We start from the raw sequence: 81,746 nt of genomic DNA on the forward strand, positions 1-81,746 counted from the left end.
GCCTGCAAAAGCTCATGTGGGAAGGCCCCGAGGAGGCCCTTACCCTCACGGAAAACCAGCAGCCCGCCCTCCTGGCGGTGGGCTACGCCGCCTACCGGGCCTTCCTGGCGGAAGGGGGGAAGGAACCCACCCTGGCCGCCGGGCACTCCCTGGGGGAATGGACCGCCCACGTGGCCGCGGGCACCCTGGAGCTGGAGGATGCCCTAAGGCTGGTGCGCCTCCGGGGCCGGTACATGCAGGAGGCCGTGCCCCCTGGGGAAGGGGCCATGGCCGCGGTCCTCAAGCTCCCTCTGGAAGCTATCCAAGAAGCTTTGGAGGGGTTAGAGGGGGTGGAGATCGCCAACCTCAACAGCCCCGAGCAGACGGTGATCTCCGGCAGGAAGGAGGCGGTGGAGCAGGCGGCAGAAAGGCTGAAGGCAAGGCGGGCCCGCATCGTCTTCCTGCCCGTTTCCGCCCCCTTCCACTCCTCCCTCATGGCCCCGGCCCGGGAGCGCCTGGCCCAGGATCTGGCCCAGGTAACCCTGAGGAAGCCCCGCTTCCCCGTCTACGCCAACGTGACCGCTAGGCCCGAGGAGGACCCCGGCCGTATCCGTGAGCTTCTCCTGGAACAGATCACCGCCCCCGTGCGCTGGGTGGAAATTATCTTGGACATGGAAAGGCGGGGCCTAAGGCGCTTCCTGGAGTTCGGAAGCGGGGAGGTGCTCAAAGGCCTCGTGGCCCGCACCTTGAAGGAGGCCCAAGCCCTTTCCGTGGGGGACCCGGAAGGGGTAAGGAAGGCGTTGGAGGTGGAGGATGCGTAAGGCACTGGTGACGGGGGCCAGCCGGGGCATCGGCCGGGCCATTGCCCTCAGGCTGGCCAAGGAAGGCTACGCCCTGGTGATCCACTACGGGCAGAACCGGGAGAAGGCGGAGGAGGTGGCCGAGGAGACCCGGAGGCTGGGAAGCCCCTTGGTGGGGGTTCTGGGGGCCAACCTCCTGGAGGCGGAGGCGGCCAGCGCCCTGGTCCACGGGGCGGCAGAGATCCTGGGAGGGCTGGACACCCTGGTCAATAACGCCGGCATCACCCGGGATACCCTCCTTGTGCGCATGAAGGACGAGGACTGGGAAGCGGTATTGGAGGCCAACCTCTCCGCCGTCTTCCGCACTACCCGAGAGGCCATCAAGCTCATGATGAAGGCCCGCTTCGGGCGCATCGTGAACATCACCAGCGTGGTGGGCCTCCTCGGTAACCCCGGCCAGGCCAACTACGTGGCCTCCAAGGCGGGGCTCATCGGCTTCACCCGGGCGGTGGCCAAGGAGTACGCCGCCCGGGGGATCACGGTGAACGCCGTGGCCCCAGGCTTCATCGAGACGGAGATGACGGAGAAGCTCCCGCCGGAGGTGCGGGAAGCCTACCTGAAAAGCATCCCCGCAGGCCGCTTCGGCCGGCCCGAGGACGTGGCCGAAGCGGTGGCCTTCTTGGTCTCCGAGGCCGCGGGCTACATCACCGGTCAGACCCTGTGCGTGGACGGGGGGCTTACCCCGCACTAAGGCCCCCGATGAAGGTGCGTGGTACAATCCCAGGGGGAGGTTTCCATGACGGAGCAGGAAATCTTTGAAAAGGTCAAGGCGGTTATCGCGGACAAGCTCTCCGTGGAGCCCGAGAAGATCACCCTCGAGGCCCGCTTCATCGAGGACCTGGGCGCTGACAGCCTGGACACCGTGGAGCTCATCATGGGCCTGGAGGACGAGTTCGGCCTGGAGATCTCCGACGAGGACGCGGAGAAGATCCGCACCGTCAAGGACGCGGTGGCCTACATCCAGAGCAAGCTGGGCTAAAGCCCTCGGGGTGAGCGGGGCACCCAGGTGCCCCGCTTTCTCCTTTGGGAGCAAGGTATACTACCCCCATGCGACGCGTGGTCGTCACCGGCCTCGGGCCCCTCACCCCCATCGGCGTGGGCGCGGAGGCCTACCACCGGGCCCAGCTGGAGGGCAAGAGCGGGGTCCGCCCCATCACCCGCTTTGACGCCTCGGCCCTTCCCGTGCGTATCGCCGCCGAGGTGGATGTGAACCCCGAGGACTACCTGGACAAGAAGGAGCTCAGGCGCCTGGACCGCTTCGTCCAGTACGCCCTCATCGCCGCCGAGCTGGCCCTTAAGGACGCGGGGCTGGAGCCGAGCGCCTTAGACCCCGAGCGGGTGGGCACCCTGGTGGGCACCGGCATCGGGGGGATGGAGACCTGGGAGGCCCAGAGCAAGGTCTTCCTGGAGCGGGGCCCAAACCGCATCAGCCCCTTCTTCATCCCCATGATGATCGCCAACATGGCCTCGGCCCACATCGCCATGCGCTACGGCTTCATGGGGCCAAGCTCCACCGCGGTCACCGCCTGCGCCACGGGTTCCGACGCCATCGGCCAAGCCTTCCGCATGGTCCAGCTAGGGGAAGCCGACGTCGTCCTGGCCGGGGGCACGGAGGCCGCCATCACCCCCATGGCCATCGGGGCCTTCGCCGTGATGCGGGCCCTTTCCACCCGGAACGAGGAGCCCACCAAGGCCAGCCGCCCCTTCACCCTCTCCCGGGACGGGTTCGTGATGGGGGAAGGGGCCGGGGTCTTGGTGCTGGAGGAGTACGAGCACGCGCGGAGGCGGGGAGCCAGGATCTACGCCGAGGTGGTGGGCTTTGGCCGGAGCGCCGACGCCCACCACATCACCGAGCCTCACCCCGAGGGGAAAGGGGCCGCTTTGGCCATGCGCCGGGCCCTAAGGGACGCCCAGGTGAACCCCGAGGAGGTGGGCTACATCAACGCCCACGGCACCTCCACCCCCGTGGGGGATCGGGCGGAGGTCTTGGCCATCAAGAAGGTCTTTGGGGAGCATGCCAAGAGGCTCATGGTCTCCAGCACCAAGAGCATGATCGGCCACCTCCTGGGAGCCGCTGGGGCGGTAGAGGCCATCGCCACGGTGCAGGCCATCTACCACGGGGTCATCCCCCCCACCATCAACCTGGAAGACCCCGACCCCGAGCTGGACCTGGACTTCGTGCCTGAGCCGAGGGAGGCCAAGGTAGCGTACGCCCTCTCCAACTCCTTCGCCTTCGGCGGGCAGAACGCCGTCCTCCTCTTCCGGCGGGTTTAGGATGCTCTTCCCCCGGGAGCGGCTTTTGGAACTGGAGGCGGAAAGGCTCGCCCCCTATGCCCAAAAGGCCAAGGACACCCGGGGGCGGGAGCACCTCGAGCCCGAGTCGGCCTACCGCACCCCCTACCAGAAGGACCGGGACCGCATCCTGCACACCACTGCCTTCCGCCGCCTGGAGTACAAGACCCAGGTCTTCCCCAACTGGGCGGGGGACTACTACCGCACCCGCCTCACCCACACCCTCGAGGTGGTCCAGGTGGCCCGCTCCATCGCCCGCGCCCTGGGCCTCAACGAGGACCTCACCGAGGCCATCGCCCTCTCCCACGACCTGGGCCACCCCCCCTTTGGCCACACGGGGGAGAAGGTTCTAAACGAGCTCATGCGGGACCACGGGGGGTTTGAGCACAACGCCCAGGCCCTGCGCATCCTTACCCAGCTGGAGGAGCGCTACCCCGGCTTCAAGGGCTTGAACCTCACCTACGAGGTGCGGGAGGGCATCGCCACCCACGAGGCCGCCTACGCCCCCGGCTTCAAGCCGGAGTACCCGGGGAGGGGCACCCTCGAGGCCCAGGTGGTGGACCTCTCGGACGCCATCGCCTACGCCGCCCACGACCTGGACGACGGGCTCCGCAGCGGCCTCCTCCAGCCCAAGGAGCTTTCGGAAGTGACCTTTCTGCAGGACCTGGCCCGGGAAGAGGGTTTGGACCTCCTCCGCTTCAGCGAGCTCTCCCGCCGCATCCTGGTGCGCCAGGTGCTGGGCTTCCTCATCACCGCCGCCATCGAAGCCACCCACCAGCGGGTGGAAGCCGCCGGGGTGGAAAGCGCCGAAGGGGTGCGCCAGCACCCCGAGCGCCTGGCGGCCTTGACCCCAGAGGCGGAAAAAGCCCACCGGGAGCTCAAAGCCTTCCTCCTGGAGCGGCTTTACCGCCACCCTGAGGTCCTCCGGGAGAGGCGCAAGGCGGAAGCGGTGCTGGAGGGGCTTTTTTCCGCCTACACCCGCTACCCTGAGATCCTGCCCAGGGAGGTCCAAGCCCGGATCCCCGAGGAGGGATTGGAGCGGGCCGTGTGCGACTACATCGCCGGCATGACGGACCGGTACGCCCTCGAGGCCTACCGGAAGCTTTTTCCCTGAAACCCCAGGGGGCGAGGGATAAAATGGGTAGGTGAAAACCTTGGACTGGAATACCCTTTTCGGGAAGGGCGCAGGCCGCATCCAGGCCTCCACCATCCGCGAGCTCCTAAAGCTCACCCAGCGCCCTGGGGTCATCAGCTTCGCCGGGGGGCTTCCCGCCCCCGAGCTTTTCCCCAAGGAGGAGGCCGCCAGGAAGGCGGCGGAGATCCTTAAGGAGAAAGGCGAGGTGGCCCTGCAGTACGGGCCCACGGAGGGCTACGGGCCCCTAAGGGCCTGGGTGGCGGAGTGGATCGGGGTGAAGCCGGAAGAGGTCCTCATCACCACGGGGAGCCAGCAGGCCCTGGACCTCCTGGGGAAGGTCTTCCTGGACGAGGGAAGCCCCGTCCTCCTGGAAGCCCCCAGCTACATGGGGGCCATCCAGGCCTTCCGGGCCTACGGGCCCCGCTTCCTCACCGTGCCCGCGGGGGAGGAGGGGCCGGACCTCGAGGCCCTGGAAGCAACCCTCAAGCGGGAGCGCCCCCGCTTCCTCTACCTCATCCCCTCCTTCCAAAACCCCTCGGGGGGCCTCATGCCCCTAAGGGCCCGGAAGCGGCTTTTGGAGATGGTCATGGAGCGGGGCCTTTTGGTGGTGGAGGACGACGCCTACCGGGAGCTTTACTTCGGCGAAAGCCGCCTGCCAAGCCTCTTTGAGCTGGCCCGGGAGGCGGGCTATCCCGGGGTCATCTACCTCAGCAGCTTCTCCAAAATCCTCTCCCCCGGCCTGAGGGTGGCCTTCGCCGTGGCCCACCCCGAGGCCATCCTCAAGCTCACCCAGGCCAAGCAGGGGGTGGACCTGCACACCCCCATCCTGAACCAGATGTTGGTGCACGCCCTGGTGCAGGAAGGCTTCCCCGAGCGCCTTGAGAAGATACGGGCCACCTACCGGGCCAAGGCCGGGGCCATGCTGGCGGCCTTGGACCGGGAGATGCCCAAGGAGGTGCGCTACACCCGGCCCCAGGGGGGGATGTTCGTGTGGATGGAGCTTCCCGAAGGGCTTTCCGCAGAGGCCCTTTTCCAGCAAGCCATCGCCGAGAATGTGGCCTTCGTGCCGGGCGGGCCCTTCTTCGCAGGCGGCGGGGGGGAGAACACCCTAAGGCTCTCCTACGCCACCATGGGGCCGGAAGGGATTGTGGAAGGGGTAAGGCGGCTTGCCAAGGCCCTGAAGGGGCTACTGGCCCTGGCCTAGAAAGAGCAAGGGCTCCCTCTGGCGCAGGGCTTCCACCAAGGCATCCAGGAAGGCCTCGCCCTCCTGAAGGGTTCCCACGGGATCGCGCAGGAGGGGGGTTTTTCGGGAATCCACCTCTATGACCCAGTGCCCCTCCACCAGACCTTGGGCCCAGAGGGGAGGCCGCCTTTGGGAGAGGGCCCTTAGGCCCGCTTTGAAGCGGTCATACAGGGGGGAAAGCTCCTCCCCTTCCGGGTACTGCTCCACCCGCTTCCGCTTGGTAGGCGCCCCATAGTCCAGGACCACCACGTACCCCACCACCACCTCGGGGAAAAGCATCTGCACCGAGGAAACCTCGCCCACCAGGTCGTCCAGGCGGTTGGGCCAGGAGCCGCTGGGGTTGCGCAGGATGGCCTTCAGGGAGAGGAGGAGCCGGGGCTTCGGGGGAAGCCCGGGCCCCCCGGGGTAGACCAGGCCCAGATCCCAGGACTTCTCCCGGGCCAGACCCGGGACCGGGGTTTCCCGCTGCAGGTGGGGCCAGAGGTGGGGTGGAAGACGGGTGCGCAGGCGGCTTATGAGGTAGTCGGCCACGGGGTTCTGCCGTCCGCTATCCTGAGAGGAAGCCCGCAAAACCCCCTGCAGGGCCCTCTCCAGGTCTGCAATCCATGCCTCTTGCCCCATTAAGCCCCCTCCACCATAAGAACGTGGCCCTCCGCTTCCCGCCCGAAGCGCCTTCGGGCAAGCTCTGCGTACCGAGGTACCAGCTCCACCCCGATGGAGTTCCGCCCGTGCCGGGCGGCAGCGATGAGGGTGGTGCCGGTGCCCGCGAAGGGGTCCAGCACCGTGTCCCCCACGAAGCTGAACATGCGCACCAGCCTCTCCGCCAGCTCCAAGGGGAAGGGCGCGGGATGGGCCTTGGTGCTCTCCCCGGGGATGTCGTCCCAGATTTGGCGGAACCAGCAGGCGAAGAGGTCTTTAGGGATGCGGCTGCGCTCCCTCTGCTCAGGGGTGGGCCTGCGGTAGCCCCCGGGCTTCCTTTGCATCAAGATGTACTCCACCTCGGTCTTGATGATGGCTCCAGGCTCGTAGGGCTTGCCCAGGAAGAAGCCAGGGCGGTCGGCCTCGAGGGCCGCATTGGTGTGCTTGTGCCAGAGGATAGGGTTGAGGTTGTCAAAGCCGATTTTGCGGCAACGAACCTGGATGTCGGCGTGGAGGGGGAAGACCAGGTGGCGCCCGAACCGCCTCCGGGCCACGGCCACATCCCCCACCACCACGATGAGCCGCCCCCCCGGCACCAGCACCCGAAAGACCTCCCGCCAGACCCTATCCAGCTCCTCCAAAAAGGCCTCGTAGTCCTCCACGTGCCCGAGCTGCCCCGGCGCGTCCTCGTACCGCTTCAAGGTCCAGTAAGGGGGCGAGGTGAGGGCCAGGTGCACCGAAGCTGTGGGAAGGCTCTTCAGGACCTCCCGGGCATCCCCCACCAGGAGGCGGTGGGCCGTGGGGGGAAGGGAAGAACCTTCGCTGGGTACCCCGAGCTCCTCTTGGTCCAGGGCGAGAAGAGGGTTGGGACTCATTGGGCCTCAGTATACGAGGGAACCTCCCGGAGGACACCTTCCGGCCACCGCCCCCCCAGGGCCTCCCAGGCCCGGGCCATATCGGGGGGCACGGGGGCCAAAAACTCCAGGATGCGCCCCGTGCGGGGATGGGGGATGCGGAGCTCATAGGCGTGGAGGGCCTGCCGCCCGATGTGGGGGCTTTTCCGCCCGTAAAGTTCGTCCCCCAGGATGGGGGCCTTGAGGTGCTTGAGGTGCACCCTTATCTGGTGGGTGCGGCCCGTGTGGGGCCGGGCCTCCACCAGGGCGTAGGGCCCGGCGGTGGCCAGGACCTGGAAGTCGGTTTCCGCGTAGCGGGGGGCGATGCCCCCCACGTGCATCTTGTGCCGCTCCACGGGGTGGCGGCCGACGGGGGCGATGAGGGTGCCCTCCTTGGGGTGCCCCTCGGTGATGGCCAGGTAGCGCTTCATCACCAGCCTGTCGCGGAAGGCCCGGGCCAGGGCCTCGAGGGCCCCCCCATGCTTGGCCACCACCAAAACGCCGCTGGTGTCCTTGTCCAAGCGGTGGACGATGCCGGGGCGCACCTCTTCGGGCCGCTCGGCCTCCTGGAGAGGAAAGTACCGCCCCAAGAGAGCGTTGACCACGGTGCCCGTGTATACTCCGGGAGCCGGATGGGTAAGAAGCCCCGCAGGCTTGTTGAGAACCAGGAGGTCCTCGTCCTCATAGAGCACCGGGATGGCCAGGTCCTGGGGAGCCACGAAGGGCTTTTCCTCAGGGGGAACCACCAGCACCTCTTCTCCCTTAAGGCGATAGGAGGGCTTTTCCACCACCTTTTCCCCCACCTGGACCCGGCCCTGGGCGATCCACTCCTGGGCCCGGCTGCGGCTCACCCCACAGGCCTCGGCCACCGCCTGGTCGAGGCGCACCCCTTCCATGCGAAAGCGCACCACGCTCTCCATGATACGAACCCCGGCGTGGGCCTCGCCACGCCGGGGTCCTGTGGCAGGCTACATGAAGCGCTTCCGCCGCTTGTAAGCCTTTACCTCCTTGAAGCTCTTGCGCCCACCCCCCTTGGCCACCCCCAGGTAGAACTCTTGCACGTCGGGGTTTTCCAGGAGGTAGTCCCGGTCCCCCTCCAGGACGATCCGCCCGGTTTCCATGATGTAGCCGTAGTGGGCGATGGAGAGGGCCACCCGGGCATTTTGCTCCACCACCAGGACCGTGACCCCCTCCTCGGCGTTCACCCGGGCCACAATGTCAAAGATCTCCCGCACCAAAAGGGGAGCCAGACCCAAGGAGGGCTCGTCCAGGAGGAGGAGCCGAGGCTTGGCCAGGAGGGCCCGGCCGATGGCGATCATCTGCTGCTCCCCCCCGGAGCAGTACCCGGCCAGGCGGTGCCGGAGCTCGGCTAGCCGGGGGAAGTAATGGTAGATGCGCTCCAGATCCTCCTTAAGATGGCTGTCCTTACGGGTCAAGGTGCCCACCCGCAGGTTCTCCTCCACCGTGAGGTGCTTGAAGACCCGGCGGCCTTCCAGCACCTGGACGATCCCCATCCTCACGATCTCCTCGGGGGGGCGGTTATGGATGGGCTTTCCCTGGTAGAGGATCTCTCCCCTCACCACTTCCCCGTCCTCGGGGATCAAAAGGCCGGAGATGGCCCTTAAGGTGGTGGTCTTCCCCGCCCCGTTAGGGCCCAGGAGGGCGGTGATCCGCCCTTCGGGCACCTTCAAGGAGACGCCGCGCAGCACCTGGATGATGTCATGGTAGACCACCTCGATGTTGTTGACCAAAAGGAGGATGGGGCCTAGGTCTTCGGGACGCGTGGGGTTCAGGCTCATGGCGTAAAGGAAGGCCCGGGGGCAAGCCCCGGGCCCATGGGCTTACTTGCCGTAGTGCACCTTGCGGAAGAGGGCCGAGGTGAAGGGCTCGGTCACGGGGACGAAGCGGCCCCCCTTGGCCTCGAGGATCCTCAGGCCCTCCGCCCCGGTGTGCTCGCTCTTGGTGAAGTCGATCTCGATGCCCTGCTTGGTGGACACCGCAAAGCCCGGCTTGAAGGCGTTGGGCCCGTTCATCCCGATGATGGCCTGGTACACCGTCTCGTTGGTGATGCGCTTGAAGCGCTCCTGGGCCCGGCGCATGGCCTCCACCGCAATGGCCGTAGCCAGCATGCCGTTGGTGTAGTTCACGCTCTCCACGATGGCCTGCGGACGCCCGTACTTCTGCCCGAGCTCCTTCTGCAAGCGGATACCCGGGGCATCCTCGTGGAACATGTAGAAGCTGGTGGCCCAGAGGAACCCCTCCGCCGCATCCCCCGCCAGGTTGATGAGGTCCGGGCCGCCGGTGTAGTGGGCTCCAAGCTGCCTCATCTTCTTATCCAGGCCCAGGCGCTTGGCGTCTTTCAGGATGTTGGCCACGGGTCCGGCCACGTTCTGGTGGACGATGAACTCCACCCCTGCGGCCTCAAAGCGCTTCAGGAGGGCGGTGTTGTCCAGGTTGCCCGCCCCCACCTCCTGAACATCCACAATCTGGAGCCCCAACTGAGCTGCCGCCTTCCGGGCATCGGCCACCGGGGCCCGGCCGAAGGGAGAAGGATGCACCACCAAGGCCACCTTGGCCCCCTTCTTCTGCTTGGCGATGTACTCCAGCAGGGCCACCACCTGCTCGGAGTAGGTGGAGGTGGGGATGAAGAAGTAGTCGTTGTTGGGCGGGTCGATGAGCTCCACGTGCATGGAAGCCGGGATGGTCACCACCTTCACCTCTTGGATGAGGCCTTTGAGCTGCAGGTTGGCCCCCGTGGCGTAGGAAAGGAACACGGGAATCTTGAAGCGGTCCAGGGCCTCCTCAAAGAAGCGCTGGGTGTTGGCGTTGTTGTACTGGTCGTCTCGCACCAGACAGTTCAGGACCACCCCGGGGATCAGCTTCTTCTCGTTGGCGTACTTGCAATAGTCCTCCACCGCCGCCCCGTAAGGCGCCCCCGCATCCGAGGTGGGGCCGGTGATGGCCCCCGACCAGAGGATGGTCACCTGCTGCTGGCCCAAGGCCATGCCCGCCGCCGTCAGAAGACCCAACCAAAGTTTGCGCATGCACCTCACCTCCCATTGCCAACCCCAAAGGGGGGTTGCCTAGTACTTAAAGGGCCAGGTGCGGAAGTAGCTTCGCACGATCCGCCACCAGTTGTAAAGCCCCCTGGGCTCAAACATCAGGAAGAGGACGATGATGAGACCGAAGGCCAAGGGCCTTAAGGCGCTGGCCACATCCACCCCGGCCACGCTGAAGCCCAGGGCCTTGATGAAGTTGGACAGGGCCTCCATGTTCACGTCCAGAAGCTCCAGAAAAGCTGGTCCCAGGAAACTCCCCACCAGGGTACCCAACCCTCCCACGATAGCCATGGCCAAGAGCTTGATGGAAACCGCAAAGGTGTAGTCCTCTATGACCACGGCCCGGGACAGGTAGGCGTAGAGCACCCCCGCCACCCCCGCGTAGAAGGCCCCTAGGGCAAAGGCGAAAAGCTTGGTCCGTCCGGGGTCCATGCCCATGGCGTCCGCCGCCCGGTCGTTGTCCCTCACCGCCACCAAAGCCCTCCCGTAGCGGGTGCGCAGGAGGTTGCGGAAGAATACCGCAAGAAGGACCAAAACGGTCAGGGAAACGTAGTACCAGAAGTGAAAGTGGTTGCGAAAGCCCGCCTCATATCCCAAAAAGCTGGCCCGGGGCATGTCCATGGCCCCACCTTGTTTGAGAAGGGGCATGTGGCCCACGGTCCACTCAAACACCACCTGGAAGGCCAAGGTGGCCAGGGCCAAATAGAGGTGCTTCACCCGCAAGGAAGGGATGCCCACCAGGAAACCGAAAAAGGCCGCCACCAATCCGCCCAAGGGAACCACCAGCCAAAAGGGAAGCCCCTGGGGGGCAAGAAGGGCCGCAGTGTAGGCCCCCACCCCCATGAAGGCCGCCTGGCCGATGTTGATGAGGCCCGCGTATCCGGTGGTGATGTTGAGGCCCAGCACCGCCACGCTGTACACCAGAATCAGGTCAAGGATGAACACCTGGGTTCGGGACAAAAACTGGGGTAACACCAGGAGGAACCCCAGGAAGAGCAGCAAGGAAACGAGCTCCCGGTGGGTGGCAAAGATGCTGGTGTCCTGTTGGTAGCTGGTGCGGTAGTTTCCGGTCTGTGCCCAAGGGTTTCTCATACGCGCTCAATCTCCTCCGTGCCAAAAAGGCCATGGGGCTTGAACCAAAGGACCAAGAGCAAAACCAGAAAGGGGAAGACATCCCGGGTGCCCCCACCGGGGATAAAAGGGTCCAGGAAGCCCGCGGCCAGGTTTTCCAAGACCCCGATGAGGATCCCCGCCACCACCGCCCCCGGGATGGAATCCAGCCCTCCCAGGATCACCACGGGAAAAACCCGCAGGCCGATGTGCACCAGGCCGTCCAGGTTGAGGCCAGAGATGGTGCCCACCACCATTCCCGCCGCCGCAGCGGTGAGCCCCGCCGCCGCCCAGGCCAGGGCGAATACCCTCTCCACGGAAACCCCCAGGCTCATGGCCGCCATCTGGTCATCGGCCACGCTGCGCATGGCCACGCCCAGGGTGGAGCGCTGGAAAAACCAGGTGAAGGCCAGGAGGAAAAGCAGGGTGAAGGCCACCGCAAGGAGCTGGGCATAAGAGATCTGGACGCCCAAAAGGGTGAGGCCTCCAGCCGGAAGGAAGCTGGGATAGCTAAAGTTCCCCGCCCCGTAGGGGGTGAGGTGGATGAGGCCATCCAGCAGGGAGGCCAAGCCGATGGTGGCCATGATGACCGAGATGATGGGCTGGCCCACCAGGCGCTTGAGGAAAACCCGCTCCACCCCAAAGCCCAAAAGGGCAGTCAGGGCCAGGGCCAAGGCCGCCGCCAGGAGAAAGGGTGCCCCAAGGGACACCATGGCCCAGTAGGCCAGAAAGGCCCCTATGGCGATGAACTGCCCCTGGGCGAAGTTCACCACCCGGCTGGCCTTGTAGATGAGGACAAAGCCCAGGGCCGCTAGGGCGTAGACCAGGCCCAGGACAATGCCGGAGAAAAGGAGCTGCAAGAAGAAACTCACGCCACCACCTCCTCCCGCAGGTCCAAAACCGGTACCCGGGCCCGCACCCGCTGGACGGTCCCGTCCTGGTAGCGGTATTCCGCCTCCACCTCCACCGCTCCGGCCTGGGAATACAAGGCCTCCACCAAGGGCGCATACTTCTTGGCGATGAGGCCCCGGCGCACCTTGCCGGTGCGGGTCAGCTCCTCGTCGTCGGCGTCCAAGAGCTTATAGAGGAGGACGAAGCGCCGGATCTTCAGCTCCTCGGGAAGTTCCTGGTTCACCTTTTCCACCTCTTTGCGGATGAGCTCGGCCACCTCGGTCTTCAGGGAGAGGTCCAGATAGGTGGTGTAGGCCAACCCCCGGTCCTCGGCCCACTTGCCCACCGTCTGGGGATCGATGTTGAGGAAAGCCGCCAGGTAGGGCTTGCGGTCCCCGAAGACCACCGCCTCCTTGATGAAGGGGGAGAACTTCAGCTTGTTCTCCACGAACTGCGGGCTGAAGACCGTCCCCTTCTCCGTGCGCATCACGTCGGAAAGCCGGTCGATGACCACCAGGTGCCCGTCCTCCGTGAGGTAGCCGGCGTCCCCGGTGTGGAGCCAGCCATCCCGGAAGGTTTCCGCCGTGGCCTCGGGGCGCTCCCAGTACCCGGCGCAGACCGCATCGGAGCGGCAGAGGATCTCCCCTTCCTCGCTGATGCGCACCTCGGTGCCGGGAATGGGGAGGCCCACGGTGTCGTGGCGCACGTCCCCGTCCCGGTGGACGAAGGCGATGCCGGTGATCTCCGTCTGGCCGTAGATCTGCTTCAGGTTTACCCCGATGGCGTGGAAAAAGCGGAAGACATCGGGCCCCAAGGCGGCGCCCCCGGTATAGGCCCGCCTAAGGCGCAGGAAGCCCAACTGGTCGCGCAAGGGCTTGAAGAGCACCTGGTCCGCCAGCCAGTAGGCAAGGCGCAAACCCCAGGGCATGGGCCTCCCCCGCATGCGGTACTCCGCCGCCCGGTAGCCTATCCGGAGAAGCCTCTCGTACACGAAGCGGTTGAAGGCATAGGACTCCGACATGCGCACCCAGATGCTGCTCTGGATGCTCTCCCAGACCCTGGGGGGGCTGAACATCACGTGGGGGCCGATCTCCTTGAGGTCCTGCATGGCGGTCTCCACCGCCTCAGGAAAGTTCACGGCGAAGCCCCCGGTGAGGGCCACGGCCACGGACATCATCTGCTCCCCGATCCAGGCCAGGGGCAGGAAGGAGAGGTAGTCGTCGGTGGGTTCCAGGGGATCCACCTCCTGCAGGGCCACCCCCATGTGGATGAAGTTGCGGTGACGGAGCATGGCCGCCTTGGGCCTTCCCGTGGTGCCCGAGGTGGAGGAAAGGTGGCAGACCTCCTCGGGGCTGGCCTCGAGGAGGAGCCGCTCCACGGCGTCCGGGTTCTTCTGGCGGTGTTCCCTTCCCCGTTCCAGCACCTCCTCGAAGGAAAGGAGCCAGGGGTCCTTGTACCCCCGCATCCCCTTGGGATCCTCGTAGATAACGTGGCGGACCTGGGGGATCTCGTTTCGGATCTCGTAGAGCTTGTCCACCTGCTCCTGGTCCTCGGCAAGCACGATGCTGGCCCCCGTGTACTGAAGCATGTAAGCGATCTCGGCGGGGAGGCTACTTTGGTAGACCCCCACGCTGATCCCCCTGACCGCCTGGGCCCCCAGCTCGGCGTAGAGCCACTCGGGGATGTTGTCGGCGATGATGGCCAAACGCTCCCCGGGCTGGAACCCTAAGGAGAGGAGGCCGTGGGCGAAGAGGAGGACCTTTTCGTAGTACTCGGCGTAGGTGATCTCGTTCCAGATGCCATAGTCCTTTTCCCTCAAGGCCACCCGGTCCCCCTCCTTTTCCGCCCGGAGGCGCAGCAGCTGGGGCAGGGTGTAGCGCTTCATTTCGTAGGAGGGCCTTAGGGCCTTCATGCCTCCACCCCCAAGTAGGCCTCCTGCACCCGCGGATTCCTGGCCACCTCCTCCGGGACCCCCTCCGCGATCACCTGGCCGAAGTCCAGGACATAGACCCGGTCGGAGATGTCCATCACCACCCCCAAGTCGTGCTCGATGAGGATCACCGTGGTGCCCTGGGCCCGGATCTCCAGGATGAAGCGCACCATGTCCTCCTTCTCCTCGAGGGTCATCCCCGCCATGGGCTCATCCAGAAGAAGGAGCCTGGGGGAAAGGGAAAGGGCTCGGGCCACCTCCACCCGCTTCCTGACCCCGTAGGGGAGGTTCCCCACCAAGGCCTTGCGGTAGGGTTCCAGCTCCATGAAGTCGATGACCTCCTCCACCACCCGGCGGTTCCCCACCTCCTTGGCCAAAGCCTTACCGTAAAAGATCCCGGCCTGGACAAGGTGGTAGCCCAGGTGGGTGTGCCGAGCCAGCATGAGGTTTTCCAGCACCGTGAGGCCAGAGAAGAGCTCAATGTTCTGGAAGGCACGGGCGATGCCCAGACGGGTCACCTCATGGGGGCTTGCGCGGGTGATCTCGTGCCCCTCAAAGAGGATGCGACCTCGCTGGGGGTGGTAGAAGCCGGATATGCAGTTTAACAGACTGGTCTTCCCCGCCCCGTTGGGGCCGATGACGGAAACCAGCTCCCCCTCTTCCACCGCTAGGGAAACCGCCGAAAGAGCAGCCACGCCGCCAAAGGTCAGGGTGATGTTCTCCACCAGAAGCTGGGCCACGGACCTCCTCCCTAACAGCCGTTTGGGAGGAAGTATAAGGGGAGGCCACGAGGAATGTCAACGCTCTCTTGCCAGGGTGTAAAAACCCGTTAGACCCTGTATAGCCCTTCTTATGCTACACTCTTTAAGGTATTGGGGGCGAAGCCCCAGGGAGGGAAATGGATGAAAAGGACCTGGCAACCCAACCGGAGGAAGCGGGCCAAAACCCACGGCTTCCGGGCCCGCATGAGGACCCCAGGCGGCAGGCGGGTGCTGAAACGGCGTCGGCAGAAGGGCCGCTGGCGCCTTACGCCCAAGGTGAGCGGTTAAGCCCGAAGCCCCCCGCCACGGGGGGCAAGCTGCTTTCCCTCAAGGGGAACTGGGCTTTCCAGCGCCTGCGCAAGGGACGCGCGGGCCGGGGTCGTTTTGTGAACGTGAAGTGGTTGCCCGCCGGGGAGCTTCGTGTGGGCATTGTGGTGTCCAAAAAGGTAGGCAAAGCGGTGGTGCGCAACCGCATCAAGCGCCGCCTGAGGGAGATCCTCCGCCGCCTCCACCTGCCCAAGGCCCACCTCCTGGTGATCGCAAGCCCCGAAGCCCGGGAGGCCACCTTCGCCGAGCTCTTCCAGGACCTCATCCGCACCCTCAAGAAGAGCGGGCTGATACAATAGGCGGCGTGCGCGGCTTACTCATCCTTCTGGTCAAGGCTTACCGCAGGTTCATTTCCCCCCTGAAGCCCAAGACCTGCCGCTTCCACCCCACCTGCTCCGCCTACGCCCTCGAGGCCCTGGAACGCCACGGGGCCCTTTGGGGCAGCTACCTGGCGGCAAGGCGCATCCTAAAGTGCCACCCCCTCCACCCCGGAGGGCTGGACCCCGTCCCCCTGGTCTTTCCGCCCAGGAAGGCGAAGGAGGGCCTCCGATGAGGCGGCTTTGGGCTCTCCTTCTCCTCCTCGTGCCCGCGCTGGCCCTCGAGGCGGGCTTCAAGGACCAGGACATCAACGGGGACGGGGTGCCGGAAAAGATCGCCGTCACCAACCTCATGGACCTGGCCTTCAACGAAAAGGGTCAGGTGGTGGGCTGGTACGTGAAGACCTACAAGGGCACCGCCTTCAACGACTACACCCGGGCCCCCAACCTCTCGGCGGGCGGCCCCGTGGTGGCCCCGGAGGGGTTCACCCCGGAAAAGGCGGAGTTTCTGGTGGAGGATGGCCGCCTCCTGGCCCGCTTCCATGGGCAGGAGGGCACCCTCACCTACCGCATCGAGAAAGGCCGCTACACCGTGGAGATCCGCGCCGACTTCCCCCTAAGCCTGAAGCTCTCGGCCCAGGGCACCCCCAAGGTGCTCATGGAGGGGCAGAAGGAACCCATCCCCAGCGGGGAAGGCGCCTTGCGCTACCTGGCCTGGCAAACCAAGCCCAAAGCGGGCTACGCCCTGGTGGCCTTCGCCCAAGGACCCCTTTCGGGAAAGCTGGTGGGGAAGGAAGCCACCCTTACCCTAGCGCCCGGAGAGGCACTGAAGGTCTACGGAGGCCAGAACGAGCTGGTGCGCTTCCACGTGGAAGGCCTTCTCTCCCTGCCCGGCCTCTTTACCCCCAACATCTGGGGCCAGCTCTCCTTGGGCCTCCTCTGGCTCATGGAGACCGCCTTCCGCTACACGGGGAGCTGGGGGTTGGCCATCCTCTTCCTCACCCTGGTGGTGCGCCTCCTCCTTTGGCCCCTCATGCACCAGCAGTTCAAGAGCATGGCGGAGATGCAGCGCCTCCAGCCCCTCATCCAGAAGATCAACGAGAAATACAAGGACGACCCCAACAAGCGGGCAGAGGCCACCATGAAGCTCTACCAGGAGCACAAGGTGAACCCCGCCGCCGGGTGCCTGCCCCTTTTCATCCAGATGCCCATCCTCTTCATCCTCTGGAAGGTGATCGCCAACTACGAGTTCGGCCAAGGCCTCCTTTGGATCCCCGACCTGGCCCTGCCCGACCCCTTCTACGTTCTCCCCGCCCTTTACGTGGCCTCCACCTTCCTCTCCACCTGGCTCTCCGCCCACGGGAACAAGGACCTCATCCGCCAGAGCCTTTTCATGAACCTCATCTTCATCTTCCTGGTCCTCCAGTTCCCCTCGGGGGTGACCCTCTACTGGGTGCTCTCCAACCTCATCGGCTTGGTACAGCAATGGCTCATTAACCGAAGCCTTAAGCTCTTGGTGGCGTAAACTGGGGGCATGGAGAAGAAAAAGAGCATCGACGACCTCCTCTCCGACCTGGGCGTGCTGGAGGAGGCCCCGGTGGAGGTGGGGCTCAAGGAGGCGGGAAAAGAGTCCCGCCCCAAAGGGCCAAAGGAGGTGCTAGAGGAGTTCTTGGTGGGCCTCCTCCTGCGCCTGGACCCGGCCCACTACGTGGAGATCCGCCAGGAGGGCAACCTCCTCAAGGCGGAGGTCAAGGGTGGAGACCTAGGCCGCTTCATCGGCAAAGAGGGGCGCACCCTAAAGGCGGCCGAATACCTGGCGGGGGTAGTCCTGGCCAAGCACTTCGGCGGGGCCTACCGGGTGGTCTTGGACGCTGCTGGCTACCGCAAGCGCCAGGAGGAGAAGATCCGCAAGATCGCCGAAGACGCCGCCCTAACCGTGGAGATGACGGGCGAGCCCCTGCACCTCCCCCCCATGCGTCCCTCGGAACGGCGCATCGTCCACATGCTTCTCAAGAACCACCCCAAGGTAACCACGGAAAGCCAGGGGGAGGGGGAGGCGCGGCACGTGGTGGTCTATCCCCGTGATCAGGCTCCTCCGGGAACTACAGGCGAGGCTTAGGACGGCGGGGCTTCCCGAGGGCGAGGCCCTGGACCTCCTAGCCAAGGCCTCGAGGCTTTCCCGCAAAGACCTGCTCCTGCGGCTTGCCCAACCCCCTCCCCCTGGCACAGCGGAACGGGCCTTGGCCCTCTTGGAAAAACGCCTCACGGGCTACCCCCTGCAGTACCTCCTGGGGGAGGTGGAGTTTTTCGGCCTCCCCCTGAAGGTGGCGGAGGGAGTCCTCATCCCCCGGCCCGAGACCGAGGGCCTGGTGGAGTTGAGCCTAAGCCTCCCCTTGCCCGAAAGGCCCCGCCTCCTGGACGTGGGCACGGGCACGGGGGCCATCGCCCTGGCCCTAAAAAAACACCTCCCGGAAGCCCAGGTGTGGGCCACAGACACCGATCCCAAGGCCCTGGCCTTAGCCCGGGAGAACGCCAGCAGGCTGGGACTTGAGGTCACCTTTCTCCAGGCTCCCCTCACCGGCGGGGTGAAGGATCTGGACCTCATCGTCTCCAACCCCCCCTATCTGCCCGAGGCGTACCGGACCCAGGCTCCCCAGGAGCTGGCTTTTGAAAGCCCCCAGGCCCTCTATGCGGGAAGGGAAGGGCTGGATGTGGCCCGGCCCCTGGCCGAGGAGGCGGCGGAAGCCCTCAGACCGGGAGGCTTCCTCCTCCTGGAGCTGGCCCCGGAGAACGTGGGCCTCCTGGCGGAGGAGCTTAAGGCCAGCGGATGGGCAGATGTGGAGGTGCTACGGGACCTTTTGGGTCGGGACCGGTACCTCCGGGCCCGGAGGCCCCCCCAGGAGCTGGAAGGAAAGGAGGGGCCTTTCCGTGGTCCATAGATCCTTGGCCGCCACCACCCCCACCCGCACCACCCCCCGTCTCCCCTGAAGGAGGGAAAGCCCCCGGGCCAGCTCCTCAGGGGAGGGGAAGGTGGCGTACTCCGGGGCGTACCCCGCCTGCAAAAGCTTCTGCCGCACAGCCTCTCCCAGGGCCTCGAGGACCTCCTGGTTGCGGGCTGGGGTGGAAAGGAGAACGGTGCGTGCGGCCAAAACCTCCCCGGCGGCAAAGGCCTTGCGCTCGGGATAAAAGCGCACCCGCACCAGAAGCCTCCCCTCCCGGTACCCCGCCCCCTCCAGCACCGCAAGCCCCGGGCCCAGGGGAAGGTCCAGAAGCTCCACCCCCCGGAAGCCCTGGAGAAGAGCTCGGCGCTCGGCCACCCGTTCTAGAGCCTCCTTCCCCTCCTCCATCCCCAGGCGCACCTCCCCCAGGTAGAGGCCCTGGCTCAAGCGCAATAGGCTTTGGGCCAGCTGGCTCCTCTCCCCTTGGAGCACCTCCGCCTGCACCAGAAGGTTCCTCACCCGTTCCTCCGTCTGGCGAAGCTCCTCCCGGGCCCGGCTGAGGCTAAGCTTCAAGGCCTCCACCTCCTGGGCTAAGGCCTGGCGTTGCCGCCGGGCTTCCTCCAGGCGGGCAAGGGCCTGAAGCACCTCCCCCTGCAGGCGCCTCCTTTCCTCGCTAAAACGAGCCTTCTCCGCCTCCGCCCGCCGGACTGCCTCCTGAAGGGCGGTAAGACGCTCTTCCAAGGCCTTAAGCTCCCGGGCCTTTGCCGAAAGTTCCGCCGTTTTGTCCGCCAGCTCCCGGCTCCTTTCCTCCAGAAGCCGGGCCAGGGTCTGGCGCTCCGCCTCGAGGGCCGCCCGCTTCTTAGCCAGGGTCTCCTGTTCCCCTTCCAGGGCCTTCAGCTGGGAAGCCAGGGCCTCGGCTTCCTCCTCCAGGCGCTTCTTCACGGCACCAGCCTGCTCCAGGGCCTGGATCAGGGTTTTCCTTTCCTCCCTAAGGGCGTTGAGCTCCGCCAAAGCCCTACTGGCCTCGGCCTCCATGGCCGCCTTGGCCTCCAGGAGGACCTGCCGCTCCCTCCTAAGTTGGTCCCGCTCGGCCCGGATGGCCTGGGCCTCGAGGATCACCTCCCGGGCCTCCCGGAACACCAGGAGAAACCCCAGGTAGCTGAAAAGGGCGATCCCCACCCCCGTGAAGACCGCCACCAGGGTGGCCGTCTGCCGGGGCCTTAGGCCAAAAAGGCGGTAGTGGCGCTTCCCCGCCCACTTGGCCACCCTGTCCCCCAGGTAAGCCACTAAAGCAGAAAGGAGGAGGATCAGGATGAGGAGGGCCCAGAAGGTCATGGCTCAGAGCTCGTAGTCCTCGCCCAGGTAGTGCCGCCTCACCCCCTGGTCCCGGGCGAAGGTCTCGGGGTCGCCGTGGAAGAGGATCTCTCCGTCGTACATCACGTACACCCGGTCGGTGATGGCCAGGGTTTCCCGCACGGAGTGGTCAGTGATGAAGACCCCTACCCCCCGCCTTTCCCGGAGCTCGGCGATGACTTTTTGGATTTCCCTCACGTTTTTGGGGTCCACCCCGGTAAAGGGCTCGTCCAGGAGGATGAAGTCCGGGTTGGTGGCCAGGGCGCGGGCCATCTCCAGCCGGCGCCTTTCCCCGCCAGAGAGGGCGTAGGCCATGCGGTCCTTGAGGTGGTAGATGGCCAGCTCCTCCAGTAATGCCTTGGCCTTTTCCAGGCGCTCCGCTTTGGAGAGGGGCTGAAACTCTAGGACGGCCAAGAGGTTCTCCAAGACCGTCATGCGGCGGAAGGCAGAGGGCTCTTGGGGCAGGTAGCCGAGGCCCAGCTGGGCGCGGCGGTACATGGGCAGGCGGCTCACCTCCTGCCCCTTCAGGAAGATGCGCCCTCCCGTGGGCCTGATGAAGCCCACCATCATGTAGAAGGTGGTGGTCTTGCCCGCCCCATTGGGGCCGAAGAGGGCCACGATCTCCCCCCGCTTAAGGCTTAAGTCCACCCCCCGCACCACCTCCTTGGGGCCGTAACGCTTGCGCAAACCCTGGGCCAGAAGCTCCCCGTCCATTGCTCCTCAGCCTAAGGCCCCGTCTTTAGGCGCGGATGAGATAATGGGCGAGGTATGGTGGTGACCCGCATCGCCCCAAGCCCCACGGGGGACCCCCACGTGGGCACGGCCTACATCGCCCTCTTCAACTACGTCTGGGCCAAGAAGAACGGGGGCCGCTTCCTGGTGCGCATCGAGGACACCGACCGCACCCGCTACGTGCCGGGGGCGGAAGAGCGCATCCTGGCCGCCCTTAAGTGGCTCGGCATCCCCTACGATGAAGGGCCGGACATCGGGGGGCCTAGGGGCCCTTACCGGCAGTCGGAAAGGCTTCCCCTTTACCGCCAGTACGCCGAGGAGCTCCTGAAGCGGGGGTGGGCCTACCGGGCCTTCGAGACCCCAGAGGAGCTGGAACAGATCCGCAAGGAAAAGGGAGGCTACGACGGCCGCGCCCGCCACATCCCCCCCGAGGAGGCCGAGGAAAGGGCAAAAAGGGGCGAGCCCCACGTGATCCGCCTGAAGGTGCCGAGGCCCGGGAGTACAGAGGTAAAGGACGAGCTCCGGGGGGTGGTGGTCTACGACAACGCTGAGATTCCCGACGTGGTCCTCCTCAAGTCCGACGGCTACCCCACCTACCACCTGGCCAACGTGGTGGACGACCACCTCATGGGGGTAACGGATGTGATACGGGCCGAGGAGTGGCTGGTCTCCACCCCCATCCACGTCCTGCTCTACCGGGCCTTCGGTTGGGAGGTGCCCAAGTTCTACCACATGCCCCTTTTGCGCAACCCCGACAAGACCAAGATCAGCAAGCGGAAGAGCCACACCTCCTTGGAGTGGTACAAGGCGGAGGGCTTCCTGCCCGAGGCTTTGCGGAACTACCTGGCCCTCATGGGCTTTTCCATGCCCGATGGGCGGGAGATCTTCACCCTCGAGGAGCTCATCCAAGCCTTCAGCTGGGAGCGGGTCTCCCTGGGGGGACCGGTCTTTGACCTGGAGAAGCTCCGCTGGATGAACGGGAAGTACATCCGCGAGGTGCTCTCCTTAGAGGAAGTGGCGGAAAGGGTCAAGCCCTTTTTGGAGGCCGCGGGGTACTCCTGGCCGAGCGAGGCCTACCTCCTGCGGGCCGTAGAGCTCATGCGCCCCCGGTTTGACACCCTAAAGGAACTTCCGGAAAAGGCCCCTTACCTCTTCCGCGAGGACTACCCGCTTTCGGAAAAGGCCCTGGACAAGCTGCGGGAGGGCCTTCCCCTCCTGCGGGAGGTGAGGCCCCTCCTCGAGGCCCAGGAGGACTGGAGCGAGGCCGCCTTGGACGGCCTCCTTCGGGGCTTCGCCCAGGAGCGGGGCCTGAAGCTGGGCCAGGTGGCCCAGCCCCTGCGGGCCGCCCTCACGGGGAGCCTGGAAACCCCGGGGCTTTTTGAGATCATGGCCCTTCTGGGGAAGGAGCGGGTGCTCTCGCGGCTGGCGCGGGTCCTGGGGGACCGCCCCTGAAAGGCTGTAAGTGAAAAGCAGCGCAAAAGGGGCTATACTGTTTCCCATGAGGCGCCTTCTTGTCCTTCTGGTGCTTCTTTTTGGTTTAGCGAGCGCGCAAAGCGCCATACAGATGCGCTTCGGCTACGGGGAGGGCTTGGGCCTCACCTTCGGAGCGGGGGTGGAAAGCCGCCTCCGGCAGAACCTCTCCGGCCGCCTCACCGCCGAGCTTTCCCCCGCGGCCCCGGGGGTGGCCCTCGAGGCCGCCCTCCTCTTCAAGCCCGACCTGGGCCAGTACGACCCCACCCTGGCGGGCCTCCTGCCCTACTTCGGCGGGGGCCTGGGGGCGTTGGTGGGGCCGAGCCTTACCGCTGGGGTGAGCTTCACCATGGGGCTGGAAGGGCTTTTGGACCCCTTCACCGGGCTTTTCGCTGAAGGCGCCTACGTCTACGGCTTCGCCGACTTCCCCAAGGTGTGGCGCTTCGCCTTGGGGGTGAACTTCCGGTAGTCCATGGGCTTCTTTGACCGCCTCAAAGCCGGCCTCTCCAAGACCCGGGAAAAGCTCCTCAGGGCCGTCCCCTGGGGAGCCGACCCCGAGGAGGTCTTGGAGGAGCTGGAGATGGCCCTCCTGGCCGCAGACGTGGGCCTGGCCGCCACCGAGGAACTTCTGGCCGAGGTGCGGGCCTCCGGGCGGAAAGACCTGAAGGAGGCGGTCAAGGAGAAGCTCGTCCAGATGCTAGAACCGGACGAGCGCCGGGCCACGCTCCGCAAGCTGGGCTTCCGCCCGCAGGCTCCCAAACCCGTGGAGCCCAAAGGCCACGTGGTCCTGGTGGTGGGGGTGAACGGGGTGGGCAAGACCACCACCATCGCCAAGCTGGGCCGCTACTACCAGGGCCTGGGTAAGAAGGTCATGTTCTGCGCCGGGGACACCTTCCGCGCCGCGGGGGGAGCTCAGCTTTCCGAGTGGGGGAAGCGCCTCGGCATTCCGGTCATCCAGGGCCCAGAAGGCGCCGACCCCGCCGCCCTGGCCTTCGACGCCGCCCAGGCCCGCAAGGCCCGGGGCCTAGACCTCCTCTTCGTGGACACCGCCGGGAGGCTCCACACCAAGCACAACCTCATGGAGGAGCTCAAGAAGGTGAAGCGGGCCATCGCCAAGGCCGACCCCGAGGAGCCCAAGGAGGTCTGGCTGGTGCTGGACGCCGTCACCGGGCAAAACGGCCTGGAACAGGCCAAGCGGTTCCACGAGGCCGTGGGCCTCACGGGGGTCATCGTCACCAAGCTGGACGGCACCGCCAAGGGCGGGGTGCTGGTGCCCATCGTGCGCACCCTCAAGGTGCCCATCCGCTTCATCGGGGTGGGGGAAGGCCCGGACGACCTCCAGCCCTTTGACGCCGAGGCCTTTGTGGAAGCCCTGCTGGAGGCCTAAGTGCCCCTCCATTATCCTTGCCCCATGCCAGCCCCTCTGCGCATCCACCTGAGTCCTGAGGAAGACGCCCAGCTGCGGGAACTGGAGACCAACCCCGTGGTGCCCCACAAGGTGCGCCGCCGCGCCCAGGCCGTCCGCCTGGCGGCCCAATGATGGACCGCCCCCCGCATCCCCGGCCACCTGGGCCCGGACCGCACCCTGCTGGCGGAAGCCTTGGAGGGACGGTTCTTCACCCGCTTCCATCCGGGGACGGTGCGGCGGAGGCTCCTGGCCCTGGGGTACCGGTGGGGGCGAATGCGGTACGTGCCGGTGGAGACGGTGTGGCGGCGGGTGAAGGGGTGGTTGCTGCCGCGACGGTACTACGGGAGCGTGGGGGAGGTGAGGCGAGGGGTGGAGGAGGCGTTGAGGAAACTGCAGGAGCGCCTGGAGAGGGAAGTGGGGCAAAGTCTATGCATGGCTACTTCGGTGCCCGCACGCAAAGGTTGCCCCACCGGCCAAAGCCAAAGCGACGCGCTCATGGCCTTTTTGGGGCCCCCGTCGTGGCGCAAGCCACGACGGGGTTAAGCCTCTTCCTCCTCCTTCCCGCGCCAGGGGCAATGGCGGCACCCTGAGCCACAGCAGTAGCCCCGCTTGCGGTGGTAGGCCTCGGTGAAGACCATCCGCCCCTCCTCCCAATAGAAGTCCTCGCCCTCCACAAGCTCTTCCCTCATAAGGAGCAGTTTAGGGGTATGCTGGGACCGATGCGGCGCGGCTCCCTCATCTTGGCCTTCGCCTGGCTGGTGGCCCTGGTGGCCACCTTGGGAAGCCTCTACTACTCCGAGGTGCGCCTTTTCCTGCCCTGCGAGCTCTGCTGGTACCAGCGCATCTTCATGTACCCGCAAGCGGTGATCCTGGGCCTGGCCCTTTGGCGGCAGGATTTTGCCATATGGCCTTACAGCCTGGCCCTTTCCCTCATCGGGGGCGGATTCAGCACCCTACATCTCCTGGAACAGCGCTTCCCCGACCTCTTCACCCTGGCCTGCAAGCCTCCGGTGCCCTGCTCGGTGGAGTACATCCCCCAGTTCCCCATCCCCCTGCAGGCCCTCATCGCCTTCGCCCTTATCGCCCTCAGCATGGGGTTCCTGGCCAGGGAGGTCCGGCGGGCGGGTCAGAGGGGGTAGCCGAGGCCCTCGAGGACCGCCCGCACCCTATAGCCCAGGAGGTCCTCCGGAGGGTAGACCACCTGCACCCTTTCCCAGACTCCCTTCTCCACCGGGGCCAGGGCCACCAGGGCGTGGAAGGGCTGGAGTACGTCCAGGCTAAGCCGTCCTCCCGCATAGAGGAGAAGGTCCACCTTCAAGGAAAGGGCCCTGGCCTCCTCCGGCCTTAGGGCCACGTGCCCCCGGGCCCGCTCCGGCAGGCGGGCCAAAAAGCTATCCCCTTCGGCGAAGCTTAAGGCCACCACGGAAACCTGGGCCAGGGGCCTGAGGAAAGGGACCAGGGAGGGCCGTAAGGGCCCAAGCCATAGCCCCCTGGCCCCGGGGAAGTGGGCGGAGAGAAACCGCTCCAGGGCCACCCCTTCCGTGTACTGCCCGGCCACCCCCCCCACCCGGGGCAGCAAAAGGTCCACAAGCCCCGCCTCCCGGGCCTCTGCCTCCAGGAAAAGGCCTGGGGCCACGTCCTGAGGAGGCGGCAAGGCCTCCCCTAACACCGCCCCTGCCAGGCCCAGGGGGGCCAGGCAAGCAAGCACCTTCCAGGGATCCTCCGTCTCCACGGGGTAGGGGAAGAGGGGAAGCCTGGCCGTGGCCACCTCGGCCACCAGGCGGTCAAACAGGGGAGAAGGCGCCCGGTGGAGAAAGATCAAGGGACGGACTTTCTGATACTCCGGGCGCACGGCTTCACCCCACGGGCCTCAGGTCGGCGTACTTGAGGGAAAGCCGCTTCAGGCCCACCCCCTCAAAGTGCACCGTGACCTCGTCCCCGCTGGCCGCCACCACGGTGCCCTGGCCGAAGCGGGGGTGGATCACCTTCTCCCCACCCCTATAGGCCCCTGGCTTGGGCTTGGAGGCCCGGGCTTCACTGGGGGCAGGGGAAGGGGAAACCGTGGCCGAGGCCCGGTAGGGGTCGTACTCCTCGTAAAGCCCTCCCTCCACTTCCTCCAGGAAACGGCTTGGCCGGGTAGCCTCCGTGCGCCCGTAGATCTCCCGCTCCTCGGCGTAGGAAAGGTAAAGCCTCTCCTGGGCCCGGGTCACCCCCACGTAGAAGAGGCGGCGCTCCTCCTCCAGGCCCTCCAGGGTGTTCACCGAGGAGCGGTGGGGCAAAAGCCCTTCCTCCACCCCCACCACGAAGACCACGGGAAACTCCAGCCCTTTGGCGTTGTGCAGGGTCATGAGGGCCACCTTGCCCTCGGGCTCCCCCGGCTCCTCCGCCCGGGCGGTGAGGGCCACCTTGTCCAAAAACTCCATAAGACCCTCTGCCTCCTTGGCCGCCCGGAGAAGCTCTTCCACGTTCTCCAGGCGGTCCTCGTGATCCTCAGGGTAAGCCTCCCGCAGGTAAGCGGGGTAGTCCGTGGCCAAAAGGAGGTGGCGGAAAAAGCCCTCCGCCGGTCCAAAGGCCAGTTCCTGGAGCTCCTCCATCAGGGCCAGGAAGTGGCGCAAGGGGGCAGGGCGGGGCAGAACCTCTGCCGCCACCTTGAGGGCCTCAAAGAGGGGAAGCCCCTTTTCCCTGGCAATGGCCTCCACCTTCTCCACCGTGGCAGGACCGATCCCCCGAGGAGGGGTGTTCAGCACCCGCTTGAGGCTCACCCCGTCCAAGGGGTTCAGGGCGAGGCGGGCGTAGGCCAGGAGGTCCTTCACCTCCGCCCGTTCAAAGAACCCCACCCCCCCCACCACCCGGGCTGGAACCCCCCGGGAGGCCAGGGCCTGCTCCAGGAGGCGGCTTTGGGCGTTGGTGCGGTAGAGGACCGCCACCCGGTCGAAGGGAGGCCCCAAACGCAGGATCTCTTCGGCCACGAACCGGGCCTCGTCCCGGGCATCCCGGGCCCGGTATAGGCGAACGGGCTCCCCCCCGGGTTTCACGGGCCTCAAGGTCTTTTCCAGGCGCAGGGCATTGTTCACGATGAGGGCGTTGGCAAAACGCAGGATGGCCTCGGTGGAGCGGTAGTTCTCCTCGAGGCGGTACACCTTGGCCCCGGGGAAGTCCCGGGTAAACTCCAGGATGTTCTTGATGTCTGCGGCGCGGAAGGAGTAGATGCCCTGGTCCGGGTCGCCCACGGCCATGAGGTTGGCCTCCTCCCCCGCCAGGAGCTTGGTGAGGCGGTACTGGACGGGGCTCGTGTCCTGGTACTCGTCCACGTGGATGAAGCGGGCCCGCTTCCTGACCCGCTTCAAGACCTCCGGGTCCCCTTCCAGAAGGCGCAGGGCATAGAGGAGGATGTCCCCGAAGTCCAAGGCCCCCTGGGCCTTGAGGGCCTCCTCGTAGCGCTTCAGCACATCCAAAAGCCTCCCCCGGCTCAGCCCGGCGTAGTAGTCGGGAAGCTCCGAAAGCAGGGACTCGGGGGCCTCCCCCCGGTTCTTGGCCCGGTCTAAGAGGCCCTTGATGGGCCCGGGGCGTGCAGCAAGCCCCAGCTCCTTTAGCACCTCCTTCAGGAGGGCGGTCTGGTCGTCCTCGTCGTAGACCACAAACCCCGGCCTCAACCCCACCCTCTCCCCGTAGACCCTCAGAATCCGCAAGGCGGCGGAGTGGAAGGTGGCCACCCAAAGCTCCCCTGCCCCTTTCACCATCCGCCTAAGGCGCTCCTTCATCTCCTCAGCGGCCTTGTTGGTGAAGGTGACCGCCAGGATCTCCGAGGGGAAGACCCCTCGCCGGGCCATGAGGTAGGCCACCCGGTGGACCACGGTGCGGGTCTTGCCGCTGCCCGCTCCCGCCACCACCAAGGCCGGCCCCTCAAAGTGCAAGACCGCCTGGCGCTGGGCTTCGTTCAGGGAGTGGAGGAGCTGGTCGTCCACGGGGGAGAGTGTACCACGGGGTAGACTCTAGGGCATGGAGCTCTACCCCACGCAGGATGGCTTCCTGGGAGAGATCGCCAAGGGTTTCACCTTCGCCGCCGTGGCCCGGCTGGCGGCGGGCTTTGGCGCAAGGGTGCAGGAAGAGGGGCTTGGACGGGTGGTGGTGGCCCACGACGCCCGCTTCCTGGCGGGGGAGATGGCGGAGGAGGCGGCGGGGGTGCTTGCGGGGTTGGGCCTGGAAACCTACCTGCTCCGAGGCCCCGCCCCCCTCCCCCTGTTCGGCTTCGCCCTCGAGGAGCTGGGGGCCGCGGGCTTCTACCTCTCCGCGGGCCGCAGGCCCGCCCGCTACCAGGGGGTGAGGCTCCGCCTGGGAGCGGGCCATCCCCTCGCCCCGGAGGGGGTTCTCCTGCCCGAGGAAGCCCCGGAGGCCCGAGGCGGCTTCCAGGTCCTGGACCGCAAAAAGGCCTACGTGGAGCGCCTGGCCCAGAGCGCTGGGGAAGGGCTTGGGGCCAAGGCGGGGGTGGTCTACCTGGACACCCTGGGCGGGGCGGGCGGGGGGCTGATGCCCCTTGCCTTCAAGCGCCTGGGCCTTGGGGCGGAGCTTAGGGAGCTCCACCCCCTCCCCCACCCCCTCTTCTACGGGGTGGACCCCGACCCCAAGCCGGAAAACCTTTCCACCCTCCTCGCCCTCATGAAGGCGGTGGAACCCCCGGCGGTGGGCTTCGCCCTGGACGGGGATGCGGACCGCCTGGCCGTGGTCCTGCCTGGGGGGGAGGTGCTCCCTCCAGAGGAGGTCTTGGCCCGCCTGCAGGAGGCCCTAGGGGGCCTCGAGGTGGAGGCGGACGGGGAAGGCGGCTTCCGCTTCCCCTGGCACCTGAAGGAAAAAGACCCCTTCCTGGCCGCCCTCTTCCTCCTCAAGGTCCTCCTATGAAGCAGCTCCTCCCTGGACTTTACCTCCTCCCCGTACCCATCCCCTACCCCTTGAAGACGGTGAACCTCTACCTCCTGAAGGGCCAAGGGGAGGTGGCTCTGGTGGACACCGCCCTGGGCACCCGCACCGCCCGGGGCACCCTGGAGCTCTACCTGGCAGAGCTCGGCCTTTGCTTCCAGGATGTGAAGGCCGTCCTCCTCACCCACCACCACCCCGACCACTACGGCCTGGCGGGCTTTTTCGAGGGGCTTGGGGCAAGGGTTTACCTGCACGAGGAGGAGCTTTCCCGGGGCCACCGCTTCTGGCTCCACCCTGAGGCCTTTGAGGAGGCAAGCTGGCGGCTTTTCCGGGAGCACGGCACCCCCGAGGAGGCCCTTTGGGGCATCCGGGAAACCATGGCCAAAACCCGGGAGCGGGTCCATCCTCCCCAAAATCCTGCGCCCCTGAAGGACGGGGAGGTGTTGGAGGTGGCCGGCAAGAAGCTCAGGGTCATCTGGACCCCTGGCCATGCGGATGGGCACGTGGCCTTCTTTTTGGAAGAGGAAGGAATCCTCCTGGTAGGGGACGCCCTCTTGGAACGGGTCTCCCCCAACGTGGGCCTTTGGGCCTACACCCGGGAAAACCCCTTGAAGGACTTCCTCGCCTCTTTGAAGCGCCTAGAGGAGGTCCCCGCGCGGATAGCCCACGCCGGCCACTTCGGCCCCATCCCGGACGTGGCCCAAAGGGCCCAGGAACTCGTCGCCCACCACGAAGAGCGCCTTTCGGCCCTCCTCACCCACCTGGAAGGCCCCAAGACCGCCTGGGAACTCTCCCTGAAGCTCTTCCCCCAGGAGCTGGACGCCGCCGGGAGGCGCTTCGCCTTCGCGGAAACCCTGGCCCACCTGGAGTACCTGCGCCAGGAAGGGGAGGTGGACCGGGAAGGCCCCCCCTACCGCTACTTCCGCAGGTGAGGCCTGGGGCTCAGTCCAGCACGAAGCGGTCCTCGCTTTCATGGAGGCGCACCCGGTGGACGATGCGCTGGTCCTGGCCCCCGTTCCCCTCGGTCATGGCCACCACGCTCACGTAGGGCCGCAAGGGGCTTCGCAACACCTTCTTGGTGAGGGTTTCCTCCACCTGGAAGATGCCCGCGGAGTTGTTCATGGTGACCTGGATCTCCACGGGCGTCTTCTCCCCCTTCAGGATGCGCACCTCGTCCACCGCCAAGGCGCTGATGGAATGGATGTCAATGCTTCCCAGGGCAAAGGCCTTCCGCCCCCGGCCCTTGGTGATGTCGGTGCCGTCGGCCACGGCGGTGACCCCTGCCTCAATGGTCAAGGGCTCAGGGGAAAGGTCATGGCTGTAAATGCCGTGAAGGATGAGGGCCCTAAGGGCCGTGCGTTGTTCGGGGTCGGGGTAAATCTTCTCCAGGATGCGGTTCAGGATGGGTAGGGCCAGGGTGACGCCAAAGGCCTCATGGTGGTCCCGGTGCACCTGGTTGCCCAGGTCGTGGAGCATGGTGGCAAGGAGGACCACCACGTAGGCGTCCTCCAGCTCCCCGGCCCCCGACTCCACGGTGTCCAAGCGCACCCCGGCCTCGCTCAAGAGGGAGAGGATGGCCACGCTGGCCGCCCCCGTGAGGAGGGCATGGACCCGGCCATGGTCGTTGTAGCCCAGCTTGCGCATGGTGAGGTAGTTGGCCATGTTCCACCCAGCCCGGGCCTCGGGGTCTTGGATGAGGAGCTCGTAGGCCTTAAGGGCTCTGGGAAAGGCCTTTAGACGCTCGCGAATGGACTGGTCGGCCTCGGCGTACAGCTTGGCCTTGGGGCTGGCAACGTGGACGATGCGCTCCCCCGTCATGGGCAATTTCACATTACACCACACTCCGGATGGCCATACCTACCCAACACCCTCATACGCCTAAAAGAAGCCAGAGGGTGAAGCCCAAGCCCCTCCCCAAGGGAAAGGGCTTACCCTTACTCTCCCTTGAAGTTCGGCGCCCGCTTCTCCAAAAAGGCCCGCACCCCTTCCTTCATGTCCTCGGTGGCGGAGGCGTAGCCGAAAAGGTCGGCCTCGATCTCCAGGGCCTCCGCCAGGTCCAGCCCCTCGCCCCGCACCACGCTCTCCTTGGCCAGGGCCAGGGCGATGGGGGCGTTTTTCAGGATCTGCCGGGCGAGCCTTTTCGCCTCCTCGAGGGCGTCCTCCGCCACGCGGTTCACCAACCCCAAGGCGAGGGCTTCTTCCGCGGACACGTGCCGCCCGGTGAAGATGAGGTCCAGAGCCCGCCCCCGCCCGATGAGGCGGGGAAGGCGCTGGGTGCCGCCGAAGCCAGGAATGAGGCCTAGACCCACCTCAGGCAGGCCCAGCTTGGCGCCCTTGGCGGCCACCCGCAGGTCGCAGGCCAGGGCCAGCTCCAGCCCGCCCCCCAGGGCATACCCGTTGATGGCGGCGATGGTGGGCAGGGGCAAGGCGGCGATCTCGGCGAAGACCTGCTGGCCCAAAAGGGCATATTCCCGGGCCATGAAGGGGTCTTTGAGGGCGGCGATCTCCTTTAGGTCCGCCCCGGCGGCGAAGGCCTTGCCCTCCCCGGTGAAGATGGCCACGCGGGCCTCGGGGTCTTGGTGGATGACCTCGGCCACCTCCGCCAGCTCCTGGAGAAGGTCTTGGGAAAGGGCGTTCAGGGCCTCCGGCCGCCTTAGGGTCACCAGGGCGATGCCCTCCTCCACCTCGTAGGAAAGGTGCTCGAACTCGGGGATCTCCAGGATGAACTCGTGCTCGCCTTCGTGCTCGTGGGCCATGCTACACCTCCAAAAGGGCCTCGAGGGCCACCTCCACCATCCGCCTTACGCCTTCTTGCAAAACCTCAGGCGGAGCCAACTCCGGGTCGCCGATGCGGTTGGAAACCGTGAGGATGGCTCCCGCCCGCACCTTCCGCATCTTACCCAGGAGGAAGAGGGCGCTGGCCTCCATCTCAAAGGCCAAGACGCCAAAACGGGCCCAGGCCTTGGCCCCTTCCGGGGTGGTGGCGTAGAAGGCGTCCTCCGTGGCCACCAGGCCCACGTGGTGGGGAAAGCCCTTCTCTTCCGCCTTCCGCCAAAGGGCCCGAAAGAGTTCGGCGTCGGGCACGGGAGCGTAGGGACGGCCCTCCAGGTACTGCCGGGTGGCCCCGTCTAGGGGCACCGCCCCCTGGGCGATCACCAGGTCCCCCGGGGCTAGGGCTTCGTCCACCGCCCCACAGGTGCCGACCCGGAGAAGCACCCTGGCCCCCAGGCTCACCAGCTCCTCGGCCACGATGCTGGCCGAAGGGGCCCCCATGCCCGTGGTCTGCACGGAAACCGGCACCCCCCGGTACCAGCCAGTAAAGCCCAGAAGGCCCCGGTAGGAGGTGTAGAGCCGGGGTTCCTCCAGGAAGGTGGTGGCGATCCACTCCGCCCGCCCCGGGTCCCCGGGCAGGAGCACCCTTTCTGCCACCTCTCCCTTCTTGCCCCGCACGTGGATGGGACCCATACCGCCCCATTTTAAAGCCGTAAGATGGGAAGCCCTTCCACCAAGGCCTCGTCGTGGGTGGAGAAGAGAAGAGCTGCCCCCACCTCCCTGGCCAACTCCCGCATGAGCCTGAGCACCTCCTTGGCCTGGGTGCGGTCCAGGCTGGCCGTGGGCTCATCGGCCAAAAGAAGCCTGGGGCGAAGGTACAGGGCCCGGGCCACCGCTACCCGCTGCCGTTCCCCACCCGAAAGCCTCTGGGGCAGGAAATCCGCCCGTTCCCTAAGGCCCAGCCGGGCAAGGAGCCCAAGGGCAAGGGCCCGGTCCACCCGGCCCGCCAGGTAGCCGGGGGCCAGGACGTTTTCCAAGGCGGTGAGCTCCGGGAAGAGAAAGTGGTGCTGGAAGACAAGACCCATAAAGCGAAGCCGCCTCCTGGCCAAAACCCCCTCGGGAAGGCCCCGGATGGGGATTCCCTCCCAGTACACCTCGCCCTCCTGCAGGGAAAGAAGGCCCGCCAGGAGGTGGAGGAGGGTGGTCTTGCCGCTTCCCGAGGGCCCTAGGATGGCCAGGGCCTCCCCGGGGCAGAGCCTTAAGGAAACCCCCCGGAAAAGATCGCCGTTCCCATAGGAGAATCCAAGGTCTATGGCCTCCAAGACCGGGTTCACCCTCTCATCCTCTAGGCAAAAGATGAAGCCTCGGTTAGAGTAAGGCCGATGCCGGCATCCCCTCTTTTCCAGGATATGGGCCCGGAGGAAGTCCTTCTGGCCCGCTCCTACTTCCAGCCCCTGACCTACCCCAAGGGCAAAGCCATCTTCCACCAGGGGGATCTGGGCCAGGCCCTTTACCTGGTGGAGGAGGGCCGGGTGCGCCTCTACCGCACCCACCTGGGGGGCCAGGAGAAGATCCTGGGGTTCCTGGGGCCCGGAGAGGTCTTCGGGGAGATGAGCCTTTTGGACGGAGGGGAACGGAGCGCCAGTGCCGTAGCCGAGGAGGACACGCTCCTCCTAGCCCTTTACCGGGAGGCCTACCTTGGGCTCATCCGCCGCCTCCCCCTCTTCGCCCACAACCTGGCCCGCATCCTGGCCCACCGCCTGCGGGAACTCAACTTGGAGCTGGACCTCATGGCCTTTGAGGAGGCGAGGAGCCGGGTAGCCTACGCCCTCTTAAAGCTCCTTCGTCAGGGGCACGGGCCCCACTTCCAGCTCCGCCACCAGGACCTGGCGGCCTTGGCCGGGGTGAGCCGGGAAACCACTACCCGGGTCCTCCACGAGCTCAAAGACCAAGGCGTCCTGCGGCTTTTTTCAGGGGCGTTGGAGGTGGTGGACCCCGGGCTTTTAGAGGAGGTGGCCTTTGGTCTTCTTTGAAGAAACCGAGTCGGAGGACCCTCCATGCGCTTGAAGGTGGATGTTCTTCCCGCGGAGGAGCTGGTCTACCCCGATGTGGTGTTGGTGGTGGACGTGATCCGCTCCACCACCACCGCCGTCTGCCTCCTGGAGGCGGGGGCGGAAGCCCTGTACTGGGTCCCCAGCCTCGAGGCCGCCCGGGCCTTCAAGGATGCCGACGTCCTCTTGGCGGGGGAAGTGGGGGGGTTAAAGCCCCCAGGGTTTGACCTGGGCAACTCCCCCCGGGAGGCCCTCGAGGCCCCGGTGGGCGGCAAGACCGTGGTGATGAGCACCACCAACGGCACCAAGGCTGCCCACGCGGCCGCCAAGACCGCCAAGCACGTCCTTTTGGCCTCCCTCTTTAACGCCCACGCCGCCGCCCGCCTGGCCCGGGAGCTGGCCACGGAGGAGGTGGCCATCCTCTGCGCCGGCAAGGAGGGGCGGGTGGGGCTGGACGACCTCTACACCGCCGGGGTGCTGGCGGAGTACCTGGGGCTTTTGGGGGAGGTGGAGCCCGAGGACGGGGCCCGGATCGCCCTCTCCGTGAAGCGGGCCTACCAGGACCCCTTGGAGGCCCTCTCCCTCTCCGCGGCGGCCCAGGCCCTGAAGGCGGTGGGCCTCGAGGCCGACGTGCCCCTCTGCGCCCAGGTGGCCAAAAGCGCCGCCGTGCCCCTCCTCACGGGCCGGGTGGGGGAGGCCCTCATCTTCAAGAAGGCCCACCCGGGGCAGGCGGGCTAGGGGAAAAGCCTAGGGACCAGCCGGACCGCCACCCCCATGCCCAAAAGCTCCACCAGGGCTTGGAGGACGATGGCCAGAGGGGCAAGCCCCATCCCCTCCGGCAGGGCCAGGGCCAAGGGCAGGACCAGGAAGGAGTTGCGCGTGCCCAGGCTGAAGGCCAGCGTCCGCCCCGCCTTGGCCTCGAGGCGGAAAAGGTGGGCCAGGACCCAGGCCAGGCCCAGGGCCAGGAGGAGGTAGAGGGCGAAGAGGGCCAGGAGGCCCCCCAGGTGGGCCCGGAGCCCGGGGAGGTAGCCCGCGTGCCCCAAGGCCACCAGGAAGACCACCAGGGCCAAAAGGGGCACCGGCCAGGAGGCGGTCCGGGCGGCCAGGGCGGGCCCCAAGGAGCGGGCCTGGAGGAGGAGGGCGAGGAGGAGGGGCAGGAGGACCACCAGGGCCGCCTTCCCCAGGGAGGCCGCCGGGAGTCCCTCCACCCCCCCTCCCAGGAGGGCGAGGTAAAGGGGCAGGAGGAGGAGCTGGAGGAAGAGGTTCAGGGGGGTGAGGGCTAGGGCCCGGGCCACATCCCCCCAGCCCAGGTGAGCGAAGGCCAAAAACCAGTCGGTGCAGGGCACGAGGAGGACCAAGGCCACCCCCAGGCGCAGGCCCGGATCGGGGGGCAGGAGGGGGAGCAGGCCGAAGACCAGAAGGGGGACGAGGAGGAAGTTGCCCACAAGGCCCGCCAGGAGAAAGCCCCGGTCGCGGAAGGCCCGGCGCAAGGCCAAGAGGGGCACCTGGAGGAAGGTGGCGAAGAGGAGGGCCGCCAGGGCGGGCCACAGGAGGACCTCCCCCCAGGGGGCCAGGGCGGGAGCCCCGAGGCCCAAGGCCGCCCCCAGGAGGGCTGCCCCCAGGTAGAGGGGGAACTGGTGGCGCTCCAGAAGGGCCCTCACCCCTAGCGAGCCCCCGCCAGAAGCCCGTAGAAGCGCCTCAGGGCGGCGATGCCCTTCTCTAGGTTCACCAGGTCAAACTTCTCGTTGGGAGCGTGGAGGTTGTCATCGGGAAGCCCCAGGCCCAAGAGAACCACGGGCGCGTGAAGGGCATCCTGGAGCTCCGCCACCACCGGGATGCTTCCTCCCTCCCGGGTGTACACGGGAGGCCTGCCCCAGACTTCCTCCAGGGCCTTGGCCATGAGGCGCATGGGGGGGCTGAAGGGATCGGTAAGGACCGGCCTGCCCCCGTGGAGGCGAAGGATCTCCATGGCGTAGCCAGGTGGGCAGATCTCCCGCAGGTAGGCCTCCACCTGGCTGGCCACCTCCTCAGGGTCCTGGTCCGGCACCAGGCGCATGGAGAGCTTCATCCCCGCCTCGGCGGGGATCACCGTCTTGGAACCCTCCCCCTGGTAGCCGCCCCAGATGCCGTTGGGGTCCAGGGTGGGCCGGGCCCAAAGCCTTTCCAGCGGGGTGTAGCCCTCCTCCCCCGGCAGGGCCTCCACCCCCAGCTCCCCCTTCAGGAGCGCCTCGTCCAAGGGGGGCCAGAGGCGGCGCTCCTCCTCGGAAACGGGGCGCACCCGGTCGTAGAAGCCGGGGATGAGGACCCTGCCGGTTTCCTCGTCCTTGAGCCGGGCCAGGATCCAGCCCAGGGCCTGGATGGGGTTCGGGGCCACCCCGCCGAAGGCCCCGGAGTGGAGGTCCCGCCTGGCTCCCTTAAGCCGCACCTCCAGGTAGCAGAGGCCCCTCAGGCCGTAGGTGAGGGTGGGGGTGTGGGGGGCGAACATGGCCCCGTCGGAGATGAGGACCACGTCGGCTCGGAGCTTCTCCCGGTGGGCCCGCACGAAGGGGAGGAGGTTTGGGCTTCCGATCTCCTCCTCCCCCTCCACCAAAAACTTCACGTTCACCCGGGCGGAAAGACCCTCCAGGGCCGCCACGTGGGCCCAGAGCTGCCCCTTGTCGTCCGAGGCCCCCCGGGCGTAGACCCGCCCGTCCCGCAGGGTGGGGCTAAAGGGCGGGCTTTCCCAAAGCTCCAGGGGGTCCGGGGGCTGGACGTCGTAGTGGCCGTAGACCAGGACCGTGGGGGCCTTGGGGTCCAGGAGGCGCTCCGCGTAGAGGATGGGGTGGAGGGAGGTCTCGTGGAGCTCGGTGTAGAAACCCCGTTCCTTAAGCCTCTCCGCAAGCCAGAGGGCCGCCTTGCGAACGTCTTCCTTATGGGTTGGGTCGGTGGATACGGAGGGGATGGACAAAAATTCCAAAAGGGGCTCTAGCGCACTCACGCCCCCATGCTACTCCCTTCGGGAAAGGTCTTGCCCTCTTCCAAGAGAAGGAGCTTCAGCCGGGCCACCTCGGCCTCAAACCGGGCCTGCAGGGCCTCGAGCTCCGCCCTGAGCCGCATGATCTCCTCCACCCCCGCCAGGTTCACCCCAAGCTCCTGCGTCAGGCGGCGGATCTCCCTCAGCTTCTCAATGTCCCGCTCCGAGTAAAGCCGGGTCTTCCCACCCGACCGCTTCGGCTTGATCAAACCCTTCCGCTCGTAAAGCCGCAGGGTCTGCGGGTGCATCTCCAAAAGCTCCGCCGCCACCGAGATCACGTACACGGGACGGTCCTTGGGGGAGGGCTTGGCCGTGGCCCCGGGAGGGGGAAGGGCCGGGCGTTCCAGCTCCTCAAAGCGGGCCCCGATCTCCTGCTTCAGCCGGGCCACCTCGGCCTCAAACCGGGCCTGCAAGGCCTCGAGCTCCGCCCTAAGCCGCATGATCTCCTCCACCCCCGCCAGGTTCACCCCAAGCTCCTGCGTCAGGCGGCGGATCTCCCTCAGCTTCTCAATGTCCCGCTCCGAGTAAAGCCGGGTCTTCCCACCCGACCGCTTCGGCTTGATCAAACCCTTCCGCTCGTAAAGCCTCAGGGTCTGCGGGTGCATCTCCAAAAGCTCCGCCGCCACCGAGATCACGTACACGGGACGGTCCTTGTCCATGGCCTTTAGCTCCCTCCGCTAAACCCTCCTAACCAACGTTATTATAAAGCGGGCACAAATCCTAGGCGCAAGGAAGCTTTCCTGGCCGCCTCCACCACCCGGGGAGCCAGGCAGTGAGCCTCCTCCAGGGAAAGGCGGCTGGCGGGAGCAGAGAGGGACAGGGCGGCCACCACCTCCCCCCCGGGGCCGAAGACCGGAGCGGCCACACAGCGGACCCCCAGCTCCCTCTCCTCGTTGTCCAGGGCGTAGCCCTTTCGGCGCACGGTTTCCAACTCCCGCTTCAGGTCCTCGAGGCGAGTGAGGGTGTAAGGAGTGTACGGGGTGAGGGAAAGCCCCTCGGGAATGCCCCGGAAGGCAAGAAGCACCTTCCCCACTCCCGTGGCGTGCAGGGGAGCCCGGCTTCCGGGGGCGGTGAAGAGCCGGACCAGCCTAGCCCCCTCCGCCTGGTCCAGATAAAGGGCCTCCCTTCCCGCCAGCACCGCCAGGTTCACGCTCTCCCCCGTGGCCTGGGCCAGGGCCTCCATCTCGGGGCGCACGGCCTCCAAGAGGTTCTTGCGGAGGTAGGCCTGTCCCACGGTGAAGGCCCGGGGCCCCACCCGGTAGACCCCCCCCTCCTCCTCCACGAAACCCCGGCGGGCCAGGGTCTGAAGCAGGCGGTAAAGGGTGCTCCTGGAAAGCCCCGTGCGCTCGGCCAAGGGGGACAAACCCGCCTCCCCCAGCTCGCTCAAGACTTCCAGCACCCCAAGCCCCCGCTCCAGGGTCTTGACCTCCCCAGGACCTTTTCCTCTGGGTCTAGGCATGGACCCTAGGGTACCAGGCTCCCCAAGATTTTTCAATATACAAAAAAGCATTTTGCTTCTTGACAAACCTCCGCCCCCTCCCTTAGGCTCAGGCCACCATGAAGGGCGTGGAGATCACCAAGGACCATCCCCTCCTGGGGGAAGTGCTCACGGAAGAGGCCCTGAAGTTTGTGGTGGCCCTGCAGAGGGAGTTCGGTCCCGTGCGCAAGGCCCTTTTGGAGCGGCGGAAGGCGCTTTGGGCAAGGTACCAAGCAGGAGAGAAGCCGGATTTTCTGGAGGAGACCGCCTTTGTGCGGGGCGGGAGCTGGCAGGTGGCCGAGACCCCTCCCGACCTCCAGGACCGCCGGGTGGAGATCACCGGGCCCGTGGACCGCAAGATGATCATCAACGCCCTGAACTCCGGGGCCAAGGTCTTCATGGCCGACTTTGAAGACGCCCTCTCGCCCACCTGGGACAACGTCATCCAAGGGCAGAAGAACCTGTATGACGCTGTCCGGCGCCAGATCGACTTTGTGAGCCCCGAGGGGAAGGAGTACAAGCTCAAGGATAAGGTGGCCACCCTCCTTGTCCGGCCTCGAGGCTGGCACCTGGTGGAAAAGCACGTCTTGGTGGACGGGGAACCCATCTCGGCTAGCCTCTTTGACTTCGGGCTTTACTTCTTCCACAACGCCCACGAGCTCGTAAGGCGGGGAAGCGGTCCCTATTTCTACCTACCCAAGCTGGAAAGCCACCTGGAGGCCCGGCTGTGGAACAACGTGTTCAACTTCGCCCAGGACTACGTGGGCCTCCCCCGGGGGACCATCCGGGCCACGGTGCTCATCGAAACCATCCTGGCGGCCTTCGAGATGGAAGAGATCCTCTACGAGCTTAAAGAGCACGCCGCCGGGCTCAACGCCGGCCGCTGGGACTACATCTTCAGCTGCATCAAGAAGTTCGCCACCACCGCCCCCATCTTCCCCGACCGGGCCCAGGTCACCATGACCGTGCCCTTCATGAAGGCCTACACCGAGCTTCTGGTGAAGTCCTGCCACCTCCACGGGGCCCACGCCATCGGCGGCATGGCCGCCTTCATCCCCAGCCGCAAGGACCCCGAGGTGAACGAAAGGGCCTTCCAGCAGGTGCGGGCGGACAAGGAGCGGGAAGCCTCCCAGGGATTTGACGGCACCTGGGTGGCCCACCCCGACCTGGTGCCCGTGGCCATGGAGGTCTTCGACCGCCACCTGGGGGATAGGCCCCACCAGAAGCACGTGAAGCGGGAGGACGTGCAGGTGAGGGCGGAGGACCTGCTGAACTTTGAGGTCCCAGGGGGCAAGGTAACAGAGGCAGGCCTTCGCAACAACATCTCCGTGGCCCTCCAGTACCTGAACCAGTGGCTTCTCGGCAACGGGGCCGCGGCCATCTTCAACCTCATGGAGGACGCCGCCACCGCGGAGATCAGCCGGGCCCAGCTCTGGCAGTGGGTGCACCGGGGGGCCACGTTGGAGGATGGGCGCACCATCACCCCAGAGCTTTACCAAAAGATCAAGGAAGAGGAGCTCGCCAAGCTGGGAGGACGGGAGGTTGGCCGCTATAGGGAGGCCGAGGAGATCCTGGACAAGCTGGTCCTCTCGGAGGAGTTCATTGAGTTCCTGACCCTGGTGGCCTACGACTACATCGACTAGCCCGGCATGCCAAGGGGCGGGCAGGGGCCTGCCCCTTGGCGTAAAGTGGGAAGCAAGGAGGCAGACATGGGGTTTTTGGAGGAGCTCAAAGCCCTCTTCCCCCCGGGGAGGGTCCTCACCCGGGAGGCGGAGCTCGCCCCCTACGAGTCCGACGCCCTCACCGCCTACCGCAAGCGCCCCTTGGCCGTGGTCCTGCCCGAGCGGAAGGCGGAAGTGGTGGAGGCGGTCAGGCTCTGCCACCGCCATGGCGTCCCCTTCGTGGCCCGGGGAAGCGGCACCAGCCTTTCGGGGGGCTCCTTGCCCGTGGAGGGGGGCCTGGTCATCGCCCTCAACCGCATGAACCGCATCCTGCGCCTGGACCCCAAGGCCCGGATCGCCGTGGTGGAGCCCGGGGTGGTGAACCTGGAGGTGTCCAGGGCGGCGGCCCCCTACGGCCTCTACTACGCCCCTGATCCCAGCAGCCAGCCCATTTCCACCATTGGCGGCAACGTGGCCTTCAACTCCGGCGGGGCCCACTGCCTGAAGTACGGCATGACAGCGGGCCACGTGCTGGCCCTCGAGGTGGTCACCCCAGAAGGGGAGGTGGTGCGCCTGGGCGGGGAAAGCCTGGAGGGGGTTGGCCCGGACCTCGCGGGCTTCTTCGTGGGCACCGAGGGGCTTTTGGGGGTAGCCCTGGAGATCACCCTCAGGCTCCTCCCCAAACCCGAGGCCTACCACACCCTCCTGGCGGCTTACGGGAGCCTCGAGGCCGCCGGGAACGCCGTGAGCCAGGTGATCCAAAGCGGCCTCCTCCCCGGGGCCATGGAGATCATGGACCGCTTAGCCATCGAGGCCGCGGAGGCGGCGGTGAAGGCGGGCTACCCCCAGGCCGAAGCCCTCCTCATCGTGGAGCTGGAAGGCCCCAAGGAGGAGGTGGAGGAGGAAGCCAAACTCCTGGCCCAGGTGATCCAAGAAAGCGGGGCCACCGAGGTGCGCATCGCCCAAAGCGAGGCGGAGCGCCAGGCCATTTGGAAGGGGCGCAAGGCCGCCTTCAGCGCCGTGGGAAGGCTTTCCCCCGACTACATCGTCCAGGATGGGGTAGTGCCCCGAAGCCGCTTGGGGGAAGCCCTGAAGGAGATCGGAAGGCTTTCCCAGGAATACGGCCTTAGGGTGGCCAACGTCTTCCACGCGGGGGACGGGAACCTCCACCCCCTGGTCCTCTACGACGGCAAAAAACCCGGGGAGCTGGAGCGGGCGGAGGAGCTGGCGGGGGAGATCCTCAAGCTTTGCGTGCGCCTGGGAGGCTCCCTCACGGGGGAGCATGGGATTGGGGTGGAGAAGAAAGGCTACATGCCGGAGATGTTCGCAACAGAAGACCTCCTGGCCATGGAGCGGGTAAAAGAGGCCCTGGACCCCAAAGGCCTCGCCAACCGGGGCAAGGTGCTACCCGGCTATGGGCAAGGCCCGCATCCAGGAGAGGTGTATGCCTGAGGTCCGCGCAAGCTCTCTGGAAGAAGTGCAGGAAGCCGTGCGCACCTATCCCCGTCTGCGCCCCAAGGGGGGCGGGAGCAAGCCAGCCCTCTCCACCCCCAAGGATGGGGAGGCCCTCCTGGATCTTTCGGGCCTCAGGGGCATCCTGGAGTATGCCCCTGAGGAGTTCGTCTTCACCGCCTATGCCGGCACACCCCTTAAGGAGATAGAGGAAACCCTACGGGCCCACGGCCAGTACCTGCCCTTCCACCCACCCCTGGTGGAGCAGGGGGCCACCCTTGGGGGCACGGTGGCCGCGGGGCTTTCCGGCCCCATGCGGGAACGGTTTGGGGGCCTGAGGGACTTCATCCTGGGGGTGCGCTTCGTGGATGGGGAAGGAAGGGTGGTGCGGGGCGGGGGCAAGGTGGTGAAAAACGCCGCTGGCTTCCCTTTCCACCGCCTCATGGTGGGTTCCCTGGGAGCCTTCGGGGTCATGGTGGAGCTTTCCTTTAAGGTCTTTCCCTATCCCCGGGCCACCCGAAGCCTAAGGGTGGGCTTTGCCAAGACAGAAGAAGCCCTGGAGGCCCTCGAGGGCCTCCGGACCCTGCCCTTGGATCTCCTCGCCTTAGACCTGGTGCCTCCAGCCACTTTGGAAATACGGCTGGGGGGATTCCCCGAGAGCCTGGAAAAACGGATCCAGCGGCTCCAAGACCTTCTGCAAAGGGAAGGGGAGGTGCTCCTGGAGGACGAGGCCCATTGGGAAGGGGTAAGGAACCTGGCCTTCCTGAAGGAAAGCCCCATCTGGGTAAAGGTACCTTCCCGTCCGGACCTCATCCCCATGCTGGAAGGCCTTCCCTTAGGACCCAGGCGCTACCTGGCTGGAGGAGAACTTCTCTATGCAGGCCTAGACCCCGAAGGACTCCAGGCCCTTAGGGAAAGGGCCATCCCCCACCTGGTGTTGAGAGGCAAGGCGGATCAACCCCTTCACCCTCCGCCACCGGAGGCCTTCTTCGCCCCCATCAAAAGGGCCCTGGACCCAAGGGGCCGTTTTCCCTTAGGGTGAGAACATGCAGCACCGCATACCCGTGGAAACCCTGGGCAAGGAAGGGGAGGTGATGGCCCACGCCATCGAGGCCTGCGTCCACTGCGGCTTCTGCCTCCCCACCTGCCCCACCTACCTGGTCCTGCAGGAGGAGATGGACTCCCCCCGGGGGCGCATCTTCCTCATGAAGGAGGTGCTGGAGGGAAGCCTCCCCCTGGAGGAGGCCCTCCCCTACCTGGACCGCTGCCTGGCCTGCCAGGCCTGCGTCACCGCCTGCCCCAGCGGCGTCCCCTACGGCGAGCTCATCGCCACCTTCCGCCTCCACACCGAGAAAGAGCGCCATCGCTACCCCCTGGAGCGGGTCTACCGCTTGGGGCTTCTACGCACCCTGCCTTACCCAGAGCGCTTCCGGCCCCTAGCGGAGCTTGGGGTGCGCCTCAAGCCCTTCCTGAAGCCCCTGCCCCTGCCCAAACCCCTAAAGGCCCCCCTGGCCCTCCTCCCCAACCGCTTGCCCGAAAAGGAAACCTACCAAGAGGTCTACCCCGCCAAGGGGGAAAGGCGGGCTAGGGTAGGGATCCTCCTGGGGTGCGCCCAGCAGGTCCTCAGGCCCTCCATCAACCGGGCCACCATCCGGGTGCTCCAGGAAAACGGGGTGGAGGTGGTGGCGGCCAAGGAACAGGTCTGCTGCGGGGCCCTGAACCTGCACGCTGGGGATAAGGAGGGGGCAAAGCGCCTCGCCCAAAAGAACCTGCAGGTCTTCCGGGACGTGGACTTCGTGGTCACCAACGCCGCCGGATGCGGCTCGGGGATGAAGGAATATCCCCTCCTCTTCCTGGGTGAGCCCGAGGAGGAGGAGGCCAAGGCCCTGGCCGCCAAGGTCAAGGACCTCACCGTCCTCCTGGACGAGCTGGGCTTCCTGCCGCCCCCGCCCCCCAAACGCCCCTTGCGGGTGGCCTACCACGACGCCTGCCACCTGGCCCACGCCCAGGGGGTGCGGGAACCCCCAAGGCGCCTCCTGAAGGCGGCGGGGGTGGAGGTGCTGGAGCCTAGGGAGTGGGAGATCTGCTGCGGCAGCGCCGGCACCTACAACCTCTTCCAGCCGGAGATCGCCGAGGCCCTGGGCCGGAGGAAAGCGGAGAACCTGAAGGCCACCGGGCCCCACCTGGTGGTCACGGGCAACATCGGCTGCCTCACCCAGATCCGGGCCTATTTGGACCAGGGCATCCCCGTGCTGCACACCGCGGAGCTCCTGGAGTTGCTCTATGACGGAAAGGACCCCGTGGATTGACGTAATGAAAACCGGGCATCTATGCTGAAACTATGCCTCTCACCATCCGCAACCGGGAAGTGGAGCGTTTGGCCAGCGAGGTGGCCCGCCTGACCGGCGAAACCAAGACCGAGGCGGTGCGCAAGGCCCTGGAGCTCCGCCTGGCCGAGCTGACCCGTAAGCGGCGCTCCGATCGGGTACTTCGCTTTCTGGAGGAGGAGGTGTGGCCCCAAATCCCTCCTGAGCTCTTGGGAAGGGGGGTCAGCAAGGAGGAGATGGACGAGCTCTGGGGGGGGTAGATGGTGGTGGATTCCTCCGTCCTCCTGGCCATCCTCTTCCAAGAAGAGGGGTACGAGGCCTTTCTCCAAGCCATCCGGGAGGCTCCCAAAACCACCGTGGGTGCGCCCACGTTGGTGGAAACCGCGGTGGCCTTTGGCCGCCGGGTGGGCTTTGAGCGGGCCCATCTGGTGGAGAGGTTGGTGGAGGAGCTAGGCCTCGAGGTCCTGCCCTTTGCCAAGGAGCACTACCGGGAAGCGGTGAGAGCCTACGCCCGCTACGGCAAGGGCCGCCACCCCGCCGGGCTCAACCTGGGGGACTGCTTGAGCTACGCCGTGGCTCGGGTCGAGGGGGAACCCCTGCTCTACAAAGGGGAGGACTTCCGCAAAACCGACCTGGGGAAGGGATGAAGGAGCTTTTGGAGGCCGCCTTCCTCGAGGCCTTGCGGGCCGCCCACCCCTACCGCCTCACGCAAAGGGCCCTCCCTCCTTGGAAGCCGGACCTGGTCCTGGCGGTGGGCAAGGGGGCGGCCTCCATGCTGCAGGCCGCCTTAGACCGCTACGGGGAGGTGCCCTACCACCTCACCCTGCCCAAGGGCCAAGACGCCCTGGGCCTGAGGGCGGTCTTCGCCGGACATCCCCTGCCCGATGGGGAAAGCCTAAGGGCGGCCCAGGAGGTCCTGGAACTCCTCCAGGGGCTTTCCCCCAAGGCCCGGGTCCTGGCCCTGGTCTCGGGTGGGGGAAGCGCCCTTTGGTGCCTGCCCCTGGGGATCTCCCTAGAGGAAAAGCAAGGCCTCACCCAAGGCCTCCTCCGAAGCGGGGCCAGCATCGGGGAGGTCAACGCCGTGCGCAAGCACCTCTCCCGGATCAAGGGAGGAAGGCTCCTCCTGGCCACCAGGGCCAGGGTCCACGCCCTCCTCCTCTCCGACGTGCCGGGGGACGACCCCAGCGTCATCGCCTCCGGGCCCTTCCACCCCGACCCCACCACCTACGCCGACGCCCTGGCCATCCTGGACCGCTACCGCCTGGGCCTCGAGGGGGCCCGGCGGGTGCTGGAGCGGGGGGCTAAGGGGGAGCTTCCGGAAACCCTCAAGCCCGGCCACCCCGCCCTAAGGCGGCTTTCCTGGCGGATGGCCGGGCGCAACCTGGACCTCCTGAAGGGCGCCCAAGGGTTCTTAAGGCGGCAAGGCTACCGGGCGGTGATCCTCTCCGACCGCTTTGGCGGCGAGGCCCGGGCCCTGGCCCGCTTCCACGCGGAGCTTTTGGAAACCATCCGCGCCCACGGGGTGCCCTTCCGAAAGCCCCTTTTCCTCCTCTCCGGCGGCGAGGCCCAGGTGCGGGTGGAGGGAAGGGGCCTTGGGGGAAGGAACCTGGAGTTCCTCCTGGCCCTTTACGCCCACCTGCAAAGGCCCCTTTACGCCCTGGCCGCGGACTCCGACGGGCTGGACGGGCCCTCGGGCGCGGCGGGGGCCCTCCTCACCCCGGAGGTCTGGGAGCTGGGCCTGGACCCCAGGCCCTTCCTGGCGGAGAACAACAGCCTGGGCTTTTTCCAGGAGGCGGGTACCCTCCTGAAGACCGGCCCCACCGGCACCAACCTCAACGACTTCCGCCTCCTCTTTGTAGACTAAAGGGGTGGAGTACCCGGAGCTGGCCCCGGTCCTCGAGGCCATCCTCAAAACCGTACCGGCCCAGAAGATCATCCTTTTCGGCAGCCGGGCCCGGGGAGAGGCCCGCCCGGAAAGCGACTACGACCTTCTCGTGGTGGTGCCTCGGGAAGTGGACAAGCGCTCGGCGGCGCGGTCCCTTTACCTCGCCCTAGCCAAGGTACGCAAGGGTTTTGCCGTGGACCTGGTGGTGACCCATCCAGAGCACCTGGAAAGGTACAAGGATGCTTGGATGACCATCTATCCCCAAGCCCTAAGGGAGGGGAGAACCCTTTATGCCGCTTGAACCCACAGACCCCTGGTCCTGGCTACGCCTTGCCCGAAGCGATCTGGCCTACGCCACCCAAACGCCTAAAGAAGCCCAAGGCCATGGCTAGCCTCTACGTCCACGTCCCCTTCTGCCCCACCCTATGCCCCTACTGCGACTTCCACGTGGTGCGCCGGGCCCCAGGCTGGGTGGAAGCCTACCTGAAGCGCCTGAGGGAAGAAGCCCAAGGGCTTTACCTAAGCCATCCTGAGCCCCTCGCCACCCTCTACCTGGGGGGCGGCACCCCAAGTTTCCTGCGGGACCGGGAGCTTTTGGCCCTTTTCCAGGCCCTACCCTGGAGGCTGGAACGGGGGGCAGAGGTGACCCTCGAGGCCAACCCCGGCACCCTCAACCGGGAAAGGCTTGCCCTTCTCAAGGACCTCGGCGTCAACCGCCTCTCCTTGGGGGTCCAAAGCTTCCAGGAGGGCGTACTCAAGTTTCTGGGCCGGGCCCACGGGCGCAAGGGGGCCCTAAAGGCGGTGGAGCTGGCCTTGGAGGGGGGTTTCCGGGTTTCCCTAGACCTCATCCTGGGCCTGCCCATGCAGGACGTGGAACAGGACCTGGCCGAGGCCGCCGCCTTGGGGGTGGGGCACGTGTCCGCCTACACCCTGCAGGTGGAACGGGGCACCCCCTTCGCCCTTATGGGCCTGAAGGAGGACCCCGAGCGGGAGGCCTGGGCCATGGAGCGGGCGGAGGAAGTCCTGGGAGAAGCCGGTCTTCTGCGCTACGAGGTCTCCAACTTCGCCAGGCCCGGGGAAGAGGCCAGGCACAACCAGGTCTACTGGCAAAACGGCTTCTGGCTGGCCCTGGGCCCTGGGGCCACGGGCCAGTACCCGGGCGGGGGTTCGGCCTACGCCTTCCGGCGCACCCACCCCCCCCTCCCCCGCTGGCTTTCCGGAGAGCCCCCCTCGGAAGAAGCTATCTCCCCCCTAGAGCACGCCAAGGAGAGCCTCATGCTGGGGCTGCGCCTGCGGGAAGGGCTGGACGTGGCCGAGGTGGAAGGGCGCACGGGCCTAAGCCTCTGGCCCCTCCTGGAAGGCTCCGCCAGGGGCTTGGCCCAAGAGGGCTACCTGGAGGTGGCAGGCCACCGCCTGAAGCCCACCCGCAAGGCCTTCCCCTTGCTCCACGGGGTGGTGCTGCAGCTTTGGGAGGCCCTGGAACCCCTGGAAACCCAGGGTAAGCTTTGACCTGCACAAGGAGAAGCCATGGACCGGACCGCTTTGGCGCAAAAGGTGCTCAAAGCCCAGCCCTTCAGCCAGCACCTGGGGATGGAGCTCCTCTCGGCTGGGGAAGAAGAGGTGGAGCTTGCCCTCCCGGTGCGCCCCGAGTTTTACCAGCACCTGGGGGTGGTGCAGGGCGGGGTAATCGCCGCCCTTTTGGACAACGCCCTCACCTTCGCCGGGGGCATGGTGTTTGGGCCCGAGGTCCTCACCGTGGAGTTCAAGGTGAACTTTCTCCGCCCCGCCAAAGGCCAGCGGCTTTTGGCCCGTGGGCGGGTGGTCCAAGCGGGCAAGCGCCTGGCCGTGGTCCAGGGCGAGGTCTACAGCGAGGAACCCGAGCCCAAGCTGGTGGCCTTGGGCCAAGGCACCATCGCCAAGGTTTAGGCGAAGGCCAAGGCCTCGCGGGCCCGGTCGGCCAGGGCGAAGAAGCGCGCCTTGGTGAGGGGGATTTTGCCGGTGACCAGACCTTTGCCGGGCTCGTAGTGGGCGTGCAGGTGGATGTGGGCCCGGGGAAGGCGGATGCCGATGCGCTTCAGCTTGGCGTGCCGGGGAGAGACATCCGCAAGGAGGAAGGGCTCCCCCAGGGCATCGGAAAGGGAAGCGGTCATGATGGTGGTGGGCAGGTCGTAGGGGCGCTCCATGCGGTAGATGAAGTCGGGGAAGTCCGCCTCCTTTTCAAACCGAACCCCTTTCTCCCGGGCATACTCCCGCATCCAGGAAAGGAGCTCCACCCAGGCCTCGTAGAGTTCCCGTTCGTGCGAAGGGCCCATGGCCTGAGTATACCAAGCGGAGCCAAGCACCCCTGTCCCTAAGTACCCGCACGCAAAGGTTGCCCCACCGGCCAAAGCNTCGTGGCGCAAGCCACGACGGGGTACTTAGTAAAGGAACTCCCGGATATCGTACCGGGCCACCCTTAGCCGCATCCGGCGCAAGGCTGAGGCCCAAGCAGCCAGCTCCTCCTCCACTTGGGAAAGGGGCTCCAAACCCAGGGCGGCATAAGGGGTACGCGGTTCCACCTGGAAAGGGGATAAGTAGATTACATCCTCCTTGCCCAAAGGGAGCTCAGCCATGAGGGCCAGGCTTTCCCGGCGGTGGGCCTCCGCGTAGGCCACGCCCCCAGCCCCCACCATTAGGATCACCCCTAAGGAAAGCCCGGCCTCCTTGAGGCTCCGCACCAAGGACAGGGCCTCCCTTGGGTGCCCAGGCTTGTTGAGGAGGGCCAAGAGGGGAGCGTGCCCCGTCTCCAGTCCGATATAGACCCTCCTAAGTCCCAGCTCCCAAAGCCTTAACCACCAAGAAACCTCCTTCTTAAGCCCGGTGAAGAGGTCCAAAAAACCCAGGATGGGTTCCCCAGGAAAGGTCTGGCGGACCTCTTCCAGAAGGGGGAGAAGAGGCTCGCCCAAGGCCAGGGCGTTGCCATCCCCCAGGAACACCCCCCGCCTTAAGAGCCTCCCCCTTCCCAGGAGTTCCAAAACCCGTTCCACATGCTCCCGGAAAGCCCCCGGGCTTCGCTTCTGGAAGGGGCGATCCTGGTAGAAGGAACAGAAGGCGCACCGGTTCCAGGTGCAGCCCGTGGTGGCCTGGAGGACCACGGAAAGGTAGGCATCCGGAGGGAGAATGCTCACGGGCCAGGTGTAAGCCCGGCGATAAGGGGTGGGGTCGGAAAGGGCCTCCGGGGTCCAGCGAAGTACCTCCTCCCGGCGCCCAGAATCCTTGAGATGGGCCTCCGCTATGTCCAGGATCTCACGGTAGACCTCCAGGGCCTCCGCCTCCGCCAGGCGTCGCCTCCTCCTCTCCCCCTCCCGGTAGCGCAGGTGCAGGGTTCCGTCCAAGGCCCTCTTGTAGGTGAGCCCCTGGCGGAAGTAGTGGTAGGGCCGTCCCTCCCGATCGAAGGAAAGGACCCTGTTCCCCAGGGAGAGGACCGTGGCTTCCGGGCGCAAAAGCTCCACGCCCTTAGGTTAAGCGCTGCCGGGGGTGCGGCTGAGGAAGACGTACTCAAAGGGTCAGAGCCCATCCATGGGGCATTTCATCCCCCTCGAGACCCTTAGAATAAGCCCCGTGGTGCTCTCGGCCCTGAAGGGCCTTCTCTCTCCTGATACCCTTTCTCGCCTCACCCCCCTGGGCGGCTTTGAAGCCCGGGTGTACACGGATGGGGAAAGGGTCTACAAGGTATACCGGCCTGGCGAGGCCCACCTGGCGGCCCTCGAGGCCGAGAGGATGGCCCGCGCTGGCCTGGGAAGCTTCGTCCTGGGGGTGGCCCAGGTGGAGGGGCAAGGGGTCCTGGTCATCCGCCATTTTCCCGGAAGGCCCTTCAGCCCCGAAGCCTTCACCCCCAAGGCCCTCGCCGCCCTCTCCCACCTCTTCCTCTCCCTCCACCGCCTCCCCGAGCCGGGGTACGTGGAACGGGAAGAGCTTTTGGAGAGGCTAGAGCGCTTCGCTGAAAGCCTGGGCTCCGTGCCCGAGGCCTTGAGCCTCATCAAGGCCCTTATGCGGGAGACCACCTGGGTGGCGGGGGTGGAGAAGCGCTTCTGTCATCGGGACGCCTGGGCGGGGAACCTCCTCCTTAAGACCCAGGAACACCGCTCCCATGACGACCCCGAGGTGCTCCTGGTGGACTGGGTCCGCTCCGGAGGCGACGATCCCGCCCGGGACCTGGCCCTCCTCAAGACGGGAAGCCTGGACCTCTTGGGGGAAAGGGCAGCCCGGGAAGCCCTTTTCCGCCTGGTGCAGTTTTACCCCAAAGAGGTGCGGGAGCGCCTGGCCTTTTACGTGCCCCTCACCTACCTCCACGACCTCCACTGGTTCCGCACGAAAAATCCTGAGGGCTTCCTCGAGGCCCTGGCGGACAAGCTCCCCCGGGCCCTGAGCTTCTTCCAAGACTGCTTTCCCCTGGGAAACCGGGCGTGTTAGGCTTTGGGGGATGAGGATCACCCTGGTGGACCATCCCTTGGTCCAGCACAAGCTGGCCCACCTCCGGGATAAACGCACGGGCGCCAAGGACTTTCGCGAGCTAGCGGAGGAGATATCCCTCCTCATGGCCTACGAGGCCATGAGGGACCTAGAGCTTACCGAAACCACCGTGGAAACCCCCGTGGCCCCAGCCCGGGTCAAGGTGCTTTCCGGCAAGAAGCTGGCCCTGGTGGCCATCCTGCGGGCTGGATTGGTCATGGTGGAGGGCATCCTCAAGCTGGTGCCCCACGCCCGGGTGGGGCACATCGGCCTCTACCGGGATCCCGAGTCCCTAAAGCCCGTTCAGTACTACGCCAAGCTACCCCCGGATATCCCCGAGCGCCGGGTCTTCCTCCTGGATCCCATGCTGGCCACGGGCGGAAGCGCCAGCCACGCCCTTACCCTCCTTAAGGAAAAGGGGGCCACGGGGATCAAGCTCATGTGCCTCATCGCCGCCCCCGAGGGCCTGGAGCGCATCGCCCAGGACCACCCCGACACCGAGGTGGTGGCGGCGGCCATCGATGAGCGCCTAAACGAGCACGGCTACATCGTCCCCGGCCTAGGCGACGCGGGGGACCGCATCTACGGGACGAGATGACGGAGCTTCTCAAGCGCATCGGCGTGGCCGAGCCCACGGGCACGGGCTGGCTCACCGTGGCCTTCGCCTTCCTGGTGGCCCTTTTCTTCACTTGGCGGTTCCTGCCCCAGGTGCGCCGCTTCGCCCTCAAGGTGGGCTGGGCGGACATGCCCAACGAAAGGCGCCTCAACCGGGAGCCCCTACCCAACGCTGGGGGCCTAGCGGTCTACGCCGGGGTGGTGCTGGCCCTGGTGGTGGCCGCCTTCCTAAGGCCCATCCTGGTGGAACAGGTGCTTATCCAAATCCTCGCCATCCTCTTGGGAGGAGCTTGGCTGGTGCTGGTGGGCTTCATCGACGATCAGTTCGGCCTTCCCCCCCTCTTCCGCCTCTTCGTGCAAACCCTGGCCGCCCTCCTGCTCATGGCGGTGGGGGTGCGGTTCGAGGCCGCCTTCGGCACCCCCCTGGATCCCGTCTTGGGATTTTTCCTCACCTGGCTCTGGGTGGTGGGGATTACCAACGCCCTGAACCTCATGGACGGACTGGACGGCCTGGCGGGGGGCATCGCCTACATCAGCGCCATGAGCCTCCTCTTCGTGAGCGCCCAGTTCCCCTTCTGGGCCGCAGGCACCTTGGTCCTGGCGGCCTTGGCGGGGGCCTCCTTGGGCTTTTTGCGCCACAACCTGCACCCGAGCCGCATCATCCTGGGGGACGCGGGGGCTTACTTCCTGGGCTACACCCTGGCGGCCACGGCGCTTCTCGGCAACCTGAAGCTCACCACCTTTTTGGGCCTCCTGCCCCCGGCCCTCTTTCTCCTTCTCCCCATCCTGGACACCACCCAGGTGGTGGTGCGAAGGCTATTACGGGGGCAAAACCCCCTTTCCACCCCCGGCAAGGACCACATCCACCACCGCCTCCTGGCCCGGGGGCTCTCCCAGAGGCGGGTGGCCTTCCTCCTGTGGGGGCTCGCCCTCCTCTTCAACCTTCTGGCCATGGCCTACCTGGGCATGCCCAAGGAGGCCATCCTGGCAAGCCTTTTCGCCACGGTTTCCGGCCTAGGATGGGTGACCTACCGCCGCCTCAGGGCCGTTTGGAGGGGGGCAGAATAGCATGAAGCGGGTGGTCCTAGCCTTCGGCACCCGGCCTGAGGCCACCAAGATGGCCCCGGTCTACCTGGCTTTGAAGGAGCACCCCCACATTAAGCCCCTCGTCCTCCTCACCGGACAGCATCGGGAGCAGCTTCGGCAGGCCCTGGGGCTATTCGGCATCCAAGAGGACCGGAACCTGGACGTGATGCAAGAGCGCCAGGCCTTGCCGGACCTGGCGGCCCGCATCCTGCCCCAGGCGGCCAGGGCCCTCGAGGAGATGCGGGCGGACTACGTGCTGGTCCACGGGGACACCCTCAGCACCTTCGCCGTAGCTTGGGCCGCCTTTCTGGTGGGGCTTCCCGTGGGGCACGTGGAGGCCGGCTTAAGGAGCGGTAACCTCAAGGAACCCTTCCCCGAGGAGGCCAACCGCCGCCTCACCGACGCGCTCACCGACCTGGACTTCGCCCCCACCCCTCTGGCCAAGGAGAACCTCCTAAGGGAGGGCAAGAAGGCGGAGACCATCCTGGTCACCGGCCAGACGGGGGTGGATGCCGTGCTCCTGGCCGCCCGGCTGGGCCAGCTTCCCGAGGGGCTTCCCCCTGGCCCCTACGTGACCGTCACCATGCACCGGCGGGAGAACTGGCCCATCCTCCCCGAGCTGGCCCGGGCCCTCAAGCGGGTGGCCGAGGCCTTTCCCCACCTCACCTTCGTCTACCCCGTGCACCTGAACCCCGTGGTGCGGGAGGCGGTCTTTCCCGTGCTCAAGGGGGTGAGGAACTTCGTCCTCCTGGACCCCCTCGAGTACGGGCCCATGGCCGCCCTGATGCGGGAAAGCCTCCTCCTCGTTACCGATTCCGGGGGGCTCCAGGAGGAAGGAGCGGCCCTGGGGGTGCCGGTGGTGGTGCTCAGGAACGTCACGGAAAGGCCGGAAGGCCTCGAGGCGGGCATCCTGAGGCTGGCGGGCACCGAACCCGAAAGGGTTTACCGCACGGTGAAGGGGCTACTGGAAAACCCCCAAGAGCTTGAGCGCATGCGCCAGGCCAAGAACCCCTACGGGGATGGGAAGGCGGGGATGCGGGTGGCCCAGGGAGTGGCCTGGCGACTCGGCCTGGGGCCTAGGCCGGAGGACTGGGTTCCTTAGGCCATGGGCGCAGCTGGTAAAGCCCCACCATCAGCACCGCTCCTCCCAAGACCAAGGCGGCCAAGCGCCCCCCGAGAAGTTCAAAGAGAAGCCCGGTGAGGTAGGCCCCAAGGGGCCCGGTACCCAGCATCACCAGGCTGTACACCGCCATCACCCGGCCCCTGAGGCGGTCGGGCACGGCGAGCTGCACCAGGGTGTTGGCGTTGATGAGCACGGAGATCATGCCAAACCCCCCCAGGGCGAGGAAGAGGGGGGCCAGGCCGGGGTAGGGCAGGAAGAGGCCCAGGTGGGCCAGGGCCAGGAGGAAGACCCCGAGGAGGAGGCGCACCGGCTTGGGCCGCCCCGTGAAGGCCATGACCAAAGCCGCCCCCAGGGCCCCCATGCCCACGCTGGAGAGCAAAAGGCCGTAGCCGGCGGCCTCCATCCCCAGGACCAGCCGGGCGTAGGCGGGGACCAGGGTCTGGAAGTTCATGCCCAGGAGGGTGGCGAAGAGGACCAGGCCCACCACCCGGCGCACCAGGGGGTGGTCCAGGACGAAGCGCACCCCCTCCCCCGCCTGCCGCCAAAAGCGGCCGTCCCCCCCTTCCCCGGCCGGACCCCCGGGGAGGCGCTGGAGGACCAGGAGGAGGGGCAGGAAGGAGAGGGCGTTGGCCAGGTAGGCCACCCCCACCCCGAAGAGGGCGATGAGGAGGCCGGCAAGGGCCGGGCCCAGGAGGCGGCTCAGGTTGAAGCCGAAGGAGTTCAGGGCGATGGCCCCGGGGTAGCGTTCCCGCCCCGCCAGCTCCACGGTGAAGCTCTGGCGCACGGGCAGGTCCATGGCGTTCAGGGCCCCGTAGAGGAAGGCGAAGAGGAGGACGTGGGCGTAGTCCACCAGCCCGGTGAGGATGAGGAGGGCCATGAGGAGGGCCAAAAGCATCATCCCCCCTTGGGTGAGGAGGAGGAGGGCCCGCTTGGGGTAGCGGTCGGCCAGCACCCCCGCGGGGAGGGAGAGGAGCAAGGAGGGCAGGAACTGCAGGGCCACCACCAGCCCAAGCCGCTCGGCGCTCCCCGTGAGGAGGAGGACCAGCCACCCCTGGGCCGCGGCCTGCATCCAGGTGCCCATCTGGGAGGTGAAGAGGGCCAGCCAGTAGGGGCGGTAGAAGGGGTCCTTGAGGAGGGCCAGGGCCAGCACCCCTTTATCCTAAACCTGACTGACCGGTCATTACCCGCCCCTGAGCCCCCGCAGGCCCCAGGGGGATGGGGGAAAGCCCGCCCCCCGTTCCGGGCGGGGGCCCTGCCCCTTATACTTGGGGCATGTTCCAGCGGGGTCTGCCCCTCTTCCGCATCCTGGGGATCCCGGTCCACCTGGACCTCTCCTTCCTGATCATCCTGCCTCTTTTGGCCTTCCTCATCGGCAGCAACCTGCCCCTTTACCTCAGGCTCTTCGGCCTGCCCCCCCAGGAAGGCCTCCTCGAGGGGGCAAGGCCCTTCCTCTTGGGCCTCCTGGCGGCCATAGGCCTCTTCCTCTCCGTGCTCCTCCACGAGCTGGGCCACGCCCTGGCGGCGCACCGCTTCGGCATCCCAACCCGGCGCATCACCCTCTGGCTCCTGGGGGGGGTGGCCCAGATGGAGCGCATCCCCCGGGAGCCCCTGAAGGAGCTCTGGATCGCCCTGGCGGGCCCGGCGGTGAGCTTCGCCCTGGCCCTCTTCTTCCACTTGGCCCGCACGGAGGCCGGGGCCTTGGGCTTCCTCACCCACTACCTGGCCCTGATCAACCTGATGCTGGGGCTTTTCAACCTCCTCCCCGCCCTACCCCTGGACGGGGGGCGGGTGTACCGGGCCCTCCTCGCCCTGCGCAAGCCCTACCTCCAGGCCACCCGGCAGGCCTTGGCCCTGAGCCAGGCGGTGGCCTGGGCCTTGGGGCTTTTCGGCCTTGTGGTCTTCAACCCCTTCCTGGTCCTGATTGCCTTTTTTGTGTACATGGCCTCGAGGGCCGAGGGGGAGGCTGCCCTCCTAGCCCAGGCCTTAAGCGGGCTCAAGGTCAAGAACCTCATGACCCCAAACCCCTTGGTCATCCCCCCCTCCCTTTCCGTCCAGGAGGTCCTGGAACTGGCCTTGGCACATAAGGTTTCCGGCTTCCCCGTGGTGGAGGAGGGGCGGGTTTTGGGGGTGGTGGGCCTCGAGGGGCTGGAGGGCGCCAACCCCCTGGCCCCGGTGGGCCACTACCTGAAAGAACCCCTGGTCCTTGCCCCCGAGGAGGACGCCCTCACCGCCCTGGAGCGGATGGCCGAGCGGGGGTATGTCCGGGCCCTGGTCATGGAAGGGGACCAACTTCTCGGCATCCTCAGCAAGACCGATCTCCTCAGGGCCTTCCAGATACGGGTGCTGGGACATCCCTCACCTTGACAGGTACCCTAGGGTAGGGTAGGTTAGGGGCGCAAAAGTATACGGGAGGTGGCCATGAAGAGAATCCTTATCCTCCTCGGTTTGGCAGCCCTGGGCCTAGCCCTGGCCCAGAAGCCCAAGGTGGTCATCGGCACCGGCAGCACCGGGGGCGTCTTCTTCTACTACGGCACAACCCTGGCCGACATCTTGAACAAGGCCGGGGTGGCCGAGGCCCAGCCGGTGCAGACCGGGGGCTCCTACGACAACCTCCAGCTCCTGCGGGACCGCACCGGGGGCGGCACCTACTACTGCGCCCTCACCACCACCGACTCCGCCTACGTGGCCTACACCGGCGAGGAACCCCGCTTCAAGGACAAGCCCGCCAAGAGCCAGCGGGTTCTCTTCTACATGTACCCCTCCTTCATCCACCTGGTAACCACGGAAAAGTCCGGCATCAAGGTGGTGCAGGACCTTAAGGGCAAGCGGGTCTCCACGGGCCAGCCCGGCTCCAGCACGGAAAACCTGGCCCTTCTGGTGCTCCAGGGAGCGGGGGTGAAGCCCGAGAGCTTCGCCAAGCGGGAGCGCCTACCCGTGGCCGAGGGGGCCAAGGCCCTGGCCGAAGGCACCCTGGACGCCTTCTTCTGGGTGGGAGGCGTGCCCACCAGCTCCATCGTGGAGCTCTCCCAGACCCTGGCCCGCAAGGGGGACCGCATCTACCTGGTGCCCATCGACCCCAAGAGCACCACCGCCCAGGTGGCCATGAAGAAGTTCCCGGGCCTGGTGGACCCCTACAACGTGCCCAAGAGCGTTTACAACACCCGCACCGACGTGCCGGGGTTGGCCACGGGCAACATCGTGGTCTGCCCGGACACCCTTCCCGCGGAGGCGGGCTACGCCATCATGAAGGCGGTGTTTGACAACCTGGACACCCTGCGCACCGCCGTGGCCGCTGCCAAGGACACCAGCCTCGAGGCCACCGCCAAGCTCTTTGGCAGGCTCCCCATCCCCTTCCACCCCGGAGCCGAGCGCTACTTGAAGGAGAAGGGCCTCATCAAGTAGGCCATGCCTGAGCCCGGGTGCCCTGGAAGCCTCCAGGCCCCGGGCTTTTGTGGAGGCAAGCATGGAGCTCGAACGCCCGGTAGCCCAAACCCCCCTGACCCGCATCGCGAACTGGATCCTGGTGTTGGGGGCGCTTTACAGCCTCTACCTGGTCCTCCACCCCTTCACCCCCCTGGCCAAGGCGGAGATCCCCATCCTGGACATTGTCCAGCTCCAGCGAAGCACCCATGTTCTCTTTCTCCTTTTAGGGGGTTATCTGGTTTCCTTTTACCTCCCCAGAAAGCGCACCCTTGGAGCTTGGGTGTACTTCGCCTTTACCCTCATCCCCCTTTACAACTTTCTCTTCCCCAGCGTTCCCGGGGTGAACCTATCCTGGGAGGTCAAGGCGGTGGGCCTCCTCTACTGGGGCGTGGCCGCCTTACCCGCCCTGCTTCCTGGTTTGAAGCGGCCCGCCGACCTTCTCGCCGTCCTTCTCGCCCTCTTCCCCACCCTCTACCAGCTCCGCTACTTCGAGGAGCTGGTCTACCGGGCCGTCCTTCCCGAGCCCTGGGATATGGCCATGTCCTTCGGCCTCATCATGCTGGTCCTGGGCCTGGTCTACCGCCTTTTAGGGCCGGTGATGCCGGTTTTGGTCCTCTTCTTCTTCAGCTACAACCTCTACGCCGACCTCTTCCCCGGGGCTTTCAAGGGAAGCCGCCAGAGCATCGATCTCCTCCTGGGCAAGACCTACAACGAGACCGAGGCCGGCATCTACGGGCTCATCACCGGCGTATCCGCCAAGTACCTGGTTTACTTCACCCTGCTTTCCGGCATGATCGGGGCCCTGGGCCTGGGAAAGGTGGTGGCCAACCTGGCCTTAGCCCTGGTGGGCAAGCACCCCGCCACCCCCGGGCGGGTTACGGGCCTGGCCAGCGTCTTCATGGGCATGTTCTCCGGCTCCGGGGCCGCGGACACCCAGTTCGTGGCCGCCCTCACCAAGCCCCTTTATGAAAGGGCCGGTTATGACCGCCTGGTGGCCGCAGGCCTGGTGGCCACGGCGGGCACCATCGCCCTCATCACCCCACCGGTCATGGGTTCCATCGCCTTCATCATGGTGGAGATCCTGCAGATCCCTTACCTGAAGGTGATCGTCATGGCCCTGGGGCCGGCCCTTTTGTACCTGACCGCGGTCATCGCCTTCAATGAGTTCTACTCCCGCAAGGCGGGCTTGCCCGCGGTGGGCGCGGAGCTGGGCATGAGCCGCAGGCGCTACGCCCTGCGCTACTCCATCCTCTTCCTGCCCATCCTCCTCATCGTGGCCATGCTCTACCTGGGCTACGAGGTGCGCACCGCGGCCAGCCTGGCCCTCCTCTTCTTCATCCTCATCACCTACCTGGATCCCACCCTGCGGCCCAAGGGCGCGGCACCCATCTTCCAGGGCCTCGCCGAAGGCTTCCGCACCCTCTTGCCCATCGGCACCGCCGTGACCGCCGCCAACCTCATCTTCGCCATGATGGTCATCAGCGGGCTTCCCTCCAAGTTCAGCCAGCTTTTGCAGCAGGTCTCCGGGGAAAGCCTCCTCCTCGCCACCCTGATCACCGCCCTCTTCAGCCTGGTCCTGGGCATGGGGGTACCCCCCACGGCCACCTACGTCCTCACCTCGGCCCTCACCGCCCCCGCCATCATCGCCCTGGCCAAGCTAAACGGCATCCCCGACTCCGCCGCCCTCCTCGCCACCCATATGTTCCTCTTCTACTATGCCGTCCTGGCCGATGTAACCCCGCCCGTGGCCCTGTCCGCCTACGCCGCCAGCAGCGTCTTTGGCACCAACCCCCTGCAGACCGGGGTTTACGCCGCACGGGTAGCCCTTTCCAAGTACCTGGTCGGCTTCTTCTTCCTCCTCTCCTACTCGGGCACCGCCCTCCTCATCGTCCCCGTCCTGGAAAACTCCCCCCCCGGCGAAGCCTGGCCCATGATCCTGGAGCGCTTCCTCTCCGTGGCCATCGGCATCGTTTACCTCTCGGCCTCGGGGGCAGGGTACACGAGGAGGCCCTTGAAGCGCTGGGAGGCTTGGGCCTTGGGCATTCTCGCCGTGATGCTCTTCGTTCCCTTCTGGCCCCTGAACCTAGGAGCATTCCTCGCGGGGCTTTTCTTCTTCCGCAAGGGCTTGACGAAGGCCAGAGGGGGAGCTTAGGGTAAAGCCGAAGGAAAGGGGGTAAGGTGATGAAGAGAGTCCTTTTGGTCCTCCTGGCCTTGATGGGTTTGGCTGTGGCCCAAAAACCCAAGGTGGTGGTGGCCACGGGGGGTGTGGGAGGCGTTTACTTCTACTACGGCACCACTTTGGCGGAGATCTGGAACAAGGCCGGGGTGGCCGAGGCCCAGGCCATACAAACCGCGGCCTCCATCGACAACCTCCTCCTTTTGGAAAACCGCACAGGGGGCGGCACCTACTACTGTGCCACCGTGCTCCCCGACTCCGCCTACCTAGCCTTTACCGGCCAGCACGAGCGCTTCAAGGACAAACCCGCCAAGAGCACCCGCATCCTCTTCGCCATGTACCCCAACTTCCTGCACATCGTCACCCGGGAAGGGTCGGGCATCCGGGTAATCCAGGACCTCAAGGGCAAGCGGGTATCCACCGGGGCCCCGGGATCGGGCACCGAGGTGGAGGCCCTCTTGGTGCTCCAGGCGGCGGGGCTTTCCCCTAAGGACTTCGCCAAGCAGGAGCGCCTGGGAGCCCAGGAGAGCGCCAACGCCCTGGCAGAGGGCAACATCGACGCCTTCTTCTGGTCCGGAGGCTTGCCCACGGGGGCCATCACCGAACTCGCCGCAGGCCTGGCCCGCAAGGGGCAGCGCATCTACCTGGTGCCCCTGGACCCCAAGAGCACCGTGGTCCAGACCTTCCAAAGGCGCTTTCCTGGCCTGGCAGGCCCCGGGGTGATCCCTAAGGCCACCTACGGCGCCCGCGCCGACACCCCCACCCTCACCTTCTGGAACCTCTTCGTCTGCCCAGAAAGCCTCCCGGCAGAAGCCGCCTACGCCCTCACCAAGGCCACCTTTGAGAACCTCACCACCCTGCGCCAGGCGGTGGCCGCCGCTCGGGATACCACCCTGGAGAACGCGGTGCGCTTCGTGGGGGGCACCATCCCCTACCACGAGGGGGCCCTGCGCTATTTCCGGGAGGTGGGGGCCCTGCGGTGAGGCCCCTCCTCGGGGGGGAACGGACCTCCCCTTGGGGGAAAGGCCCCTGGACCTGGGCAAGGGGCCCTAGCCGGCGGTGAGGGCGCGGGCTTCCCTACCCGAAGCGGCCCGGCTCCTCCTCGGGAGCTGGGCCTTTTGGCTCCTGCTGGCCCTCCTGGCCCTGGCCCGGGTGGTGGAGGTGGAGGGGGAGGGAAAACGCCACCTCCTCCTCCTCACCCCCTGGGACAGGGGACGGGTGGAGTTTGTGCACTCGGTGACGGGGAGGCCCGTGCTGCTGGAGTTCGGCCTCCCCTGGCGGTTTGCTGGTTTTCGCGCCTACGCCGATCCGGAAACGGAAGCCTACTACACCGGGGGGGAGTACGCCTGGAACCAGGCCCTGGCGGGGCAGAGGCACCGGGTCCTGGCCTATTGCTCGGAGGTGGGGGTCGTCCTGTACCTGGGGGGCGCCTGGTTCCGCGCCCAAGGGGGATGCCTGCGGGCCCGGCTCCTCTGGCCCCCCTAGCGCAGGACCTGGGGCACCACCTTCAGGGTGAGGGTGCGGCCCTGGCGCCAGACCTCGAGGCTCACGGCCTCTCCCGACTTCTTGCTGTAGAGCACCTGCCGGAGCTGGGCGATGGAGGAAAGAGGCACCCCATCGGCCTTCAGGAGCACATCCCCATCCACCCCCACCTGCAAGGCCTCACCCGTGGGAAGCTGGATGTAGGCAAAACGGCTTGGAGCCCTTAAGCCCGCCCGGGCAGCCGGGCTATTCCTCTCCACCTCCTGCACCATGAGACCAGAGGCGGGAAGCCCGTACTGCTGGCGTAGCCTTTCCGGGTAAACGGAAAGGGGAATAAGGGAAACGCCAAGCCGGGGCCGGTTTCGAATGATCTCCTCGGCGGTGAGGGTCTTGCCCGCCTTTAGCTCCGGAAGGTACTGCTTCACCAGGTTGATGGGCAGGGCAAACCCCACCCCGGCGAACTGGGCGGCCCCGAACTGGCCCGTGGGGGTGAGGATGGCGGTGTTGATGCCGATCACCTCCCCCCGGGAGTTGAGAAGGGGCCCCCCGGAGTTGCCCGGGTTGATGGCGGCGTCCGTCTGGATCACCTGGGGGACCAGGCCGGACTCGTCCCCGATGGCCCCGGGGTTTTCCCGGATGGCGGAGACGATCCCCTGGGTTACGGTGAACTCCAAGCCAAAGGGGTTCCCCATGGCGATGGCCTTCTGCCCCACCCTTATGCGGTCGGAATCCCCCAAGACCAGGGGCACCAGCTTTTCCTTGGGGGCCTCCACCTTGAGAAGGGCCAGATCCAAAGGCGGGGCCGCCCCCACCAGGCGGGCACGGTACTCCTTGGGGTCGCCGTGGAACTTCACCGTGATCTGGCTCGCTCCCGCCACCACGTGATGGTTGGTGAGGATATGCCCCTCCTTATCGATCACGAAGCCGGAACCTGTCCCCTCTTGCGGGGGCATTTGCAAAAATGGAGCAAAAAACTCAAATCCAGGGGGAAGCTGGACCCTTTGGGGACGGGTCACCACCCCCACGTAGACCACCCCGTCGCCGTACTTCTCCACGATCTCCACGGTGTTGCGCTCATACTCCAAAAGCCCTGCTTCGGCAGGTAGAGGAGCAGGCTGGGAGCGCTGGGTCTGGCCGTTGCTCAACCCCCACCAGAGCACAGCCCCCGCCATCAGGGAAAGCACCAGAAAACCCAAGAAAGAACGGGCAAGGTTCATGCGCCACCTCCTGGTCCCACCCTACGCCTTTCCGGTTAGTCTGAGATTAAACAAAGACCACGGTTTTGTTCCCGTGGACCAGGATGCGGTCCTCGAGGTGCCAGCGTACGGCTCGGGCCAGGACCGTGCGCTCCAGCTCCCGCCCGAGCCTCCGCATCTCCGCCACGGAGTGGCGGTGGGATACCCTCACCACGTCCTGCTCGATGATGGGTCCTGCATCCAGCTCCTCTGTCACGTAGTGGGCGGTGGCCCCGATGATCTTCACCCCCCGCTCGTGGGCCTGGCGGTAGGGATCGGCCCCGGCGAAGGCCGGCAGGAAGGAATGGTGGATGTTGATGATGCGCATGGGGTAGCGGGCCACGAAACCAGGGGATAGGATCTGCATGTAGCGGGCCAAAACCACCAGCTCCACCCTTTCCTCTTCCAGAAGGGCCAGGATCCTTTCCTCCGCCTCCTCCTTCCTTCCCTTTTCCACCGGCACGTGGTGGTAGGGGATGCCGAAGCGCTCCACCTCCTCCTGGTGGTGGGGGTGGTTGGAGATCACCAGGCGCAGGTCCATGGGCAACTCCCCCACCCGGTAGCGCCAGAGGAGCTCCAAGAGGGCGTGGGCCGGCTTGGAGACCAGGATGGCCACCCGCTTCCTTTCCGAGGCGTAAGCCAAGCGCCACTCCATCTGGAAGCGGCCCGCCACCACGTCCTGGAAGGCCCTTTCCAGGGCCGGGCGGGAAAGGTCCAGGTGGGGGGTGGTGAAGGCCAAGCGCATGAAGAAGGTCCCGCCCTCGGGATCGGTGGAATACTGCTGCAAATCGGTGATGTTGGCCCCATGGGCGTACAGGAACCCGGAAACCGCAGCCACGATCCCGGGCCGGTCCGGGCAGGTGATGAGGAGCCGCGCCTCTTCCATAGGCGCTACTATATCCCCATGGACTGGCGAACCACCGACCTATCGGACGCCCATCCCGAGGCGGAAACCCTGCCCATGGTCTTTAGAAGCTTCGGCGGCAGGTCCCGCTTCCAAGGGCGGGTGCGGACCCTGAAGGTCTTGGAGGACAACGCCCTGGTGCGCAGGGTATTGGAGCAAGGGGGCCAGGGCCAGGTGCTGGTGGTGGATGGGGGAGGCTCCCTGAAGACTGCCCTTCTGGGGGGCAACCTGGCCCGGCTGGCCTGGGAGCGAGGCTGGGCCGGGGTGGTGGTCCACGGGGCGGTGCGGGACACAGCGGAACTCAAGGAGGTGCCCATCGGCCTCCTGGCCCTTACCGCCACCCCCCGCAAAAGCGCCAAGGAGGGTAAGGGGGAGGTGGACGTGCCCCTCAGCCTCTTTGGGGCCCGGGTGCTTCCGGGAAGCTATCTTCTTGCCGACGAGGACGGGCTTCTTCTCCTGCCCGCGCCCCCGAGCGGCGGCCAAAGCGCCGAATGAGGTCTTCCTCCTTAAGGGCCAACAGGGTGGGCCGGCCGTGAGGGCAGACCCAGGGGGTTTGGCACCGGAGGAGGGCATCCAGGAGGGCCTGGCCCTCGGCCCGGGACAGGGGGTGCCCTGCCTTCACCGCCGGCAGGCAGGCCAGGCGGGCCAAAAGCTCCGTGAGGCTTTTCCCCTCTCCCCTCAGGGCTTCACGGAAGATCTCCGGAAGGAGAAGGGGATAGGGATGGAGGAAGGAAGGGGCTGCTAGGAGCCTGACCCTGCCTGGGCCAAAGGCCTCGAGGGCAAAGAGGGAGGCCCAGGCCTCCTGTCTTTCCGGCAAAAGGGCTTCCTCCGCAGGGGAAAGCTCCACCAGAACTGGATAGGGAAGCTCCCTTAGCCCCTCCTCCTTGAGGCGCCTTTGAAACTCCTCGTAGAGGACCCGCTCGTGGGCGGCATGCTGGTCCACCAGGTAGAGGGTATCCCCCGCCTCCGCCAAAAGATAGCTACCCCGGAACTGCCCCAGGTACCGCAAAGGGGGAAGCCCTGAGGGCGTAGGCGGGCTTAAGGGCATAAGGGGCCTGGGTTCAGGGAGGCTACGGGCCAGGTTATGCCTTTGGAAGGCCTCCCTCAGACCTTCCTCCACAAAGGCCTCCACCTCCTCCAAGACCGCCACCTCCTCCTTCCTGGCATCTAGCCGTAGGCGGAAGGCCTCGAGGGGCAGGGTGAGGTTCAGAACACCCACGGGAAAATACCCCTCGGGAAGAAGCTCCCGGTAGGCCCGGCGCACGGTTTTCAGCAAACCCTCCGGCCAGGCCACGGGACGGCCATTTATGGCGAGGAAGAGTAGGTCGGGCCGGGTGCGGGAGACCTGGGGTCCGGAAAGCAAGCCCTGAAGGCGCATGCCCCCGGCCTCCCGCTCCACGGGCAAGAGCCTTTCCGCCAGGACCCGGCCAAAGGCCAGCCGAGCGGCCTCCTTAAGCCCCGCACCCGGGAAGAGGAGCCGGGCCTCCCCCTCTGCGAAAAAGGCCAGGGAAAGCCAGGGGTAGTGGAGGAGATAGCGCCTTAAAAGCTCCGCCACCTCCCGCTCCGAGCCTGCCCCTTCCCACCCCACCACCTCCACCCGGGTCCCCGGGGGGGCGGGTACCTCCCTAACCTCCACCCACTCCCCCCGGGCTAGAAGAAGCCCCCCACCCACCTGAAAACGGGGCCGGGAGCGGATCCTGAGAAGGGCGGCCTGCCTTAGGGCGTAAAGGGCCTGGCCGCGAAAGCCCAGGGTGGTGATCCTCAAGCTGTTCCCCTCAGGAAGCATCCCAGGGTCCTGGAGCTTGCTGGTGGCGAAGGGTTCCACCGCCAAGGGAAGCTCCGCAAAGGGGATTCCCTCGCCGTCGTCCTCCACCACGATCCTCTCCCGCCCCCCACCAAAAAGCTCCACCCGCACCCTCTTGGCCCCTGCGTCCAGGGCGTTTTCCAAAAGCTCCCGCACCGCATCCTTCAGGGAAAAGACCACCTCCCCCCGGGCCAGGAGCCCCCGGAGCTCCTCAGGAAGCAGGCGGATCACCCCTTTATGGTATCCAGGGGAGCCCCCAGAGCCAAAGCCTTGAGCTCATGCAGGAGGCGGAGGGCCTCGAGGGGGGTCAGGGTGTTGGGATCCAAGGAGATGAGCTTCTCCAGTACTGCCTCCGCCACCCCCTCCCTGCGGGCGGTGAGGACTTGGAGGAGGGCCTTGGCCCGTTCCACCACCTCCTTGGGAAGCCCCGCCATCCTGGCCACCTCCACCCCGTAGCTCTTGGAAGCAGGCCCGGGGAGCACCTGGTGGTAGAAGGTCAGGCCTCCTTCCTCTTCCTTGGCGGCCACGTGCAGGTTTTTGAGCCGGGAGAGGGGTAGGGCGGTCAGTTCAAAGTAGTGGGTGGCGAAAAGGGTGTAGCACCGCCTCTCATGAAGGGCCTCGGCCACGGCGGTGGCAATGGCCACCCCGTCCAAGGAGCTCGTCCCACGGCCCACCTCGTCCAGAAGGACCAAGCTCCTTTCCGTGGCCTCCTTGAGGATGAGGGCCACCTCCTCCATCTCCACCATAAAGGTGCTCTTGCCCCCCGCCAGGTCGTCGGAGGCCCCGATGCGGGTCAGGATCCGGTCGAAGAGGGGAAGGGTAGCCTCCTCCGCGGGCACAAAGCTCCCGATCTGGGCCAGGAGGGCGATGAGGGCCGTCTGGCGCAGGTAGGTGCTCTTCCCCGCCATGTTGGGCCCCGTGACCAGGACGAGCTCGTGGGCCATCTCCAGGTCGTTGGGGACAAAGCTGGTGCGCCGCTCCACCACCGGGTGGCGCCCCCCGCGGATGTGAAGCCGATCGCCAAAACGGGGCCTCACGTAGCCGTAGCGCACCGCCACCTCCGCAAGGGCGGCATAAACGTCCAACTCCGCCAGAACCCTGGCCACCTCCCTCAGGGCCTCCGCCTTCCCTTTGGCCTTCTCCCTAAGTTCCAGAAAGACCTCCTCCTCCCGGCGGCGGATCTGGGCCTCGAGGCGGTAGAGCTCCCTTTCGCGCTCCTTGATCTCCGGCAGGGTGTAGCGCTGCCGGTCCTTGAGGGTCTGGATGGCCTTGTACTCCGAGGGCACCCTCTCGTAGTAGGGCCGGGTCACCTCCAGGTAGTAGCCGAATACGGCGTTGTAACCCACCTTCAGGGTGGGGATGCCGGTTCTGGCCTTCTCCCTCTCCTCCAGTTCCAGAAAATAGGCCACCCCCTCCCGCTGGGCCTGCCGCAGGGCATCCAGATGGGGATCGTAGCCCTGGCGGATCAGCCCTCCCTCGGAGAGCTTGAGGGGAAGTTCCTCCTCCAAGGCCGCCCTCAACTCCTCCAGAAGGGAACCCAGGTCGGGAAGGACCACCTCCTCCCCCAAGAGGGCCCGGAGCTCGGGCAGGATCTCCAGGCTCCGGCGCAAGGAGCCCAGGTCCCGCGGGGATGCCCGCCCCATCTCCAGACGGGCGGCCAGCCTCTCCAGGTCCGCCAGGCGGAAAAGAAGGCGCCTGACCCCTTCCCGCAGGGTCCCTTCCCTCACAAAGCGCTCCACCCGGTCCAACCTGGCCTCCAGGGGGCCCGCCTCCAACAAGGGATGGCGCAGCCAGCTTTGCAACAACCTGCGACCAAAAGCGGTGCGGGTTTCGTCCAGAACGCCGAAGAGGGTGTCCTGGCCCCGGATGGGCTCGAAGATCTCGAGGGCCCTTAAGGTGGCCTCGGGCAGGTGCATGAAGGCCCCGGGGTCATAGGGGCGGAAGGGCCTTGGGGAAAACCCTTCCCCTTGGGTCCAGCGGGCATACCAAAGAAGCGCCCCCTGGACCCGACGCAGGGCCAAGGGCCCTTCCCCTAACGGTTCAAAGGGAGCCTCCGAAAGCATAACGGGAAAGCGCTTCTGGAATTCCTCTAAAAACTCTCGGTTTTCCCTGAGCTCTGGGGCCAGGAGCACCTCGGCAGGCCGGTGGCGGAATAGCTCGTCGTAGAGGGCGCTTTTGCTCTTCAAAAGCGTCCCCTTAAACTCGCCGGTGGAGACGTCCAGAAAGGCCACCCCGAAACCATCCCCGGTGGCGATGGCTGCCAGGTAGTTGGCCTCCTTGGAAAGAAGGGTTTCCTGCACCAGGGTGCCGGGGGTGAGGAGCTGGGTCACCTCCCGCCGCACCAGGCCCTCGGCCTCCTCCGCCGGTTCCACCTGGTCCGCCACCGCCAACCGGAAACCCATTTTCAAAAGCCTTTCCGCATAGGCGTCAAAGGCCCTGATGGGGATCCCCGCCATGGGGGTGGTGAAGTCCTTGCTGGACTTGTGGGTAAGCACCAAACCCAAAGCCCGGGCCAGCCTTTCCGCATCCTCCCCGAAACACTCGTAGAAGTCCCCCACCTGGAAGAGGAGGAGGTAATCGGGGTAGCGGTCCCTGAGCTCCACGTACTGTTGGAGAAGGGGGGGCAAGGGTCCAGGGCCTTCACCCTTGAGCATGCCCCTTATCATAACCGGGGGGTACCCCCGGACAAGGAAGTTTAAATGTTGGCCTGGAGAAGGCGCTCCTTGCAATTTACCCCAACTTGACAGGGGTAGGGTTACAGGAATAGCATACAAAACTGAGGGGACAAATGTCCTAAGAAAAGGAGGCGTGCTATGGAAAAGGTCAATCGGCGTACCACCCTCAAGCTCATGGGTATGGGGGCGGCACTTCTGGCCGCAGGCGGGCGGGGCTTGGCCCAACAAACCCCCACCGCCGACCAGTTGGTGAAGGGCAAAAACCCCAAGATGATCGTCCTCTCCCAGCGCCCCGTGGTGATGGAAACCCCCTATGACCTCTTGGTGAGCAACCCCGAGCGCACGCCCAAGGAAATCCTCTACATCCGCAACAACGTAGACCTCCCCGGCTACAACACCGTGGAAGGGGCCAACCTGGAGGGGTGGAAGGTGGAGGTAAGCGGCCTGGTGGACAAACCCTTCACCTTTGAGGCCAAGGAGCTCCTCTCCCTGCCCCAGCACGAGGTCACCATGGTCCTCCAGTGCTCGGGCAACGGGCGCACCCTCTATAACCCCCGCCCCTCAGGTAACCCCTGGAAGCGGGGTGGGATGGGCAACGTCACCTTCCGGGGTGTCCGCCTGAAGGACCTCCTGGCTGCCAAAGGGGTCAAGCTGGGAGAAAAGGCTTTCTACATCACCGCCCACGCCAGCCGCCAGGGCAACGCCCCCGAGTTCGTGCGCTCGGTGCCCATCCACGCCTTGGAGAACGCCCTCCTGGCCCTCTCCATGAACGGGGAGCCCCTGCCAGCGGTGCACGGGGGGCCCGTGCGCCTGGTCTTCCCCGGCTACTTTGGGGTCAACAACGTGAAGTGGGTAGAGAAGATCGAGTTCACCGAGGGAGAAAACACCACCACCGAACAGGTTCCCCGCTACCGGGTACCCACCATTCCCAACGCCGCCATCCCCTTCCTGCCGCAAGAGCCTGGGAAAACCTACCCCTATACCCTGCAGAACTCCCGCCCCAACTGGCTGGTCACCCTCAACAGCTTCATCTTTGCCCCCCTCGAGGGCCAGACGGTGGAGGGTCCCTACGTGCGCGTGGAGGGGGTCGCCTTCAACGACGGCATCGTCCCCATCGTGAGCGTGGAGGTTTCCACCAACGGCGGCCGCACCTGGCACCAGGCTCAGCTGGAACGCCAGGAGAAAAGCTTCGGCTGGATCCGCTGGCGGACCACGGTCTACCTCCGCTCCGGGGAGCACGAGATCATGGCTCGGGCTTGGGACGCCGCAGGCCGCAGCCAGCCCCTGGACGGCAACATCGCCTGGAACGAGCGGGGCTACGAGTACAGCGGGGTGATGCGGGTAAAGTTCACCGTGGCCTAAGGCTTGAGGAAGCCCCCGGAGGTCCTCCGGGGGCATACGTGTGGCGGAAACCCAAAACCTTACAGGGGTGGGGTTTAAACTGAAAGCATGAGAAAGCCTCTCTGGATACTGACGATTGCCGCGGCCAGCTTGGGGGGATACCTGGCCCTGAGCCAGTTCACCCTCCCCGAGGGCCCCGGCCAAGAGGTGGTGCTGGCCAAGTGCCAGGCTTGCCACGACATCGGCTTCGTGGCCCGCGAGCGGCTTTCGCGGGAACGCTGGGACGCCATCATCAACGAGATGGTCATACGGGGCCTGCAGGTGACCCCAGAGGAACGGGCCACCATCCTGGACTACCTGGCCACCTACCTGGGCACCGAACCGCCACCCGCCCCGCCGCCAGCCCAGGCCGCTGCCCCGAAGACCGGCGCCCAGGTCTACGCCAACTGCCAGGGGTGCCACGGACCCCAGGGCGAAGGCAACCCGCCCGCCTTCCCACCCCTCAAAGGACACGTGGAGAACCTCCTCAAGGCGGAAGGCGGCCGGGCATACCTCCTCCTGGCGGTGCTTTACGGCGTGCAAGGGGAGGTGCAGATTATGGGCCAGAACTACACGGGCATCATGCCGGGCTTCGCCTGGCTTTCCGATGACGAGCTGGCCCTGGTCCTCAACCACCTGGTGGCGTGGGGAGCCCCAGAAGGCTTTAAACCCTACACCCCCGAGGAGGTGAAGGCGGCCCGGGCCAAGGCCCTCGCCCCAGAGGAGGTTCTGAAGCTTCGGCAAGGTCTCAAGCTGCCATGAGCGGGAAGGTCGTTTCCCTCCACCTGGGGCTGGGCTCCGGTCTTCCCAAGCCCCAGGTGAAGGTTTTGGAACTGGTGGCCGGCTTCGGGGCCAAGGGGGACCGGCATGCGGGCAAGGACCCCGACCGGGCTGTCCTGGTAGCGGGCCTCCCTGCCTACGACAAGGCCAAGGAGGCGGGTATAGAACTGCCCTTGGGAGCCTTGGGGGAAAACCTCCTCCTGGACCTTGACCCCCATGCCCTACCCCCAGGTACCCGCCTAAGGATAGGGGAAGCCCTTTTGGAGTTCTCCTACGTGTGCACGGTCTGCTCCAGCCTTTCCCAGTTTGACCTGAGGCTTCCCAAGCTCCTCTACGGGGGCCGGGGGCTTTACGCCCGGGTGCTGGAAGGCGGTCTGGTGCGGGTGGGGGACCCGGTGCGCATCCTGGTCGCCGCCGAATAGGCCTTCCGCAAGGAGGGCCCCGGGGACCGGTCCCCGGGGCCTTTGCCCCTGGCCTAAACCCCCACCCGCTCGGGAACCCGGTAGGCCCAGTAGGCGGGCTGCCCTCCTTGGGGCTCGTTCAGGACCTCGATGCGCCCCTCCAGGGCCGCCTCCACCTCCTTCAGCTGCCCCAGGTACTCCATGAAGGCCTCGGCGTCGGCGAAGCCGGTGTCCACCCGGTAGCCCTGGGCCTCCTTCAAGACGGTGAAGCCGTCACCCCCGTTGGCGATGAAGCTGTTCACCACCACCCGGTAGGTGGCCTCGAGGTCCAGGGGCTGGTAGCCCTTCTCCGTGTTCACCTCCACCCGCACCACCCGGTCCCCCGCAGGGCGGGCCAGGTCAAAGGCGTAGCGCAGGCCGGAAACCTGCAGGAAGCGGCCCGCCGCCTGCTCCCACTGGGAAACCCCGTTCTCCAGAGCCGCCTTGATCTCCTTGCCCTTCAGGTCCATGACCACCAAGGTGTTGCCGAAGGGCAGGACCTCGTAGACCTTGCCCACGGTGATGGGCCCCTTGGGGATGGAGGCCCGGATGCCGCCGCCGTTTTGCAGGGCGATCTGCACCCCGGCGTTTTTGGTCTTCCACACCATGCCGTCGGCGATGAGGTTGCCCAGGTTGCTCTCCCGCTTGCGCACGATGGCCCTTTCGCCCACCAGGTCCACCTTGGCCTCGGCGATCACCTGGGCCATGAGGGCCATCACCGGCTGGGCGTAGGCCAGGAGGGCCTCCTTGGCGAAGAAGTCCTCGGGGGAGACCTCGGGGGTCATGAGGACGGGCTCGCCCTTGTAGGCCAGAAGCTCTCCCTTCTCGTTGAAGGTGACCTCCAAGAGGCCCACCACCTTCCCCCACTCCCAGGCCTGCACCACCAGGACATCCTTGCCCTCGGGGTTTTTGACCACCGTGGGGTAGGGGCCCGCCGGGGCCAGCTCCTTGTGGGGGAAGCTCCCCAAAAGGGTGTGGGAGTGGCCGCCCACGATCACCTGGGCCCCCACCAGCCTCCGGGCCAGCTTCAGGTCCTCGGCGTAGCCCAGGTGGGAGAGGACGATGATCTTGTTCACCCCCTTCCGCAGGAGCTCGTAGACCGCCTTCTGAGCGCTCTCGTAGGGGTCCAGGAAGTCCACGGTGGGCCCGGGGTTGGCGATCTCCCGGGTGTCCGGGGTGGTGAGGCCGATCACCCCCACCTTCTCCCCGCCCACCGTCACGACGGCGTAGGGAGAGAAAAGACCCTTCAGCCGAGGTTCCCGCTCCACCCCCACGTTGGCGGACACCACCTTGAACCTTGCCCCCTTCAAAAACTCCGCCAAGGGCCCAGGCCCCAGGTCAAACTCGTGGTTGCCCAGGGCCATTACCCGGTACAGGGCCCTGTGCATGAAGTAGCGGTCCGCCAAGCCCCGGTACTGGTTGAAGTAAAGGGTCCCCTGGAAAACATCCCCGGCGTCCAGGAAGAGGAGGTTCTTGCGGCCTGCCCGGAGGCGGTCAAAGAAGGCGATGCGCTGGGCCACGCCCCCCACCCTCACCTTCTTGCCGGAAAGGGTGAGCTCCATGGGCTCCAGGTGGGCGTGGGTGTCGTTGGTGTGCACCAGGGTAAGGGTAAAGGCCCCCTGGGCCCGCCCCAAGCCCAGGCCCGCCAAACCTAAAGCTGCCCCTGCCTTCAATACCTCGCGCCGCTTATACATACCCGACCTCCAGGCTTCAGTCTACCCAAGGCCAGGTCAGCTTAGGGTCAAGGCCCTCGAGGCCAGACCTTGCTTGACGGGTGACGCCCTAAGGCTTGACATTGTGCATATATTTGCTGTACACTTTGCGCAATCTGCTGGGGGAAAAGGGTAAATGCCCGGCCTCAGCAGGTCAAGGAGGTCAAAAATGGCGTACACCAAGGCGGAAATCCTCAAGGCGCTCAAGGCGGAGAAGGTCAAGTTCCTCAGGCTCCAGATCACCGACATCCTGGGCGTGGTGAAGAACGTGGAGGTCCCCGAGTCCCAGTTTGAGAAGGCCCTGGACGGGGAGATCATGTTCGACGGCTCCTCCATCGAGGGCTTCACCCGCATCGAGGAGTCGGACATGCTCCTCAAGCCCGACTACAACACCTTCGTCATCCTCCCCGAGGCCCTGGAAGACCCTGGGCGGGGCCGGGTGGCCCGGCTCATCTGCGATGTGACCTACCCCGATGGCCGTCCCTTCGAGGGGGACCCCCGGTACGTGTTGAAGCGCCAGGTGGAGCGGTTGCAGAAGCTTGGCTTTGACAACATGTATGCGGGCCCTGAGCCGGAATTTTTCCTCTTCCTGCGCACGCCTGATGGTTTGCCCACCGTGGAAACCCACGATCGAGCGGGCTACTTTGATCTGGCTCCCATAGACAAGGGCGAGGAAGCCCGGCGGGACATGGTCAACGTCCTGGTGGCCATGGGCTTTGAGATCGAGGCTGCCCACCACGAGGTGGCCCCGGGCCAGCACGAGATCGACTTCAAGTATGCGGATGCCCTCACCACCGCGGACAACATCGCCACCTTCAAGTGGGTGGTGAAAAAGGTGGCCCTGAACCACGGCCTCCACGCCACCTTCCTGCCCAAGCCCATCCGCGGCATCAACGGCAGCGGCATGCACACCCACCTCTCCCTCTTCAAGGACGGCCAGAACGCCTTCTATGACCCCGAGGCCGAGTACCAGCTTTCCAAAACCGCCCTCCACTTCATCGCTGGTCTTCTGGAGCACGCGGAGGGCATGGTGGCCATCACCAACCCCCTGGTGAACTCCTACAAGCGCCTCACCCCCGGGTACGAGGCCCCCACCAACATCGCCTGGTCGGCGGCCAACCGCTCGGCCATGATCCGCATCCCCGCCCGCCGGGGCGTGGGCACCCGGGCCGAGCTCAGGATGCCCGACCCCTCCGCCAATCCCTACCTGGCCCTGGCGGTCATGGCGGCGGCAGCGGCAGACGGGATCGAGCGCAAGCTCCTGCCCCCGCCCCCCATCCAGCGCAACATCTACCACATGAGCGTGCGGGAACGGCGCAAGCACAAGATCCGCGAGCTTCCAGGCACGCTTCGGGAGGCCCTCGAGGCCCTGAAGAAGGACCCGGTGATCCGCGAGGCCCTGGGCGAACACGTCTATACCCACTTCCTCCAGGCCAAGCAGATGGAGTGGGACGACTACCGGGTCACGGTCCACCAGTGGGAGCTGGACCGGTATCTGGCCACGTACTGAGGGTGGGTATGGCGCCTCTCCTCCTCCGGGAGGAGGGGCTGACCCGTGGGTCGGGCATAAAGTTACGAGGGGGCATTGACAAGAACCGGTACCCCCCCCTTAGAATGGGGCCGCAACGTGAACGCGTGCGCTTAAGGAGGTGCTTATGAGGAAAATCGGTTTGCTGGTAGCAGGTGTGGCCGCCCTGGGTATGGCCCTGGGCCAGGCCAACGTCATCAAGATCGCCACCCAGTCCCCCCTTTCCGGCCCCCAGGCTGCCCTGGGGGAGCAGATCAAGCTGGGGGCGGAGTTGGCCATCGAGGAAGCCAAGGCCAAGTTCAAAGCCCTGGGCTTTGACCTGGTCCTGGTGCCCTACGATGACCAGGCCAACCCCGACGTGGGCGTGGCCAACGCCAACCGCATCATCAACGACCCCGACATCCTGGGGGTGGTGGGCCACCTGAACTCCGGGGTGGCCATCCCCTCCAGCGAGGTCTACGCCCGGGTGAACCTGGTCATGGTCTCCCCCGCCAACACCAACCCCCGGGTCACCGACCGCAGGCTCCCCAACGTGAACCGCATCTGCGGGCGGGACGACGTGCAGGGGCCCGTGGGCGCCGAGTACGCCTTCAACAACCTGAAGGTGAAGAACGTCTTCGTCATCCACGACAAGACCGCCTACGGCCAGGGCCTGGCGGAGGAGTTCAAGAAGCGCCTCGAGGCCCTGGGGGGCAAGGCGGTGGCCTTCGTGGGCACGGAGGAAACCTCCAACTTCGTGCCCATCATCAACCAGATCCGCGGCGCCCGGCCCGTGCCCGAACTTATCTACTTCGGCGGCATCTACAGCCAGATCGGCCCCTTCGTGAAGCAGCTCCGCGAGCGTGGGGTAAAAACCCGGCTCATGGGCGGCGACGGCCTGGACGCCAGCGAGTTCGTGCGCCTGGCGGGTAAGGAGAACGCCGCCGGCACCTTCTACACCACGGTGGCTGGCCCCGTCTCCGCCTTCCCCAAGGCCAGGGCCGTGGCCCAGCGCTTCAAACAGAAGTACGGCAAGGACATGGAGGGCTTCGGCATCTACGCCTACGACGCCGCCAACGTGATCCTTACCGCCCTGGAGAACGCCATCAAGGCCGCGGGCAACAAGAAGCCCACCCGGGAGCAGGTGGCCCAGGCGGTGCGCCAGGTCAAGATGGAGGGGCTCACCGGCACCATCGAGTTTGACGACAAGGGCGACAACAAGAAGGCCAAGTACTTCGTCATGCAGGTGGCCTCCACCGGCAACTGGGCCGACAACAAGCTGATCCGCGTCATCGAGATGGCGGCCCCAGGCGCCAAGTAGCGCCAGGGATACTCTAAAGGGGGTGGCCCCAAGGCCACCCCCTTGGTTCGGAGAAAGGAGGTAGCTTGCTGGAGCAGATCCTAACCCTGTTGCCCCAGGTGATCTTTGACGGGCTCATCCTAGGCTTCGTCTACGCCATGGTGGCCCTGGGGTACACCATGGTCTACGGCGTCTTAGAGCTCATCAACTTCGCCCACTCCGAGATCTTCATGATCGGGGCGGTGGTGGGGGTGGAGGTCTTCCGCTACCTGGCCCCTCAGGTGGAGAATGGCCTCCTCCTTCTTCTTCTCGCCCTGGTCCTGGGTGGGGCGGTGGCGGGGATCACCGCTATCCTGGTGGAGCGCTTCGCCTACCGCCCCTTGCGCAAACGGGGCACCACCAACCGGCTGGTTCCCCTCATCACCGCCATCGGGGTTTCCTTCATCCTCCAGGACCTGGTCCGCCTCATCGAGGGCCTCTGGCACAACGAGTTCTTCCTGCGCATGCGCACCGTGGAGGACCTGGAGGGCTCGGTGGAGCTCTTCGGGGGGGCCATCTTCGCCCAGAACAAGTCCTTCATCCTCATGGGCGTTTCCATCCTCATGCTGGTGGGCCTCACCTATCTGGTGAACCGCACCAAGCTGGGGGTGGCCATCCGCGCCGTGGCCCAGGACCTCTCCACCGCCAGCCTCATGGGCATTGACCCGGACCGCATCATCTCCCGCACCTTCCTCATCGGGGGTTCCCTGGGCGGGGTGGCAGGGGTGCTTTTTGCCCTGCAGTACACCACCATCACCCCGTACGTGGGCTTCCTGCCCGGCCTCAAGGCCTTCACCGCCGCCGTCTTGGGGGGCATCGGCAACATCCCCGGGGCCATGCTGGGGGGGCTGGTGCTGGGCCAGCTGGAAAACTTCTTCGGCACCTACCTGCCCATCCTGACCAACGGGAACTTCGGCACCGAGTACAAGGACGTGGTGGCCTTCTTGATCCTCATCCTCATCCTGCTCCTCAGGCCGCAAGGCCTCCTGGGGCAGGTGGTTAAGGAGAAGGTATGAGCGCCCTATCCCTCCTCCTCAGCCTGGCCTTCCTGGCCCTGGCCTTCCTGGCGCCAGGGGCCCTTGCCAACCTCTTCGGCCTGGGGGCCCTGGCGGTGGCCACCTTTGTCCGCCTCTCCCCCCAGGGGCGCACCCTAAACCTGGCCCTCCTCACCCTGGCCTTCACCCTGGGCCTCATGCGCTCGGGGAACACCTTGGGCCTCATCGGCCTGGTGGGCATCCTGGTGGCCCTCACCACCCTGCCCCGGATCCCCACCTGGGTGCGGGCCCTCCTGGGCCTGGCCATCCTCCTCCTCTCCGTACCTTTGGCGGGCTTTGCCAACACCTTCGTCTTTGAGCTGGGCATCCAGATCGGCATCTACGCGGCCATGGCCCTGGGCCTCAACGTGGTGGTGGGGATGGCGGGCCTTCTGGACCTGGGCTACGCCGCCTTCTTCGCCGTGGGAGCCTACACCTGGGCCATCTTCGGCTCCGAGCAGGCCAAGAACTTCATGCAGGGGAACTTTCCCTTGCCCGGCGAGTACATGTACCTCTTCATGGGGATCGCCATCGTCACCACCGCCCTCACCGGCCTCCTCATCGGCCTTCCTGCCTTGCGCTTGCGGGGGGACTACCTGGCCATCGTCACCCTGGGGCTGGGGGAGGTGGTGCGCATCCTGGCCAACAACCTGGACCACCCCGTCAACTTCACCAACGGCCCTCAGGGCATCACCCCTGTGCAACGCCCCCCTATCGATTGGTTCCGGGAACTTATGGCGGCCATTGGGGTGCGCCTGGACCAGACCACGGACTACCAGCTCTTCTTCTACTTCCTGGTGCTGGTGATGATCGGCCTAGTGGTGCTGGTCAACCTAAACCTGGCCAACTCCCGCTTCGGCCGGGCCTGGGTGGCCATCCGGGAGGATGAGATCGCCGCCCGCTCCATGGGCATCCCCCTCCTCCCCACCAAGCTCCTGGCCTTCATGACCGGGGCCGCCTTCTCCGGGGTGATGGGGGTCATCTTCGCCGCCCAGCGCACCTTCGTCTCCCCCGAGTCCTTCACCCTCCTGGCCTCCATCACCATCCTGGGCATGGTGATCCTGGGCGGCATGGGCTCCATCCCCGGGGCCATCCTGGGGGCCGCGGCCCTTACCATCCTCAACCTGGACATCCTCAAGACCTTCAGCGAGTTCGTGCGCACCAGCCTGCCCCAGATTCCTAGCCAGGTGGACCCCGCCAAGTACGAGCGCCTGGTCTTCGGCCTGATCCTGGTCTTGATGATGATCTTCCGCCCCGAAGGCCTCATCCCCGAAAAGCGCCACAAGGCGGAGATGGAGGAGGGAGCATGAAGGCCCTCGAGGTCACCCACGCCACCAAGCGCTTCGGGGGGCTCGTGGCGGTGAACGACGTGAGCCTTACCGTGAACCAGGGGGAGATCTTCTCCGTCATCGGTCCCAACGGGGCAGGTAAGACCACCTTCTTCAACCTCCTCACGGGCATCTACGCTCCCGACGAGGGGAAAATCCTCCTCTTCGGCAAGGACATCACCGGTTTCCCCCCAGACCGCGTGGCCAAGGAGGGGGTGGGGCGCACCTTCCAGAACATCCGCCTCTTCGGGGCCATGACCGTTCTGGAAAATCTTCTGGTGGGCATGCACATCCATATTCGCGTCCCCTACTTCCACGCGGTCTTCCGCACTCCCCTGGCCCGGCGGGAGGAGAAGAGGGCGGAGGAAGAGGCCAAGAGGCTTCTGGAGTACGTGGGCCTTCTTCACCGCAAGGACGAGCTGGCCAAAAACCTGCCCTACGGGGAGCAGCGCAAGTTGGAGATCGCCCGCGCCCTGGCCCTGAGGCCTAGGCTTCTCCTCCTGGATGAGCCTGCGGCAGGAATGAACCCAAAGGAAACCGAGGAACTCCAGGCCTTCATCCAGCGCCTCAGGGAGGAGCTGGGGATTACCATCGTCCTCATCGAGCACGACATGCGCCTGGTGATGCGCATCTCCGACCGCATCGCCGTGCTGGAGTACGGCTCCAAGATCGCCGAGGGGACCCCGGAAGAGGTGCGTACCAACCCCAGGGTCATCGAGGCCTACCTGGGCAAGGGGGCCGCAGGGGGTGGGGCATGAGCCTCCTGGAGCTGAAGAACGTCCACACCTACTACGGCCACATCCACGCCCTAAAGGGCATCTCCTTAAGGGTGGAGGAGGGGGAGATCGTAACCCTTATCGGATCTAACGGGGCGGGCAAGAGCACCACCTTGCGCACCATCAGCGGCCTGGTCAAGCCCCGGCAGGGGGAGGTCCTCTTTCAAGGAAGACCCATCCACCGCCTCCCCGCCCACCAGATCGTGGCCCTGGGGGTAGGCCACGTGCCCGAGGGGCGGCGCATCTTCCCCCGGCTCACCGTGGAGGAGAACCTGGAGATCGGGGCCTACCTGGAAAACGACCGCAAGGTGGTGCAACAGCGCAAGGAGGAGGTCTTCAGCCTCTTCCCAAGGCTTTACGAGCGCCGGGCGCAGAAGGGGGGGACCCTCTCGGGGGGGGAGCAGCAGATGCTGGCCATCGGCCGGGCCCTCATGCAAAACCCCAAGATCCTCCTCATGGACGAACCCTCCATGGGCCTGGCCCCGGTCCTGGTGGACTTCATTTTTGAGATCATCCAGAAGCTCAACCGGGAGGGGCGCACCATCCTCCTGGTGGAGCAAAACGCCCGCCTGGCCCTGCAGATCGCCCACCGCGGGTACGTGCTGGCCACGGGGGAGGTCACCCTCTCGGGCCCCGCCCGGGAGCTGGCGCAAAACCCCGAGGTGCAGAAGGCCTACCTAGGCGAGGGGTAGAAGCATACCCCGGCTTGCGCCCCCCGAAAGGGGGCGTATATACTCTCCCTGAATCGCAGGGCTCGTCCCGGAAAGGAGTACGTATGAGAAAAGCCTTTTTCGCTCTTGGCCTAGCGTTGCTTGCCACGGCCTGGGCCCAGCAACGCCTAGTGGTGGCCCAAGGTACCGACCCCATCACCTTGGACGCCCCCCTGGCCCAAGACTCGCCTTCGGCCACGGTGGTCACCCACATCAGCGAAACCCTGTTTGAGCTGACCCCGGAGGGCAAGATCGTTCCCCTACTGGCGGAAGGCTACAGCTTCTCCGACGGGGGGAAAACCCTGACCATCCGCCTAAAGCGGGGTATCTCCTTCCACGATGGCACCCCCTTCAACGCCGAGGCGGTGAGGTTCAACCTGGAGCGCTTCGTCTCCCGGGAGCTGGCCAGCCCCTTTGCCTTCTTGCTTTCTGAGCTGGATCGCGTGGAGGTGGTAGATACCCACACCGTGCGCCTCCGCCTCAAGAACCCCTTCGCCCCCATCCTGGCCCACCTCACCCACAGCTCCACCGCCATCCAAAGCCCCGCCGCCATCCAGCGCTTTGGGGCGCAGTACCGGGACAACCCCGTGGGTACCGGTCCTTACCGTTTCCAGGCCTGGCAAAAGGGCCAGTTCGTGGACCTAGTACGCAACGAGAATTACTGGGGGGAAAAGCCCCCCATTCCCCAGGTGCGCTTCATCCCCGTGCCGGAAGGCACCACCCGGGTTGCGCTGGTGGAAACGGGGCAGGCCCACGTGGCCGTGCGCATCCCTCCGCAAGACATCGCCCGCCTCCAGGCTAACCGGGCGGTGGAAGTGGTCCGCACCCCCAGCCTGCGCACCATCTACATCTACTTCAACACCCAGCGTCCACCCTTCAACGACGCAAGGGTGCGCCAGGCCATCAACCATGCGGTGAACAAGGAGGAAATCCTTCAGTTTGTCTTGGGCGGTATTGGCCGGATCTCCGATGCTCCCATCGCCCCCGGGATCTTCGGCTACGCTTCTATCGGCAAGTACGAGTACAACCCGCAGCGGGCCCAGGAACTCTTGCGGCAGGCCGGGGTGAGCACCCCCTTGCGCGTTACCCTTCACTGCCCCACTGGCCGCTACTTCCAAGACATCCAGGTGTGCGAGGCCATCCAGGGCCAGCTCCGGCGGGTGGGCGTGGAGGCCACCATCCAAACCCTGGAATGGGGGGCCTACCTCCAGGAAACGCAACGCCCCTTGCGGGAAAACCGCATCCAGATGGCCATGTTGGGCTGGGGCACGGTGACGGGAGATGCCGACTATGGGCTCTACCCCCTCTTCCACTCCAGCCAGTGGGCCCCTGGGTTCAACCGCGCCTTCTACAAGAACCCCGAGGTGGACAAGCTCCTGGCCCAGGCCCGCATCTCCACCCTGCCCCAAGGAAGGCAACAGCTCTACCGCGAGGCCATGGCCCGCATCTGGCGGGACGCGCCCTGGGTCTTCCTCCACTCCGAGGTGCAGGTAACCGCCGTACGGCAGGAAGTGCAGGGCTTCATCGTCCACCCCACGGAACGGTATCTGGCCTACAAGGCCCGGTTCCGCTAAAGGATCCCGGCTTGGGCCCCGTGGGACCCCCCCACGGGGCTCTTTGTGAAAGCCATGCTTAACTACGCCATAAGACGCCTGCTCATCGCCATTCCCACCCTCTTCGGGGTGGTGCTCCTCGTTTTCCTCATGGTGCGCCTGGCCCCGGGGGACCCCGCGGTTCTCCTGGCGGGGGAGTTCGCCACCCCGGAGACCCTGCAGGCCATACGGGAGCGCTACGGCTTGGACCGGCCCCTGCCCGAGCAGTTCCTCCTCTACCTGGGGGCCCTCCTGCGGGGGGACCTGGGGGAGTCGGCAAGGAGCCGCCGGCCGGTGCTGGAGGAGCTCAAGACCTACTTTCCCAACACGGTGGAGTTGGCGGTGGCCGCCATCCTGGTGGCCCTGCTCACAGGAATCCCCCTGGGCATCCTGGCCGCCCTTCGCCCAGGGAGCGGCCTGGACCTGGGGGTGATGACCCTGGCCCTCCTCGGGGTCTCCATGCCCGTCTTCTGGTTCGGCCTCCTGGCCATCCTCATCTTTTCGGTGAACCTGGGGTGGTTCCCCGTGGCCGGCAAGGGCACCCTGGCCCACCTGGTCCTCCCCGCGGTCACCCTGGGGGTGAACGCCACCGCCCTCCTCGCCCGCATGACCCGGGGGACCCTCCTGGAGGTCCTCTCCCAAGACTACATCCGCACCGCCCGGGCCAAGGGGCTCAGGGAGCGGGTGGTGGTCTTCAAACACGCCCTGCGCAACGCCATGATCCCCGTGGTCACCGTGGCGGGCCTCGAGTTCGGCTCCCTGCTGGCAGGCGCGGTCATCACCGAAACCATCTTCGCCTGGCCCGGCCTAGGACAGCTTCTGGTGAGCTCCATTCTGGCCCGGGACTACCCGGTGGTCCAGGGAGCGGTCCTCCTCGTGGCCACAAGCTTCATCCTGGTGAACCTGCTGGTGGACCTCCTTTACGCCTGGATCGACCCGAGGGTGCGCTATGACTAGACCCTGGCGCCGCTTCCTAAAAAACCGCTTGGCGCAAGCCGGTCTGGCCCTTCTTTTCCTCTACCTCCTTGGGGCCCTCTTTGCGCCCTTTCTGGCCCCCTACTCCCCGTATGCCCAAGACCTACGTTCCACCTACGTGCCCCCTTTGGCGGGGGTAAGCCTGCGGGGGCCCGGAGGGGAGTGGGGCCTCTTTGTGAGCCCCGCCTTCCGGCATCCCCTGGAAGGGGTACAGGTGAACTGGGCAGAAAAGTACCCTGTGCGCTTTTGGGTGCGCGGGGACGAGTGGGAGTGGCTCGGGCTTCGCGGCAACCTCCACCTTTTCGGCGTGGAAGGGCCCGCCAGGCTGTACCTCTTAGGAACCGACGAGCAGGGGCGTGACCTCTTTTCCCGCATCCTGTACGGCATCCCCGTTTCCCTTACCATCGGCTTGGTGGCTGTGGGCATCGGCCTGTTGCTGGGTGCCCCCTTGGGGGGCCTTTCCGCCTACTTTGGCGGAAGAATGGACCTCCTGGTCCAGCGCCTGGTGGACGTGATGCTGGCCTTCCCGGGCATCCTCCTGGCCATCGTCCTGGTGGCCATCCTGGGCCCTGGGCTCACCAACGCCATGATCGCCGTGGGCATCGCCGCCGTGCCCATCTACGCCCGGCTGGTACGGGGGGTGGTCCTCTCCCTCAAGGCCCTGGACTACGTGGAGGCCGCCCGGGCCTTGGGAGCCAGCCACGGGCGCATCCTCTTCCGCCACATCCTCCCCAACGCCCTAAGCCCCCTCCTCATCCAGTCCAGCCTGCAGATGGCCATCGCCATCCTCTTCGCCGCCGGGCTGGGCTTCCTGGGCCTGGGGGCCAGGCCCCCCGAGCCCGAGTGGGGCCTGATGCTGGCCCGGGGCCGGGAGTACCTGGCGGTGGCCCCCCACGTGGCCACCTTCCCCGGGCTGGCCATCGTGGGCCTGGTCCTGGCCTTCAACCTCCTGGGGGACGGCCTCCGCGACGCCCTGGACCCCAGAAGCCGCTAGCAAGCTCAAAGGAGCCTTAAGGCCCCGGCTCCGGCCAGGGGGTATCATGGAACCATGAGCAAAGGCTGGCTGTTCCCCTTACTCCTCCTGCCCCTCCTCGCCGCCTGCCAGCTGCTGGAGGGAACGGGCTACCGGGTGGCCGAGGCCCAGCTCCTCTTCCCCGAGGTCACGGAGCGCTGGACCTACTTCTACGGGGAACCCCGGGAGGTGCGGTTGGGGGAAAAGACCCTGCGCCTGGAAAAGGCCTCTGGCGAGAGCCTCTGGGCGGTCCCCGGAGCGCTTTGGGTAGACGGGAACCCGGTACTGCGCGAGGTGGGACCGGCCCTGAGGCCCCTGGCCGAGGCGGTGCGCGGGGTCCAGGGGAGCCTGGTGGAGGTGCGCGCCCAGGCCAGCCTCCGGGCCACCTGGCTCTACGACGGCGTGGGTTGGGTGAAGCTCACGGGAAGCCTGAAGGAAGGGGAACGCCGCGCCTTGGTCCAGCCCACGGGCTACCAGACCCCCGACCTCTACGCCTTCACCGGGCCGGAAACCCAGGTCCTCCTCCGGGAAATCCTGGCCCGGCGGGGGGGGAAGCAGGTGGCGCTCTTTGAGCTTTCCGAGCCCGTCCTGAAGCCCCTGGCCCTGGACCCTATCCCCGACGGCTACCGGGTGGGGGCCCTTCTGGTGCAGTACGGGCTTAGAGTGGAGGTGGTGACGCCCCCCTCTCCCCCTTACCGGATCCTGGACCGGGGCAGCAACGCCGCCTACGGGGAAACCGAGGCCAGGGCCTTCCTGGCCAACAACCCCACCCGCTTCGCCGAGGTGTGGAACCTGGTGGTGGCCAACCGCATCCCCCGCCCCCCCGCCCCCAGCGTGGACTTCCGCAACAAGAGCGTGGCCGCCTTCTTCTGGGGGCTGAAGCCCACCGGAGGGTACAGCCTAAGCGTGGTGGGGGTTACCTATGCCGCCGGAACCGCCCGGGTGGTGCTGAACCTGCAAAGCCCCAGGCCCGGGGCCATCGTCACCCAGGCCCTCACCAGCCCCTACGTCCTCCTGGAGCTGGAGCGGGTGAGCCGGGTGGTCTTCGCCGACCCCTCGGGGCGGGTGCTGGCGGAGGCCAGGGAGTGAGGCTAAGTAGCCATGCATAGACTTTGCCCCACTTCCCTCTCCAGGCGCTCCTGCAGTTTCCTCAACGCCTCCTCCACCCCTCGCCTCAGCTCCTCCACGCTCCCGTAGTACCGCCGCGGCAACAACCACCCCTTCACCCGCCGCCACACCGTCTCCACCGGGTTGTAC

The 81,746-nt window shown here is 66.3% G+C and carries 85 protein-coding genes (1 of these 85 running past the window's edge); 55 read left to right on the forward strand and 30 right to left on the reverse strand.

Annotated elements, in window-relative coordinates; all coding sequences use genetic code 11:
- From fabD to lysN, 6 genes are all read left to right on the forward strand, one after another.
- Positions 1–800: the 3' portion of an ACP S-malonyltransferase gene (fabD, locus tag L1087_RS08585; protein ID WP_234553467.1), read on the forward strand. 118 nt of this gene lie to the left of the window's left edge; the window shows 800 of its 918 coding nt (coding positions 119–918); the start codon falls outside the window, past its left edge; its stop codon occupies positions 798–800.
- Entirely contained in the window at positions 793–1,530 is a 738-nt protein-coding gene (gene fabG / locus L1087_RS08590) for a 3-oxoacyl-[acyl-carrier-protein] reductase (RefSeq protein WP_234558508.1), read from the forward strand. The genes fabD and fabG overlap by 8 nt, the downstream gene beginning before the upstream one ends.
- Positions 1,531–1,575: 45 nt before the next feature.
- The gene (acpP, locus tag L1087_RS08595; RefSeq protein WP_038047460.1) at positions 1,576–1,818 is read left to right on the forward strand and encodes an acyl carrier protein; all 243 of its coding nucleotides are present in this window, start codon (positions 1,576–1,578) and stop codon (positions 1,816–1,818) included.
- 68 nt (positions 1,819–1,886) lie between these two features.
- The gene (gene fabF / locus L1087_RS08600) at positions 1,887–3,113 is read left to right on the forward strand and encodes a beta-ketoacyl-ACP synthase II (RefSeq protein WP_234558510.1); all 1,227 of its coding nucleotides are present in this window, start codon (positions 1,887–1,889) and stop codon (positions 3,111–3,113) included.
- Position 3,114: 1 nt separating this feature from the next.
- Complete coding sequence (locus tag L1087_RS08605) at positions 3,115–4,245, forward strand: deoxyguanosinetriphosphate triphosphohydrolase (protein ID WP_038039986.1); 1,131 nt, start codon at positions 3,115–3,117, stop codon at positions 4,243–4,245.
- Between the two features lie 31 nt (positions 4,246–4,276).
- The gene (gene lysN / locus L1087_RS08610) at positions 4,277–5,470 is read left to right on the forward strand and encodes a 2-aminoadipate transaminase (protein ID WP_234558512.1); all 1,194 of its coding nucleotides are present in this window, start codon (positions 4,277–4,279) and stop codon (positions 5,468–5,470) included.
- On the opposite strand, the gene L1087_RS08615 is transcribed toward lysN, so the two are convergent.
- The 9 genes from L1087_RS08615 to L1087_RS08655 are packed head-to-tail and all read right to left on the reverse strand — an operon-like array spanning position 5,453 to position 14,771.
- Complete coding sequence (locus tag L1087_RS08615) at positions 5,453–6,130, reverse strand: hypothetical protein (protein WP_234558513.1); 678 nt, start codon at positions 6,128–6,130, stop codon at positions 5,453–5,455. The genes lysN and L1087_RS08615 overlap by 18 nt on opposite strands.
- Positions 6,130–7,023 carry a DNA-methyltransferase gene (locus L1087_RS08620; RefSeq protein WP_234558514.1) on the reverse strand — a complete coding sequence of 298 codons (894 nt, stop codon included), beginning with the start codon at positions 7,021–7,023 and terminating at the stop codon, positions 6,130–6,132. The genes L1087_RS08615 and L1087_RS08620 overlap by 1 nt, the downstream gene beginning before the upstream one ends.
- Entirely contained in the window at positions 7,020–7,961 is a 942-nt protein-coding gene (locus tag L1087_RS08625) for an RluA family pseudouridine synthase (protein WP_234558515.1), read from the reverse strand. The genes L1087_RS08620 and L1087_RS08625 overlap by 4 nt, the downstream gene beginning before the upstream one ends.
- 48 nt (positions 7,962–8,009) lie before the next feature.
- Positions 8,010–8,840 carry an ABC transporter ATP-binding protein gene (locus L1087_RS08630; RefSeq protein WP_038039994.1) on the reverse strand — a complete coding sequence of 277 codons (831 nt, stop codon included), beginning with the start codon at positions 8,838–8,840 and terminating at the stop codon, positions 8,010–8,012.
- A gap of 42 nt (positions 8,841–8,882) precedes the next feature.
- A complete protein-coding gene (locus L1087_RS08635) occupies positions 8,883–10,085 on the reverse strand; it encodes an ABC transporter substrate-binding protein (RefSeq protein ID WP_234558516.1) in 1,203 nt (400 codons plus the stop codon).
- Between the two features lie 39 nt (positions 10,086–10,124).
- Positions 10,125–11,192: a branched-chain amino acid ABC transporter permease gene (locus L1087_RS08640; RefSeq protein WP_234558517.1), complete on the reverse strand. Its 1,068-nt coding sequence runs from the start codon at positions 11,190–11,192 to the stop codon at positions 10,125–10,127.
- Positions 11,189–12,082: a branched-chain amino acid ABC transporter permease gene (locus L1087_RS08645; RefSeq protein WP_038040001.1), complete on the reverse strand. Its 894-nt coding sequence runs from the start codon at positions 12,080–12,082 to the stop codon at positions 11,189–11,191. The genes L1087_RS08640 and L1087_RS08645 overlap by 4 nt, the downstream gene beginning before the upstream one ends.
- Positions 12,079–14,013, reverse strand: a complete 1,935-nt coding sequence (locus L1087_RS08650; RefSeq protein ID WP_234558518.1) for a long-chain fatty acid--CoA ligase — start codon at positions 14,011–14,013, stop codon at positions 12,079–12,081. Before L1087_RS08650 ends, L1087_RS08645 begins: the two co-directional genes overlap by 4 nt.
- Complete coding sequence (locus L1087_RS08655; RefSeq protein ID WP_234558519.1) at positions 14,010–14,771, reverse strand: ABC transporter ATP-binding protein; 762 nt, start codon at positions 14,769–14,771, stop codon at positions 14,010–14,012. The genes L1087_RS08650 and L1087_RS08655 overlap by 4 nt, the downstream gene beginning before the upstream one ends.
- Before the next feature lie 162 nt (positions 14,772–14,933).
- Here L1087_RS08655 and rpmH point away from each other — a divergent pair, with 162 nt between their 5' ends.
- The 6 genes from rpmH (at position 14,934) to prmC (ending at position 18,375) form a co-directional block, all read left to right on the forward strand.
- Positions 14,934–15,080, forward strand: a complete 147-nt coding sequence (gene rpmH, locus L1087_RS08660) for a 50S ribosomal protein L34 (protein WP_084584792.1) — start codon at positions 14,934–14,936, stop codon at positions 15,078–15,080.
- 65 nt (positions 15,081–15,145) lie between these two features.
- Complete coding sequence (rnpA, locus tag L1087_RS08665; RefSeq protein WP_234558575.1) at positions 15,146–15,418, forward strand: ribonuclease P protein component; 273 nt, start codon at positions 15,146–15,148, stop codon at positions 15,416–15,418.
- Positions 15,419–15,423: 5 nt separating this feature from the next.
- Positions 15,424–15,672, forward strand: coding sequence for a membrane protein insertion efficiency factor YidD (gene yidD / locus L1087_RS08670; RefSeq protein WP_038040007.1), 249 nt, complete (start codon positions 15,424–15,426; stop codon positions 15,670–15,672).
- Positions 15,669–16,961 (forward strand): YidC/Oxa1 family membrane protein insertase, encoded by a 1,293-nt coding sequence (locus L1087_RS08675; protein ID WP_234558520.1) that lies wholly within the window; start codon positions 15,669–15,671, stop codon positions 16,959–16,961. Before yidD ends, L1087_RS08675 begins: the two co-directional genes overlap by 4 nt.
- Positions 16,962–16,970: 9 nt before the next feature.
- The gene (locus L1087_RS08680) at positions 16,971–17,555 is read left to right on the forward strand and encodes a Jag family protein (RefSeq protein WP_038040010.1); all 585 of its coding nucleotides are present in this window, start codon (positions 16,971–16,973) and stop codon (positions 17,553–17,555) included.
- Positions 17,518–18,375 carry a peptide chain release factor N(5)-glutamine methyltransferase gene (gene prmC / locus L1087_RS08685; protein WP_234558522.1) on the forward strand — a complete coding sequence of 286 codons (858 nt, stop codon included), beginning with the start codon at positions 17,518–17,520 and terminating at the stop codon, positions 18,373–18,375. Before L1087_RS08680 ends, prmC begins: the two co-directional genes overlap by 38 nt.
- Here the strand turns inward: prmC and L1087_RS08690 are convergent.
- Positions 18,283–19,710 carry a DUF3084 domain-containing protein gene (locus L1087_RS08690; protein WP_234558523.1) on the reverse strand — a complete coding sequence of 476 codons (1,428 nt, stop codon included), beginning with the start codon at positions 19,708–19,710 and terminating at the stop codon, positions 18,283–18,285. The genes prmC and L1087_RS08690 overlap by 93 nt on opposite strands.
- Before the next feature lie 3 nt (positions 19,711–19,713).
- Positions 19,714–20,442, reverse strand: coding sequence for an LPS export ABC transporter ATP-binding protein (gene lptB / locus L1087_RS08695; RefSeq protein WP_234558525.1), 729 nt, complete (start codon positions 20,440–20,442; stop codon positions 19,714–19,716).
- Between the two features lie 54 nt (positions 20,443–20,496).
- Here lptB and gltX point away from each other — a divergent pair, with 54 nt between their 5' ends.
- From gltX to L1087_RS13220, 5 genes are read left to right on the forward strand one after another with little or no spacing between them, the layout of a single operon-like run.
- Entirely contained in the window at positions 20,497–21,912 is a 1,416-nt protein-coding gene (gltX, locus tag L1087_RS08700; RefSeq protein ID WP_234558527.1) for a glutamate--tRNA ligase, read from the forward strand.
- 46 nt (positions 21,913–21,958) lie between these two features.
- Positions 21,959–22,399 (forward strand): hypothetical protein, encoded by a 441-nt coding sequence (locus tag L1087_RS08705; protein ID WP_038040021.1) that lies wholly within the window; start codon positions 21,959–21,961, stop codon positions 22,397–22,399.
- A 3-nt stretch (positions 22,400–22,402) separates the two neighbouring features.
- A complete protein-coding gene (gene ftsY, locus L1087_RS08710) occupies positions 22,403–23,317 on the forward strand; it encodes a signal recognition particle-docking protein FtsY (RefSeq protein ID WP_135259947.1) in 915 nt (304 codons plus the stop codon).
- A 24-nt stretch (positions 23,318–23,341) separates the two neighbouring features.
- Positions 23,342–23,470 carry a hypothetical protein gene (locus tag L1087_RS13215; protein WP_267964813.1) on the forward strand — a complete coding sequence of 43 codons (129 nt, stop codon included), beginning with the start codon at positions 23,342–23,344 and terminating at the stop codon, positions 23,468–23,470.
- A gap of 60 nt (positions 23,471–23,530) precedes the next feature.
- Entirely contained in the window at positions 23,531–23,881 is a 351-nt protein-coding gene (locus L1087_RS13220; RefSeq protein WP_267964814.1) for a hypothetical protein, read from the forward strand.
- On the opposite strand, the gene L1087_RS08720 is transcribed toward L1087_RS13220, so the two are convergent.
- A complete protein-coding gene (locus L1087_RS08720; RefSeq protein WP_167764511.1) occupies positions 23,878–24,027 on the reverse strand; it encodes a DUF5522 domain-containing protein in 150 nt (49 codons plus the stop codon). The two genes, L1087_RS13220 and L1087_RS08720, sit on opposite strands and share 4 nt — an antisense overlap.
- A gap of 30 nt (positions 24,028–24,057) precedes the next feature.
- Here L1087_RS08720 and L1087_RS08725 point away from each other — a divergent pair, with 30 nt between their 5' ends.
- On the forward strand, positions 24,058–24,477 hold the full coding sequence (locus L1087_RS08725) for a disulfide bond formation protein B (protein ID WP_038040025.1): 420 nt from the start codon (positions 24,058–24,060) through the stop codon (positions 24,475–24,477).
- Here the strand turns inward: L1087_RS08725 and L1087_RS08730 are convergent.
- The gene (locus tag L1087_RS08730; RefSeq protein WP_135343193.1) at positions 24,465–25,190 is read right to left on the reverse strand and encodes a hypothetical protein; all 726 of its coding nucleotides are present in this window, start codon (positions 25,188–25,190) and stop codon (positions 24,465–24,467) included. The two genes, L1087_RS08725 and L1087_RS08730, sit on opposite strands and share 13 nt — an antisense overlap.
- Before the next feature lie 4 nt (positions 25,191–25,194).
- Positions 25,195–27,303, reverse strand: a complete 2,109-nt coding sequence (locus tag L1087_RS08735) for an ATP-dependent helicase (protein ID WP_135343192.1) — start codon at positions 27,301–27,303, stop codon at positions 25,195–25,197.
- A gap of 34 nt (positions 27,304–27,337) precedes the next feature.
- Between L1087_RS08735 and L1087_RS08740 the strand changes: the two genes are divergently transcribed.
- Together L1087_RS08740 and L1087_RS08745 are read left to right on the forward strand one after the other, a co-directional pair.
- Complete coding sequence (locus L1087_RS08740) at positions 27,338–28,234, forward strand: phosphohexomutase domain-containing protein (protein WP_234558528.1); 897 nt, start codon at positions 27,338–27,340, stop codon at positions 28,232–28,234.
- A complete protein-coding gene (locus L1087_RS08745) occupies positions 28,231–29,184 on the forward strand; it encodes an MBL fold metallo-hydrolase (RefSeq protein WP_234558529.1) in 954 nt (317 codons plus the stop codon). Before L1087_RS08740 ends, L1087_RS08745 begins: the two co-directional genes overlap by 4 nt.
- 10 nt (positions 29,185–29,194) lie before the next feature.
- Here the strand turns inward: L1087_RS08745 and L1087_RS08750 are convergent, their stop codons facing one another.
- The 4 genes from L1087_RS08750 to L1087_RS08765 all read right to left on the reverse strand — a co-directional run bounded on the left by L1087_RS08750 (position 29,195) and on the right by L1087_RS08765 (position 32,358).
- Positions 29,195–30,070, reverse strand: a complete 876-nt coding sequence (locus tag L1087_RS08750; protein WP_038040032.1) for an HD domain-containing protein — start codon at positions 30,068–30,070, stop codon at positions 29,195–29,197.
- A gap of 116 nt (positions 30,071–30,186) precedes the next feature.
- Positions 30,187–31,008, reverse strand: coding sequence for an enoyl-CoA hydratase/isomerase family protein (locus L1087_RS08755; protein WP_038040033.1), 822 nt, complete (start codon positions 31,006–31,008; stop codon positions 30,187–30,189).
- Position 31,009: 1 nt separating this feature from the next.
- Positions 31,010–31,717 (reverse strand): phosphorylase family protein, encoded by a 708-nt coding sequence (locus tag L1087_RS08760; RefSeq protein ID WP_038040035.1) that lies wholly within the window; start codon positions 31,715–31,717, stop codon positions 31,010–31,012.
- A gap of 11 nt (positions 31,718–31,728) precedes the next feature.
- Positions 31,729–32,358, reverse strand: coding sequence for an ABC transporter ATP-binding protein (locus L1087_RS08765; protein WP_135343186.1), 630 nt, complete (start codon positions 32,356–32,358; stop codon positions 31,729–31,731).
- Positions 32,359–32,406: 48 nt separating this feature from the next.
- Here L1087_RS08765 and L1087_RS08770 point away from each other — a divergent pair, with 48 nt between their 5' ends.
- A complete protein-coding gene (locus L1087_RS08770; RefSeq protein ID WP_234558530.1) occupies positions 32,407–33,057 on the forward strand; it encodes a Crp/Fnr family transcriptional regulator in 651 nt (216 codons plus the stop codon).
- Positions 33,058–33,081: 24 nt separating this feature from the next.
- Positions 33,082–33,813, forward strand: a complete 732-nt coding sequence (locus tag L1087_RS08775; protein WP_234558531.1) for a 2-phosphosulfolactate phosphatase — start codon at positions 33,082–33,084, stop codon at positions 33,811–33,813.
- Here L1087_RS08775 and L1087_RS08780 read toward each other — a convergent pair.
- From L1087_RS08780 to L1087_RS08795, 4 genes are read right to left on the reverse strand one after another with little or no spacing between them, the layout of a single operon-like run.
- The gene (locus tag L1087_RS08780; RefSeq protein WP_234558532.1) at positions 33,810–34,736 is read right to left on the reverse strand and encodes a hypothetical protein; all 927 of its coding nucleotides are present in this window, start codon (positions 34,734–34,736) and stop codon (positions 33,810–33,812) included. The two genes, L1087_RS08775 and L1087_RS08780, sit on opposite strands and share 4 nt — an antisense overlap.
- Before the next feature lie 2 nt (positions 34,737–34,738).
- Positions 34,739–36,052, reverse strand: a complete 1,314-nt coding sequence (locus tag L1087_RS08785; RefSeq protein ID WP_234558533.1) for a dipeptidase — start codon at positions 36,050–36,052, stop codon at positions 34,739–34,741.
- Entirely contained in the window at positions 36,049–36,747 is a 699-nt protein-coding gene (gene hspR / locus L1087_RS08790) for a heat shock protein transcriptional repressor HspR, fused homodimer type (RefSeq protein WP_234558534.1), read from the reverse strand. Before hspR ends, L1087_RS08785 begins: the two co-directional genes overlap by 4 nt.
- A gap of 41 nt (positions 36,748–36,788) precedes the next feature.
- Entirely contained in the window at positions 36,789–37,547 is a 759-nt protein-coding gene (locus L1087_RS08795; protein WP_167764509.1) for an IclR family transcriptional regulator, read from the reverse strand.
- A 98-nt stretch (positions 37,548–37,645) separates the two neighbouring features.
- Between L1087_RS08795 and aceB the strand changes: the two genes are divergently transcribed.
- The 10 genes from aceB to L1087_RS08845 all read left to right on the forward strand — a co-directional run bounded on the left by aceB (position 37,646) and on the right by L1087_RS08845 (position 46,816).
- Entirely contained in the window at positions 37,646–39,208 is a 1,563-nt protein-coding gene (aceB, locus tag L1087_RS08800) for a malate synthase A (RefSeq protein ID WP_234558535.1), read from the forward strand.
- Between the two features lie 66 nt (positions 39,209–39,274).
- A complete protein-coding gene (locus L1087_RS08805; RefSeq protein WP_234558537.1) occupies positions 39,275–40,678 on the forward strand; it encodes an FAD-linked oxidase C-terminal domain-containing protein in 1,404 nt (467 codons plus the stop codon).
- Positions 40,671–41,720 (forward strand): FAD-binding protein, encoded by a 1,050-nt coding sequence (locus L1087_RS08810; protein WP_135259932.1) that lies wholly within the window; start codon positions 40,671–40,673, stop codon positions 41,718–41,720. Before L1087_RS08805 ends, L1087_RS08810 begins: the two co-directional genes overlap by 8 nt.
- A gap of 4 nt (positions 41,721–41,724) precedes the next feature.
- Positions 41,725–42,987 (forward strand): (Fe-S)-binding protein, encoded by a 1,263-nt coding sequence (locus L1087_RS08815; RefSeq protein ID WP_234558539.1) that lies wholly within the window; start codon positions 41,725–41,727, stop codon positions 42,985–42,987.
- Positions 42,988–43,019: 32 nt separating this feature from the next.
- Positions 43,020–43,265, forward strand: coding sequence for a type II toxin-antitoxin system VapB family antitoxin (locus tag L1087_RS08820; protein WP_234558542.1), 246 nt, complete (start codon positions 43,020–43,022; stop codon positions 43,263–43,265).
- Positions 43,266–43,652, forward strand: coding sequence for a type II toxin-antitoxin system VapC family toxin (locus tag L1087_RS08825; protein ID WP_234558544.1), 387 nt, complete (start codon positions 43,266–43,268; stop codon positions 43,650–43,652).
- Positions 43,649–44,869 carry a glycerate kinase type-2 family protein gene (locus L1087_RS08830; RefSeq protein WP_234558546.1) on the forward strand — a complete coding sequence of 407 codons (1,221 nt, stop codon included), beginning with the start codon at positions 43,649–43,651 and terminating at the stop codon, positions 44,867–44,869. Before L1087_RS08825 ends, L1087_RS08830 begins: the two co-directional genes overlap by 4 nt.
- 4 nt (positions 44,870–44,873) lie before the next feature.
- The gene (locus L1087_RS08835) at positions 44,874–45,191 is read left to right on the forward strand and encodes a nucleotidyltransferase domain-containing protein (protein WP_234558547.1); all 318 of its coding nucleotides are present in this window, start codon (positions 44,874–44,876) and stop codon (positions 45,189–45,191) included.
- An 83-nt stretch (positions 45,192–45,274) separates the two neighbouring features.
- Positions 45,275–46,399 carry a radical SAM family heme chaperone HemW gene (gene hemW, locus L1087_RS08840; RefSeq protein WP_234558548.1) on the forward strand — a complete coding sequence of 375 codons (1,125 nt, stop codon included), beginning with the start codon at positions 45,275–45,277 and terminating at the stop codon, positions 46,397–46,399.
- Between the two features lie 18 nt (positions 46,400–46,417).
- Complete coding sequence (locus L1087_RS08845; protein WP_234558549.1) at positions 46,418–46,816, forward strand: PaaI family thioesterase; 399 nt, start codon at positions 46,418–46,420, stop codon at positions 46,814–46,816.
- On the opposite strand, the gene L1087_RS08850 is transcribed toward L1087_RS08845, so the two are convergent.
- Both L1087_RS08850 and L1087_RS08855 read right to left on the reverse strand, forming a co-directional pair.
- On the reverse strand, positions 46,813–47,202 hold the full coding sequence (locus tag L1087_RS08850) for an NADH-quinone oxidoreductase subunit 15 (RefSeq protein WP_234558550.1): 390 nt from the start codon (positions 47,200–47,202) through the stop codon (positions 46,813–46,815). The two genes, L1087_RS08845 and L1087_RS08850, sit on opposite strands and share 4 nt — an antisense overlap.
- A gap of 105 nt (positions 47,203–47,307) precedes the next feature.
- Positions 47,308–48,381: a radical SAM protein gene (locus L1087_RS08855; RefSeq protein WP_234558551.1), complete on the reverse strand. Its 1,074-nt coding sequence runs from the start codon at positions 48,379–48,381 to the stop codon at positions 47,308–47,310.
- Between the two features lie 109 nt (positions 48,382–48,490).
- Between L1087_RS08855 and L1087_RS08860 the strand changes: the two genes are divergently transcribed.
- Genes L1087_RS08860 through wecB form a run of 4 tightly spaced genes read left to right on the forward strand, consistent with a single transcriptional unit; the run spans position 48,491 to position 52,184 of the window.
- Entirely contained in the window at positions 48,491–49,342 is an 852-nt protein-coding gene (locus L1087_RS08860; protein ID WP_234558576.1) for a phosphotransferase, read from the forward strand.
- 10 nt (positions 49,343–49,352) lie between these two features.
- Entirely contained in the window at positions 49,353–49,979 is a 627-nt protein-coding gene (gene upp, locus L1087_RS08865) for a uracil phosphoribosyltransferase (protein ID WP_038040089.1), read from the forward strand.
- The gene (locus tag L1087_RS08870; protein ID WP_038040091.1) at positions 49,976–51,064 is read left to right on the forward strand and encodes an MraY family glycosyltransferase; all 1,089 of its coding nucleotides are present in this window, start codon (positions 49,976–49,978) and stop codon (positions 51,062–51,064) included. Before upp ends, L1087_RS08870 begins: the two co-directional genes overlap by 4 nt.
- A 1-nt stretch (position 51,065) precedes the next feature.
- A complete protein-coding gene (gene wecB / locus L1087_RS08875) occupies positions 51,066–52,184 on the forward strand; it encodes a non-hydrolyzing UDP-N-acetylglucosamine 2-epimerase (RefSeq protein WP_234558552.1) in 1,119 nt (372 codons plus the stop codon).
- On the opposite strand, the gene L1087_RS08880 is transcribed toward wecB, so the two are convergent.
- Positions 52,159–53,355, reverse strand: a complete 1,197-nt coding sequence (locus L1087_RS08880; RefSeq protein ID WP_234558553.1) for an MFS transporter — start codon at positions 53,353–53,355, stop codon at positions 52,159–52,161. The genes wecB and L1087_RS08880 overlap by 26 nt on opposite strands.
- 122 nt (positions 53,356–53,477) lie before the next feature.
- Between L1087_RS08880 and L1087_RS08885 the strand changes: the two genes are divergently transcribed.
- The 5 genes from L1087_RS08885 to L1087_RS08905 all read left to right on the forward strand — a co-directional run bounded on the left by L1087_RS08885 (position 53,478) and on the right by L1087_RS08905 (position 59,289).
- Positions 53,478–54,569, forward strand: coding sequence for a site-2 protease family protein (locus tag L1087_RS08885; RefSeq protein ID WP_234558554.1), 1,092 nt, complete (start codon positions 53,478–53,480; stop codon positions 54,567–54,569).
- 54 nt (positions 54,570–54,623) lie between these two features.
- The gene (locus tag L1087_RS08890; protein WP_234558556.1) at positions 54,624–55,607 is read left to right on the forward strand and encodes a TAXI family TRAP transporter solute-binding subunit; all 984 of its coding nucleotides are present in this window, start codon (positions 54,624–54,626) and stop codon (positions 55,605–55,607) included.
- A 61-nt stretch (positions 55,608–55,668) separates the two neighbouring features.
- Entirely contained in the window at positions 55,669–57,780 is a 2,112-nt protein-coding gene (locus L1087_RS08895; RefSeq protein WP_234558557.1) for a TRAP transporter permease, read from the forward strand.
- 29 nt (positions 57,781–57,809) lie between these two features.
- A complete protein-coding gene (locus L1087_RS08900; RefSeq protein ID WP_234558559.1) occupies positions 57,810–58,787 on the forward strand; it encodes a TAXI family TRAP transporter solute-binding subunit in 978 nt (325 codons plus the stop codon).
- Between the two features lie 142 nt (positions 58,788–58,929).
- The gene (locus L1087_RS08905; RefSeq protein WP_234553769.1) at positions 58,930–59,289 is read left to right on the forward strand and encodes a hypothetical protein; all 360 of its coding nucleotides are present in this window, start codon (positions 58,930–58,932) and stop codon (positions 59,287–59,289) included.
- Here the strand turns inward: L1087_RS08905 and L1087_RS08910 are convergent.
- Both L1087_RS08910 and purU read right to left on the reverse strand, forming a co-directional pair.
- Complete coding sequence (locus L1087_RS08910) at positions 59,286–60,503, reverse strand: S1C family serine protease (protein WP_234558561.1); 1,218 nt, start codon at positions 60,501–60,503, stop codon at positions 59,286–59,288. The two genes, L1087_RS08905 and L1087_RS08910, sit on opposite strands and share 4 nt — an antisense overlap.
- 46 nt (positions 60,504–60,549) lie before the next feature.
- On the reverse strand, positions 60,550–61,407 hold the full coding sequence (purU, locus tag L1087_RS08915) for a formyltetrahydrofolate deformylase (RefSeq protein WP_234558563.1): 858 nt from the start codon (positions 61,405–61,407) through the stop codon (positions 60,550–60,552).
- Between the two features lie 18 nt (positions 61,408–61,425).
- On the opposite strand from purU, the gene rraA reads away from it, so the two are divergent.
- The gene (gene rraA, locus L1087_RS08920; protein ID WP_234558565.1) at positions 61,426–61,920 is read left to right on the forward strand and encodes a ribonuclease E activity regulator RraA; all 495 of its coding nucleotides are present in this window, start codon (positions 61,426–61,428) and stop codon (positions 61,918–61,920) included.
- Here rraA and L1087_RS08925 read toward each other — a convergent pair.
- On the reverse strand, positions 61,814–63,460 hold the full coding sequence (locus L1087_RS08925; protein ID WP_234558566.1) for an ATP-binding protein: 1,647 nt from the start codon (positions 63,458–63,460) through the stop codon (positions 61,814–61,816). The genes rraA and L1087_RS08925 overlap by 107 nt on opposite strands.
- Positions 63,457–65,883, reverse strand: coding sequence for a DNA mismatch repair protein MutS (gene mutS / locus L1087_RS08930; RefSeq protein WP_234558567.1), 2,427 nt, complete (start codon positions 65,881–65,883; stop codon positions 63,457–63,459). The genes L1087_RS08925 and mutS overlap by 4 nt, the downstream gene beginning before the upstream one ends.
- Before the next feature lie 159 nt (positions 65,884–66,042).
- Between mutS and L1087_RS08935 the strand changes: the two genes are divergently transcribed.
- From L1087_RS08935 to L1087_RS08945, 3 genes are all read left to right on the forward strand, one after another.
- Positions 66,043–67,266, forward strand: a complete 1,224-nt coding sequence (locus tag L1087_RS08935; RefSeq protein ID WP_135343176.1) for a sulfite oxidase — start codon at positions 66,043–66,045, stop codon at positions 67,264–67,266.
- 87 nt (positions 67,267–67,353) lie between these two features.
- Positions 67,354–68,046 (forward strand): c-type cytochrome, encoded by a 693-nt coding sequence (locus L1087_RS08940; protein ID WP_038040119.1) that lies wholly within the window; start codon positions 67,354–67,356, stop codon positions 68,044–68,046.
- Entirely contained in the window at positions 68,043–68,486 is a 444-nt protein-coding gene (locus L1087_RS08945; protein WP_234558568.1) for an MOSC domain-containing protein, read from the forward strand. Before L1087_RS08940 ends, L1087_RS08945 begins: the two co-directional genes overlap by 4 nt.
- A gap of 53 nt (positions 68,487–68,539) precedes the next feature.
- On the opposite strand, the gene L1087_RS08950 is transcribed toward L1087_RS08945, so the two are convergent.
- Positions 68,540–70,198: a bifunctional metallophosphatase/5'-nucleotidase gene (locus L1087_RS08950; protein WP_234558569.1), complete on the reverse strand. Its 1,659-nt coding sequence runs from the start codon at positions 70,196–70,198 to the stop codon at positions 68,540–68,542.
- A 187-nt stretch (positions 70,199–70,385) separates the two neighbouring features.
- Between L1087_RS08950 and glnA the strand changes: the two genes are divergently transcribed.
- The 10 genes from glnA (at position 70,386) to L1087_RS09000 (ending at position 81,578) form a co-directional block, all read left to right on the forward strand.
- Positions 70,386–71,726, forward strand: a complete 1,341-nt coding sequence (gene glnA / locus L1087_RS08955) for a type I glutamate--ammonia ligase (RefSeq protein WP_234558570.1) — start codon at positions 70,386–70,388, stop codon at positions 71,724–71,726.
- 145 nt (positions 71,727–71,871) lie between these two features.
- On the forward strand, positions 71,872–73,044 hold the full coding sequence (locus tag L1087_RS08960; protein ID WP_234558571.1) for a branched-chain amino acid ABC transporter substrate-binding protein: 1,173 nt from the start codon (positions 71,872–71,874) through the stop codon (positions 73,042–73,044).
- A 65-nt stretch (positions 73,045–73,109) separates the two neighbouring features.
- Positions 73,110–74,078, forward strand: coding sequence for a branched-chain amino acid ABC transporter permease (locus tag L1087_RS08965; RefSeq protein WP_038040137.1), 969 nt, complete (start codon positions 73,110–73,112; stop codon positions 74,076–74,078).
- Complete coding sequence (locus tag L1087_RS08970) at positions 74,075–75,406, forward strand: branched-chain amino acid ABC transporter permease (protein WP_234558572.1); 1,332 nt, start codon at positions 74,075–74,077, stop codon at positions 75,404–75,406. The genes L1087_RS08965 and L1087_RS08970 overlap by 4 nt, the downstream gene beginning before the upstream one ends.
- On the forward strand, positions 75,403–76,182 hold the full coding sequence (locus L1087_RS08975) for an ABC transporter ATP-binding protein (RefSeq protein WP_038047626.1): 780 nt from the start codon (positions 75,403–75,405) through the stop codon (positions 76,180–76,182). Before L1087_RS08970 ends, L1087_RS08975 begins: the two co-directional genes overlap by 4 nt.
- On the forward strand, positions 76,179–76,892 hold the full coding sequence (locus tag L1087_RS08980) for an ABC transporter ATP-binding protein (RefSeq protein WP_135259911.1): 714 nt from the start codon (positions 76,179–76,181) through the stop codon (positions 76,890–76,892). Before L1087_RS08975 ends, L1087_RS08980 begins: the two co-directional genes overlap by 4 nt.
- An 83-nt stretch (positions 76,893–76,975) precedes the next feature.
- Positions 76,976–78,484 (forward strand): glutathione ABC transporter substrate-binding protein, encoded by a 1,509-nt coding sequence (locus L1087_RS08985; protein WP_038040145.1) that lies wholly within the window; start codon positions 76,976–76,978, stop codon positions 78,482–78,484.
- A gap of 54 nt (positions 78,485–78,538) precedes the next feature.
- Positions 78,539–79,459, forward strand: a complete 921-nt coding sequence (gene nikB, locus L1087_RS08990) for a nickel ABC transporter permease (protein ID WP_234558577.1) — start codon at positions 78,539–78,541, stop codon at positions 79,457–79,459.
- Complete coding sequence (locus L1087_RS08995; RefSeq protein WP_234558573.1) at positions 79,452–80,471, forward strand: ABC transporter permease; 1,020 nt, start codon at positions 79,452–79,454, stop codon at positions 80,469–80,471. Before nikB ends, L1087_RS08995 begins: the two co-directional genes overlap by 8 nt.
- Before the next feature lie 54 nt (positions 80,472–80,525).
- A complete protein-coding gene (locus L1087_RS09000; RefSeq protein ID WP_234558574.1) occupies positions 80,526–81,578 on the forward strand; it encodes a protease complex subunit PrcB family protein in 1,053 nt (350 codons plus the stop codon).
- Positions 81,579–81,746: the final 168 nt, after the last annotated feature.

This window comes from Thermus tengchongensis (genome assembly GCF_021462405.1).
Taxonomy (GTDB): domain Bacteria; phylum Deinococcota; class Deinococci; order Deinococcales; family Thermaceae; genus Thermus; species Thermus tengchongensis.

What these genes read in the sequence shown, in the direction of transcription:
- fabG (WP_234558508.1), top strand. Translation starts at nt 793, where the DNA reads ATGCGTAAGGCACTGGTGACGGGGGCCAGCCGGGGCATCGGCCGGGCC.
- acpP (WP_038047460.1), top strand. Translation starts at nt 1,576, where the DNA reads ATGACGGAGCAGGAAATCTTTGAAAAGGTCAAGGCGGTTATCGCGGAC.
- fabF (WP_234558510.1), top strand. Translation starts at nt 1,887, where the DNA reads ATGCGACGCGTGGTCGTCACCGGCCTCGGGCCCCTCACCCCCATCGGC.
- L1087_RS08605 (WP_038039986.1), top strand. Translation starts at nt 3,115, where the DNA reads ATGCTCTTCCCCCGGGAGCGGCTTTTGGAACTGGAGGCGGAAAGGCTC.
- L1087_RS08615 (WP_234558513.1), bottom strand. Translation starts at nt 6,130, where the DNA reads ATGGGGCAAGAGGCATGGATTGCAGACCTGGAGAGGGCCCTGCAGGGG.
- L1087_RS08620 (WP_234558514.1), bottom strand. Translation starts at nt 7,023, where the DNA reads ATGAGTCCCAACCCTCTTCTCGCCCTGGACCAAGAGGAGCTCGGGGTA.
- L1087_RS08625 (WP_234558515.1), bottom strand. Translation starts at nt 7,961, where the DNA reads ATGGAGAGCGTGGTGCGCTTTCGCATGGAAGGGGTGCGCCTCGACCAG.
- L1087_RS08630 (WP_038039994.1), bottom strand. Translation starts at nt 8,840, where the DNA reads ATGAGCCTGAACCCCACGCGTCCCGAAGACCTAGGCCCCATCCTCCTT.
- L1087_RS08635 (WP_234558516.1), bottom strand. Translation starts at nt 10,085, where the DNA reads ATGCGCAAACTTTGGTTGGGTCTTCTGACGGCGGCGGGCATGGCCTTG.
- L1087_RS08640 (WP_234558517.1), bottom strand. Translation starts at nt 11,192, where the DNA reads ATGAGAAACCCTTGGGCACAGACCGGAAACTACCGCACCAGCTACCAA.
- L1087_RS08650 (WP_234558518.1), bottom strand. Translation starts at nt 14,013, where the DNA reads ATGAAGGCCCTAAGGCCCTCCTACGAAATGAAGCGCTACACCCTGCCC.
- rpmH (WP_084584792.1), top strand. Translation starts at nt 14,934, where the DNA reads ATGAAAAGGACCTGGCAACCCAACCGGAGGAAGCGGGCCAAAACCCAC.
- L1087_RS08675 (WP_234558520.1), top strand. Translation starts at nt 15,669, where the DNA reads ATGAGGCGGCTTTGGGCTCTCCTTCTCCTCCTCGTGCCCGCGCTGGCC.
- L1087_RS08680 (WP_038040010.1), top strand. Translation starts at nt 16,971, where the DNA reads ATGGAGAAGAAAAAGAGCATCGACGACCTCCTCTCCGACCTGGGCGTG.
- L1087_RS08690 (WP_234558523.1), bottom strand. Translation starts at nt 19,710, where the DNA reads ATGACCTTCTGGGCCCTCCTCATCCTGATCCTCCTCCTTTCTGCTTTA.
- lptB (WP_234558525.1), bottom strand. Translation starts at nt 20,442, where the DNA reads ATGGACGGGGAGCTTCTGGCCCAGGGTTTGCGCAAGCGTTACGGCCCC.
- gltX (WP_234558527.1), top strand. Translation starts at nt 20,497, where the DNA reads ATGGTGGTGACCCGCATCGCCCCAAGCCCCACGGGGGACCCCCACGTG.
- L1087_RS08705 (WP_038040021.1), top strand. Translation starts at nt 21,959, where the DNA reads ATGAGGCGCCTTCTTGTCCTTCTGGTGCTTCTTTTTGGTTTAGCGAGC.
- ftsY (WP_135259947.1), top strand. Translation starts at nt 22,403, where the DNA reads ATGGGCTTCTTTGACCGCCTCAAAGCCGGCCTCTCCAAGACCCGGGAA.
- L1087_RS13215 (WP_267964813.1), top strand. Translation starts at nt 23,342, where the DNA reads ATGCCAGCCCCTCTGCGCATCCACCTGAGTCCTGAGGAAGACGCCCAG.
- L1087_RS08720 (WP_167764511.1), bottom strand. Translation starts at nt 24,027, where the DNA reads ATGAGGGAAGAGCTTGTGGAGGGCGAGGACTTCTATTGGGAGGAGGGG.
- L1087_RS08725 (WP_038040025.1), top strand. Translation starts at nt 24,058, where the DNA reads ATGCGGCGCGGCTCCCTCATCTTGGCCTTCGCCTGGCTGGTGGCCCTG.
- L1087_RS08740 (WP_234558528.1), top strand. Translation starts at nt 27,338, where the DNA reads ATGGAGCTCTACCCCACGCAGGATGGCTTCCTGGGAGAGATCGCCAAG.
- L1087_RS08745 (WP_234558529.1), top strand. Translation starts at nt 28,231, where the DNA reads ATGAAGCAGCTCCTCCCTGGACTTTACCTCCTCCCCGTACCCATCCCC.
- L1087_RS08750 (WP_038040032.1), bottom strand. Translation starts at nt 30,070, where the DNA reads ATGACGGGGGAGCGCATCGTCCACGTTGCCAGCCCCAAGGCCAAGCTG.
- L1087_RS08755 (WP_038040033.1), bottom strand. Translation starts at nt 31,008, where the DNA reads ATGGCCCACGAGCACGAAGGCGAGCACGAGTTCATCCTGGAGATCCCC.
- L1087_RS08760 (WP_038040035.1), bottom strand. Translation starts at nt 31,717, where the DNA reads ATGGGTCCCATCCACGTGCGGGGCAAGAAGGGAGAGGTGGCAGAAAGG.
- L1087_RS08770 (WP_234558530.1), top strand. Translation starts at nt 32,407, where the DNA reads ATGCCGGCATCCCCTCTTTTCCAGGATATGGGCCCGGAGGAAGTCCTT.
- L1087_RS08775 (WP_234558531.1), top strand. Translation starts at nt 33,082, where the DNA reads ATGCGCTTGAAGGTGGATGTTCTTCCCGCGGAGGAGCTGGTCTACCCC.
- hspR (WP_234558534.1), bottom strand. Translation starts at nt 36,747, where the DNA reads ATGGACAAGGACCGTCCCGTGTACGTGATCTCGGTGGCGGCGGAGCTT.
- L1087_RS08795 (WP_167764509.1), bottom strand. Translation starts at nt 37,547, where the DNA reads ATGCCTAGACCCAGAGGAAAAGGTCCTGGGGAGGTCAAGACCCTGGAG.
- aceB (WP_234558535.1), top strand. Translation starts at nt 37,646, where the DNA reads ATGAAGGGCGTGGAGATCACCAAGGACCATCCCCTCCTGGGGGAAGTG.
- L1087_RS08805 (WP_234558537.1), top strand. Translation starts at nt 39,275, where the DNA reads ATGGGGTTTTTGGAGGAGCTCAAAGCCCTCTTCCCCCCGGGGAGGGTC.
- L1087_RS08810 (WP_135259932.1), top strand. Translation starts at nt 40,671, where the DNA reads ATGCCTGAGGTCCGCGCAAGCTCTCTGGAAGAAGTGCAGGAAGCCGTG.
- L1087_RS08815 (WP_234558539.1), top strand. Translation starts at nt 41,725, where the DNA reads ATGCAGCACCGCATACCCGTGGAAACCCTGGGCAAGGAAGGGGAGGTG.
- L1087_RS08820 (WP_234558542.1), top strand. Translation starts at nt 43,020, where the DNA reads ATGCCTCTCACCATCCGCAACCGGGAAGTGGAGCGTTTGGCCAGCGAG.
- L1087_RS08825 (WP_234558544.1), top strand. Translation starts at nt 43,266, where the DNA reads ATGGTGGTGGATTCCTCCGTCCTCCTGGCCATCCTCTTCCAAGAAGAG.
- L1087_RS08830 (WP_234558546.1), top strand. Translation starts at nt 43,649, where the DNA reads ATGAAGGAGCTTTTGGAGGCCGCCTTCCTCGAGGCCTTGCGGGCCGCC.
- hemW (WP_234558548.1), top strand. Translation starts at nt 45,275, where the DNA reads ATGGCTAGCCTCTACGTCCACGTCCCCTTCTGCCCCACCCTATGCCCC.
- L1087_RS08845 (WP_234558549.1), top strand. Translation starts at nt 46,418, where the DNA reads ATGGACCGGACCGCTTTGGCGCAAAAGGTGCTCAAAGCCCAGCCCTTC.
- L1087_RS08850 (WP_234558550.1), bottom strand. Translation starts at nt 47,202, where the DNA reads ATGGGCCCTTCGCACGAACGGGAACTCTACGAGGCCTGGGTGGAGCTC.
- upp (WP_038040089.1), top strand. Translation starts at nt 49,353, where the DNA reads ATGAGGATCACCCTGGTGGACCATCCCTTGGTCCAGCACAAGCTGGCC.
- L1087_RS08870 (WP_038040091.1), top strand. Translation starts at nt 49,976, where the DNA reads ATGACGGAGCTTCTCAAGCGCATCGGCGTGGCCGAGCCCACGGGCACG.
- wecB (WP_234558552.1), top strand. Translation starts at nt 51,066, where the DNA reads ATGAAGCGGGTGGTCCTAGCCTTCGGCACCCGGCCTGAGGCCACCAAG.
- L1087_RS08885 (WP_234558554.1), top strand. Translation starts at nt 53,478, where the DNA reads ATGTTCCAGCGGGGTCTGCCCCTCTTCCGCATCCTGGGGATCCCGGTC.
- L1087_RS08890 (WP_234558556.1), top strand. Translation starts at nt 54,624, where the DNA reads ATGAAGAGAATCCTTATCCTCCTCGGTTTGGCAGCCCTGGGCCTAGCC.
- L1087_RS08895 (WP_234558557.1), top strand. Translation starts at nt 55,669, where the DNA reads ATGGAGCTCGAACGCCCGGTAGCCCAAACCCCCCTGACCCGCATCGCG.
- L1087_RS08900 (WP_234558559.1), top strand. Translation starts at nt 57,810, where the DNA reads ATGAAGAGAGTCCTTTTGGTCCTCCTGGCCTTGATGGGTTTGGCTGTG.
- L1087_RS08910 (WP_234558561.1), bottom strand. Translation starts at nt 60,503, where the DNA reads ATGAACCTTGCCCGTTCTTTCTTGGGTTTTCTGGTGCTTTCCCTGATG.
- purU (WP_234558563.1), bottom strand. Translation starts at nt 61,407, where the DNA reads ATGGAAGAGGCGCGGCTCCTCATCACCTGCCCGGACCGGCCCGGGATC.
- rraA (WP_234558565.1), top strand. Translation starts at nt 61,426, where the DNA reads ATGGACTGGCGAACCACCGACCTATCGGACGCCCATCCCGAGGCGGAA.
- mutS (WP_234558567.1), bottom strand. Translation starts at nt 65,883, where the DNA reads ATGCTCAAGGGTGAAGGCCCTGGACCCTTGCCCCCCCTTCTCCAACAG.
- L1087_RS08935 (WP_135343176.1), top strand. Translation starts at nt 66,043, where the DNA reads ATGGAAAAGGTCAATCGGCGTACCACCCTCAAGCTCATGGGTATGGGG.
- L1087_RS08940 (WP_038040119.1), top strand. Translation starts at nt 67,354, where the DNA reads ATGAGAAAGCCTCTCTGGATACTGACGATTGCCGCGGCCAGCTTGGGG.
- L1087_RS08945 (WP_234558568.1), top strand. Translation starts at nt 68,043, where the DNA reads ATGAGCGGGAAGGTCGTTTCCCTCCACCTGGGGCTGGGCTCCGGTCTT.
- L1087_RS08950 (WP_234558569.1), bottom strand. Translation starts at nt 70,198, where the DNA reads ATGTATAAGCGGCGCGAGGTATTGAAGGCAGGGGCAGCTTTAGGTTTG.
- glnA (WP_234558570.1), top strand. Translation starts at nt 70,386, where the DNA reads ATGGCGTACACCAAGGCGGAAATCCTCAAGGCGCTCAAGGCGGAGAAG.
- L1087_RS08960 (WP_234558571.1), top strand. Translation starts at nt 71,872, where the DNA reads ATGAGGAAAATCGGTTTGCTGGTAGCAGGTGTGGCCGCCCTGGGTATG.
- L1087_RS08970 (WP_234558572.1), top strand. Translation starts at nt 74,075, where the DNA reads ATGAGCGCCCTATCCCTCCTCCTCAGCCTGGCCTTCCTGGCCCTGGCC.
- L1087_RS08975 (WP_038047626.1), top strand. Translation starts at nt 75,403, where the DNA reads ATGAAGGCCCTCGAGGTCACCCACGCCACCAAGCGCTTCGGGGGGCTC.
- L1087_RS08980 (WP_135259911.1), top strand. Translation starts at nt 76,179, where the DNA reads ATGAGCCTCCTGGAGCTGAAGAACGTCCACACCTACTACGGCCACATC.
- L1087_RS08985 (WP_038040145.1), top strand. Translation starts at nt 76,976, where the DNA reads ATGAGAAAAGCCTTTTTCGCTCTTGGCCTAGCGTTGCTTGCCACGGCC.
- nikB (WP_234558577.1), top strand. Translation starts at nt 78,539, where the DNA reads ATGCTTAACTACGCCATAAGACGCCTGCTCATCGCCATTCCCACCCTC.
- L1087_RS08995 (WP_234558573.1), top strand. Translation starts at nt 79,452, where the DNA reads ATGACTAGACCCTGGCGCCGCTTCCTAAAAAACCGCTTGGCGCAAGCC.
- L1087_RS09000 (WP_234558574.1), top strand. Translation starts at nt 80,526, where the DNA reads ATGAGCAAAGGCTGGCTGTTCCCCTTACTCCTCCTGCCCCTCCTCGCC.